Source organism: Janthinobacterium sp. FW305-128 (assembly GCF_020858135.1).
Lineage (GTDB): Bacteria > Pseudomonadota > Gammaproteobacteria > Burkholderiales > Burkholderiaceae_D > Janthinobacterium.
Genome location: NZ_JACYMK010000005.1, coordinates 226830 through 342172 on the forward strand (window position 1 = coordinate 226830; position 115343 = coordinate 342172).

Sequence of the window (115343 nt, forward strand, 5' to 3'; positions counted from 1 at the left end):
CAGCCAGGCCGCCCCTGAAGTCATGGCGGCAATGGCCGCCGGTCTGGGCGTGTCGAAAGAAGCGCTTGCCGGGTTTGCCGGCGCAGGATTGATCACCGCCGATGTGATGGCCATCGCGCTACCGAACGCGCTGGGCGAGTTGCGCAAGGAAGCCGTGCAGTTCGAAACTATTGGCGGCAGCTTTACCGTTCTGAGCAATAACGTGATGGAATTCACGGCGAGGCAGGCGGAGTCGAGCGGCGCCGTGCGCCTGATGACGAGCGGTCTCGAATTTTTGTCGAATAACCTGACCCTTGTCGTTGGCGTGCTGGAAACGCTGACCACCGCGAAGTTTGCCACCTGGGCTGCCGGCGTCGTAGTGGCTACTTACAGCAAGGTCGCAGCCAACCGGGCCTTGCTTGCATCCACCCTGGCGGCGGCGAATGCCGACGTGACGGCGACCGCTGCCACCTCGGCACTGGCGGCTGCACGGGTAGCTGAATTGCAAGCGACGATACGCGCCAGCCAGGCCGACGTGGCGCTGGCGCTGACCACCAATGGTCTGATACCGGCCCAAGCCCGTGCCACTGTTGCCTCCGAGGCTCACTCCGCCGCATTGGTGGCGCAAACGGCAGCAACGCGAGCCGCATCGGTCGCTGCAGGGGTACTGAAAGGGGCCTTGGCATTCATGGGTGGGTATATTGGCTTGCTGGTGACTGTCGTAGGGTTAGGTGTTACTGCCTGGAATATGTGGGGGAGTTCATCGAAGGACAATGCGGAGAAGGCCGTAGAGCCCATGCGCAAAAGCACCAAGGATATCATTGCTGAACTCGACAAGCAGATGGTCCAGCTGGCAAAGCGCAATGAGCTGGCAAAGCTGGGCGTGTCGGAAAAAGGATTGGATACCCCGGCTGGCGAGCGCATGGCAGAGATATCGACGGAGATGGATGCGGTGCGCAATCGCACGGGAAAATATCAGTCCCTGGACAAGGCGGCGCGGGACAGCAACATGGCAAGGCTGCAAGCCGAATTCGATGCGCTGCAGGGCAAGCTCAAGCAGCTTGAGCAGCAAGGCGCGTCGGGTAAACCGACGAGCGGAACTGGTACAGGCGCGCCATCACTTCCCGCTCCGCCAACGCCTTTCGAAGCCATGATGGATGACATGCGCGGCAAGGCCCGCGACCTGAAGCGCGAAGTTGCCGGCTATGCCGAGATGAACGAGGCGCAACAGTTCGATTATCGGTTGAAGGAACTCCTGGCGGATCGGACGAAAAAGGTGACCGCAGCACAACAGGCGGGATTCGAGGTTGCACGCAAAGTGATACAAACTCGCCTCGATGAGATCGAGGTGGACAAGCAAGCCAAGGCAGTGGCGGAGCAGGCGCAGGCGGAGGCGAAAGCGCTGTCCGATACGCGGACGCAGGCCGTTGCCGATGCCGTCAAGGAAGCGGAGGCTGGCGAAAAGCTGGTAGCGGTGTATGGCATGAGCAAGACCGCTATCGCGCAAAATGAAATGGCGTTGTTGAAGGAACAGCGCGCCGCGCTGGCGGTGGGCAAGGAAAATGCGGCGCAGATCGAGTATTTGAATGCCTTGATCGATGCCAAGCAGCGCAGCATGACGGCGACGGAAGAACTGGCCGCCAAGGAAGCGTCTGCCGCTGCGGCCAAGAAGGCCTCGGATGAATGGGCCGCCAGCGCCAAGGACATCGAAAAATCGCTGACTGACGCCTTCATGAACGGCTTCGAAGGCGGCAAGAACCTGGCGACGATGTTCAAGGACAAGTTGAAGAGCATGTTCAACAACCTCGTGCTGCAACCGATCATGTCTCCCATTGCGGCCGGCTTTGCATCGTTCCTGAATCCGGGTGCGGCGCAGGCGCAGGGCAGTTTGGCCAATGGCGGGGGTATCCAGGCGCTCATGAGCTCGGCGAAGGGCATTTACGAATCGTTATCGACCGGCCTGTCCGGCATCGGTAACTCGGTGGCCGATGGGGTGCAGCGTGGAATCAACATGCTGCAAGGTTCCCCCTATTCTCCGTTTGTCAGTGCCAATGGTTCGTTCGCCACCGGTGTAGGCGCGGCGGCAAGCGTTGCCGCCGGCGTCATGGGTGGCGTGTACGGCGGCAAGATGATTTCGGGTGAATATGGTCGCAACGGCGTTGTCAATGCCGGTACGGCCATTGGCGCAGGGCTAGGAACTGTGGTCTTTCCTTTGGTAGGCACGGCGATGGGAGCCCTGGTCGGCGGCTTGCTGGGAGGCGCCGCGAACCGCCTGTTCGGCATGGGCGAGAAAAAGGTCAGCAGCGCAGGTATTTCCGGCAGTCTCGGTGTCGATGGCTTTACGGGCGAGAGTTATTCGAACTGGACCCAGAAAGGCGGTCTTTTCCGCAAGAATAAAAAGGGTACCGACCATTCTGAAGTCGATGCCGAGCTGGCCGCATCGTTAGGCGATACGTACGCGCAGATGAAGGCGGTGACGGGCACGTTCGCCAACACACTGGGCGTGAATACGGATGGCCTGGCCAAGCGCACGCAGTCGCTCAATATTGTCATGACCAAGGACGATGCGGCCAATCAGAAAGCCATTGCCGACTTCTTTACCGGCGTCGGCGATGCCATGGCCATGGAATTGGTTCCTTCCTTGTCGCAGCTCAAATTGAAAGGCGAGTCGGCGAGCGCTGCGCTGCAGCGCCTGGCGGGTAGTTACGCCACTGTTGACGCCGTGCTGGCAACCTTGGGCAGCACTTCGCAGCAGGCATTTGGCGCCGTCGGCGTGGCATCCCTGGCGGCACGCGAGCAATTGGTCAAGGCCGCCGGCGGCGTTGAAGCACTGGGCAATCGGACTGCGTTCTTTGCCGAAAACTACCTGACCGAAGCCGAGCGCCTGGCGCCCGTGCAAAAACACGTGACGGAACAGATGGCAGCCCTGGGCTATGCCAGCGTGACCACGCGCGCGCAATTCAAGGACACGGTATTGCAACTGGCCAATTCCGGCGCCTTGGCCACCAAGACGGGCGCCGAGCAGTATGCGGGCCTGATGGCGCTGGCCGATGCGTTTGCGAAGACGCATGCGGCGACGGAAGACCTGACCAAATCGGAGCAGGGTATCGCCGACGAGCGTAAGAGCATCCAGGAAAAACTTGACCAGATGACGATGACGTCGGCGCAATTGCGTGCCCGCGAGCGTACTTCGGTCGATGCTTCCAACCGGGCGCTATATGACCAGCTGCAGGCGCGGCAAGACATCGCCAGCGCCTACGAGACGGAATCCTCCGCCCTCAAATCCACCATCGACCGCCTGAAAACCTTCGGCGATGGCATCCGCTCTTTCAAGGATTCCCTGCTCCTGGGCAGCTTGTCGACCCTGACGCCGATGCAGAAAATGGCTGAGGCGCAGCGCCAATATGAGGAAACGCTGGCCAAGGCGAAGACGGGCGATGCGGCGGCGCAATCGGCGCTGACGGCGGCGGCCACGGCGTACCTGACGGCGAATCAGGTAGTCAAATCGTCGAGCGACGCCTATGCGGCCGATGCGGCGCGGGTGCAGGCTGACCTGGCGGCGCTGGCGGCGATTGCCGGCACGCAGATGAGCGATGCGCAGAAGCAGTTGACGGCCCTCGACACGCAGGTGGGGCAGTTGATCAATCTAAACAAGACGGCGGTGGGCATCCAGGAAGCGGTCGATGCGCTGGGCGCTGCATTGCGGGCAGGTGGCAACGTCGATATTACAGGCGGGATGCAGTTCGCATCCGCTTTCGGCATGCCGCTTGCCGCCGTTGACGAGGTGATGGTCGATGCGCCGGCGGCGCAAGCGATGCAGCGCTATTTCAGTGCCGGCGATGGCGTCAACGAAGCGCTGGTGGCAGAGATCAAGGGCTTGCGCGAGGAAGTGCGCCAGCTGCGCGCCGATCAGGACCAGCAGACGGGCGCCATCATCAGCAGCAATTACGACGCCAATGAACGCGCCGCCGACAAGGTGTCGGCCGGCGCGTCGGAAGCGGCCCGCGCCTCGGTTTGGGCCAGTCAATCGAAAGCGAGCATAGTATGAACGAAACCTTGAATGGGTCCATGAGCGACGCGCAGTTCACCGCGTGGCTGCGCAACGCCTCGGCGCGGCGTCTGGTGCTGATAGAGGTGGCCGTGCGTAGCGCTGGCCAGGAAAGCACGCGCTTCCTCAGCACGGGCGCCTATGTCACGGCCCCCGATGACACGCCGCCTAACCTGGCCTACCAGTCCATCGTCTCGACGGGCATGCAGTTCACCGAACAGCTGTCGCTGGGCGGCGAGGCCAGTCTGTCGGCGGGCGACATCGAGATCCACAATCCGTCCGGCATCCGTGATGCCTGGCTCGATGACGTGTGGATGAACCGTCCGATTCGTGCCTGGATCGGCGATCCGCGCTGGCGCCGCAGCGACTTTCGCATGATCTTCAATGGCGTGGTGGCCGACATCGCGCCGAAAGGCCGCGACAAGCTGGCCCTGAAACTGCGCGACAAGCTGCAACGCCTGAATACGCCTGTCAGCGAGGCCAAGCTGGGGGGCGCGACGCCGAACAAGGATGCCGTGCTGCCACTGGTTTTTGGCGAGGTGCACAACATCACGCCGCTGCTGGCCGATCCGGCCTTGCTTCAGTACCAGGTGCATGACGGCGCCATCGAAGGGATCATCGAAGTGCGCGACAACGGGTTGCCGGTGCGAATCACGGCTGACAAGGCCAGGGGCACCGTCGTCCTGGCGGCGCCACCCGCCGGGACAGTTACCGTGACTGTGCAGGGCGACCGTCCTGGCGCCTATGCCAATACGGTGGCCGCGCTGGTGCGGCGCCTGGCGACAGCCTACGGCAAGGTGGGCGACCGCTTTGTCGATGGCGACCTCGATACGGCCAACCTGGCGGCGTTTGATGCCGCGCATCCGCAAGCGGTGGGCCTGTTCCTGGCCGGCCGCACGAATGTGCTCAATGCCTGCCAGATGCTGGCGTCCAGCTTGGGTGCGCAGCTGGTGATGTCCCGCCTGGGGCAGCTGCGGCTGCTGCAACTTAGCCTGCCTCCCGCCGGCTCGCCGACGCAGGTAGGGCCGAAGCACATGGTGGCGGGCAGCCTGACGCCAGTCAGCCGCAGCGCGCCGATGGCATCCGTCAAGCTGGGCTTCTGCAAGAACTGGACCGTGCAAACGGGTTTGCTGACAGGTATCCCAGTCCAGCACAAGGATTTGTTTGAAACGGAGTGGCTGACGGCCACCCTTGTGGACAGTGCGATACAGGCGGCCTACCGGCTCGACGCGGAACCGCTGCAGCAGGACACCATGCTGCTGCGCCGCGTCGATGCCGAGGCAGAGGCGCAGCGTCGCCTGGCGATTGGCCGCGTGCCGCGCATGGTTTACGAATTCGACGGCACGGCGGAGATGCTGGCGCTGGAATTGGGACAGGCCGTGACAGTCACGCATCCACGCTTTGGCATGGAAAACGGCGTGGCGGGGCAGGTTGTATCACTGGCCCCGGATTGGTTGACTGGACATGTGAAAGTGGGGTTTGTCGTATGAGTACCATCATGAATGACCGCGACGTGCTGTTGCAGGCAACGTCGCCACGGCTGACGGCGCCGGAAGCGGGGGCCGCGCTGCTGCTGACGGTGGACACGCCCGTGTTCCACGTCAGCACCAGCGGCGCCGGCTCGCCGGCCGCCATCAATTTCAAGGCCACGCAAATCAATTTGCCCGGCACCGTGCAATGGAGCTGCAGCGCTGGCGGCGTCCTGAGCGGTAGCGGTAACACGCGTAGCCTGGCCTATAGCGCCATGTCGGTGCAGCAGGTCACCGTGACCGCCACTTTGCTGCACGACAGCGGCGTGACGTTCACGGCGCAGCAGATCGTCAACAAGGTGCAGGACGGCGTGAATGGCGTGCCTGGATCGAATGGCAGCAGCGGCAAGTCAGCGCGCCAGTGCTTCACGCTGATCGACGGCTATGCGCTGGCCTTCAATCCGGCCAGCGTGACGGTGCAGGGCGACGCTTATCCCCCCGTGGGTACCTGGGGCGAGACGCGCCCCTGGGGCGCGGCCATCAATGGCGCCCCGGCGGAACGGCAGGTGTGGTTCCAGTCCAGCGGCAACTACGATCCGGTAACCAACCAGACTGTGTGGACGACTCCTTTCCAGAGCTATGCCAAGTTTGGCTCGCTGGAGGCGATTTCGACCAAGACGGGGGCGTTGACGTTCAGCGATACCTGTAAGTCCGCCAATGGCAATGTCGTCATTAATGCGGATGGCACGTTTTATTTGCGTTCGACGCCCAGCGAGGTGACTGGATATCAACGAATTGAACTCAATGCGAACGGATTTTACGTGTTCAATAAAGACGGCCGGGCGGTGATAGAACTGGGGATGGCTTTATGAGGGCCGCCGCGTTGATACTTCGTACCGATACAGGCCGGGTGATATTCGATTCACGGCAGGCGGCAGGCGGAGTCTGTCTTGGGATCTTCGCCATTCCGGCGACAGGAAAAACCATCATCTTTCCTGGCTTGCCGCGTGGCCGCATGCCAATGGTGGTGTATGGCGATGGGCAAAATCATGTGGAGTGGTCCTATGACGAAACACCTGGCTATCCGCGTTTTATTTTCCCCGTTAGCAGCGATTTGCCATCAACCAGTATGACGACTGCGGGAGTGTATTTGAAATGACAAATACATTGCGCATTTTGAATGCCGCTGGCGATCTCGTGGTCGATAGCGATACCCCTGGCACCGCCTGCATAGGTAAAGCGAATTTCTTGAAAACTGTACAGCCTTACTACAAGGATAGCGCATGGCAGACGGGCTACTCACAATATACGTTTGCGACGGATCGCCCGGTGCTGTGGGCGTTCGATTTGCCGCTTGGCCGGCGTGTCGGCATTTTTGGCACATCGTATCAGGATGGTGTCCATACGGTGGGGGTGTATTGCGGTACCGGAGGAGATTGGGAAAAATTTGACAGGCAGGAAGCTGTGGATGTTTGGGCCTTTTCCACCATATCCCAGGCACGCTCAAAGTTTGGTTTGATCTTACGGCATAGTAAGGAGCACTACGTGACCCATGATTTTGGCACACCGAATATCACTTTCCCGATTGCGTCCGGATCGCTGGGTGAAAGTGTCCGGATTCCTCCCGTTGATCGTCCAATCGCCATTGGAAATGCACCTTTCTACAATGTTTCGTATTTTGATCTTGAGCCTGGCTACATCCTGACGAATAGCCGCTATTTTCTTTTGCGCACCGCGAACAATACAGTGGGATATTCGGCAGGGCTCACATTCAAGAGGATTGAATCGCAAGGTCAGCGGGGTAAAGACTCAACGGTAAGTCATCCTTCGCCATTCCTGGTAATAGATGGAAGCTTCCTGCCGTAGAGATATTTTGCAAATTTCAGGAAAGAATATGTCATGACGAATTTACGCATCATCCACCACAATGCGGCTGACCTGGCCGTCATCACGGCATCGAGCCAGTCGGGGGGGCTCACCGCAGCAAACCTGTTGACGGACACTAAATCCGAAGTATGGCGGTCAACAGGCACAAACGCCACCCTGCGCGCTGTTTTTCCCTCGACCGCTTTGATCGGCGCCTTAGCGCTGCCATTTTGCAACTTGAGTTCGGCCGCCACCTTGCGTGTGCGCGGCTACGTATTGGCGAGCGATTCGATACCCGCATTCGACACGGGCACGGTGCAGGCTTGTGCACACCAGCCGCTGGGCGCCTGGGACTGGGGCCTGGAACCCTTGGGCGTGAATGCCTTCTCGTATGGCGGCGGCGCCTACGGGCGCATCTGGTTTGCACCGGCTTGGGTGGAAAAGCTGGAAATTGACATCGATGACGCGCTCAATCCTGCCGGCTACATCGAGGCGTCGCGCCTTGTCGCCGGCATGTACTGGTCGCCTGAAAGCAATGCCGACTATGGTGCTTCGGTGACGGCCGACGATGCCAGCCAGCATTACCGCAATGAAGGCGGTGATTTGCTGACGAATGTGGGACCGCGCAGCCGCAAGCTGGCTCTGAGCCTGACTACCATGTCGCCACGCGACCGCAGCAAGTTGATGGCCATCTTGCGCGGCAATGGCAAGTCGCGTCCGGTCTTCATCAGCCTCTTTCCGGAATCCGACGATCCCTTGCTGGAGCAGGATCACCAAGTGTACGGCAAGCTGCCGGAGGCGATTGCCGTCACCACGCCGCAATTCGAACGTTATTCCACATCCATTACTGTAGAGGAAATCTGATGCCAGCCAATTTTTATCCAGGGCAGACCGACTATCTGCGCAAGCTCAACGACTTGGCGCTTGCTAAGGATGTCGCGGATATTCCGCGCAATGCGGCTGCTGCTGCGGCCAGTGCGGCAGCGGCGGGACAGGCCGCTACCAGCGCCAGCGCAGATGCAGTTAAAGCATCCGCGCAGGCCGCATCCGCAAGCGCCGCGTTTGCTTCGCTCGACGCGCGCTATCTCGGTGCTAAAGCGCTGGCGCCGACATCGGACAACGCTGGCGCAGCGCTGCTGGCCGGCGCGACTTACTGGGACACGGTGCTGAACGGCGGCTGCCTGCGCGTATTCCAGGCTGGCACCTGGATGACGATACCCACCAACGTGGCCTCGCAAGTTGCAAGCACGCCGGCGGGTGGCATCGTTGCGACGAATGTGCAGGCCGCGCTGGCCGAATTGGATACCAAAAAAGCGGTGCGCGCGACGACGCTGGCTGGCTATGGCATTACTGATGCGCAGCCTAGCTCGTATGTGCCGGCCTGGGGCAGCATTACTGGTAAGCCACAGTTTGCGGCGGTGGCTACGTCAGGCAGCAAGGTTGATGTTGGCCTGGGTAGCGTCGACAATACGGCCGATATGGACAAGCCAGTCAGCATTACGCAAAGAGCGGCGCTGGATTTAAAAGCATCGCAGAACGGTGATGTCACACAGGACTTTAAATTAGCCAGTATTAACGGTTCGTTCATCAGCGGTATGCAGAATCGTGTCATCAACGGCGATATGCGTATCAATCAACGTGGTGTACCTAATTCGGGCACATATCTCATTGGTTATGGTTTGGATCGCTGGAACTACGATGCATCGGTGGCAGGTAAGGTTGCCTATGGCCCAAATTTTTACAATGTGGCAACTCGTGCCCCCGGCTTCCCTAATTACCTTGGTTTGGGCGCTCAAGGCGCTTATTCTGCCTCGGCTATAGAGGCATACCTCTTACAGCAGGTAATTGAGGGCAATCATTTAGCCGACCTGCAATATGGCACAGCCAGTGCAAAAACTTGCACGTTGTCCGCTTGGGTTTACTCGAACATCGCTGGTTCACATTCGGGTGCTTTATACAACATTTTGGCAAACAAAAGCTATGTGTTTTCTTTCTCGGTTCCCGTAGCGAACACATGGACGAAAATCGCTGTCTCTATCCCCGGTGACCTTGCCAGTGCGATGAACACGAATAATATGCAAGGCCTGCACCTGCGCTTTAACTTGGGGTCGGGGGCTAACTTTGTACGTCCAGTAACAGGTACTTGGATTACTGGCAACATGACAGGTGTAGCCGGTGCTGTAAACATGTTAGCTAATAATGGCAACTTCCTGATCACAGGTGTGCAGTTTGAAGTAGGCACAGCAACACCATTCTCGCGTCGCTCTATGGCAGAGGAAATGAGTCTGTGCATTCGTTACTACTGCAATTCGTTCCCTGAAGGTGCGGATGTAACTGTACTTGCTGCTGACGCGCTTGGGTTAATTTTATCGGGAGGCGAAGCTGTAGATTCTCTGGAAAATAACGGCCGTCATACGGTTAAGTTTCCTATCCCTATGCGTGCTACTCCGACGATCAATATGCGGGGCTATGTGGGCAATCCGTACAGCTGGGCATGCCAAGGTACGGCAGCTCAAGGGGGTGTCCAGGGCTTTTTGGGACAAGCCGGAGAAATTACCAATAAGTACATGAAAGTAAAGTCCAATACCTCGGCTCGTCAGTACAATATCCAAGGTAACTGGGAAGCCATCGCCGAAATTTAAGATTAGGAGAACGCATGTACACCATCGCAGAAGAGGCAAACATAATCATACGTGAATCGGACGGGGCATTCATACCGATGGATTGCCAGAACCTCGATTATATTAAATATATGGAGTGGCTTGCGGACGGGGGCGTGCCGAAGCAGTTTGAAGCCCCATTGTCTGACGCAGTGCCCGCAGACGAACGGATGACCTAAGTTCCTGTATTTCTTATACCTCATCAACAAACCCGCTTCGGCGGGTTTTTTCATTTCCACCACCTGAAAGGCAACCATGGCCCTCGAAACCACCGCCGCCGGCGGCGCATTGATCAAACTGTTTGGCGTGCCCGTGCTGGCCGGCGCCGCCGCCACGTCGCTGGGCTTCATGTTCATGTGGCCCCAAACCACCAAGGAGGCATTTATTCGTTTTTGTTCCAGCATCATCATTTCCACCTTTCTCGGCCCCGTGCTGGTGGCCGCCGTGCTGTCGTGGTGGCCCAGCCTGTTCGACAGTGCGAAAACCGTGGCGGGCCTGTATGGCGGCGACCCGGCCACGGGATTTTTATTTATCGCCGCGCCGCTGATGGTGGCGGCCGGCTTGCCTGCCTGGTGGGTACTGGGCGCCTGCGTGCGCTGGTTCGACAAGCGGCGCGGCAAGGATATCGGCGAACTGGCGGCCGATGCGGCCGCTGCCGTCAAGGATGTGCGGGGCATGCTGTGACAGGCGCGCAATTGATGCAGATCATGCCGTTGGCCGGCCGCCGCGCTACGCTGTTCCTGGCTCCGCTGAATGCGGCGATGAGCGAGTTCAGCATCGATACGCCGCTGCGCCAGGCGGCGTTTCTGGCGCAGGTGGGGCACGAATCGGGACAGTTGCGTTATGTGCGCGAGCTGGCCAGCGGCACGGCCTATGAAGGACGCGCGGACCTGGGTAATGTGGTCGCTGGCGATGGCGTGCGCTTCAAGGGGCGCGGCTTGCTGCAGGTGACGGGGCGCGCCAACTACGCGGCGTGCGGCGTGGCGCTGGATATCGACTTGCTGGCGGCGCCGCAGTTGCTGGAGCAGACGACTTTCGCATGTCGCTCGGCGGGCTGGTTCTGGCAATCGCGCGGATTGAACGGCCTGGCAGACGCGGGTGACCAGGAACGGGTGACGCGCCGCATCAACGGCGGCGTGAACGGCCTGGCAGAGCGTCTGTCCTTGTACCAGGCTGCACGCAAGGTGCTGGCATGAAGCCGTCCTGGAGCATTGTGGCCATGCTGCTGTTGCTGGGGGCAGCCGTGTTTTGCGCCCAGCGCTGGGGCCGCGAAACGGGCCGTGCCGCGTGCGCGGCGCAAGTACTCGAAGTGCAAGCCGTGTTGCGGCGTCAGAGCCAGGCGCTCGATACGATGCGGGAAGAGGGCGCACGCCGGTCGGCGCGGGTACGCCAGGCGCTGGCCACGGCGCAGACCGGGCAGGCAGACGCGCAAGCGGCGGCAGCGCGCATCCTCGCGCTGCCGCCCGAAGGCGACGCCTGCCGTGCCGCCGAGGCCTTGATCGCCAGAGAAATGCCATGAGACCGCCAGGCGAACGTGCCGGAAGGCATGCCGGCAGCCTCGCCAACCGTTTAGCCAGTTTGTTGCTGGTAAGCTTGTTGAGCGGCTGTGCGGCATGGGGGCCAGCATCGCAGGTGCAAGCTTGGCCGGTGAGCGCGCCATGCATTGCCACGCGCCCCGCCTCGCCCGCCTTGCCGGCGGTGCCAGCCCACGGCATCTTCGAGCAAGTGCAAGCCTTGCTGGCGTGCGAGCAATTGCGTGCTGCCCATGTGCGTCAGCTGGAAGCGCTGCTCGATGCCTGTGCGGGCGGCTAACAACGCCTGACTGCGCCTGATAGCGCCCACCAAAACCGTGACGGGCGCAGGGAAGGCCCGGCGTCCCGCTGGCCCGAGAAACGCCACTGCACGAAGCAGCGTGCCGCCGAGGCAGTGAGCATCGCCGGCCGCAAATGACGACGCGCATTGGTTTTTGACAGGCGTTCCACGCAGCAGTCCCCATTCACCCGTGGCCTGCCAGCACCGCCGCCTTCTGGTGCAGATGCGGGGCCGCATGCGAGAAAACGGTGCATTCACCGCCTGATTAGCTGATTTCTGGTGACTTTCGGCACAATCTCTGTATACAATCACCTGGCACGAAGCGTGCATGGCTACCTCGGTCATTCCATCCAAGGAGCTTCGCATGCATCATCGGCCGCTGGTGTGTTTCTGTCGTCCCGTTTCTGTCTTGCTTTTCCTTTTCACCTGCACCCATCCGTGCCGCGGTAACCCAGGAAATGGAGCGTAAATGGCCTCTCCCCGTCTGAAATCCATCCACCGCGGCGTGTCCGGTACCACGCCTGCCGCTCCGTCCCCCGTCGATGAAGTGCTGCCGGCCGGGAAACTGTTCACCCTGGGCTTGCAGCACGTACTCGTCATGTATGCGGGCGCCATCGCCGTGCCGCTGATCGTCGGCCGCGCGCTCAAGCTGCCGCCCGAGCAGGTGGCGGCGCTGATCAGTGCCGACCTGTTCTGCTGCGGCCTCGTGACCCTGATTCAGTCCTTGGGAATCGGCAAGCATTTCGGCATCCGTCTGCCCGTCATGATGGGCGTGACCTTTGCCGCCGTCAGTCCCATGCTGGCCATGGCGAACAATCCGGCCCTGGGCATCACCGGCATCTTTGGCGCCGTGATCGGCGCCGGCGTCGTTTCCATGCTGATCGCGCCCTTCATCAGCCGCCTGCTGGCCCTGTTTCCGCCCGTGGTCACGGGCAGCATCATCGCCGTGATCGGCGTGTCGCTGATGCGCGTGGGCGTAAACTGGGCCATGGGCGGGCCGCCCGCCATGGCGCAGATCGCCGATCCCGCTTTTCTCAAGATGGCCGCGGCCGCCACGGCGGCCGGCTTGCCCGCGCCGCCTGGCCCCGTGCCCCTGATCGCCAACCCCGGCTACGGCGCGCTGGACAACATGGGCATCGCCTTCTTCGTGCTGGCCGTCATCTTGCTAGTGGCCAAGTATGGCCGTGGTTTCCTGTCGAATATCGCCGTGTTGATCGGCATCATCTCCGGCACGGCCCTGTCGTTTGCGCTGGGCAAGGCCGACTTCGCCAAGGTGGCCAGCGCCAAGGCTTTCGCCATCGTCACGCCGTTCCAGTTCGGCATGCCGACTTTCGACCTGGTTGCCATCGTGACCATGAGCCTGGTGATGATCGTCGTCATGATCGAGTCGCTCGGTATGTTCCTGGCCTTGGGCGAGATGACGGGCAAGCGTATCGAACAGGCCGACATCAGCCGCGGCTTGCGCGTCGATGGTCTGGGGACCTTGATCGGCGGTATCTTCAATACCTTCCCGTACACGTCGTTTTCGCAAAACGTGGGACTGGTGGGCGTGACGGGCGTGCGCAGCCGCTGGGTCTGCGTGGCGGCCGGTATCCTCCTGCTCATCATGGGTGTGATCCCGAAGATCGCGCAGACGGCCGAAGCCGTGCCGGCGTTCGTGCTGGGCGGGGCGGGGCTGGTGATGTTCGGCATGGTCGCCGCCACGGGCATCCGCATTCTGGCCGGCGTCGACTACAAGAGCAACCGCAACAACCTGTTCATCGTGGCCCTGGCTATCGGCTTCGGCATGCTGCCGCTGGTGGCCGAGCAATATGCGCAGCACATGCCGAAAGTCCTGTCGCCGTTGCTGCACAGCGGCATCCTGCTGGCCGCCATCGTTGCCGTGCTGCTCAATCTGTTCTTCAACGGGCTGGCGTCAAGCGAAAAAGCGCGGCAGCAGGCGCGCGAGAACAGCCATGGCAGCGATTGAGGCATCGCCGGCGCCGTGAATGCGGTGCGCGGCGCTGCCGGTCAGCCAGGCGGCAGCACCCTGAGCACCACGCAATTGCGTCCCTCATCCTTGGCGTGGTACAGCGCGGCATCGGCCAGGCGCAGCAGGGCGTCCGGATCGGCGGCTCCCGGTGCCGGCTGGACCGCGATGCCGACGCTGATCGTCACCTGCCGCGCCTCCGCGTTCGCGTGGGAGATACCCAGATCTTCGATCGCCCGCCGCAGTGCTTCGCCGATCTGGCGCGCTTCGTCCGCGCCGGTGTTGGGCAGCACGATCGAAAACTCTTCGCCGCCATAGCGCGCCGTCAGGTCGCCCGCGCGCCGCATGCCGGCCGCCAGCGCATGCGCGACCCGCACCAGGCATGCGTCGCCGGCCTGGTGGCCGTGACTGTCGTTGAAGCGCTTGAAGTAGTCGACATCGAGCATGATGACGGCAAGCGGCCGGCCGACGCGCGTGGCACGCGCACATTCGGCACGCAATACGTCGTCGAAATGACGCCGGTTCGCCAGGCCGGTCAGACCGTCGGTGATGGACAAGGTCGCCAGTTTGCGGTTGGCGTCTTCCAGCTGTTCCGTGCGTTCGGCAACGCGCCGTTCGAGGCTGTCATGCAGCCTGGCGCTGGAGATCGAGATCATCGCCTGGGCGCCGAGCATGCGCAGGAACGCCACGCGTTCCTCCGTGAACGAGGCTTCTGCAAGCCGGTTCTCGAAATACAGGATGCCGCCGATCTGGCCGCCGTGCCGTATCGGCAGGCACATGACGGCGCGCGGCAGGTGCAACTGCACGTACGGATCGGCGGCAAAGCGCGAGGCGCCCGTGATGCAGTCTTCGATCACCTCGGCGCCGGTGCGAATGACGTAGCGCAGCAGCGACAGCGGGAACTGCGGGTCGCTGGCGGCGTTCAGGTCGAACTGGCGCGATTGCAGGACAGTGACGACATCGCCATCGATATTGGCCTCCAGCTGGTAGCTGCCTTCGGACAGCAACAGCAGGCGCGCCACCTGCGCGCCGGCGTTTTCGCACACGATGGTAATGAGGCGCATCAGCACGCTGCGCAGGCCCACTTCGTTCGACAGGATCTGCGACGCTTTCAGCAGCGACGCCAGGTCGAGCGCTGAACTGCCGTGCGTGTGGGAGACGGAATGATGTTGTGCGCCGCGGCCATCCATCCTTGACAGCAGTGCGCCATGGCGCGCCTGCAGCTGCGCTACCTTGCCCTGCGCACCCCACTGGCCGTAGTGCGCGATGGCGTCCTGGATGAAGATGCCGGCCACGCGCGCATGTCCTTGGTCGAACCAGCATTCGCCGCACAGTTCATTGCCCAGCGCTTGCATGTTGACGTAGCCCGCCAGGCCGGCCGCGTCGATCGCCTGCTGGTAGCAGCGCGTGGCCAGCTGCAGGTCTTCCCGGTAGCGTGCCATCTCGGCCATCACCAGCAGATGCTTGGCGTCGCTATTGTCCGAGCCTTGCCTGGCCCACTCGGCGAGGCTCGTTTGCAGCGTGCCGACCACGGCCAGCACATCGTTCGCATCGGCACGCGCAGGATCGCGCCGCAAGGCGCGGATCAGGATCAGCGCGGCGTAGAAGCTGCACTCGGCAACCTTGGCCTGGCCGCGCATGATCTGGGTGACGCTGCCAAGCTGGCCGGCCAGCGGCTCGGCGTCGGCGCTGTCGAACAGGTAGGCGTTGCGTATTTTCCCCTGCAAGAAGTAGGCGCGGTACAGCTGCGAGCCGCCATACTGATCGAGGAAGCGCGCCTCGCTGAAGGCCCCATCATCGTGGCTGTCGTGACGGGGCAGGAGACCCATCAGGCATTTGATCGGCTGGACCGCGGCGGCGACGCAGCAATCGGCCATCGCCTGCTGGCCGTTGGCGCGCATCAGCGCCAGGTCGTGCTCGATGTCGTGCATCAGGTGCGGCAGGTAGTCGCCGAGGATGATACGGTCGGTGGCGCGCACGGCCGCCACCACGCCGACCTGCACGAAGTCGGCGATTTCCAGCGCCCAGCCAAACGCTTCTTCGTACAGGGCGTCGGAGCTGCGCAGCGGCTGCGTCCAGTGGTTGCTGAGCGCGCCGAACATCAGGCCCGTGAGCGTGCGCGTCTGCAGGTTGGCACGGCGCCTGGCCAGCGCCATCGCCATCGCGCCGAAGGCGTAGCCGCGCGCGATGTCGCCGCTGTACAGCGCAAGCATCATCGCGTAGCCGACATAGGCGACAGCGCTGAAATCGCTGTTCCCCCGCTGCATCGACAGCCGCGTCATCGACACCACCATCAGCGCACTCAGATCCTGCTGGCCGGCGTAGTAGCTGGCCATCCACAGGCCCTGCATCATCTGCATCGCGGCCACGGCGTCCGGCTCGCACATGTCATCGGCCGCCAGCAGGGTGTCGGGCGCGTGCGCGCCAGGCTGCTGTCCGATGTCGGCGAGAATGTCGCTGAAGCGCGCCTTCATCTGCGCCACATCGTGCGGGATGTCGATGTGCAGCAGCGCCAGGCCGTCGCGCTGCACGGCAATGGCGTCGAGCAGGCGGCCCTGCAATTGATACTGGTGCGCCTGGATGGCAATGCAGCGCACCTGCTGCAAGGGGCTCAGGGAGCGGGCGCGCACCAGTGGATAGATCGCCTCGGCCGTATCGAACTGGCCGCACAGGTAAGCCGCTTCGGCCGCGCCCAGCTGCAGGTCGAGCCAAAGGCTGGCGTGGACGCTCCATGCGTGCGCCGGCAGCAGCTCGAGACCTATGCGCATGTGTTCCAGCGTGGACTGGAACGCGGCGGAACGCCGTGCCTTCACGCCGGCCTGGAGATTGAGCGTCGCCAGCTGCACGCGCTCGTCCGCATCCTTGATCAGCGCGCGACCGGCGTTGAGCTGCTCGACGATTTCAAACAGTGTTGCGTCCTGGTGCTGCGGCGCCGTATGCCGCAGGAGCAAGCGGCCGATGAGCAGATGGTTGGCCACGCGCGTAGCGTCGTCGGCGACCAGGTAGGCGGCCTGCTGCACCCGGTCGTGCAGGAAGCGGTAAGCGACGCCGCTGTTGGCCGCATCGCTGTCGCCACTGACGTACTTATAGCGTTCGTCGAGCGGCTGGATCAAGCCCGCCCTGAGCGCCGGCCACAGGTCTTGCTGCGTTTTGCGGTGAGCGCGGTCCATTGCCAGCGCGAGCGTATCGAGCGTGAAGCGGTTGCCGCAGGAGGCGGCCAGTTGCAGCAGATGCTGCGTCACCGTGGGCAGGCGGCGGATTTTTTCCAGCAGCACCTCGACCACGTTGTCGGTATATTTGGCCTGTTCTATCGCGGGCAGGTCCCAGTCCCAGCAATCGTCGGCGGCCCGGTAGCGCAGATGGCCCGTCTCATTGAGCGAAGCGAGGAACTGGTTAAGGAAAAAGGGATTGCCGGCCGTCTTGCGGTAGCAAATACTGGTCAACGGCGCACAATCGTGGGTTGCCACGCGCACGGTGGCCGAGACCATTTGCGCCACCTGCGGCTCGGTCAATGCGCTCAGTAACAGCGTCGACAGGCGTACCTCGCGGGCGAGCAGCTTGTCGCGCAGCGCGATCAGCGGATGGTCGGCGCTCACCTCGTTGTCGCGATACGCGCCGATGAACAGCATGCAGCTCTTGTCGCATGACACCATCAGCAGTTCGATCATTCGCAACGTGGCCGCATCGGCCCATTGCAGGTCGTCGAGGAACAGCGCCAGCGGATGCCCGGCGCAGGCGAAGACTTCGACGAAGCGGGGAAAGAGGCGGTCCAGGCGCAGCTGGGCCTGTGCCGGGTCCGACGCGGGCACTGCGTCCGTGGGGCCGACGATCAGCGCCAGTTGGGGAATCAGTTCGATCAGCATGCCGATGCCGCTGCCCAGCACCTCGTGCAGTTTGGCGGACCACTGCCGCAGCGTTTCCTCGGGTTGGCCGAGCAGCTGGCGCACCAGCTCCTGGAAGGCCTGGATCAGCGGGGCATACGGCACGTCGCGCTGGAGCTGGTCAAATTTACCGGACAGGAAGCAGCCGCGCCGCGCGATGATGGGCTTTTGTACTTCGTTGACGACCGCCGACTTGCCGATGCCCGAATGGCCGGCCACCAGCAGCATCTCGCACCTGCCCGCGGCGCTGCGTTCAAATGCCGCCAGCAGCACGGCGATGGCATCCTCGCGCCCGTGCAGCGTTTGCGGCACGAGGAAACGGCCGTTGTGGTCGGACAGCTTGAGCGTCTGCGCCGGCTTTTGCGCGCGGCATGCTTCGAGATCGCTGCGCAAGCCCTGCAGGCTCTGGTAGCGCTGATCGGCATTTTTTTCCAGCAGCCGCTGGATGATCGGCAGCAGCTGGCCAGGCAAGCTTGCCAGCGCCGGGTGCGACCAGTCGGGACTGCGCGCAATGTGGCAATGCACGAGTTCCATCTCGTCGCCCGTCTCGAACGGCGCCTGGCCGGCCAGCAGCTCGTAGAAGGTGGCGCCCAGCGCATAGAAATCGGCGCGCCAATCGACGCGCCGGTTCATGCGTCCGGTCTGTTCCGGCGCCATGTAGCGCAGCGTGCCTTCCAGCGTCTGGAGATTGGCGATGCCATGGCTTTCGTACGGCAGTTCGCAGGCGATGCCGAAGTCGATCAGCTGCAGCAGGCGCCGGCCGCCATTCCACACCAGATTGGCGGGATTGATGTCTTTGTGGATCACGCCCTGACGATGAACCTCGTCCAGCGCCGCGCACAGTTGCACCGCGATGTCGAAAAAGTCGTCCAGCGCCAAGGCGGGTTGCGACGGCATCCTGCGCGCCGCCACCTGCGCACGCAACACCTGGTCGAGCGCCTGGCCGCCGCAATCTTCCACGATCATCGTCCAGCACCCGCCGTGCAGCTGCAGCGCCAGCGGATGCGCCACGCCCGGATGCCGGCAGCGGCGCGCGATCGCATACTCGCGCTTGAATTGCGCCAGTTGCTGAAAGGAGAGGAACTGCTGATTGGGTTTCTTGACGATCAGCGCGGTGCCATCGGCGGCCCTGGCACGGTAAACCCGTGAGCGGACACCGCTGTGCAGCTGTTTGATGATCTCGTGGTCGAAAAGAGAGCGCATGGGCTAGCAGTACACAGACGGTTGCGGGAGCCTGGAGGCGCACATTTCGGAATATTACTTGATTGTAAGTATTATATCAGTAGGGGGCTTTGGAGGAGGGAGAGGGGGGCGGGGTGTTGTAAAAACGTCAGTGGGAGCAGGTTAGCCCGGGTGTGGGAATTGATCGTGATGACAGTCGCGGCAAGGTGAAGAAGTAGAGGTGATGGAGGTGTCGGAATTTACAGACAAGGAAGAGTTACGCGTAGATGCCGCACCTCGGCCAGCACATGCTATTGGGCAAGATACAAAAGGATTTTCTGGAATTGAGGAAGCCTCCATACCTTTCTTGAACTAGTTATCACTTAGGTGCAAGTCCATCGCCTTGCAATATGGGTAGCCACACATTGTGCGCAATTTTTTCGAAACCCGTCGACGTTGGATGAAGCTCGTTAGCCCAGTCGTCGTCACCTAAGGTGCCGCGACTATCGACAAGACGAACGCGGCCGGGATAACGAGCGACCAACCCCTTCAACCGCAAAGTGAACTCGTCGATCAAAAAACGGATGCAGGAATCCTGCAGGTGGGTAGGCACGTTTGCGACTACTAGCGATGCTCGCAGCCATTTGCTTTCGGCACCAAAGATGCCGATACCTGTTGGCCGAGCATAGTCGTAGTTATGTAAATAGATCTTCGTTGGACCGGTTGCATTTTGCGTCGTATTCCAAGTTGCACCAATTATCTTGTCGATAAGAGCGATGAAGCTTCCCGTAACTTTATTTAAAAATCGGTTCAGGCTTTTCTCGTCATCACCGGATCGGTAGCAAGCTTCAGCCGAAGTGCAGGCGGAGCAGTCTTTTAGCAGTAGCGGGCGCATATCGGATAGGCCGGCGAAGTCGTTCCCTCCACCGCTTATGAAAACAGCCGACAAAGAATCCCCATGTAGTTGTAATGCGGTCTGAATTCTTCTTTTATAGGTTCCGTAAATATAATCGTAGGCTTCGGCACCGTTATTTCCGTGAGCTAGAATGTAATGCTCCTTTTTTTCAACCAAATTTCCTAATTTGCTTAATAATGAGCCACCAAGAAGAGGATACCAGAACCAGCTGTCGCCGATTGCCAATATTGACGGCTGATGAAAATCGTTCTGCATCATGGTCTCGTCCCAATAAACATTTTTGTTGTGCATGATAATTTCTCCAGTATGAACCATCTTTGAATTCATGCTTAGGATTCTTGCTGGAAAGCGGACAGATCCCTAAGCATTACGAATATTTTTTCCTCTGGCGATGAGGTCAAGCAGGTGAGAATGTGCGAAACGCGCTTATGGAATTTTTTGATAATTTGTATTTTTGTGTTTCATCGGTATAAGAAATGGTGCCTGATTCTATTGGTTGCTTCGGTGCGTCTTCCTTAATTGGCTGAGTAAATTTCTCAATCTGACAATTTGATGCTAAATTAAATTTCATTCCGTCATCAGTTTTTTGAAACTGTGACTGTATATAATTTTCTTTTTGATGGATTGTTAAGATTGGCTCTCTATTAGTCAGCAGAGAGCTAATTAGGTTCATTTTTTGGATTCGAATGGCACCGCCGGCCTTGACGCCGCCGTGAGGCTGCTTGAACAAGCTGATGGTGCTCGCCAGCTCGTCCTCGCTGGCTTTTATCGCCGCCGCACGGCCATGGTCAGCCGCTTTTCTAGAGAGCGTTTGACGTCACTCTGTGGGCGGTGATGGCGGCGATCACGCCGGGGCAGGGGGCAGGGCGTCGTCCTCATGGTCGTACTCCACCACGTCGCCGTCGGGGTAATGCTTCGTGTGGATAGTGTCGTCGGACTCGCGTGCCTCAGACGCTTGCGGATACATCGCCGCGTAATCACGCCGCGCGTTAGGTGGTCTCTCGGGAAAAGACGATCAACTGTTCGCCCATGGTCCGCACCGACTAGGTGGGCGTGCTGTCAGCGTGCCGCGCGGCCCATTTCAGCAGGGGGTGAGCGTCGTACTGCTGTCAGAACTTGTCCCGGTAGGGCGGCATGTGCTTTATCTCGGCCGGATGCTGGATGTCCAGGCAACCGGCCTCGCCGGTTTGACCGCGATGCGCTCGGTCAGGTTCAGCTTGATCGAGATATCGACTGTTCACGGTTGTTGAATTCGAACTTGAAGGCGATGCCGTGCTTGCGCGTTTTCTCATTGGTCATCAGGTCGAGCTGGTGAACTTTCAGCCAGGCGAGCAGGGCCACCATGATGGCATCGCCCGCGCTATCACGGCGTAAATCTGGCGTAACCGCTAGAGGTTTTTGTCGGGTTTACTATGCATTAGCAGGAATCTCGGGACGTAAAAAAAGCCACTAACCCGTTGATTATATTGGGATGAATGGCTTTTTTTATGTTTCTGAATTCTGTGCGCTGGTGCCCGGAGCCGGAATCGAACCGGCACGCCCTTACAGGCGGGAGATTTTAAGTCTCCAGTGTCTACCAGTTTCACCATCCGGGCAGCGCGGCGAGATTCTAGCACAAGTGATATCGATAGCGCCATGTTGCGCCGCATTTGCGTCAGTCTTGTTGCTCGAGTTACTTCGTCAGATCGGTGCGTGGCTAGGCGGCCTGCCATGCGTGTCGTCGCGCCAAAAAACGAAGCTCGGCAAACGCTCTCGGCGCGCCACCGTGCGCGCGATTTTTGTCGCACGCTTATCTGTCAGCGGCTGCGGATATTGGATGACGTGAACGGCACACCGGTCTGACGGATAAGCTGGCAACAACTCGGCTGCAAAAAGCCCGGCGGCTTTTAAGAGCCGACAGGTGTCACTCTCATCGTGGAGTGGAGAGTCATCTCCCGCCAGGCGCCGGACAGATGTGGAACACTTATCAACACCTAATGCGCGTCGTAATTTGCGGTCTGCGATGCTTATTGGCTCAGCGCCCCAGTACCTTGGTACAGTTGCGCTTCTCAAGTCGACGGTGGCACCTAGCCTTCTTTCCGCTCGCCAGGGTTTGTCAGGCGTTGTTAAGCTTGCCTACTTACATCATACAAAATCAGCTTGCAAAAGGAGGGCAACTATAGGATAGATAGCCATAGATTTTCACGGCCGCAAGGTCAATGCAAAGAGGACGCCCAAAAATTAGCACCTCCGTCTCATGCGAGGCAGATGGATTATTGCGGGCCTTGGGCAAGGTGCTCAAGCATTTCTCGCAGTCATGCGGCCAGATCCTTGTCGTCACTGCCCGCAAGACTTGAATCACGCGTCCCGCACGCCGGAACGCTTCCCTAATTTCTTGTTTGAAAGTTGTCATGCAAAAAAAAGTCGCTAGTACCGAACCGCACACCATTACTGCTTCTGAGGCCGGACGTGCATTGAATGCGGTCCCGCTGAGTCTTGATCTCAGTGTGCCGAAAGGATTGACATGGCTCGACGATACCCTGAGCGGCATTGATCTGTACGACAAGGGGTTTGTTCGCCGGCCTTCCTTGTTTTTCGATCCCAGCGCCACATCCAGCCTTGGATTGGGCACCTTGAAACATCCGTATTTCACGCAGGCCCAGTTAATGCTGGTAATCAATGGAAATATGTCCGGGCAGGTGCTGGGCTTGAAGCGGGGAACGACCTTGCGCGTGACGGGAACAATGGGGCTGCAACTGGATGTGTACGGTTCGCCTGGCAAGCCATTCACCATTTGTCCCTATGGCGATGCCGAAGTATTACCCATCATTACGAGTGGTGTGGTCGTCCTGAACTGGACGCTGGAGGACGGCGCAGCGAATATCTGGTCTTATCCCATGGGCGCCATCGAGCATGACTGCTGGCAAAATGAGGTGCGTCTGTGGAAGAAGACCTTTGCGGGCAGCGCCGCGGCAAGCCTGACCACGGAAGGCAGCAGTGCGTACGTGAACGGCATCTTGTACGTGCGCCCCTATGCCGGTGAGGATCCGCGTCTGGGGCAAATGGAGGTCTCGAGTAGCCAGCATGCCCTCATGATCAACTACTCGAACGTGCCACACACCGGGTACATCCATGTCTGCGGCGTCGAGGCGCGCAAGGCACGCAATGTCTCCATTTCGGTGGCGCCCCCGACGACTGGAGTGGTCGATGCCATCGTCAGCATCAACGATATCAGCCTGGTCGGTTGCCGCGCCACTCAGGCTGGCGCCGATGGTCCTGTGCTTGCCTCGGACGGCATCACTATGATTGGACTGTCAGATGCGATACGCCTGAAGGGGGGCTACGTGGCAGGGAACCGCATCGACGACGTGCTTAACAACGCGATCGAGTACAGCTGCACCTCCGGACTTATCGTTGAAAAGAATATCAGCAGCAATTGCGGCGGCAATTCAATCGTGGAGCTCTGGTCATCCAACGATAACAGCATTATCCGCTACAACTATGGCTATTACAGCACTACGCGCGACCGGCGCCAGCTTACCTATGCTTCCGGCGGTATTTGGTTCGCCAACAACTATCAAAGTGCCGGTAGCCTGGCCAATAACGATGCCACGAACACCAGGAATTTCGATAACGTTGCGCATCACAATATGATTGTCTTGCCAGGACTTCGCGGCGTGCGCATATCGGGAGGGACGGGCTTGAATGTCTATCAAAACACCATCTATTACGATGAGGCGCTAACCGATCCCGCAGGCAAGCAGCAGTGTACGGCACTGTATATCGATGGGGCCGCAGCCGATGGCTTCGTCAATTTCAGCAACAACCTTGTATATTTTAAGCGCGATCCGCTGGTGGCGCGTTTCCCCCGCATGGTCAATCTGAACCCCGGAGCTGGCCGTCCGACGGGCGACCGGAATATTTATTTCACGGAAGGAAGCGGCATGAGCGGCGACGGTTTTTACACGGGAGCGGATGGAACGACGAACAATATCGTGACCTATAAGGCGCGTATGGCCACCAGCAATTTTGATCAAAATAGTATCTTTGGCCCGTATTTCATCGGTAGTAACGCGACCGTGGCCAGTATGGGGATGCATGACGAAAGCATGCGCATCGTGGCAGCCGGACACATCGGGAAGGCAGTGTCGACTATCGGCAGGCGATACTTTGACGGACAGCCTTACGCGCCCGACAATGCCACGATAGGCGCATTGGCAGGACGCTAAAGCGGAGTGGCCAACGGAGGGCCTGAAAGAATGCCGCTCAGCTGGCGCTGACGGCATTCCTCCGCGCGCGGTGCTCGCGCATGCATTCCCCGCAGCTATCAGAATGTCGCCTTGAACTGCACCCCATACGTGCGCGGTTCGTTGACGATGCCTGTCAGGTTGTCGAAATCGATCGCGCCCAGCGACTGGATCTGGTTGGTGATGTTGCGGCCGTACGCGGAGAGTTCGTATTTGTCCCATTTGTAGCCGACGCGCAAACCGCCTTCGAGCAGTTCCTTGGCCTTGTATTCCTTCGCTTCATACAGGAAGAAGTTGTAGCTGGTGCGGTAGGCCCAGTCCGTGTAGGCGTAGAACTCGCCATTGGCGAGGGGAATGCTGTACTTTAATGTGAAGTTGGTTTGCCATTCCGGCGCGCGCGGCAGCGGGTTGCCGTCGATGTAGGCCGTGCCCTTGAACGGGCCCAGCGGGTCGGTCACGGTGCAGCCGCTGGCCGGGTTGTTTTGCGCGTTGCCGCAGCTTTGCACGAACAGCTTCTTGTCCTGGATTTCCGTGTGGTTGTAGCTGCCGCCCAGGGTCATGCTGAGCGAATCGCTGAGGTTCGCCTGGAAATCGAGTTCCACGCCGCGGCCCGTGGCCTTGTCTGCGTTGATCAGCTGGTTCATGTTGACGGCGCCGCTGCCGGCCGTCAGTTGCTTGTCCTTCACGCGGTACTGGAATATGGCCAGGCTCAGGCGCGCTCGCTTGTCGAACAGGTCCTGCTTGATGCCCGCCTCGACGGACAGCGCTTTCTCGGCGCCCGCAAACGAAGGGCGGTCGGCCAGGCCATTCAGGCGGCCCTGCATCGACGGCGCGCGGTAGCCGGTGGCGATGCGCGCGTAGGCATTCGTTGCCGGCGTCAATACATAGGTGCCGCTCAGGTCCCAGCTGACGTTGTGCGAGGTGTCGTGCAAGTCGAAGGGGCCGGCCGTGGTCGCCTCCACCCGCTTGGCGGAGAAATCCTTCTTGTCGGTCGTGTAGCGCAGGCCGGCGCGCAGTTTCAGGGCGTCCGAGACCGTGTAGTTGAGCGAGCCGAAGGCCGCGTACGACTTCGAGCTCTGGTTTTGCGTGGCGTAGTTCGGGCTTTGCGGGTTGCCGGGCGCCAGGCTGTTGAAGCCGATGCTGTCGATCTGGATATCTTCCTTGAAGTAGAACAGGCCGGCTATCCATTGCAGCGGGCCGCGGGCAGACGACTCGGCGCGGAATTCCTGCGAAATCTGCTTGTGGTTGGGGATCACGTCGGCCGTTTCCACGACGAACGGGATGAAGCCGGGGCCCATCGGCGGCGCGGACACGGCGCCATAGCCGCCGTCGACGTCGGCGCGGCTGAAGAAATCGAGTTTTTCGTAGCCGGTGATCGAATGCAGGGTGACGCCGGGCAAGTCCCATTTCAGGCGCATGCTGGCGCCCTTGGTTTTCAGGTGCTGGCGGTTGATGCCGTCGGTCGGGTAGTTGTCGTAATCAAAGCCGTCGACGAGGTCGTTCGTGCCCTGTTTCAGGATATTCGCGCGGAACAGGGTGGCCGTGCCGTCGAGATTGCGCGCGTGCACGTTGAACAGGGCCGTGAAGTCGCGCATGGGCTTGACCAATACCTGCAGGCGGGCGGCGCTGTCTTCATAGCCTTCGAAGTCGCGCGTGCCGGTGGGGCGCGGGTTGTGCACGCGGTCGTCGCGGCGCTGCGTCTGGCCGGAAAAGCGCAGGGCGACCGTGTCGCTGACGGGCACGTTGAACGCGCCTTCCAGGTTCTTCATGCCATCCTTGCCGAAGCCGCCGCTCAGGTAGCCTTCCGTCTTGAAGACGGGCTTGGCGGAATCGAACTTGATCACGCCGGCTGGCGAGTTACGGCCGAACAAGGTGCCTTGCGGGCCGCGCAGCACTTCGACCTGATCCACGTCAAACACGGGAAAGCCCTTGAGCATGGCGTTTTCCTGCACTACGTCATCCATCACCAGGCCCACGGGCTGCGAGGCGTTCAGGTCGAAGTCGGTATTGCCCAGGCCGCGAATGTAGAAGCGGGGGAAGGTGCGGCCGTAATCCGATTCGACGGAGACGCTGGGCGAGCGGCTGTTGAGGAAGCGGATGTCGGCGCCGCCGGCCGTCAGCGTGTCGAGCTTGTCGCCTTTCAAGGTGGCGATGGACATGGGCACGTCCTTGATGTTTTCCGCGCGCCGCTGCGCCGTCACGATCACCGTTTCCAGCTGGCCAGGACCGGTCTGTGCCGCCGGGACGGCAGGCGCGTCGGCAGCTGGCGCCGGGACGCTATCCTGTGCCATCGCCTGCAGCGGAAAGGCGGCGCTGATTGCCAGGGCAATCAGGGTGTGGCGTACTGTGCGGGCATGCGGTGTCATCATGAAACGGCTCCTGTCGGTCAAGGTTGTTGGGGGCATGCAAGCTGGCGCTGGCCAGCTGAACGAAAAATCATGCTAGCACGGGAAATTTTGGTATTCATGCCATTTTCCAACGATGGCTATTCATATCCGTTTCGACTCAATACGCGAATAAAATCGTATTTGTCGTCACTATCTGGCGGGTGCATAGTGGAGTGCCGGCAGGCTTGTGCGGGAACAAAATAGGCTGGACAAGACGACGAGGTTTCCTGCGGCGGCGCAAAAAAGCATGCGCCATTTCGGCGTAGTAGCGGGATCCGGGGCGGCACAAATACAACAGTTGCCGCGGATTTTTTATGTGAGGGGCGTGTTGTTGCAACGCGACAGGGGAGGCCGGCTGCGGCTCTCCCCTGTGCGTGTGAAGCGGGGCATGCGTGGCTGCATGCCTGTACGTGCTTAAAACTCTTCCCAGTCGCCGGCCGTCACGGCTTCCGCTTGCGCCGCACGGGGTTTTGCCGGTGCGGCCTGGCGCTTGGCGGGGCTGCTGGCCGCTGCTGCCGGTACCAGGCGCAGCGGCTTGTGGCTGGCGCGTGCCGGTGCTGGCGCCGGTGCGGGTGCCGCCAGATGGCTGTCATGCGTCTTGAAGATGCTCACGGTTTCCACCAGGTGGCTGGCCTGCTCGCGCAGCGATTCGGCCGCCGCCGCCGCTTCTTCCACCAGCGAGGCATTTTGCTGCGTGACGCTATCCATCTGGGTCACCGCCTGATTGATCTGCTCGATTCCTGCGGACTGTTCCTGGCTGGCCACCGTGATTTCAGCGATGATGTTGCTGACGCGGGCGACGCTGGCGACCACCTCGGACATCGTCGTGCCCGCTTGCGCCGCCAGCCTGGAGCCCGCATCGACGCGGCTGACGGAATCGTCGATCAGCGCCTTGATTTCCTTGGCTGCGCTGGCGCTGCGCTGGGCCAGGCCGCGCACTTCGGTCGCCACGACGGCGAAGCCGCGGCCCTGTTCGCCGGCACGCGCCGCTTCCACGGCGGCATTCAGGGCCAGGATATTGGTCTGGAAGGCGATGCCGTCGATGACGCTGATGATGTCGACAATCTTGCGCGACGATTCGCTGATCAGGTCCATGGTGCCCATCACTTGCCCCACCACGGCGCCGCCCTTGCTGGCGACGTCCGATGCCGTCGTGGCCAGCATATTGGCTTCGCGGGCATTTTCCGCATTCTTGCGCACGGTGCTGGTGAGCTCTTCCATTGACGAAGCGGTTTCTTCCAGCGAACTGGCTTGCTGTTCCGTGCGCAGCGACAGATCGCTATTGCCGCTGGAAATTTCCGCGGCGGCAAGGGAAACGGTGTCGGAATCCTGGCGCACCGACGACACTACCGTGGTCAGCGACTCCTGCATGCGCTGCAGCGCCGACAGCACGCTGGCGGTATCGTGCGGTGCAACGTTGAGTTTGCCTGTCAGGTCGCCGCCGGCCAGCAGGCTGACGGCGTCGCACAGCTGCTTCGGTTCTGCGCCCAGCGCCTTGAGCAGGCTGCGTGTGATGAGCCAGCCCGCCAGGGCTGCCAGCACGATGGACAGCAGGCTGGCGCCGATGAGAATATTCCTGTTGAGCGTGTAACGCTCGTTGTCTTCCTGCAAGATGGCGGTAGAGCGCTGGTCCGTCAGGGCGAAATATTCATCGCTGGCGGCGACGAGGGCGGCCAGCAGCGGGCGGCATTCCTCATTCATCTTGACGATGGCCTGGTCGGTTTTCTTTTGCAGCGCCAGGTCCACGATAGCCATCGCTACGGGAGAATAGCGTTTTTCGATGCCGTCTATCTTGTTGACTATGGCGCGCACTTCATCCGATACCTCAGGCTGCTGTGTCAGCTGCAGCAGATGCTGCATGTTCTTGACGACCTCGGCCTGCGCCTGCAAGACCTGTTTGCGTTCGATCTCCAGGTCTTCCGGCTTGGTGACGAGCACCAGATTCCTGGCCGCCACGGCACGCATGTCGATTGCGTCACGTACGCGGTGCGCCGTATTGGCGCGGGCGGTGATGCCGTTGACATACTGGTCAAAACTGGCGTTGAAGTTGGAAAAGCTCCGCACGGACAGGATCGATATGCCGATGAGGAAAAAGACCAGCAGGCCGAAAGCCAGAGTGAGCTGGGTGCGTACGGTGAATTTGTCCATGATGTCTCTCCAAAATACGTGGTGATGATTAGAAAGGGGGCTTGCGTGAGACCGGTGGCAGGCGCTTGCCTGGCGACGGGTCGAGTCCTACGCAGTGCTTTTCTATCCAGAACACGGATTCGTGGTGCAAGGATGGAATTAATTTAAAAAACCGATTTCAATAATTTATTTGTTTTATTTATTAAATTCATTGTTGCACAAAAAATTCATTAAATCAATGAGATTTTGCGTGTCAAAAAACAACTTTTCGGCATGGATGCTGGTTCCTGCGCCGTTTGATCGGGCGCAAGACAGTATCTTCGGGGAGGTGGATCAGCCGGGAATGGGCGTGCCCTGGTGAAAAATCATTTGCCAGCGGCCATCGCGCCATTTCCACAAGGAACTGCGCAAGCTGGCGCTGGCGGGCAGGGCGCCGTTGGCGTGGCGTTGCGAGCGGTAGGTAACCAAGGCAACATCGTCGGCCAGCAAGCGGGCCTGAAAATCGTGGATGCTGCGCTGGCAAAAGTCTTCCACCGGCAAGTCCGCCAGGGTTGCCGCGCGCGTCCAGAGATTGCCCGAGCTGCCGAACTCGACGAAGTCGTCAGCCAGCAGGGCCGCCAGCCTGGCCCTGTCGGCGCGCACCGCCTGGCTTTGCAGCGCCGCTTCCAGCGCCTGCAGCTGCGCCGCCAGGCTGTCCTGCTGAGTATCCCGCGCGTCGTCCATTGGCAAGATATTCAGATAGGAAATGCGCCCGCGCCCGATACATTCAGGCAGGCGACCTTGTCGCTGGAAAAGTACTTGATTTGTCCCAGGCCGATGGCGTAGCAGCCGTCGCTGAGCGGGGAAATGGGGCCGGTGAGTTTTTCACCGCCGACCAAGGTCACCACCCAGGGCGTGGTGGCCGGTTTGCCCGCGTGGGCCAGTGCGTGTTGTACCAGGTCTGACATGCTACCTCCGTTGGAAATCAAAATCCGATGATAGCAGTGTCCGGTGTCGGATAGCCGCTGGATTGACGACAAGAGGGGGGCGCTTTACGCGTCGGCCAGCAAGTTCTTTGGCAGGGCCACCGATACCAGCTTCCAGTGCCACAGGCCGTCGCGCGTCAGGGTCAGTTCGCCGATATGGCTTTTGCTGTGGGCGCGCTGCACCACCACGCTGTTCCACGAGGTGTAGCGCAGCCTGTAGTCGGGCTTGGTGTTGCGCTTGCGGCCGCTGATGTCGCTGACCTTCGCGATCGGGTTTTCGTAGCGGTCATTGAGCTTCATCAATGCGACGATGCCTTCGGGCATCAGCATGGTGTCGAGCAAGGGATCGATGACCTCGGGATTGATATCGTCGGCCACTTCCGGCGCCGAGAACAGGGTGTGCAGTTGCTGCCCCAGGCTGCCGCGCAACTGGGCCAGGTCGATCTGCGCGGCCAGCGCCTGCGTATCCTCGTCCATGGTGGCCGCGCGGATCTTGTTCATGGTGAAGTACGGGCTGCCATAGAAGACGCCGGCCAGCGCGACCAGTACCGCTACAGCGAGAAGCATCATTCTTTTCATCGTGCAATCTCTCGGATGCCTGGCGACCCGGTGCGCCTGAGGTGTTGGCATTCTACATAATATTTCCCAAAATCAATATGACGGTTTAGGTAAGTGTTGTTTTAGATCAAGTTTCTTTAGAGTAATTCCGGCGGCAGGGTAATGTCCATCAGTTTCCAGTCCCAGATGCCATGGCGGCGCAGCAGAAACTGGCTTGCGGCGGGTCCGGCGCCGCTGCGCCGCAGCACCACTTCATTCCACGAGCGGTACGCCATGCCGAAGTCGTGGCGCTTGCCGTCAGCCCCCTGCTTGCCGTGCAAGATCAATACCGTGATGCCGGGCGGCGAGACGATGGTGTCGAGCATTTCCTTGAAATCATCGTCATTGGCCGTTTCGCCGCCCGCGCGCAGCTGGCGCGCCACGCTGGCGCGGATCGCAGGCAGGTCGGCCTGCTGCGCCAAGTTTTCCAGGCGCACGGATTTCGCCGCGATGCTGATGCGGTACATGGCGATGTAGGGGCTGACCCAGGTGAAGCCGATGGCGGCGACGGCAAAAATGATCGCGGTGGCGTACTTTCTTTTCATGCTATATCTGCCTGGATCGCAGCTTGCCCGCGAGTGTCAGTAGCCGCCAATGATTTGGTATTCCAGGCCCTGATTTCCTGCGCTACGTACTTGGATCTTGATTTTCCTGAAGGTGATTTCCGCAGGAAAACTTGTGATCTCGAATGATAAATCTTGCGAAAACGACGGCCTTGCCAGGCTGCCCGCATACTCCCGGTAGGCAATGCGCAATGTCTTATTGCTGTAGCCCTGATATAGCAATTGTGAATTGATGGACCTGTCGATAGGTGCAGTTTCCACTCCCGGGCCGAATTTGATGCCGGGGCTGACGTCTTCGTGCCACCACGCCAGATCGCCTGCGATCATCACCTGGTCCAGCAGGCCATCATTGTTTCGGTCGGCAAAACAGGCATTCTTGGTCATTCCGGGCAGCAGCATATTGAATACCTGCCGTTCAGTGCAGTAAGCAGGTTTTCCCTCGACATCGGCGCGGTACAGGAAGTCGCCCTCGATGACGGCTACACGTCCGCCGCCAATCGACACGGCGCGTCCATCGTAAATCTGATAGCCCGTTTTGCTTGTGTATTGAAATGTGGACAACAGTGCTTCACCGGCAGTGACCTTTGAAACGACATTCAGTTGCGGATCATGGCCGATGCGTTCCATCGTGCGGGTGGTCTCGCGCACTTCCATGGTGGCGCACCCGCTGAGTACCAGGGCAGCGATGGCGACGCGGCATAACTTTTTCATTGATTTCCTTGTTTGTCTTCGAAGCGCTCATACGCAAGCAGGCGCGAGTAAGGGGAAGGTCGTTAAATATTGCCAAATGATAAGTTCAGTTGCTTCTGAAGGAAAGGAAAAATGTGCTTTTTTCTGCCGTGACGAGCGATGGGGGACCTCGGTCAGCCTTATGGAGGGCGGATGGTGTAGCATTCGTGCCGGCGCGGACCATCGCGCCGCAATATTGAGGACAACCATGAATATCACTATCAATCAGGTGCTGCAGTCGTATATCGACCCGCTCACCGCCAGCGAGTACGCGGCGCTCGAGCGCAGCCTGCTGGCCGAAGGCTGCCGCGATGCGCTGGTGCTGTGGAACGACGTGCTGATCGACGGGCATAACCGCTACGCCATCTGCCGCCAGCACGGCATCGAATTCAAGACCATCCAGAACACCAGCTTTACCTCGCTCGACGACGTCATGCTGTGGATGATCGACAATCACCTGGCGCGCCGCAGCGTGTCGGACTTCCAGCGCGGCGTGCTGGCCTTGCGCAAGAAGGAGATCGTCGCCGCGCGAAGCCCGGCGCCCGTCAGCGCCCAGGACGCGCCCGATGGCGAAAACGCGCCCAAGCCTCCCATGAGCACGCGCGAAGAGGTGGCCAAGGCGGCCAGATTGAGCAGCAACCAGATCAGCCAGATCGAGAAGATCCAGAAAGCCGCTTCGCCCGAGCTGGTGGAAGCCGTCCGTTCGGGCACGATCTCGATCAATGCCGCGGCCACCGTGGCATCGCTGCCGCCGGAAGAGCAGGTGGCGGCCGTCGCCGGCGGCAAGAAATTATTACGCCAGGCGGCCAAGGAAATCCGCGAACAGCGCGCCGCCACGCGCACGCCGCGCGAGCCGAAAGCGCCTCACGTTTCGCAGGACACGCCGGAAACGGGCAACGAGCCGTGGGCGGAAAACGCGGCCCAGGCGCCGTCCGAAACGGAGCGCCTGCGCGGCGAGATCGCCAGCTTGAAGCAGAAAGTGGCGCAGCTGCAGGCGGAAAATGTGGAGTTGAACCAGCGTATCGCCACCCTGATCGACGCATCCTGATATTGGAGTAGTGCATGCCAGTTCGCCGTGCCTTGTTCGCCGCCATCGCCTGCGGCATCGTTGCCGCTCCTCCCGCGCTGGCGGCGCCCGCCGTTTCCGTCACGGACATGGCCCGCTGGCAGACGCAGGCTGCCAACGTCAGCATCGCGCGCGACACGTGGGGCATTCCCCACGTGACGGGCAAGACGGATGCCGATGCCGTCTTCGGCCTGATGTATGCGCAGGCCGAAGACGATTTCCCCCGCGTGGAATTGAACTATATCAATGCCATGGGGCGGCTGGCGGAAGTGGAGGGCGAGCGGGAGCTGTACCGCGACCTGCGCATGAAGCTCTTCATCGATCCGCAGGAGCTGCAGGCGCAGTACCGCGCCAGCCCGGCGTGGCTGCAGAAACTCATGGATGCCTTTGCCGACGGCCTCAATTTTTACCTGGCCACGCATCCGCACGTCAAACCTCGCTTGATTACGCATTTCGAGCCGTGGATGGCCCTCAGTTTCAGCGAGGGCAGCATCGGCGGCGATATCGAATCGGTCAACCTGACGCAGCTCGAAGCGTTCTACGGCCAGCAGGCCAGGCCCGTCGCCATGGCGCTGGCCAGCGTGGAGACCAGGTTGGCGTCAGGTCTGGACCCCGAACCGAGCGGCTCGAACGGCTTCGCTATCGCGCCCGCCATCACGAAAAACGGCCATGCGCTGCTGATGATCAACCCGCACACCTCGTTCTACTTCCGTCCCGAAGTGCAGGTCACCAGCGGCGAAGGCTTGAACGCGTATGGCGCCGTCACCTGGGGCCAGTTCTTCGTTTACCAGGGTTTTAACGACCGCCTGGGCTGGATGCATACCTCGGGCGGCGGCGACGTCATCGACGAATACCTGGAAAGCATCGTCGACCACGATGGCGCCTGGTTCTACCGCTATGACGGCGGGCTGCGCCCTTTGAAAGCCGTGCCGATCACCTTGCCCTATAAACTGGCCGATGGCCGCATGGGATCGACAACCATCACCGTCTACTACAGCCACCACGGCCCCATCGTGCGCGCGCTGGACGGTAAATGGGTGGCCGTGCGCCTGATGAATGAACCGTTGAAGGCTTTGACGCAGTCGTACACGCGCACCAAGGCGCGCGATTACGCGGCCTTTTACAAGACGATGGAGCTGCGCACGAATTCGTCGAACAACACGGTGTATGCGGATGCGGATGGCAATATCGCCTACTTTCACGGCAATTTCATCCCCGTGCGCGACCCGCGCTTCAACTGGAAGCAGCCCGTCGACGGCAGCGACCCGGCCACGGAATGGAAAGGGCTGCACACGGTGGCGCAAACCATCACCTTGTTCAATCCGAAGAATGGCTGGATTCAGAACACGAACAACTGGCCGTATTCGGCGGCCGGCGCCAACAGCCCGCGCCAGCAGGACTATCCCGCCTACATGTCGGTCTACGGCGAAAACGCGCGCGGCCTGCATGCCGTCAAGGTTTTTCAGAACAAGACGGGTTTTACGCTCGACAGCCTGATCGCCGCCTCCTACGACAGCGAACTGACGGCCTTTGAAACGCTGCTGCCGCCGCTGTTCGCGGCCTACGATGCGCTGCCGGCCGGCGGCGCGCAACAGCTGGCGCTGGCGGAAAAAATCGCGCTGCTACGGACCTGGGACTGGCGCTATGCGCTGACGTCGACCGCCACCTCGCTGGCCGTGTTCTGGGGCCAGGAGCTGGCGGAGCTGACGGGCAAGCAGGCGAGGGAACAAGGCGTGCCCGTGGTCGATTTTCTGGCGACGGACAAGGTCACGGCGGCGCAGCGGCTGGCTGCCCTGGCGACGGCGGCGGACAAACTGCAGCGCGATTTCGGTAGCTGGCAAACGCCGTGGGGCGAGATCAACCGCTTCCAGCGCCTGACGGGCGACATGGTGCAGCCGTTCGACGATGCGCAGCCGAGCTTGCCCGTGCCTTACGCGTCGGGCAACTGGGGCGCGCTGGCCGCGTATGGACAGAGCAGCAAGAGCACGACCCGCAGGATATACGGCGAACGCGGCAACAGCTTTGTCGCGGCCGTGGAATTCGGCCCCCGCATCAAGGCGAAAAGCATTCTTGCCGGTGGCCAGAGCGGCGACCCGAAGTCGCCCCACTTCCAGGACCAGGCGGCCATGTATGCGCGCGGCGAATTCAAGGAGGTGTTGTTTTATCCGGAGGACGTGGCGAAGCACCTGGAGCGCAGGTATCGGCCGGGGGAGTGACGTTTGTGGTGTGTCGGATTACGCCCGGCGTTGCCGAGCTAATCCGACCTACCGGCCTCGGCATAGCGTAGGTCGGATTAGCGCAGCGTAATCCGGCACCTCTCCCCCTCAAATCGCGTCCAGCGCCGTGCGCAGATCATGGCGCAAATCCTCGATATCCTCGATCCCCACCGACAGGCGGATCAAGCCGTCGCCGATGCCCAGCTTGGCCCGCTGTTCGGCGGGAATGCTGGCATGCGTCATCAGGGCCGGGTGCTCGATCAGGCTTTCCACGCCGCCCAGGCTTTCGGCCAGGGCAAATACTTCGCAGCGCTCGAGGAAGCGCCGTGCGCCAGCCAGGTCGGTGTCGAGGTCGATCGAGATGATGCCGCCGAAACCATCCATCTGGCGCTGCGCCAGCGCATGCTGCGGGTGCGATGCCAGCCCCGGATAAAACACGGTTTTCACTTCCTTTTGCTGCTCCAGCCACTGCGCCAGGGCCAGGGCGCTTGCGCAATGGCGCTGCATGCGGATGGCCAGGGTTTTCACGCCGCGCAAGGCCAGAAAGCTGTCGAACGGCCCGGCAATCGCCCCCACTGAATTCTGCAAAAAGCCCAGCTGCTCGCGCCATTCCGCCTGGCGTTCTTCCGCGCCGACGATGGCGATGCCGCCGATGATGTCCGAGTGGCCGTTCAAATACTTGGTGGTCGAATGCACGACGATGTCGAAGCCGTGTTCCAGGGGGCGCTGCACCAGCGGACTGGCAAACGTGTTGTCGGCCACGGCGATGATGCCCCGCTCACGGCAGATGTCGGCGATCGCCCGCAAGTCGGCCAGTTTCAGCATGGGGTTCGTGGGCGTTTCCACCCACACCATCTTCGTTTCCGGGCGCAGCGCGGCCAGCAGGTTCTCGGGATTCGTCAGGTCGACGTACGTGAATGCGTGGCCGGCCGAACGCCGGCGCACGCGCTCGAACAGTCGATACGTGCCGCCGTACATGTCGTCGCCGGCGACGATGTGGCTGCCCGCGTCCAGCAGTTCCAGCACGGACGAAATGGCGGCCAGGCCCGAAGCGAACGCGAACGCCGCGCTGCCGCCTTCCAGGTCGGCCACGCAGCGCTCGAGCGCCCAGCGCGTGGGATTGTGCGAGCGGCCGTAATCGAGGCCCTTGTGCACGCCGGGGCTGTCCTGCACGAAGGTGGAGGTGGCGTAAATGGGCGGCATGATGGCGCCCGTCGACGGGTCGGGCGACTGGCCGGCGTGGATGACGCGGGTGGCCAGATGGCGCTTGCGGGTGGTTTCTTGGCTCAAGATAAAGTCCTGCGTAAGTGGTTGAGAAGGTCGAAGCGGGTGATCAAGCCATAGAAGCCGGTATCGTCGGCGACGACGGCCGTCAAGCCCCGGTCCAGGGTGGCGCGCAGGGCGGGCAAGCCGCTCGATGGCGCCAGGGTTTCGATCTGCGTCGTCATGGTGGCGCCCACCAGACCTGCGAAATGGGCGGCGTCGCTCGACACATGCAGCAGCAAGTCCGATTCGTCGATAATGCCGACCAGTTGGCCGCCGTCGATGACGGGCAGTTGCGCCAGGTCGCTGGCGCGCATGCGGTTGAAGGCCGTGAGCAGGGTGTCGCCGGGCGCCACGCTGACGACGTCGCCCTCGTCGTAACGGCGTCCGATCAGGTCGCGCAAGTCGCCCGAGAGCGCGCGCTGCAACAGGCCCTGGTCGCGCATCCAGCCGTCGTTGTAGACCTTCGACAGATAGCGCGTCCCCGTGTCGCAGACAAATGTGACAACGCGCTTCGGCGTCGTCTGTTCGCGGCAGTATTTGAGGGCGGCGGCCAGCAGCGTGCCCGTGGACGAGCCGCCTAAAATACCTTCGGCGCGCAGCAGGGCGCGCGCGGAATCAAAACTTTCCTGGTCGCTGATGGTATAGGCCTTTTTGACGCTGTCCATGTCGGCGATGGCCGGGATAAAATCCTCGCCGATGCCTTCGACGGCCCACGAGCCGCTCGTGTCGCTGACTTTGCCCGACTCGATGTATTCGGTGAGGATGGAGCCTTGCGGGTCGGCCAGCACGAATTCCAGCTTGGGCTGCGCCTTGCGGAAGTAGCGCGTCAGGCCCGTCAGGGTGCCGGACGAACCGACGCCGACGACGATGGCGTCCACGTCATGGCCAGTTTGCTCCCAGATTTCGGGAGCCGTCGTCGTTTCGTGGGCGAGCGGGTTGGCGGGATTGTTGAACTGGTCGGCGAAGAAGGCGCCCGGCAGTTCGCGCGCCAGCCGCGCCGCATAATCCTGGTAGTACTCGGGGTGGCCCTTGCCCACGTCCGAGCGCGTGGTGTGCACTTCGGCGCCCAGCGCCTTCAGGTGCAGCACTTTTTCCGTCGACATCTTGTCGGGCACGACGAGAATCACGCGGTAGCCCTTGATGCGCCCGACGAGGGCCAGGCCGATACCGGTGTTGCCGGCCGTGGCCTCGACGATGGTGCCGCCCGGCTGCAGGCGGCCGTCGGCTTCGGCCGCTTCGATGATGGACAGGCCGATGCGGTCCTTGATGGAACCGCCGGGATTTTGCGATTCCAGTTTCAGGAACAGCTGGCACAGGCCCGTATCAAGCCTGGTGACTTCGACCAGCGGGGTGTTGCCGATCAGCTTGTATAGCGCTGGCGGCTGGGAGGGGGATGGCATTCGATCATTCATGGTGGCTCCTGTCAGAGAAACAGCCGCTCAGGATCGTGTCCCGAGCCGCCTTCCGTGCCGCGCAGTGTAGGCGGGTGGACGAGTGCGGCGAACGAATGTTTCCATGCTTGCATATGCGCCCTGCGCATATCGGCGGCAAGGTACGCGATGCGAGTATGCACCGTTTTTGGCCCGCTTGCCGCGCCACAGGCAGGACTATTAAGCTGCCGCAAGCCTGCCATTGCGATTTATAATCACGCCTCGAAAAGATACTAAATAGTATTGAAAATCAACCAGACAGGGCAGGCGGCGGTGGCAAAACTTTATTTCCGGTATTCCGCGATGAACGCGGGCAAGTCGACGGCCTTGTTGCAGGTCGCGCACAACTATGAAGAGCAGGGCCAGCAGGTGCGCCTGTACACGGCCGCCATCGACAGCCGCTACGGCGTGGGCCGGGTCACCTCGCGTCTGGGGCCGCAGCGCCAGGTCGATATCTTTCATGCCGACACGAATTTCCTGGACGATATTCCCCAGGTCGCCTGTTTGCTGGTGGATGAGGCGCAATTTCTCAGCACGGCACAAGTGCAGCAGCTGCACCAGCTGGCGCAAGTGAAGGGCGTGCCCGTCATCTGCTACGGCTTGCGCACGGATTTCAAGGGCGAACCGTTCCCCGGCTCGGCCTATCTGCTGGCGCTGGCCGACGATATCGAAGAGTTGAAGAATATTTGTACTTGCGGCAAGAAGGCCACGATGAACATCCGCGTGGACGAGCAGGGCCGCCGCATCAAGGAAGGTGAGCAGATCAGCATAGGCGGCAACGAGAGTTACCGCCAGGCTTGCGGGCGCTGTTTCTACTCCTAAGTTAATTCCTTATTCGGCGACGGGCACACCCACGTCCGCATCATCCGCCAGCGCCAGATCGCCCCGTTCGAACGCGGCCAGGATGTCATTGGCGCGTGCCACGTCGTGTGCGCGCACCATGACGCGGGCGCCGCCGATGGCGGCCGCCAGCAGCATGTCGGCCTGCATGTGCTGGTCATCCGTCAGCAGCACGTCGATGCCGGCCGCTGCCAGGCAGCCGCGGATGACGTGCGCATCCGTGGGGATCATCAGCCGGGCAATTAAAACATAGTCGTCGTGCATCGTGTCTCCCGGTAAGGTGGATTCGACCCCATCTTAGCACCAGGCATGACCTTACAGCTTGAACACGCCCACCACCTGGTTCAGCTCATGCGCCTGCTCCTGCAGGGCGTCGGCGGCCGCGGCCGCTTCTTCCACCAGGGCCGCATTCTGCTGGGTCACCTGGTCCATCTGGGCGATGGCCTGGTTGACCTGCTCGATGCCGCTGCGCTGCTCTTCGCTCGCCTGCGCGATCTCGGCCATGATGGTGCTCACTTGCTGGACGCTGGCCACCACGGTGTCCATGGTGGCGCTGGCCTGGCTCACTTGGGCGTGGCCCAGGTCCACCGTGCCGGCCGATGCCTGGATCAGGTCCTTGATGTCTTTCGCGGCGGCCGTCGAGCGCTGCGCCAGGGTGCGCACCTCGGTGGCGACGACGGCAAAGCCCCGTCCCTGTTCGCCGGCGCGGGCCGCTTCCACGGCCGCGTTCAAGGCCAGGATATTCGTCTGGAAGGCGATGCCGTCGATGACGCCGATGATGTCGGCGATCTTGCCAGATGAGCTGCGGATGGCGTCCATGGTGCTGGCCACCTGCGCCACGGCCGCGCCGCCTTCGGCTGCCAGGCTGGACGATTCATGCGCCAGTTTGCTCGCTTGCTGCGCGTGATCGACGTTCTGGCGCACGGTGGAGCTCAGTTCCTCCATCGAGGCGGCCGTTTCTTCCAGCGAACTGGCTTGCTGTTCCGTGCGGCTCGACAAATCCAGGTTGCCGCTGGCGATTTCACCGGACGCCGTGGCGATTTGCCCGGCGCTGCCGCGCACGTTGCCGACCACTTGCGACAGGTTGTCGCTGATGCGGTTCATGGCGCGCAGCAGGCGGCCGATTTCGTCCAGGCTGGTCGTATCGAGGTGCACCGTCAAGTCGCCGGCGGCGATTTGCGCAGCGGCCGTTTCGGCGGTGGCCAGCGGGCGCGAGACGAGGGTGCGCACCAGCCAGTACAGCAGCAGGGCGAAGACGAGCAGGGCGACGAAGCCGGAAATGGCCAGCTGGTTGCGCATCTGGCGCGCTTCCAAGGTGATTTCGTCCGTGAACGTGCCGCCCGCGATGATCCATTGCCAATCCTTGAATTGACGGTAATACAGCTGCTTTTCGCGCGCGCTGGCAGCCGTTTCGCCAGGCGCCGTCCACGTATAGCGCATGGCACCGTCTTTCTGCGCCAGCATTTCCTGGATGAACATCCGGCCGTCGCTAGCCTTGAAGTCGAGCGCGCTCTTGCCTTCGCTGTTCGGGTGCAGCACCAGGTGGCCGTAATTGGCGCCGGGAGCCGTGTCGACGATATAGATGTAGCCCGTCTGGCCGATCTTGACCTGGCGAATCTTCTCTTTCAACATGGCCAGATTCTTGCTGATATCGAGGCCGATGAACAGCACGCCCACCACTTTGCCTGCCGCGTCGCGCACGGGATCATATTGCGTAATGTATTGCTTGCCAAACAAGGTTGCCATGCCGACGAAACGCTGGCCCGCACGCAGCGGCGCGTAGCTGGGGTGGTTGTGGTCGAGCTGGGTGCCGATGGCGCGTTCGCCATCCTGCTTTTTCAGCGACGTGCTGATGCGCACGAATTCATCGCCGTTGGCGGCAAAGATGGTGGCGATCACGCCCGTCTGCGCCGTGTAGCGGTCGACCAGGGCCGTGTCGAGGTTGAGCACCTTGCCGCCATTGGCCAAGGCCGGCGTGGCCTTGCCGGCGACCGCCACCATGGCGCCCGCGTCGACCGTGAACGGGCCGGGAAATTCCGCCGCGAACAGGCGCGCAAAGCTGGCCGCTTCGTTGACCATGGCCGTATGGAAGACTTGCGTGGTCGTCATGACGCTATTGAGTTCGCTGGTGACGGCCGCTTCGGCACGCTGTTCCAGCACGCGCGAGGTATTGATACTCATCAAGGCAGTCAGGCTGGCGAGGATCAGGCTGACGAGGGCAAACGTGAAGACGGTAATCTTGCCGCCGACACTCCAATGGCGGGGGGAGAAGGAAATTGTAGGCATAGTGTGAGTCTGGCAAAGGGTAATCAGCTCGGCCATTCCAGGTCATGACATGACACGCGGGGAGGGGATCTGGTGGGAACACTGTTGAAACGGAGGCGCGCCGGCTGTGGGAGCGGCGTGCAGGCAAGCTGTATTTCAGGGCGCGATGATAGCATGTTGCTTGCCATTTGTTACTAAGTGTTTCCAGCAGGAATTACTTTTTCACATAAAAACATCATTGAGATCAAGGATTGCCGCTTCAACCTATTGACTTTTTTCATTCCAGTAGCGCATGTTGATATTCATCGCTGCTGAATGATGCGATTTTTCTCACGAATGTTTCACTTTGTAATGAATGAGACGCCGCCTTTAATCCGCGTTTAAGCTTCCAGGAAGAAACTGATCTTCCTTGGGAGACTGCCAGGCCGTATCCTGTAGAATAATATGCAGACCAGTCGTGTATCCCCTTACTGTCTTGCTGGCTGGCGCATGCATCTCTGCGCCGCCTGGAATTGATTTAACTAATTTTCGGAGAAGCCGATGAAGAAGCAAATGATGCTGGTCACCCTGGTGCTCGCCCTGTCAGCCCACGCTGGCGCAGCCCAGACGGACAAGAGCGCCGCTCCTCCGCTCACCATGAAGCCGCTGGCCCAGCAAACGCAGGCCGCCTTGTGGGCATCGCGCGTATTGACGCGCGTCCATTACAAGGCCATGCCGCTCGACGACGCCATGTCGGAGAAAATCTTCGACCGCTATTTCAAATCCCTGGACGCAGAAAAACTGTTCTTCGTGCAGGCCGACATCGACCGCTTTGCTCCCTTGCGCACCAAGCTCGACGACGCCATCATCAATGAAGACCTGACGGCGCCGTTTGCCATCTACAACCTGTACCAGCAGCGTTTCGACGAGCGCATGGCGTATGCGCGTGAATTGCTCAAAACCAAGTTCGACTTTACCGCCGACGAGAGCTACCAGATCGACCGCGAAAAGGCCGCCTGGCCGAAGAATGACGAGGAAGTGCGCGACCTGTGGCGCAAGCGCGTCAAGAACGACTGGCTGCGCCTGAAACTGGCGGGCAAGGAAGACAAGGCCATCCGCGAGACGCTGGACAAGCGCTATGAAAGCTACACGACCCGTTCGCGCAAGCTCAACAGCGAAGACGTGTTCCAGATCTTCATGAACTCGTACGCCATGTCGATCGAGCCGCACACCAATTACCTGGGCCCGCGCGCCTCGGACAACTTCGACATCGCCATGCGCCTGTCGCTCGAAGGCATCGGCGCCGTGCTGCAGACGCGCGACGAATACACGGTGGTGCGCGAAGTGGTGCCGGGCAGCCCGGCCGGCCTGTCGGGCAAGCTGAAAGTGGGCGACCGCATCGTCGGCGTGGGGCAGGGCGAAAGCGGCCCCATCACCGAAGTGCTGGGCATGCGCATCGACGACGTGGTGCAGCTGATCCGTGGCGCCAAGGATTCCGTCGTGCGCCTCGACATCCTGCCGGCCGACGCCGGCCCCGATGCCAAGCACGTCGTCTTGCCGCTGGTGCGCAAGAAAATCAGCATGGAAGAGCAGGCGGCGAAGAAATCGATCATCGAAGTGCGGGAAAATGGCGTCAAGCGCCGCATCGGCGTCATTGCCCTGCCGACGTTCTACCAGGACTTCGAAGCGCGCCGCCGTGGCGACAAAGACTTTAAAAGCGCGACGCGCGACGTCAGCCGTTTGCTGGCCGAGCTGAAGAAAGACAAGGTCGACAACGTCCTGATCGACTTGCGCAACAATGGCGGCGGTTCGCTGAACGAAGCCGTCGAACTGACGGGCCTGTTTATCGACAAGGGCCCTGTCGTGATGCAGCGCAATGCCGAAGGCAAGGTCGACGTGGAAAGCGACACCAATTCCGGCCTGGCCTGGGATGGCCCGATGGGCGTGCTGATCAACCGCGGTTCCGCTTCCGCTTCCGAAATTTTCGCCGCCGCCGTGCAAGATTACGGCCGAGGCGTCATCATCGGCGAAGGCAGCTTCGGCAAGGGCACCGTACAAACCCTGTTCAACCTCGACCGTTTCGGCGGCAGCGAGAAAGCCCGCTTCGGCGAGCTGAAGATGACCATCGCCCAGTTCTTCCGCATCAACGGCGGCACCACGCAGTTGCGCGGCGTCACGCCCGACATCAAGCTGCCGGCCATGTCGGACACGGAAAACTTCGGCGAATCGAGCTATGACAATGCCTTGCCATGGGTGGCCATCAAGCCGGCGCCGTACATGCCGACGGGCGACCTGAAGGATATCGTGCCGCTGCTGGACAAGAAGCATGAAGCGCGCGTGGCCAAGGACAAGGATTTCCAGTACTTGCTCGATGACATCGCTCTCGTCGTCAAGCAGCGCAAGGAAAACCAGATTTCGCTCAATGAAACCGTGCGCCGCAAGGAGCGCGATGCCCAGGAAGCGCGCGCGAAGGCCCGTGAAAAACGCCTGATCGCGCAGATTTCGAATCCGGCCGACGACCTGGTGGTGATTCCCGATCCGAAAGACGTGCTGAAGGGCGCGAAAGCGGCCAGCAAGACGGCCAAGCAGATCGCCGCCGTGAAGGGCGCCTTGCGCACCGACGACGGCTTGCAGGGCGACGAGCGCGCGCTGAGTGCGGAACTGGACGCCGAAACGGCCGCCAAGAGCGCCAAGGACGTGCTGCTGAACGAAGCGGCGCGCATCCTGGCCGACGAAGTGGCGCTGATCAAGGCCGATACCCGCATGGCGGCCAAGGTCTTGCCATATGGCGCGGATGGCAAGGCGACGCCGGTGACGGCAGCGAAGTAAGGCTTTCATGCACTAGAAAACCGGTTCCTTGCGGAGCCGGTTTTTTTTCGCCCCGATCAGTTATCCGTTTGGCGTATTTCTATCATTCCAACAATCAATTGGATCGATATGCCGCGATGCAGCATAATGCACTTGTCTCCTCTATTCTCCTCCAAGAAAATAGATTCAGCCCGCTCTCGCAGCGGGCTTTTTTTTGCCTCAGATTCTGTGCGTGGGCGCTTGCACGTCGGGCTGGGCCGCCAGCAGGGCCGTGATCCAGCCAGCAAACGCCTGCAGCTTGGGCGTGGCCAGGCGGCCTTGCGGCGTCAGCAGCGACATCGGCATGGGCGTGGGCGGATGATCGGCCAGCACGGCCACCAGCGCGCCGCTGTCGAGGTGCGCGCGCACCTGGTACACGGCCGCCTGCGCCAGTCCCAGCCCCTGCAGCGCGCAATCGACGCTGGCGTCCGCGTCGTTGACGGCGATGGGGCCGGCCATCTGCACGCGCAGCACTTCCTTGCCTTGCTGGAAATCCCAATCGAAGGCGCGTCCCGTGCGGCCCGAGTAATGCATGATGCCCTGGTGCGCGGCCAGGTCGGCCAGGGTCTGCGGCGTGCCGTGCCGCGCCAGGTAGGCGGGCGCGGCGCACGTGACGAAGCGCATCAGGCCGACCTGCTTGCCGATGAAGGCGGAATCCTGCAAGGTGCCCACGCGCAAGGCGCAATCGATGCCTTCCTGCGTCAGGTCGACCAGGCGGTCCGTCAGGCTCAGCTGCAATTGCACGTCCGGCCAGGCGGCGTGGAAGTGCGCGATATGCGGCACGACCAACCTGCGGCCCACCGTATTGGGCAGGTTGATGCGCAGCAAGCCGCGCGGTTTTTTCGCGTCGGGACCGCGAAATGCCAGTTCCGCCGTGTCGACGGCTTTCAAAATATCAATGCAATGGCGAAAGTACTCAGCCCCTTCCGGCGTCAGCGACAAGCGGCGCGTGGTTCGCTGCAGCAATTGCGTGCCCAGGTAGGCTTCCAGCTTTTGCAGGGTGGCCGTCAGCGCGGCACGGGGCAAATTCAGGGTCTCGGCCGCCTTGGAAAAGCTGTTGGCTTCGACGATGCGCACGAAGGTCTGCATGGCCTTGATCTTGTCCATAGGATAACTTCCATTCTCATTGTTCATTTTATGTGAAAAGTATAAGTGGATTATGCCCTGATTATCTTTGCCATAGTTTTCCCTAGAATGGCGACATCCCTATCGAACCGAGGAAACAACATGAACAAGGCCTCATCTTCCACTCCCCACGACATTGCACCGGCCATGGTGCTGTTGCTGGCCATCGCTTCCGGCCTCATCGTCGCCAATCTGTATTACGCGCAAACCCTCGTCGGCCCCATCAGCGCCTCGACGGGCCTGTCGGCCAAGGCGGCCGGGCTGATCGTCACCCTGACGCAAGTGGGCTATACCCTGGGCCTGCTGTTTGTCGTGCCCCTGGGCGACTTGCTGGAAAACCGCCGCCTGATCGTCACGGCCTTGCTGGTGACGGCCACGGCCCTTGTGGTGGCGGCCCTCTCCACGGGCGCCATCGTCTTCCTGGCCGCCGCCCTGGCCATCGGCCTCGGTTCCGTGGCGGCGCAAGTGATCGTGCCGTTTGCCGCCCACCTGTCGCAGGAAGCGACGCGGGGGCAAACCGTGGGCAAGGTGGTCAGCGGCTTGTTGCTGGGCATCATGCTGGCCCGTCCCGTGGCGTCGCTGGTGGCCGCGCACGCCAGCTGGCACGTGGTGTTTGGCGGCGCCGCCGTGCTGATGGTATTGCTGGCGCTGGTGCTGCGCCGTGCCTTGCCCGTGCGTCGGCCCGTGTCGAGCATGAAATATCCAGCCCTGATGGCCTCGCTGTGGCACTTGCTGCTGGGCACGCCCGTGCTGCGCCGCCGCGCCGCCTATCACGCGGGTTTGTTTGGCGCCTTCAGCCTGTTCTGGACCGTCACGCCGCTGGTGCTGGCCAGCCCCGCGTTCGGCCTGTCGCAAACGGGCATCGCCATCTTTGCCCTGGTGGGCATGGCGGGCGCCGTCGCTTCGCCCATCGCCGGCCGCCTGGCGGACGCGGGCCACACCTTGCCGGCCACGGCTGCCGCGCTGGGGCTGGGCATCGTCGCGTTTGCCTTGCCCATGTTTGCGCCGGAATCGAAACATGTGGCGCTGGGCTTGCTGGTGGTGGCGTCCATCGTGCTCGACATGGGCGTGGCGGCCAACCTGGTATTGGGCCAGCGCGCCATCTTCAGCCTGGGCGCGGAAGTGCGGGGCCGCCTGAACGGCCTGTATTTTGCGCTGTTCTTCGCCGGCGGCGCGGCCGGTTCGGCCATCGGCGCCTGGGTGTATGCCAGCTATGGTTGGCAGGCAACCTTGCTGACCGGCATGGCGTTTCCGGGCCTGGCCCTGCTGGTGTGGCTGGCAGAATTTTTACTCTTGGCCACGCGCCGCACGGCTTGAAACCCTGATGGCATCTCATTATCACTGATGGATATTTCTATCATCATGAATATAAAGTGGCGTGATATGCCGCGATGCCGCAAGATGCACTTGTCTCCTCTATCTCCTCCAAGGAAATAGATTCAGCCCGCTTCCATAGCGGGCTTTTTTTTTGCCTCTTTATTTGCGCTGTTTGCCATCGGCATCACAATAGCCATAACGTTGGGGACTGCCGCACGAGCCAGCTTCCTTTTGTGCTTCGGCTAGCTGGTTGCAATGCACGGTGCGGAAATGTGTCGGCAGATAGCTTTTTAATGTGGCATCAGAGATATTTCGAGGGGAAATTTTTTCGCCTTGCGGGGGCGGCGGGAAAGTCGCTGCAATCGCGCGATCCGCTACATTGTCAATGAAGAGGACAGTTTCGCCCTCCTGCACCTGGCACATATGATTGGTAGTGAAGTCATAACGTTCAGCGGCCTTGATCATGAACAGTGGCCCCTTGTTTGATATGCCCTGGATCATGGCCTGGGCCGCCGAATAACTTCCGATAAAGCCAGCAATGGAGATTGCAAAGAGGAAGTAAGTGGTTTTTTTATTGGTCTTGAAATCGAAAATAAACAAGAACAACAGGAAAATGACCTCAAAAATGATTGCCAGCACAGCATAGGCAAAGGCGCTGAACGAGAAGGCAAATATCAGGGTGGCGAGGCCAAACGAAAAGGGCAGGTAGGACGGCGGAAAAGGAAAATTGGCCGCAAAAAAATCGACAGCGCTCAGGCGCGAAAAAATCACGCAGGCAGACACCGCCAGGGAAACCCCCACTTTTGCCAGCAGGCTTGCAAAAACGGAATTCAGCGAAAAAAGTACCCATGCAATGCCTGACACCCCAACGACGAGAATGCCTGTCAGCGCCACCTGTTCGAGGATGTAATTTACATAATCATCTGTTTCCTGGATATGCAGGTGCGAAACCAGGAGGATCAGGCCGCCTATCGTGGCAATGGAAAAAATAACAAGTGAAATAATGGTCTTGGGATCGTTATATCTTTCGATCAGCGCAGGGATGATTTTTTCGGTGTCGGGAGATATCTTGACGATAAATCTTCTGATGCTCTCCTTGTTTTCACGCAGCGCCATGAAACTAAAGATTATTCCGGCTGGCGGAATGGTGATGGACGTCAGGATGCACAGCAGTATGAATAAGATTATTTTTATTATCTTCATCATTGTTATTGGGCAGTATCGTCGGCGGATGTTTAAATGGAAACCTGCGTGCGGAATATAGCACGCATTATTTGGCATGGACTGCGGTGAATCGCGTGGCGTGAGAAATTGTGTGGGCCTGAAAAACCACTGGCGAGCGACGCAGCGTGGGCGATGGACATGGAAAATGCCACCAGCCCTTAACCCTTGGTTGCGGCAACCTGCTTTTACCGCAAGCTTGCTGTCAATAACGGCTGTGGGGCAAGGCTTACATCACCACCAGGTCCAGCGCCCGCATGAAGTTGGCCGCCTGCGCATGCGTGATGACAGCGCCTTTCAGCAGCGCAGCTTCGCTCAGTTTGAAACCGTCGATATCGGCGCCGCGCAAGTCCGCGCCCTGGAACTTCGCCAGCTTGATGGTGGCGTTGCGCAAGCTGCCCCCTTCGAAAACGGCGTCGCGGAAGTCGCAGCCGGCCAGGTAAGCGTCGGAAAAATCGAGCTGTTTGAGTATCGCCTTGCGGAACGAAAAGCCGCGCAGGTCGGCGCCCACCAGCAGGCTGTCTTCGAAGGTCAAGCCCAGGTGAGCCGCTTCCTCGAACGAGGCGCCCGTCAGCTTGCAGCCCCGGTAGGTGACCGATGCCAGCTTGGCGCGCCGCCATTTCGTGTTGTTCAGGTCGCAGCCTTCGAAATTCGCGTCAACGGCGTCGACGGATTCGAAATCGGCGCTGCCGGCGCGGCAGCGGCGCCAGGTGCTGCGCGCGAGCTTGCTGGCAAACAAGCTGGTGTCGGCAAAGGTGCAGCGTTCAAACGTACAGCCCTGCAAGTCGAGGCGCGACAGGTCTTCGCCATCGAAGGCGCAATCGATGAAGTGGCGCACCGGCAGGGCCAGTTGCTGCTCGATGCCGGCGCGGTCCAGGGTCATGCCAGTTACTGCGGTGTCGTGTGTTGCCATCCGTTTTATATTCCTAATCAAAGCAGGGGAGGGATGGCGCGGCGGGAAAATGCACGAACCAGAACACCTCCCCGGCTGGTGTAACAGCCAAGGGTCAGCGCCGTGGGTCCGCGTGGGCGGGAGCATGCCGGACTGTGCCGGGCACTTACCGGGTTACCAACCGGTGCGCTCATTTTCGATCAGCGCGTATTGTAGCTTGTCCGAATCGGCCTTGCCAGTTCTTGCGAAGCCGGGTTAGTATCGTTGCAGGCGCAGCCACTGCGCCAACGTCGCTCGGACGGATCCGGGCGCTTACGTATAGAGATAACCATGACCGACAGCCAAGCTCCGCGCAGCTTTTCGCGCATCAATCGTCTTCCCCCCTACGTTTTCAACATCACCGCCGAACTCAAGATGGCCGCGCGCCGCTGTGGCGAGGACATCATCGACATGTCGATGGGCAATCCCGATGGCGCCACGCCGGCCCACATCGTGGACAAGCTGGTCGAGACGGTCAAGCGTCCCGACACGCATGGCTATTCCGCGTCCAAGGGCATTCCGCGGCTGCGCCGCGCGATTGCACACTGGTACAAGAAGCGCTACGAGGTCGACATCGACCCGGACAGCGAAGCCATCGTCACCATCGGCTCGAAAGAGGGCCTGGCCCATTTGATGCTGGCGACCCTGGACCGGGGCGACACGGTGCTGGTGCCGAACCCCAGCTACCCGATCCACATATGGGGCGCCGTCATCGCGGGCGCCGATATACGCTCCGTGCGCATGGGGCCGGGCGTGGATTTCTTTGCCGAACTGGAACGCGCGATCCGCGAAAGCTATCCGAAGCCTAAGATGATGGTGCTGGGTTTCCCGTCGAACCCCACGGCGCAATGCGTGGAACTGGAATTCTTTGAAAGAGTCGTCGCGCTGGCGAAGCAGCACAATATCCTGGTGGTGCATGACCTGGCGTACGCCGACATTACCTTCGATGGCTGGAAGGCGCCGTCCATCATGCAGGTGCCCGGTGCGCGCGACGTGGCCGTCGAGTTCTTCACCATGTCGAAAAGCTACAACATGGCGGGCTGGCGCATCGGCTTCATGGTGGGCAATGCGGAACTGGTGGCGGCCCTGGCGCGCATCAAGAGCTACCACGATTACGGCAGTTTCACGCCCGTGCAAGTGGCGGCCATTGCCGCGCTGGAAGGCGACCAAAGCTGCGTGACGGAAATCTGCGCGCAGTACCAGCGCCGCCGCGACGTGCTGGTGAAAGGTTTGCATGAAGCGGGCTGGATGGTGGAAAAGCCGAAGGCGTCGATGTATATCTGGGCGCATATCCCGGAAGCCTACCGTCACCTGGGCTCGCTGGAATTTGCCAAGCTGCTGTTGCAAAAGGCCAAGGTGAGCGTGTCGCCCGGCATCGGTTTCGGCGAGTACGGCGATGAATACGTGCGCTTTGCCCTGATCGAAAACGAGGCCCGCGTGCGGCAAGCCTTGCGCGGCATCAAGAATATGTTGCGTTCCAGCGACGGAAAGACGGAAGTGGCAGCATAAAAGTTGCCCTGTGGAATTGTCTGTTGCCCCTAATATCACTGCTGCGTATTTCTGACATCACGAATATAAAGTGGTTTTATATGCTGCAACGCGGCATCATTCATCTGTCTCCTCTATCTTCCTCCAAGGAAATAGATTCAGCCCGCTCCCGCAGCGGGCTTTTTTTTGCCTGTCGTTTTGGTTCTGGGCACCGGCCGGCACGCGCGGCGAACGAGGCGCCCGCCCCCGCGCGGCACGGCCTCGTGAATACGTTCAGCCTGCTCATACATGAATATTAATAATGGATGTATGAAGTTTTACCATTATTTTTCATGGATGAAAGCCTCTATGATGACCCCACACTTCACTGGGAGGCAACCACCATGACCGTCACGACACACAATTTGGGCTACCCGCGCATCGGCGCCAAACGCGAACTGAAATTCGCCCTGGAAGACTACTGGAAGGGCCAAAGCAGCCTGGACGCGCTGGAAGGCCAGGGCGCCGAGTTGCGTCAGCGTCACTGGCAACACCAGCGCGCGCTGGACTTCGCGCCCGTGGGCGACTTTTCCTTTTATGACCAGGTGCTGGACCTGAGTTTTACGCTGGGCAACCTGCCGCAGCGCGTGCGCGGCCTGGAAGGCGCCGCGCTCGACAACTATTTCCGCGTGGCCCGAGGCCGCTCGGTTAGCGACAGCGATTGCAGCTGCGTCCACGCCGGTGAAATGACGAAATGGTTCGACACCAACTATCACTACATCGTGCCGGAATTTTCGGCCGAGACGCAATTCAAGCTCGACAGCAGCCGCCTGTTGCGGCAACTGGCGCAAGCGCGCCAGCTCGGCGTGAAAGCCAAACCCGTGCTGATCGGCCCCGTCACCTATTTGTGGCTGGGTAAGGCCAAGGATGATTCCGACAAGCTGGCGCTGCTGCAAGGCTTGCTGCCCGTCTACGTGCAATTGCTACAGGAACTGGCCGCGCAAGGCGTGGAATGGGTGCAGATCGACGAACCGATACTCGTCACGGAACTCGACGGCGCGTGGCAGCAGGCCCTCGTCACGGCCTATGATGCCTTGAGCAAGGTCAAGCACGTCAAACTGTTGCTGGCCACGTATTTCGGCAAGCTGCAAGACAATTTGCCGCTGGCGTGCAAGCTGCCCGTGCAAGGCTTGCACCTCGATGCCGTCAACGCCCGCGATGAAGTGGAGCAAGTGATCGCCCAATTGCCCGCCACCAGCGTGCTGTCGCTGGGCGTGGTGAATGGCCGCAATATCTGGAAGACGGATTTGACGCAAGTGCTGGCGTGGCTGGAACCCGTGCACGCCAGCCTGCAATCGCGCCTGTGGATCGCCCCGTCGTGCTCGCTGCTGCACGTGCCTGTCGACCTGGACAGCGAGCATAAGCTCGATGACGATATCCGGTCCTGGCTGGCCTTTGCCCGCCAGAAGCTTGATGAAGTGCACACCATCGCCGGCGCCCTGAACCAGGGCCGCGCCTCCGTGCAGGCGGCACTCGATGCTAATCTTGTGGCCGTGCAAGCGCGCCGCCAGTCGACCCGCGTGCACAATCCGCACGTGAAAGCGGCCCTGGCGCGCATCGATGCGACGTTGGGCCAGCGCCTGAGCGGCTATGCCGAGCGTGCCGTCAAGCAAGCTGCGCTGCTGCAACTGCCGCTGTATCCGACGACGACCATCGGCTCCTTCCCGCAGACGGCGGAAATCCGCCAGGCGCGCAGCCAGTTCCGCAGCGGCCAGCTCGATGCAGTCGGCTACAAGCAGCTGATGCAGGCGGAAATCGCCCATTGCGTGCAGGAACAGGAAACCCTGGGCCTGGACGTCTTCGTGCACGGCGAAGCGGAACGCAACGACATGGTGGAATACTTCGGCGAACAGCTGGACGGCTACGCCTTCAGCCAGTTCGGCTGGGTGCAGTCGTACGGTTCGCGCTGCGTCAAACCGCCCATCCTGTTCGGCGACATCAGCCGCCCGCGCGCCATGACGGTCGAGTGGAGCACCTATGCCCAGTCGCTGACGGACAAGCCGATGAAAGGCATGCTGACGGGCCCCGTCACCATCCTGAACTGGTCCTTCGTGCGCGACGACCAGCCCCGTTCCGTCTCGTGCCACCAGCTGGCGCTGGCCATGCGTGCCGAAGTGCAGGACCTGGAGCGGGCCGGCATCCGCGTGATCCAGATCGACGAGGCGGCCTTGCGCGAAGGTTTGCCACTGCGCAAGTCGCAATGGGCCGAGTATCTACGCTGGGCCGTGGAATCGTTCCGCATCACGGCCAATGGCGTGACCGATGAAACGCAGATCCACACGCATATGTGCTATTCGGAATTCAACGACATCATCGCGCAGATCGCCGGCATGGATGCGGACGTCATCACGATCGAAACTTCGCGCTCCGACATGGAATTGCTCGACGCCTTTGACGAGTTCAATTATCCGAATGACATCGGCCCCGGCGTCTACGACATTCACTCGCCCAATATTCCGAGCCAGGAACAGATGGTGAATCTGATGCGCAAGGCGGCCGAACGCATTCCCGCGCAGCGCCTGTGGGTCAACCCCGATTGCGGCCTCAAAACGCGCGGCTGGAAAGAAGTGATTCCCGCGCTGGCCAACATGGTGGCGGCAGCGAAAACCTTGCGTGCCGATAACGTCGCCTGAGGACGGCAGGGGAGAGGGCAGATATAGGGAATAGCTATTTCTGTCATCACAACATGCAATTGGATTTATATGTTGCGACGCGGCATCATGCACCTGTCTCCTCTACTTCCTCACAGGAATTAGATTCAGCCCGCTCCCGCAGCGGGCTTTTTTTTTGCCGTTGCACCTTATCGCGCGGGTCGCCACGGCTGCATCGCTTAAGATACCCTTGCTAAACCATGCACAAGGAGACAAGTTGATGACACCTTTGTTTTACGCAGCCGGCATGCTGGCGCTGATGGCGCTCGGCGCATGCTCGGAGGAGCGGCATCCGCTTGATCGCCACTTGGGCCAGTTGCGTCCGGAGACGGTCGCCGCGCTGCCCGATATGGGGTGGCCGCCCGGCACGCTGCTGTGCCCGCTGACCATGTATCAGAGCGAGCTGCCCGGTTCGGCGCCTCCTGCGGACAGGGTCAACGCCTTCCTGAAACAAAAGCAATTCCTGGGGGATGAAGGCCTTTGGTCGCTCATCGTTGTCAAACCGATGCCCGAAGGGGACGCCGGCATCGAACAGTTGCTTTTCAAGCGCGCGGACTATGACGTGTTCAATGAGCCGGAAATGCTCAAGCGCGATGGAGGGACATTGCCGACGGGGTTTGTGCCGCAGACTTGCGTATCGGTGGAACGCGCCCGCGTGCTGGTCACTCGCCCGCAAAGATCGGATCGAACGCTGATCGTTTTTGGCACGGCCTGAACGAGATATTGATAAAGCATATTTCTATCATCACAACATGCAATTGGATTTATATGTTGCGACGCGGCATCATTGCACCTGTCTCCTCTACTTCCTCACAGGAATTAGATTCAGCCCGCTTCCGCAGCGGGCTTTTTTTTGCCCGTTTTTAAGGCGTAAACCTGCGCACGCTTGCTTGTCATCATCGCCATCGTGTTGCTTTTGTGCATGCTAAACTGGGCCTTCCCCAGACCAAGGTTCCTGATGCTTCAATTATTTCGCCACACGCTGGAGTCCACGCCCATCCTCGCCCTGTTTCTCGTCATCGGCGCCGGTTATGCGCTGGGGCGCATCAGCGTGTTCGGCTTTTCGCTGGGCGTGGGCGGCGTGCTGTTCGCGGGGCTGGCGCTGGGCGCATTTGCTCCCGGTTCCGTGCCGCCGCCCATGGTCGGCTCGATCGGCCTGCTGCTGTTTCTGTATGGCATAGGCGTGCAGTACGGCGTGCAGTTTTTCGCCGGCTTGCGCGGGGCGGGGCAAAAACACAATCTGATCGCTTTTTCCGCCGTCATGGGCGGCCTGGCCGTGTCCGTCTGGGGCGGGCAGTGGATCGATATCTCGCTGCGCATGGCCAGCGGCGTATTTGCCGGCGCCATGACCAGCACGGCCGCCTTGCAGGCGGCGCTCGAAGCGTCGCACGGCAATGGCGACGCGGCCGTCGGCTATGCGGTCGCGTATCCGTTCGGCGTCGTCGGCCCCATGCTGGGCCTGTACCAGGCCGGGCGCATATTAAAACCCGTGCTGACGCCGCCGCCGGCGCCCATCGTCGTGTCCGAAATTACCATCGACGAAGCGAAACTGGCGGGCGCAGCCCTGTCCGAACTGGCCGACGGTCCGCTGGCTGGCGTGCAAGTGATCGGCGTGCGCCAGGGTCACCAGAACCGCTTGCCCGATCCCTCGCTGGTGCTCGGCGTGGGCGACGCGCTGATGGTGTCGGGCACGGTGGCGGGCGTGGAAGCGGCGCGCACGGCGCTGGGCCACCTGGACCCGGGCCGTCTGATGAAGGACCGCAGCGCGTTCGACGGCACGGAAGTGTTCGTGTCGGACGCGGAAATCGTCGGCGTGCCCTTGGGCGAGCTGAACCTGGCAAAAGACTTCCCGCTGCAGATCGCCTTCATCCGGCGTGGCGACGCCATGATTTTGCCCCATCCCTTCCTGACCCTGGAATTTGGCGACAGGGTGATGGCCATTGCGCCGGCCAAACATGCGGCCGACGTGCGCAAGCTGTTCGGCAATTCCATCACGGCCACGGCCGAGTTCAGCTATGTCTCGTTGGGCATGGGCATGGTGCTGGGTGTGCTGCTGGGTCTGGTGCCCATCCCGTTGCCGTGGATAGGCTCGTTCAGCCTGGGCCTGGCGGGCGGTCCGCTGGTGATGGCGCTGATCCTGGGACGTCTGGGCAGGGTGGGCAAGATCAGCTGGCGCTTGCCGCTGTCGGCCAACTTGGTCATGCGCAACTATGGCTTGACGATTTTCCTCGCCTCCGTCGGCATGGCCTCCGGCTTGCCGTTCGTGCAGCAGGTGGGCGCCGACGGCTTGCCCATGCTGGCGCTCGGTGCCGTGACGGTGCTGGTGGTGGTGGCCCTCGTGGTGATTTTGGGCAAGGTCTTCCTGCGCCTGCCGTTTCCCGAGTTGCTCGGTATCGCGGCCGGCGCCACGGGCAACCCGGCCGTGCTGGTGTTCGCCAACCGCCTCGCCAAGTCGGACCGCCCGAACCTCGGCTACGCGATGATTTTCCCCAGCATGACCATCGTCAAGATCGTTGCCGTGCAGGTGCTGCTGCATTTGTACGGCTGATGGCGGCCATCGGTTGACATTTGCGTCAATGTGACAATGTGAGGGTCTTTCTTCCTGGTAATTCGTTAAGCTTTGGGGCCGCATTCTGCGGGAACCGCTCAAGCAGCTGGACGGGCTGCTGGTGTCACTGATAGAGGAAAGAAATTGATGAGGAATAATGTATGCCTGGCAACCGCAGTTTTAGTATCGTTTATTTCAGGCTGCACTGAATCCTCGCCTGGGAAGACCCCGGAAGAAATTGAAAAAATTGCGTTTGATTGCGGCGCGACCAAGGCTCAAACTGAGACATGGTTTGCAACGCATAAAACCGGTTGGGCGGAGCACGTCGCCGAGGGCGTCAAGTGCATTCAGGAGCACCCGTAGGCAGCGCGATCAACTTCCCAGCGCACTCATGCTGGCCATGATTTTTTCGCTCATCGTTGAACAATCAAGCCAGGTAACGGCAAAGAAATACTGAGACAGCAGGAGTTATGTGCCAATCAAGGCGAGTCCCTTTGGCTTCCAGGAGCAATTCGACTGGGGTGCAGACATACATTCCGTAGCCTACGATGGCAGCTTGTTAATACGCGCCCTTCGAAACCGCAACAAAAACAGCGGGATCGAGGTTACATTTTCTCAAGTTGACGGTTTCAGGCTTTCTGGACGAAGTCTTGCTGGCGCACTACTGGGCCGCCGAAGACTTTCCTTCGGGTTATCCGGTCCTTGAGGTCTTCGATGGCGGCTGGGCGAAGGAAGAAGACGAGCGTCTAGGCTATACCCGGCAGCAGCGGGAGTGGATCATTGTGACGGCTGCTACCTGCGTCAGTGTTTTCTCGACGCACGAACCAGAGATTCGTGATGCCGTCTGGCCTGCCAAGGCTTAGCCATTGAGTGAAACTGAACGAATTGAGCCGCCAAGGATTCGGTCATCGCGTCCTACATCCGCTGTGCAGGCGAATCCTGTCTGCGACTATCTTGGGTATTGAGGAAAAATATGCAAGTCAAGCGTATCGTTGCCAATGTCCCCGTGTCGGATCCGGGCCTGGCGCGGAGGTTTTACGAGGAGGTGCTGGGCCTGAGCCTGCTGATGGACCACGGCTGGATCATGACGTATGGTGCGCAAACCGAGATGAGTGTTCAAGTGAGCTTCGCCACGCAAGGCGGCTCGAATACGGCCGTGCCAGACCTGTCGATTGAAGTCGATGACGTCGATACCGCATTTGCACGCATGGTTGCCGCAGGGTTTGCCATCGAGTATGGGCTGAGCGATGAGCCCTGGGGCGTCAGGCGCTTTTTCGTGCGCGACCCTTTTGGCAAGCTCATCAATATTCTGTCGCACACATAGACGCGATGCCAACGGCGGCTGCGGGCCGCCAGCCGGCCAATGCCACCCGGCGCCGGCCTGTGTAAAAGCCCTGGCGCCGCTCCCAATCTGTTGTACAATCCTTGAGAACGGTCGTGCTTTTTTGTGCGCTGAGCTTCCTTGCGTGCAGGCATCACGGCAACTCATAAGAACAAGGAGACAGACATGGACCTGCATTACACGGCCGGGGAGACGGCGTTCCGCGACACGGTGCGCGCCTTCCTCGACACCCATCTGCCGGCGGACTTGCAGCGCAAGGTGCGCCAGCATCTGCGTCTGGCCAAGGACGACTATGTGCGCTGGCACAAGATTGTCGCGCAACAAGGCTGGGCCGCGCCGGCCTGGCCCGTCGAATACGGCGGCACGGGCTGGACGTCCGTGCAGCGCCATATATGGGAAGACGAGTGCGCGCGCGCCGCCACGCCGCCGATTTTGCCGTTCGGCGTCAATATGGTGGCGCCCGTCATCATGGCCTTCGCCAACGCCGAACAAAAGGCATATTACTTACCGCGTATCCTCAACTGCGACGACTGGTGGTGCCAGGGCTATTCGGAGCCGGGCGCAGGTTCCGACCTGGCCTCGCTGAAAACCACGGCCGAGCGCGACGGCGACCATTACATCGTCAATGGCCAGAAAACCTGGACCACCCTTGGCCAGCACGCGGACATGATCTTTTGCCTGGTGCGCACGGACAGCACGGTGCGCAAGCAGGAAGGCATCAGTTTCTTGCTGATCGACATGAAAACGCCGGGCATCACCGTGCGCCCCATCATCATGCTCGACGAAGAACACGAAGTGAACGAAGTCTTTTTTGACAATGTGCGCGTGCCCGTCAGCAATCTGGTCGGCCAGGAAAACAAGGGCTGGACCTACGCCAAGTACCTGCTGGGCCACGAGCGCACGGGCATCGCCGCCGTGGGCCGCTCGAAGCGCGAATTGACTTTCCTCAAGCAGCTGGCCATGCAGCAGACCAAGCGCGGCGCGCCGCTGCTGCACGACCCCGCGTTTGCCGCCAAGGTGGCCCACCTGGAAATCGAATTGATGGCGCTGGAAATGACGGTCTTGCGCGTCATCAGCGACGAGGGCAAGGGGCCGGGGCCGCAGGCGTCCATGCTGAAGGTGCGCGGCTCGGAACTGCAGCAGCAACTGACGGAATTGATGGTGGAAGCCATCGGCCCGCAAGCCTTGCCATTCGACCCGGCATTTCTTGACGGCAGCGCGCCGCACAGCAGCGCTGGCGACGACCTGGCCGCGCCGCTGGCCGCGTACTACTTCAATTACCGCAAGACATCGATCTATGGCGGCTCGAATGAAATCCAGAAAAACATCATCACGCAGATGATCCTGGGCCTGTAAGCCAGAAGGAGACGACATGGACTTCCAATTCAATCAGGAACAGCAGCAATTCGCCGACGCGCTCCGGCGCTGGGTCGACAAGGATTACCCGTTTGAGACGCGGCAAACCATCATCCATTCCGCCACGGGTACGTCCGATGCCGCCTGGGCCACCCTGGCCGAGCTGGGCATGACGGCCTTGCCGCTGCCGGCCGCCGCGGGCGGTTTCGACGGCACGGCCGTCGACATGCTGCTGGTGATGCAGGAACTGGGGCGTGGCCTCGTGGTCGAACCGTATTTCGCCACCGTGCTGGGCGCGCGCTTCTTGACCCTGGCGGGCGGCCATGATGCGGTGCTGGAACAGGTGGCCAGCGGCAGCCTGAAACTGGCTTGCGCGCTCGGCGAGCGGCAGTCGCGCCACGACCTGCACGACATCGCCACGACGGCCACGGCCAGCGGCGACGGTTTCGTGCTCGACGGCGAGAAAACCGTCGTCATTCATGGCGCCCAGGCGGATTCTCTGATTGTGTCGGCGCGCAGCGGCGGCGGCCAGGATGAGACGGAGGGCATTTCGCTATTCCTCGTGCCCGTCGACGCGCCCGGTGTTTCCGTGCACGACTACCGCACCATCGACGGCCAGCGCGCCGCCACCGTGACCCTCGTGCAAGTGGTGCTGGGGCATGACGCGCTGGTCGGACAAAAGGGGCAGGGCTGGCCTGTGCTGGACGCGGCGCTCGACTATGGCGCCGCCCTGCTGTGCGCGGAAGCCGTGGGCGCCATGGACGCCATCTTTGCCGCCACGCTCGACTACTTGAAGACGCGCCAGCAGTTCGGCGCGCCGATCGGCAAGTTCCAGGCCCTGCAGCACCGCATGGCCGACATGTTCATCCACCTGGAGCAAGCCCGTTCGATGGCCATGCTGGCCGCCGCCAAGGCCGATAGCGACGACGCGTCTGAGCGCCGCCGTACCGTGTCCGCCGCCAAGGCGCGGGTGGGCCTGGCCGCCACCTTTGTCGGCCAGCAAGCCGTGCAATTGCATGGCGGTATGGGCGTGACGGACGAATTGCCCGCCGCCCATCATTTCAAGCGCCTCTCCATGATCGCCCTGACCCTGGGCGACGTGGACCATCACATCGAGCGCTTTATCGCCCAGCCGGGCTTCTTGCCGACGGAGACCGCATGACCGCATCGACCGCTATCGCCCCGAAACACTGGTATTTCGAAGACTTTACGCAAGGCCTGGAAATCGACCTGGGCCAGCGCCACGTGACAGAAAAGGAAATCATCGCCTTCGCCACGGATTTCGACCCGCAGCCGTTTCACGTTGACCATGCTGCGGCGGAAAAGACCATTTTCAAGGGCGTCATCGCCAGCGGCTGGCATACCTGCGGCATGATGATGCGGCTGGTGGTCGATAACCTGCTCAAGCATTCGTCCAGCATGGGCTCGCCCGGCCTGGACAGCATCCGCTGGCTCAAACCCGTGCGCGCAGGTGACACCCTGCAACTGACCTACCAGGTCAAGGAAGTGCGCCCGTCCACCTCGAAGCCGGACCGCGGCATCGTCATTTCCGTGTGGAGCGTGCGCAACCAGCATGGCGAAGTGGTGACCACCGTCGAAGGCATGGGCATGTTCGGGCGCCGTCCGGCAGGAGAGCACCATGCGTGATATCGCCGGCATCGCCGGTTTCCAGGCCTTGTCGGGACAGCACGTGGCCGTCTCCGACTGGCTCACCATCACGCAGCAGCGCATCGATACCTTTGCCGACGCCACGGACGACCATCAGTGGATCCATGTGGACGCCGAGCGCTGCGCGCGCGAGTCGCCGTACGGCTGCACCGTGGCGCACGGTTTCCTGACCTTGTCCCTGTTGCCCGCCATGCTACAGGGTGCGCTGCACATGGCCGGCATCCGCATGGCCATCAACTATGGCCTGAACAAAGTGCGCTTCCCCGCGCCCGTGCCCGTCGGCAGCCGCCTGCGCGCGCGGCTCGACATCCTCTCCGTCGAGGACGTGCCGGAAGGGGCGCAAGTGAACTGGGCCGTGACAATGGAGAGGGAAGGCGACACGAAACCCGTGTGCGTGGCGGAATTTTTGATGCGCTGCTATCCCTGAGCGGCAAGCTGAGCCCACATCGCAGGTCGGCGTAGGTCGGCTTAGCCCGCAGGGCGTAAGCCGACATGTGGCGGCATCGTGCGGCAGTCCGACAGGCAGCCGTGCGCTCCTGCGCGTGCGCCGGATGTACGCTGGTGGCGCGCCGGCGCTTTCCGGCGAAGGAGTGAATGATGTCTAACAATGCAAGCAGCGGAAACAGCGGCGCTGGCAAGGGCGCCGCCAAAGGTAGCAGCGCTACGGGCAGAGGTCGCGGTCCCGGCAATGCGGGTGGCTGGCCCAGCACGACGGGACGGCCATCCGGCGGCAAGCGGTCCAACGGCCCGCCCGCAAAGGGCCGATAGTCTGCCTGATTACTCCCCCTCCGACGCGCAATACCTGTCCCGCCCCGTCTGCTTGGCGCGGTACAGCAGGGCGTCGGCGGCGCGGATCAGGGCGCTGGGGTCCATGCCTTCCGTGGGCATGACGCTGGCCATGCCCAGGCTGACGGTGACGTGCGGGCCGGCGCTCGATCTGGCGTGGGCAATTTGCAGCGCGCGCACTTCGTCGAGGATGCGCTGGGCCACCACTTCGGCGCCGTCGCGCGTTTCCTGCGGCAGCAGGATGATGAATTCCTCGCCGCCGTAGCGCGCCAGCAGGTCGGGCGGGCGCACGGCGCAGCGGCGCAGGGCGTCGCTCACCTGCTGCAGGCACAGGTCGCCCGCCTGGTGGCCATACGTGTCGTTGTAATCCTTGAAGTGGTCGATATCAGCCATGATGAGGGCCATCGGCACGCCGTCGCGCGCGCAGCGCCGCCATTCGCTGTCCATCGTGTCATTGAAGCTGCGCCGGTTGGCCACGCCCGTCAGCGTATCCGTCAGCGACAGCTCGCGCATGGCGTCGGCCTGCCGCTTGATGGTCAGCTGGCTGCGCACGCGGGCCCGCACGACGGCTGCGTTGAACGGTTTCGTGATGAAATCGACGGCGCCCGCTTCCAGCGCCCGCGTCTCGTCCTCGGGCTGGTTCAGGGCCGTGACGAAAATGACGGGAATGGCGCTCAGGATGGCCGATTCGCGCAGCGCATTGCAGACGGCGTAGCCATCCATGCCGGGCATGACGGCGTCGAGCAGGATCAGGTCCGGCAGTTGATTATGCGCAATCTCCAGCGCCTTCTCTCCGCTCAGGGCGAACAGCACCTCGTGTTCCTCGCGCAGCAACTGGTGCAGGATCTGGATGTTTTCCATGGCGTCATCGACGATGAGGATGCGCCCGTTCATGGCAAGGTTGGTCCAGCTCACTTGTTTTCCTCTCGTTTCAGCTGATCGAGCACGAGTTTTTCCGCTTCGGAAAAATTCAGGGTTTCGATCGCGTTGGCCAGCGCCAGGGCCGCTTCCCGGTCTGATTGTTGCAGGGCGGGGTGCAGCGCGTGGAATTGGGCCAGCGCCTTCAGGTTATTGTTGCGGATCAGGACAAGCAAGTCGGCCAGGCCGGCGCGCAGGTCGGGCGGCGCGCTGCCGGGTGCGGCGGGTGCACCCTGCCCGCGCCGCAGGGGCGAGGGCAGGGTGCGCGCCGCCTCGATGACTTCGGCCATCGCCAGTTCCAGCTGCCCCAGCAAGGCGGGTGTCGCGTGCGATTGCGCCGTTTTCAGCGTTTTTTCCGCCTCGCCTGCCAGGCTGGCGACGTGGGCGGCGCCCAGGTTGGCCGCCACGCCGCACACGCGGTGCAGCAGCTGCGCCGCCTGCCGCGTCTGGCCGGCGGCCAGCAGGCGCCGCGTGTCCTCGACGGCGTCGCCTTGCGAATTTTCAAAGCGCTTGAGCAGGGCCAGGAAGGCGCCGTAGTCGCCGCCGAAGCGGTGCAGGGCCGCCGCCAGGTCGATGCCGGGCACCGTGGCCGGCACATCGGCCATCCACGCGACGGCGTTCGCGGCCGGCATGGCGCTGCCGCCAGTGCCCGCACCCGGCGGCGCCGGCACCAGCCGGGTCAGGGTCTCGATCATGTCGTCGACATCGATGGGCTTGGCCACATGCGCATTCATGCCGCTGGCGATGGCGCGCAGACGGTCCTCGTCCATGGCATTGGCCGTCATGGCGACGATGGGCAGGTCCGGCAAGCCCAGCGCGCGGATGGCCAGGGTGGCGTCGTAGCCGTTCATGACGGGCATCTGCAAATCCATCAGCACCACGTCCCAGGCGTCCGGTGTGCTCGTGAGCAAGTCGACGGCCAGCCGGCCGTTGGCGGCCACGGCCACGCGCGCGCCCGAGTGCAGCAGGATGTACTGCGCCACTTCCTGGTTGATTTCATTGTCTTCCACCAGCAGGACGCGCATGCCTTCCAGCAAGCCCGACAAGGGCGTGGACACGGGCAGCGCGGAAGGAGCGCTACGGCCTTCGCGCACGGCCGTCACGGCCGCCAGCAGGCGTGCCGGGGTGGCCGGTTTCGAGACGATGCCGGCCAGCATCAGGCTGTCGGCCAGGCGTTCGAGGTTTTCGCTGTCCTGGTCGGCCACCAGCATGATCACGGGCGGCAGCGCCAAGAGCGCATCGGCGCGCGCCTCGGTGAGCATGGAAATGCCATCCATGCCTGGCATGGCCGCGTCGAGCAGCACCAGGTCTGCCGGCGGCAAGCCGTCCGGGCCACCGGCCTGGCGCAGCAAGGCCAGGCCGGCCGCGCCGCTGTCGGCGCTGCGGCTGTGCCAGCCCTGCGCCGCGCACCAGTCTTCCAGCATGGCGCGCACGCTGGCGTTGTCGTCGATGATCAGCAGCGACAGGGCCCTGGGCGCGCCCTTGCGGCGCGGCTCGTGCGGCGCCGCCGCCTTGCCGAAGCGGCAGCGGAAGCGGAAGTCGGAACCCTGGCCCAGCGCGCTTTTCACGCTGAGCTGGCCGCCCATCAATTCCACCATGCGCCGGCAAATGGCCAGCCCCAATCCCGTGCCGCCGTATTTGCGGCTGGTGCCGCTGTCGCCCTGGGAAAACGCGTCGAAGATGCGTTCCTGCTCGGCCGCGCCGATGCCGATGCCCGTGTCGCGCACGGAAAACTCCAGGGTCACGCTGGCCGCATCCTCGGCCGCCATGCCGATGGACAGGACCACTTCGCCATGCGAAGTGAATTTGACGGCGTTGCCCACCAGGTTGATCAGGATCTGTTCCACGCGCAGGGCGTCGCCGATCAGCTCGTCCGGCACGCCGGGGGCCAGCACGAACACGGGCTCCACGCCGCGCGCCCAGGCGCTGCTGGCCAGCAGCACGCCGACGCTGCCGAGCATGCGTTCGAGCTGGAAGCGCCGCTGTTCCAGCACCATCTGTCCCGCCTCGATCTTGGAAAAATCGAGCACGTCGTTGACGATATGGAGCAGCGACTGCGTGGCCATCTGGATCTTGCCGACGTAGCTGCGTTCGCGCCGTTCCAGCGGCGACTCTTCCAGCAGGCGCGCCAGGCCGATGATGGCGTTCATCGGCGTGCGGATTTCATGGCTCATGTTCGCGACGAATTCGCTCTTCGCCGTGCTGGCCGCCTCGGCCTTGTCGCGCGCGCGCACCATTTGCTCGTTGAGTTCGTGCAGGCGCAATTCCGTGCGCTTGAGTTCGGAGACGTCCGAGGCCAGCACGAAGAAGCCGCGCACGCCGCCGCTGTCGTCGACGTCGGGGATGTAATTGGTCCACGTATGGCATACCTGTCCCGTGGGGTCGAGCAGGTCGCGCTCGAAGCTTTGCGGCCGGCCCGCCAGCACGCCCTCGACGTGGGGCGCATACACGTCGAACAATTCCTGCCCCAGCAATTCGCTCATGTGGATGCCGGCCAGCTCGGCGCTGCTGCGGCCAAACCATTCGTTATAGAAATTATTTGCGAAGCGGCAACGCAGATCGGCGCCCCAGTACGACACCATGCCGGGCAGGTTGTCGGTGACGGTGCGGATGAAGCGCTCGCTCTGTTCCAGGCGCAAGGTGGTGGCGTGCAGCACCTCGGTGGCGCGCTTGCGCTCCGTGATATCGATCGATACCCCCAGCACGTGGCTGGCGCGCCCCGCGTCGTCGCGCAGCACCACCTTGCGCGTGGTGAAGTGGCGCGTGGTGCCGTCGGCCGTGTTGATCGGCTCCTGGTCGATTTCCACCATCTGCCCCGTGGCCAGCAGCTTGCGGTCGGCGCTGACGAAGGCGGCCGCCTGCTGCGGCGGGAAGAAGTCGTGATCCGTCTTGCCCAGCAATTGCTCGCGCGAGCGTCCCAGGGTCAGTTCCGCATGGCGGTTGACCATTTCAAAGCTCAGCTTGTCGGCGCGCTTGACGAAGACCATGGCCGGGATGTTTTCAATGATGGTGCCGAACAGGTGCTTCGAGCGGCGAAATTCCGCTTCGCTGCGCTTGCGCTCGCTAATGTCCAGCCACAGGCCTGACACGCCCAGCAACTGCTGCTCGGGGCCGAAAATCGGGTGATACGAGACGATCCAGTGACTGAGCTGCTCGCGCTGCCGCCCGCCATGACCCTGCAACTCGAGGTCGACGATGGGCGATCCCGTCTCGAGCACCTGGCGCACGCAGCGTTCCACCTCCATGCGCACGGCGTCGTCGAACAGCATGGCGCCCACGGGACGGCCCAGATGCTGCGCCACGCTGGCCCCGTGGATGGCGGCCAGGTACTGGTTGATCATGACGACGCGCAAGTCCAGTCCCACGAACAGCATGCCGATGGGCGCCGTCGCGTAGACGGTTTCCAGCAGGCGCGTGGATTTTTCCAGGGCCAGGGTGCGCTCGCTCACCAGGCTTTCGAGCTGTGTGCGGTGGCGCCGCAAGTCGCGTTCCAGCGCGCCCAGCGCGGCTGCCATGTCGGCCGATTCGCGGTCCGTGTGCTTGTTCGAAAGCAGGGGTTTGCCTTGCGCCAGCGCATGGATCTGCACGGTCAGTTCCTGCAGGGTGCGGGCCAGGCGGCCGCCCACACGCCAGGCCAGGGCAAAGCCGGCGCCCAGCAGCAGGGCCAGGATGAGGGAGCCGGTGACGACGGAGCGCAGCAGGGCTTCGGCCACCGTGCTGGTGCGGATGGTGACGGCCACCGTCCAGGCGTCGTCCGGCGCGCGGCGAAAGCCCGTATACACGTCGATGCCTTCCAGGGTGGCGTGGCGCAGCACGCCTTCGCGCTGCTGGCGTATCTGCTCCAGCAGGGGGGCCGGGCTGCGCTGGCCCACATAGCGCTGGGGCGCCAGGGTGCGCGCCACGTTGATGCCGTCGGCGTTGACGATGGCCGCGCCCAGGTAGGCCGGCAGGTGCAGCTCGCGCAGCAGCAAGGGCAGGTAGTCGGGCGGGTACAGCGCCGTCAGCACATAGGCGGGTCCCTTGTTACGCGGCAAGCGTTGGTTCAGGGCCAGCCGCGGCACCTCGTCCGGCGACGTCAGCAAACTGGTCAGCCGTGGCTTGCCGTAGTCGCGCGCGCGGTCCATGCTGGCGGCCCATTTTTGCGGCAAGGGGGGCGGTGTCTGGCCGGCGGGCAGCGATGTATTGATGAGCTGGCGTCCCTTGGCGTCGGAGACGATGAAGGCGCTGACGGCCAGGCCCGGCTGCAGCAGGTTGCCGGCCAGGGCGCGCAGGGCGCCGATATCGTCGTCTTGCAGGGCGGGCGAGGCGGCCAGCAGGCGCGCGGCCATCTGGGCGCCGCTCAAGTCGCGTTCGATGGCGGCGGAGACGGCGCGCGCCGCCTGCGCCGTTTCGCTGACGACATGGTCGCGTTCGCGCGTGTAGCTTTGCGCCACGAGCAGGAGAAACACGAGGGCCGTCGGAATGACCCAGGCGAACACCAGCCATGAAATTCTTGAGCGTATCGAAGGCAAATCTTGCACCCGGAAAGCTCCCAGAATGGATGAGTCGACAGGCAGGCTCACGCTGGCGCTGGCTGACCTTGAATGAAAAGATGCTAGACGAAATTGATTGTTCTGACAAGCCTAGTTTCTTGGATGGAAAAAAGGTTGCGCAAGGCATACAGAAGGGAGGTGACGCCCCTCCCGCCGTGGCGGCGGGAGGGCAGGAAAACTTAGGGGACCACGGTCAGCACGTCGACATCGATTTCCGGGCTTTCCATGAAATCCTTTTCCACTTCGCCGCGAATTTCCACGCGGGTCCTGGCGTCGATCTGGCGGTTCATGAAGACCTTGTCGTCGATGTCCACGCGGATTTCCGCCGTGCCGTCGGAAAACGTGTATTTCTCGTTCCCCACTTTGCGCAGCAGGTGGCCGCGCAGCACGACGGCCTGGTCGTCGACGGGATTTTTCAGGATGGCGGCCACATTGCCGGGCGCGGCAGGGCCGGCCGTCGGGCCCACGTACTGGGCGTGCGCGCTGCCGGCCAGCAAGGCGCAGGCGGCGGCCAGGGAGACGATGAGTTGGCGGTGCAGTGGCATGGTATTCCTTCGATAGTGACTGGCGGCTCAGAAAAAGACGGCGGTGCGGGGGATGATAGCACCGGTATTGCCATAGGGCATGTTCGCCCGGACGCTGCCCGTGCTGGCCACGCCATCGTCGAGTTTGCTGTCGATCTGCTCGGCGTAGCCTTCGGGCAGGTTGTCGAAACGGATGCCGTTGCCGGCCCGTCCGCCCACTTCATCGTTGTACAGGTAGACGGCGCCGCCCTGGGCGCTGGTCATGAATTGCGAGGTGCCGTTGAACGAGCCGGTAATGAAGCCGCCCAGCGCAAGGTGCTGCGGCGCCAGCGTGAATTCGCGCGGCTGGCCGTCGCCGATCTGGCCGTCGCCATTGCCGTTGCCGGCCGAATTGGGCACGTGCACGGTGCCCTGGATATCGTCGCCGGGCAGGGCGCGGAATTTGTCCTGGTAGGCGTTGACGGCGGCCGTCAGCGCATTCGATTGCTGGATGATGTTTTTCACCTTGGCGCTGTCGATCAAGCCTTGTCCCTTGAGCACGCCGCCGAGCAGCAAGCCGATGATGACCAGGACGATGGCGATTTCTACGAGCGTAAAGCCGTGCTGGCGGCGTGGGAGCATGGGGATTTCCTTGGAAAAAAGTGCTGGGGACTGGTATGGCAGTTTACTGCAATTGGCGCCGCGCGCGCACGGCATGTCGGACGGTGGCTCACGGCGCCGCCTTTTTCTTGTCGGCCAGTGCATCGAGCTTGCGCGCGAGGAAAGCGAGTTCGTGCGGGTCGCTGATCTGGCCGCTGGCGATCAGGCCGCCGATCACCAGGCGTGCGCTGTCGAGCTGGTCCATGTCTTCCAGGATGAACGCTTCCATCTCGCGCACCCAGGCTGGCACTTGCGGCCCCGTCGCCAGCCGGCGCAACTGGCGTGCATAGGCGAGCGCCAGCGGCAGGTCGTGCAACTGGTGTTTGGCCACCAGCGCCGCCTGCGCCATGGCGGGCCAGCGGTGCTGCGGGTCGGCGGCGAAGCTGGCGGCGACGAAGGCCAGCATGCGCCGCGCGCGCTGCGGATCGGCCACGCCCGCGTACACTTCGCTGGCGGCCACCAGCGCGTAGCGGCTGCGCGGGTCGAGCGTTTGCGCCGTCTCCAGCCAGCCGGCCAGGCGGTCATAGTCGAGCTTGCGCCACGGCAGGCTGACGCCGGGCTGGTCTTCGAACGATTGCAGGTACAGCAGCATGGCCTTGGCCATGGCCAGCGGCTCGCCCAGGCTGGCCAGGCGCGCCACGGCTGCCGGCGGCGCGGCGGGCAGGGGCCGCGCCTGTGGCGGTGCCTGCTGCTGCGCCAGGCGCCAGCCCAGCTGCAGCAGCAGGCAGGCCGCCAGCAGCCAGCACAGGGGGCGCGGCACGCTCGACCAAGGACGCTGGGCGGCGGCCATCAGATGTTCCTGCGGTAAAAGTCGCATAGCGCGCAGCTGGCCAGCAAGCCGACATAGATGGCCGTTTGCGCTGCCACGCCGGCCAGGGTTTGCCAGTCGCCGGTCGCGTACAGCAGCCACTCCGTGCGCGCAAAGGCGTCGAGGCGGGGCAAGAGCAGGGCCAGCACGTCGATGGCGCCAGCCGTGGCCTGTTGCACCAGGGAGTCGCCCGCCTGCGGGCCGTGCGCGAGTAACTGCAGGCTGCCCAGCATGCGCGCCAGCACATAAAAGCCGCTAGTGGCGGCCAGCGCGGGCAGGGCCTGCTGCAGGCTGGCCGCGCACAGCAGGCTGAAGGCGGCGACGATCCACAATTCTCCCAGCAAGGACAGCGCCCACAGCGCGCTTTGCGCGGGCGCGGCGAACAGCGCCATGAGCAGGCCGAACAGCACGGCGGGCACGGCCGCCAGCGCCCCGTAGCCCAGCAATTTGCCCAGCAGGTAGGCTGCGCGCGGCATGGGCAAGGCCAGCAGCAATTCCAGGCCCCGGTCAGCCGCTTCGCGCGCCATGCTGGTGATGATGAACGTGGCCAGCAGGAAGACGCCGGCCAGGCGCAAGGCGGCCGCCAGCAGCGCCGCCTGCACGGCGCCGCTTTCCGTCAGCGCCAGTTGCTGCAGGAAGCCGGCCAGGCCGGCGGCGGCGCAGGCGGCCAGCACGAACAGCCACGGCAGGCGGCTGCGCAGCGCTTCGAGCAGCGTGTAGCGGGCGATGGTGAGGGCGGGCCAGAGCATCGGCATCAGCGGGGCAGCCTTTGCGCCGCCACCATGCGGTTGAACAGGATGTTCGGCGACAGCCAGACGACGATATCGTCGAACTCGCCGCCCGGCTGCTGCGGGCCGCTGGCGGCGCGGCTGATGACAGTGGTGGCGTTCGATGCATTGTTGCGCTCGTCGACATTGTTGCTGAAAGGAATAGCCTGGCGCTGGCCCTGCACGCCCGTGGCGCCAAAGCCGTTCTTGCCGTGCGACATGATCATGGCGGGGATGTCCCTTAACGCCGTCGCCTGCAGCAGCGCGCCGCCATTGCGCGTGACGATGCTGATGTCGCGCGGCGTGCCCAGGTTGAATTGCTGCTCGCTGTCGCTGAAGGCGGGCGTCACGCTGTAGCGGAACAGATTGTTCCAGCTGTCGCCCTGGCGCAGTCCCAGGGTGGCCCAGGGCAGGAAGCCCGCACGTTTTTCGCCCGTGCAGCGGGCGCCGCGCCGGTCTTCCAGGCCATTGCCGGCGGAGATGGCGGGACACGGCAGGTAGCCGTAGCGCAGCGCAAAGCCCGTCAGCGCTTCCTTCGCTTCATTGAGCGCCTGTTGCGTCTCGGCCACCTTGCGTTGTTCCAGCTGCACCGTCAACGGCGTGACCAGGCCGCCGATCATCAGGCCCACGATGACGAGCACGATGGCGATCTCGATCAGGGAAAAGCCGCCCTGGCGGCGCACATGGCGGGCGCTCATGGCAGGTTGCGCGCGGCGCGCATGCGTTGATACAGGGTGGGCAAGGTAATCCAGGTGAGCATGTCGTCAAAGGCGCCACCGGGCGGCGTGGCAAGGTCGGTGGCGGGGCGGTTAATGAAGCGGCGGCTGGCGCTGTCGTTGGCGGCTTCGTCGATATTGCCGCGCGCCGTGTTGATCTGCGCCACGCCGCTGGCGGCCGTGCCGTAGTGATCCTTACCTTGCGAGAACAGCACGACGGGCAGGCATTGGGCGCTGACGTCGCACTGGTCCTGTCCCGCCACGTAGGCGAGTTCACCGCGGCCGTCGCGCGTGAGCACGACTCTGTTGGCGACAGCGGAAAACGAGACGATGGGGGCGCGCGCCATTTCCGGCGTGACGCTGTAGCGCAGCAGCTTGCCCCAGGCATCGACGCCGTCCACGCCCAGTGCCACCCACGGCAAAAAGCCGCTGCACTCGGCGTCGCCGGCGCAGTCGGCGGGGCGCTCGCGCCCGTCGAGGGCGGACGCGGCCGGACGGGGCAGGCGGCCATTGGTCGCCGCAAAGCCCAGCAAGGCGTCGCGCGCCTGCGCCAGGGTGGCAAGGGTGCGCTGCTGGCGTTCGGCTTCGCCCGTGTTGCGCCCGAAGGCGCCGATCAGCAGGCTGGCCGTGCCCAGGCCCAGCACGGCCACCAGCAGCAACAGGGCGGCGCCGCGCTGGCGACGAAGTTGGCGATGCGGTTGGTGAGGCGTCATGGCGGCGCCTCGGTGACCGTGCCGCTGGCCGGGTCGTAGCGCTGGCCGGGCTTCAGCAGCACCACTTGGCCGTTCGACAGGCGCAAGGTCAGGGCGCCGGGCGTGCCGGACTTGTCGCGCGCAAGGCGGTTGTGCGGTTCGTTTTGCGTTTCCTGGTTCAGCCAGACGGTAGAGCGGCCGCTGCTGCGCTGCACCACGCCATTCAATTCCACGGGCGGGGCAGGCGGCGGTGGCGGCGGCGGGGCCGGGGGCGCCGCCAGGGCAGGATCGGGCGCCGGCGGGCCGTAGCGCTGCGCGTCGAGCTGGGCGCGCTGGTCGGGCGACAGGAACAAACGGCCCAGTTGCGGCGACTGTGCCTGGGCCGTGAGCGCGGCGCCGGCCAGCAGCGCACACAGGACGAGGGTGGTCCTCATGGCCGCCCCGGCACGGGCGCGCTGCCCAGGGTCAGCCACAGCAGCTCGCATTCGGCGCCCACGGTGGGCGCAACTCCGCTGCCTGGACCGGCCCCGGCCGCAGCGTGGCGCTTGAGCGTGCAATCCTGCACGGCGAAATAGCCGGCCTGGCGCAAATCGTCCAGCAGGTTCAGCAAATCCATCTCGTGCAGCAAATCCATCTGCAGGCGCATGCGGCTGCCGCGCAGCTGATATTGTCCCATCACCATGGGCAACGGTACTTGCAGCGCTTGCTGCGGGCTGATGTCATAGCTGATCGGCAGCAGTTTGCGCTGTTCCTGGCTGCGGCGGATGGCGTCGATCCAGGCCAGGCGGTTTTCCTCGCCGATCAGGCCGCGCTGGCGCAGGGCCAGGAATTGCGGTTCGTAGGCGCGGATTTCCTGCTTTTCCGCCTCCGCATGGTTGAACAGGAGGGCGGCCGCCGAACGCGTGCGCTGGGCCAGGTCCAGCTGCTGCGCTTCACGCGCCCGGTAGGCGGCACTCAGGCTCAGCAGCACCACGCTGGCCAGCAAGGTCAGCGCAAAGCACAGCAGGGCGCGGCGTATCAGATGCAGTTCGCCCAGCCAGGCCGGCAGCGCGCGCGCGGGCGTGCCGCTCCGTTGCATGCCGGGCAGGGGCGGCTGTTTGACGGGGCCGCTCATGGCTGCCACGCGAGCAAAAGGGTGAAGCGGGCCTGGCTGGCCGGCGCCGGCACGGCGCTCTTGCCGGACAGGGCCGCGCTGGGGCGCAGGTCGAGCGGCGTTTCCTCGATCGTCACCTGCATGCCCGGCTGGCGCGCCAGGGTTTGCGCGAAGGCCGTGATGGCCGCCAGGGCCGCGCGGTAATCGTTGTTCGGCATGGCCACGTCCGCTTCCAGGCGCAAGGCCTGCGGCGGCGCGACGGGAATGCCGGCCAGGGCGCTGCCGGCCGGTGCGCCCGTACTTTGCTGCTGCTGTGGCGGCGTCTGATTGCTCGCCACGCGCGCGGGCGCCTGGCCCGCATGCCAGTGCAGCTGGCCCAGCGCGACTTGCGGCGCCTGATCCAGTGCGGCGCTCAGCATGCCCAGCAGCCGGCCCGGCTCCGGCGCCTGGCTGGCGATCATGTGGCCCAGGGTCACGGCCACTTTCATGTTCTGCGTCTTGGCCGGCGCCGGCGGCTGGGTCGACATGACGCTGCGGTAGCGCTCCTGATAGGACGCCGTTTCCTGCGCCAGGCGTTCGATGGCGGCCCCGTCGGCTATGCCGCCGAGCAAGTTAATCGCGCACCACAGGGCCGCCGATGCGCCGATCAGCGTGCTGGCGCCATACAGCGTCTTGCGCGCGCGCTGGAAATGGTAGTAGCGGGCCAGCGCGCCGGGCGGATAGTGGCTGGACGGCGGATGCTTGCCCAGCAAAGTCAGCAGCAATTCGTCGGCCAGCGCCGGCGTGCGGCGCAAGCCCACCCGTTCGCCCGCCAGCTGCAGGTCGATGAAGTGGTAAGCCACTTCGACGCCGTTGTCGCACAGCAGTTCGAGCTTGGCGATTTGCGCGGCCGGCGCCAGGATGACGGTATTCAAGACGTCGCCGCGCGCCAGCATGCGCGTGCTGGTGAGAAATTGCCGCGTTTTTTCCGTTTCCAGCGCAATATTCACGGCCACGCCGTCGAGCGCGATGGTGGCCGTCTGGCGCGAAAAGCGCAGCTGGCCCTTTTCATAGTAGCTTTGCCGCAAGCCGCCCGACTGCTGCGTCACCAGCAGCAAGTGTTCGTGCGCGATCGACAGCTTTTTGACCAGCGCGATACTGAGCAGGCTGGTCGAATAAATGCCGGCCACGGGCACGCGCAAGTGCTCGAGCGCCTCCGTCCATGGCTGCAGCAAGGACGGGTTGGTCAGCGCAAAGAACAGCACTTGGTCGTCGTGGCGGCCCGTGCTTTCACGGCCCAGCAGGGTGCTGCCCCGATAGGGCGTGTCGCGGTGTAATTGCTGCTTGCGCCGCTCCAGCAGGGCCCGGCCCGCCTTGCCGCGCACGTGGGGCAGCAGCTGGCGCTGGAAATCTTCCTCGATCAAGTCCGTCAGCAGGTAGGCGGGCACGTCCAGCCTTTGCCCCTGCGGATCTTCCAGCCACGCGGCGAAACCGTCCAGCCCGGCCGCGCTGGCGGGGAAGGCCTGGCCCTGGCCCAGCACGCCGTGGTCCCAGTCGTAGGCGCACAGGGCATCGCTGGTGATGTAGAGTAATTGTTTGCGGAACACGGCGGTCTCAGGTCTCGGGTCTCAAGTTTTCATCGTGCTGATGGTGTCGTAGATCGGCCCCAGCACTGACAGCATGATCCAGCCCAGCAGCAGGCCCAGGATGACCGTCATGGCCGGCTCGATCATGGCCTGCACTTTTTCAATCAATTCCTTCACTTCGCGGTTGTAAAAGTAACTGACATTGCGCAAGGCCGTGTCCAGCGAGCCCGTGGCCTCGCCCACCTTGAGCATGCGGATCACCAGCGGCGGGAAGATGCCCGTATGCTGGAAGGCGGCGGTCACGCCATGGCCTTCGCTGATCAGCTGGGCGGCGCGGCGCAGGCCGGCCGCCACCACCTGGTTGCCGGCGATGCCTTCGGACAGGCGGATGCATTCGAGTATCGTGATGCCGGAAGCATACATCAGGGCAAAAAACGTGGCGAAGCGGGCCAGGATGATCTTGTGCAGCACGGGGCCGACCAGCCACAGCCGCAGCTTCAAGCCATCCCACGCGTAGCGGGCCGCCTCGCTGCGGCGGATCAGGGTGCGCAGGCCGAAAAACAGCAGCACGGGCAAGGCCAGCAGCACATACCAGTAATCGATGAACACATTCGATACAAAGATCAACACGCGCGTGTGCAGCGGCAGCTCGCCGCCCATGTTGCGGATGAAGGCCGTCAGCTGGGGTACCAGATAAATCATCAGGAAAAACGTCACGCCCGCCACCACCAGCGCGACGATGACCGGGTACATGACGATCTTGCGCGTTTGCGAGGCCAGCTCGTCCTGCCACTTCAGGCTTTCCGACAGGTTCTTGAACACTTCGGCGATCTTGCCGCTCTGTTCGCCCGCCAGGATCAGGCTGGTAAACGTGGCGTCGAAGATGTCGCCATGCTGGGCCAGCGCGCCCGACAGCGGCAAGCCGCCTTCGATGCTTTCGATCAGATCCGTGACGACTTCGCGCAGGCGCGGGTGGTCCGTGCTTTCGCGCAAGTCGTTCAAGCCTTCCAGGATGGGCACGCCCGCACCCGTCAATTGTTCCATGTGGAAGCAGAAGTTGATCAGGTCGCGGCGGTGGATGACCCGCTTGCCCAGCAGCACCAGATACTGGCCCGTGATCTTGCAGTCGATCAAGTCCAGCTGCATGCGGTGCAGGCGCGCTTCCAGGTCCGGCACGTTGGCCGCCTCCATGCTGCCGGGAATCAATGCGCCGGCGGCATCCATGGCGCGGTAGACATATTGCGCCATCAGGCCAGCCTTTCCGTCAAGTCGACCACGCGGCCCACTTCTTCCAGGGTGGTCACGCCTTCGAGCACGCGGCGCACGCCGTCGTCGACGATGCCCTTGAAGCCGGCCGCGCGCGCCGCGTTCTTCAATTCGCGCGAACTGGCGCGGCGCGCCGTCAATTCATCGAGTTCAGCCGTCATCTTGAGGATTTCCATGATCGCCAGGCGGCCCTTGTAGCCCTGGTGCGCGCAGCGCTCGCAGCCGACGGCGCGGCAGATGGAGGCGGGCGCATCGCTTGTTGCCAGGCCCAGCAGGCGGCGTTCGACGTCGTCGGCGATCACCGTTTCCTTGCAATGCGGACACAAGCGGCGTACCAGGCGCTGCGCCACGATGCCGATGATGTTGCCAGCCATGATGTCGGGCAGGATGCCGATGTCGAGCAGGCGCGCCACGGAACCGATGGCCGAGCTCGTATGCAAAGTGGAATACACCTGGTGGCCCGTCATGGCGGCGGCAAAGGCCATTTCCGCCGTTTCGCGGTCGCGGATCTCGCCCACGAGGATGATGTCCGGGTCTTGCCGCATCATCGAGCGGATGCCGTCGGCAAAGCCCAGCTTGACCGATTCGTTGACGGAGGTCTGGCGTATCATGTTCATCGGATACTCGACCGGGTCCTCCAGGGTCATGATGTTGACGCTTTCCGTATTGATATGGTTGAGTATCGAATACAGGGTGGTGGTCTTGCCGCTGCCCGTCGGGCCCGTCACGAGGATCACGCCGTCGGGACGGGCGATCATCAGTTTGAGCAAGTTCAGTTCCGCTTCGGCCAGGCCCAGCCCGTCCAGCGGGACGATGCCCTTTTGCCGGTCCAGCACGCGCAGCACGACGTTTTCGCCATGCGTGGTGGGTTGCGCGGACGCGCGGAAGTCGATTTGCCGACCAGAAAACTTGATGCTGATGCGCCCATCCTGCGGCGCGCGCGCTTCGGCGATATTCATGTTCGACATCACCTTCAGGCGCACGGCCATGGCCGGCCAGTACGATTTGTGCAGGCTGCGGATTTGCCGCAGGATGCCGTCGATGCGGTAGCGGATGCGCAGGAACGACTGTTCCGGCTCGAAATGGATGTCCGAGGCGCCGTTCTGCACGGCGTCGGCCAGCAGCGCGTCGATCAGGCGCACCATGGGCTGGCTGTATTCGTCCGACGGCGAGGCCATGCTCTGGTAGCTGACTTCGCCCGTTTCGATTTCGTGCAGGATGCCGTCGATCGACAATTCAAAACCATAGTACTGGTCGATGGCGCGCGAAATGTCCGATTCGTTGACGAGCACGGTGGAAATCGTGATGCCCTTGACCAGCATGGCGCTGATCTGGTCGAGCGCGACGATGTTGCTCGTGTCGGCCATGGCCAGGATCAGGTTGTCCGCCTGCCGCTCGTAGACGATGGGAAAGACACGGTAGCGCTTGGCCACGTCCTTCGGAATCAGCTTCAGGGCGATGGCGTCGACAACCAGGCTCGACAGGTCCGCGCTGACCTGTTTCAGGTTTTCGCTGAGGGCCTCGCGCACGGTGGCTTCCGTGACGAAGCCCAGGGTGATCAGCAGCTTGCCCAGCGGTTCGCTGCTGCGCCGCTGCTCGATCAGGGCGATGCGCAACTGGTCTTCGCTGATCACCCCTTTCTGGATCAGCAATTTGCCCAGCGGAAGTTTTGCCTGTTCTGCCATGTAGTGCTTATTCCTGACGGGGTGGGATGGTGACGGGCTCGGCCGGGGGCGGTGCTGCCGGCGCGGGGGCCGCCAGTTCGCGCAAACGCGTTTGCACGACGGCCTGGTCGAAGGCGGCGGGCGTGGTTTGCGCCAGGGTCAAGGCGCGCTGGTAATACGTGGCGGCCAGCTTGGGCTGGTTCAACCGGTCCAGGCCGACGGCCAGGTTGAAGGCATAGTCGGGATTGCCGGGCGCGGCGCCGTAGGCGCGGAAAAACTGCTGCTGCGCTTCGTTCCAGCGGCGCTGCTTGGCATACACATTGCCCAGGGCAAACAGCACGGGGCCGCTGTCGGGGGTGCGGGCCAGGATGGCTTTCAGCCTGGCTTCGCTCTGCACGACGTCGCCCTGGCGCAGGCCGATCAGCCCGGCCAGCGCGACGCCATCGTCCGGGTTTATCTCGAGCAAGCGCACGTACAGCGATGCCGCCTGCGCGCCCTGGTTCTCGCGCAGGGCCACGGCCGCCAGGCCCAGCAGCGCGTCGCGGTTGTTGGCATCCTGCCGCAGCACGCTTTCATATTGCTGGCGAGCAAGGCCCAGCTGGCCCCCGTTGAAGGCCTGGTAGGCTTGCTGCACGCCTGGGTTGATTTGCGGCGCCGTATCGTTGCGCAGCACCTGGATCTGGCTATTGTCGGGCGCGGCCACCGGTGGCAGGCTGGGCTGCGCAGGCGGCGGCAGTTGCGCCAGCTGGGCGGCCACGGCCGCTTGCGCGGCGGCCTGGATCATCGCCTGCTGTTCCGCCGCGCCGGCCGGCGGGCGCTGTTCGCGCGGCGCGTCCTGCGGCAGCGGGGCGGGCGCCGGGGCGTCCGGCAGGACGCCGCCGGCCCCAGGCAGCACCACGATGGGGCCGGCAACGCCGGCCGTGCCCGGGGCGTCCGTCAGCGGCATGGGTACGCCGGGCAGGTTGGCGCCCGCGCCGGGGCTGCTGCTGGCGCGCCAGTACCAGTACGCCATCGATCCCGCCACCAGCAGCAGGATCGCCAGCAGCACGGCCAGGCGCACGGTGGCCGGGTCGACGCTGATGGGGCCGGTGGGGCCTTTCGGCGGCGGATTGCTGCGGCTGGCGCGTGGCTTGGCGGGCGGCGGTTCCGGACGGGCGCGCGGCGGCTCGGGGGGCGGGCCAGGTTGCGTGCCTTGCTGTGAACCGGGCTGCGCGCCGCTGGACTCGGGCTGCGGCGCGGGAGCGTCCTGCAGCGGTTCCAGGCGCAAGCTGCTTGCCGGCTGCGCGGGCGGTGGCGCGGCAGGCGCGGGGCGGGGCGGCAGGGCGTCGGCCGGCGCCAGTTCCAGCACCTGGTCGTAGGCTTCGGACGGCTTTTCCAGTTCTTCGTCGGAAAGGCTGTTCTGCTTGGCGCGCTCGGCTTTCTTGAGCGCCTGCATCAACAAGCTCATGGGACGTCTCCCTGCAGGCGTGCCTGCGGCTGGACGGCTGGCGCCGGCGGGCCATCCGTGTACGGCTGGCTGTTGAGCGGCGCCTGGCCGGGCAGCAGGTAACGGTAGTCGCGGTAATCGCCTTCGATGCTGGCATCCTTGACCACGACGGGGCGCATGAAGATCACCAGCTCCGTCTTGCTGCTTGCCTCATTACGATAGGTAAACAAATTGCCCACGACGGGCAGGCTGGACAGGCCGGGCACGCCATCCTTGGCATTGTCGATGGAATCCTGCATCAGGCCACCCATCACGGCGATCTGGCCATTGCCCACTTTCATGATCGATTCCAGCTCGCGCGCCTGGATCACGGGCACGCGGCTGATCACGCTGGCCGTGGCCAGGGCCGGATTCGGGTCTTGCACATAACCCACGATGCGCGTAATGGTGGGGCGCACATTGAGCGTCACTTCGTCGCTGTCGGAAATCTGCGGCGTGACGCTCATGACGAAGCCGACGGGCACCGTTTCCAGTTTCGACTCATAGGTGGCGGGCGTGGTGATGGTGCCCGTCGAACTGATCACGGCGGGCGTCACCTTGATGGTAAAGAAGACATTGTTGTCGACCACCTTCAGCATGGCCGTTTGATTGTTGAGCACGCTGATCTTCGGGCTGGACAGCACTTTCACCTTGCCGAACGATTCGAGCAGCTGGATGGTGGTCCTGAAACTATCCTTCATGTAGTTGAGCACGAAGATGCCGGGCGACGTACCCGGCAGCACGCCGCTGGGCAGGGGCAGGGTGCCGACACGGCCCTGGTTCAGGCTCAGGCTGCCCGTCAGGCGCGACCAGTTGATGCCTTGCTGATATTCATTGCTCAGGCGCACCTCGATGATGGTCGCCTCGATCAGCACTTGCCGCTTGGCGCTATGCAACACGGCGTCGAGGAATTCGGCGATCTTTTCGTGCTGGCGACCCGTGGCGCGCACGGCGATCAAGCCGCCTTCCACGTTGACGACGACGGACGAGGGGCTGCCCTTGTTGGCCAGTTTTAATAGCGGCAGGCCGTTCGCGTCGAGCTGCTGGCCAGGATTCGCATTCTGGTTGGGTGCCTGCTGGCCTGGCGCATACTGGCCGCCAGTCTGCATCGGCGCCTGGCTGCCGTATTGGTTGCCGCCCTGATTCTGCTGCTGGCCCGGTTGGCCTGGCTGACCCGCTTGTCCCTGCTGGCCTGGCGTATTGCCCTGTGCGGCCGTCAATTGCTGGTTCAGCTGCGCCAGCGGGTCGACCTGCACGTCGTTGAGCGTGGTGTCGCGCAGCAGGTCGCGGATATTTTTTTCCAGGCTGTACCAGAAGTTATTTTCCGAACGATTCACGACCAGGGTGGTCGAATTGTTATTGCCGTTGCCGCCGCTGCCTTGCGTGCTGCCAACGGGATTGCTGGCGTTGTTCGACCCGCCGCCCGCCGTGGAAATTTGCGTAGCGATATTCACGCTGCTGTTGGTGCTGCGCGCGATGTTGACGTAATCGATCTTGTAATTGCGCCATACGGGGGCGTCGGGCAGCACCGTCAGGTTCTTGCCATCGATTTCGTAGCGCATATCGACTTGCTTGCCGATACGTGCCAGCAATTGCGGCAGGGTCTGGTTCAGCGCATTCAGGGTGACGCTGCCTTCGATCTGCGGGTGGATGTCGATATTCATGCCCGCGTCGCGCGCCAGCGCAAACAGCAGCGATTGCACGGGCACCTTGTGCACGGTGACGCTGTAGGTTTCCACTTTGGGCGCGGGCAAGGGCGCGGCCAGCGCGCTGCTTTGCTGCACCGGTTCGGGAATGGCGCCGCCGGCGACGGGCGCGGTATTGAGGTGGGCAGGCGACAGCGGCATTTGATGCGTGGCGCAGCCGGACAGCACGGTGCCGCAGGCGAGGGCGACCCAGGAGGCCAGCACAGGAATAGGGTGTTGATTCATGAAAAGTTCGCCCTTGGAGTCGTGTTGTGCCTTTGCAATTTTACCCAGCATGATCGCCTAAAATCAATCGGCTGTGCGGGCTCCGGAGGCAATATACCGAAATAAAGTCAGGGGCTACCACGCGTCGTTTGTAGCGGTGCCGTGGCTTTCATTTCCGTACGGATACTATCTATGTCGTTCAGCAATATTTTCTGTGGCGACGAGGGGGCCAGCCTCGCCCAAACGGCTTCGGCGCTGGCCCGGTCGGCGAAGCTGCCGTAGACGATGTCCAGGCGCGCGATGGCGTTTGCGGGCGCTGCGCCAGGCAGGCGAAACACGTGAAGATCGCGCAGGCCGATCGCTTGCTGCGCCTGCTGCAGGAAAGTTTCCGCCGCGGCCGTTTCGGTGGCGGGCAGGCTGGCGATTTGCAGCACCAGTTGCTGCGGCCTTTGCCGTGTCAGCCAGTCGCGCGATTCGGCCAGCTTGCTGTCGAGCAGCGTCGACGGCGCCGGCAGCGGTGCGCGTGGGACGGCAGCCGGGGCCGAGATAGCCGCCGTTTGGCCCGGTACCAGCCATTGCCACAGCAGTGCCGCAGCCAGCAGCAGCATCAGCGCGCTCAAGACGCCTGCCAGCAGCTTGCCCGCATGCCAGGGCGGGCGGTGAAAGGGGCTGTCGGCAATGGCCAGGCGCACGTGGCGCGCGCTGATTTCCTGCGCATCGTCCGCAAACGCGGCCAACAAGGCCTTGTCGGCCAGGATATTGACCCTGCGTACGATGCCCTGCGCCGCGCGCGCCAGCCGGCGCAGGGCGGCAGGCGTAAAAACGAGCGGCGCCATGCGGCCGGCGGCGGCCAGGCGGCACGCCAGATAATCGTTCAGCAAGGCTTGCGGCAGGCGCGGCACGGTGAAACTGTGGGTGATGCGTTCCTTCAATTGGCGGAACTGGGGCAAGTCCAGGGTGTGCTGCAATTCCGGCTGGCCAAACAGCACGATTTGCAGCAGCTTGTGGCTGGCCGTTTCCAGGTTCGTCAGCAGGCGCAGCGCTTCCAGGGTGGCGCCCGGCATGGCTTGCGCCTCTTCGGCCAGCAGCACCACCTGGCGCCCGGCCGCATGCCTGGCGATCAGCTCGCCGTGCAGGGCGCGCAGCGCGGCATCGGCGCGGCATCCGTCCAGTTCCAGGCCCAGTTCGGCAGCGATGGCGTGCAGGACTTCGTCCGGCTCCAGGCAGGGATTGAGCAGGTACAGCACGTCGACCTGGGGCGGCAGGCGTTCGGCCAGCATGCGGCACAGCATGGTCTTGCCGCTGCCTACCTCTCCCGTCAGCTTGATGATGCCTTCGCCTTGCGTGACGGCATACAGCAGCGCATCGAGCAGTTCGCCCCGCGTATTGCCGGGATAGAAAAAGGCGGGGTCCGGCGTGATGCCGAACGGCGCCGTGCGCAAGCCGAAATGGCGCAGATACATGCCGTGCGGCGAGGGCGCGTAGTGGCTGGAAACCTGCGTGTCGGTGTTCATGCCGCGATGCAATTGAGAAAAGCCTGCTCCAGGCTGGCGTCTTCCGTACCGCCATGGCGGGCGCGGCATTCGGCGGGCGTGCCCGCAAATACGATGCGGCCCGCATGCAGGATGGCCATGCGGTCGCACAATTCTTCCACATCGGCCAGCGCATGCGAGGTGAGCAGGGCGCCGCGGCCCTGCGCATGCGCTTGCCGCAGCACCTGCTTGAATTGCGCGCGCGCCTTCGGGTCGAGTCCGCTCATCGGTTCATCCAGCACCAGTTGCGGCTTGCCCGACAGCAGGCAGGCGGCCAGCCCCAGTTTCTGCATCATGCCTTTCGAATAGGCGCGCGCGGGACGCAGCAAGGCGTCCGGCGCCAGGTCCAGCGCGTCCAGGGCTTGCTGCACGGCGTGCGCATCGGGCCGCACATCGTGCAGGCGCGACAGGTAGCGCAGGAAGTCGCCGCCCGTCAGGTAATAAGGCGCCTGGAAACGTTCCGGCAGAAACGATAGCGGCTGGCGCGCCGCGCCGTGCCGGTGCGGCCGGCCGAAAATGGCGATCTCGCCCCGCTCGGGCGTGCAAAAGTCGAGCAGGCATTTGAGCAGGCTCGTCTTGCCCGCGCCATTTACGCCGACCAGGCCGAACAGTTCACCCGCGCGCACCTGCAGGTCGACGCCGCGCAGCACGGCGCTGCCCGCCAGTTGCAGATGTACGTTGTGGAACTCGATGGCGCAGGCGTTCATAGGGGCAATGGTCGGCAGCGAAGACGGTGAACGACCGCCATTATTGCCATGGGCGCAGGCGGGCGGCAAGTGTTTCCTTGCATCGTGTTGAAATGCGCAAAAATCAAATGATGGAATGTATTTTCTTTAAGAAACAACAGGTTCTGGAATAAAATGCCTGTGCGCGCCGCAGGCGTGTATCTTCTGTGAAATTTGTTTGTCGAGGAGTAAGCAATGGCAAGGCCAGAGAAAGTCCGGCTCGGTGAAATTTTGGTGCAGCAGAAGTTGCTGACGGAAGAACAGTTGGGCCAGGCCTTGACGGAACAGAAGCGTTCGGGACGCAAGCTGGGCCGCGTTTTTGTCGAGCACGGCTTCGTCACGGAAGAGCAGATTTCGGGCGCGCTGGCGCGCCAGCTCGACATTCCCTACATCAATCTGAAGTTTTTCAACATCAATCCCGAACTGGTGCGGCTGCTGCCGGAAACCCAGGCGCGCCGCTTCCGCGCGCTGGTGCTGGAAGACCGTCGCGAGGGCTTGCTGGTCGGCATGTCCGATCCCACCGACCTGTTCGCGTACGATGAAATCTCACGCCTGGTCAAGCGCCAGATCGAGCTGGCCGTGGTCAATGAAACGGAAGTGCTGGCCGCCATCGACCGCATCTACCGCCGCACGGAAGACATCTCCACCCTGACGCGCGAGCTGGAGCAGGATCTGGGCGACGTGTCCGTCGACTTCGGCGCGCTGGCCGCCAACCCGGGCCTGGAAGAGGCGCCCATCGTCAAGCTGCTGCAATCGGTGTTCGAGGATGCCACGCAGGTGCGCGCCTCCGACATCCACATCGAGCCGCAGGAAGGCCGGCTGCAGATCCGCTTCCGCATCGACGGCGTGCTGCACCTGCAGACCGAAGCGGACAGCAAGATCGCCAGTTCGCTGGCGCTGCGCCTGAAACTGATGTCGGACCTCGATATTTCCGAGAAGCGCCTGCCGCAGGACGGCCGTTTCGCCATCCGCGTGAAAAACCAGCGCATCGACGTGCGTATTTCCACCATGCCGACGCAGTACGGCGAATCGGTGGTGATGCGTCTGCTGAACCAGGGCGGCACGACCTTGCGCCTGGACGCGATCGGCATGCCGCCCAAGCTGGTGCAGCAGTTCCGCGCCATCGTCAGCCGCCCGAACGGCCTCGTGCTGGTGACGGGGCCGACCGGCAGCGGCAAGACGACGACCCTGTACTGCGCCTTGTCCGAACTCAATTCCGTGGAAAAAAAGCTCATCACGGTGGAAGACCCCGTCGAGTACCGTTTGCCCGGCATCAACCAGGTGCAAGTGAACGACAAGATCGAACTGAACTTTGCCAGAGTGCTGCGTTCGGCCTTGCGGCAAGATCCCGACATCGTGCTCGTCGGCGAGATGCGCGACCAGGAAACGGCGCAAATCGGCTTGCGCGCCGCCATGACGGGCCATTTGGTGCTGTCGACCCTGCATACGAACGACGCCATCAGCACGCCGCTGCGCCTGATGGACATGGGCGTGCCCCGCTACATGGTGGGCAGCTCGCTGCAAGCCGTGCTGGCGCAGCGTCTGGTGCGCGTGATCTGCGAAAGCTGCAGCACGCCGTACCAGCCCACGCCGAACGAATACGAATGGCTGCGCCTGGAATTGGGCGAGCTGGTCGAGCGCAACCAGTATTTCCACGGCAAGGGCTGTTCGCATTGCAATGGCATGGGTTACCGGGGCCGCACGGGCGTGTACGAATTGCTGGAAATTACGCGCGCCGTGGCCGATGCCGCCAACCACGCCGATCCATCGCACTTCATGAAGGTGGCGACGGCGCAGATGGCCGGCGACACCTTGCGCCGCCACGCCGTGCAGCTGGTGGTGCAAGGCCGCACGACGGTGATGGAAGCGATGCGCATCAGCAACCAGAGCGAGGATTGACGTGGCGTTTTTTGCTTACAAGGCGCGCAATGCCAACGGCGAACTGCTGACGGGCGTGATGGAAGGGGCCGACAGCGGCGCCGTGGCCGATCAGTTGATGGCGGGCGGCAGTACGCCCGTCGACATCAGCGTCACCAAACAGACGGTGGCGGGCGCCGGCGCCAGCAAATTGGGCTGGTGGGACAAGCTGACCGAGAAAAAAGTCACGCCCATGGACGTGCAGCTGTTCAGCCGCCAGCTGTACACCCTGCTCAAGGCGGGCGTGCCCATCATGCGCGGACTGGCCGGCCTGCAGGAATCCGCCATCAGCCCCGCGTTCGGGCGCATCATCAAGGACGTGCGCGAGTCGCTCGATGCGGGGCGCGAGTTGTCGGCCGCCATGGCGCGCCATCCCGCCATCTTCACGCCGTTTTATCTGTCGATGGTGCGCGTGGGCGAAATGACGGGGCGCCTCGACGAAGTGTTCCTGCGCCTGTTCGATCACCTGGAATTCGACCGCGACATGCGCGCGCGCGTCAAGTCGGCCACGCGCTACCCGAGCTTCGTCGTCTTCGCCATGGTCGCCGCGATGATCGTGGTGAATATCTTCGTCATTCCCCAGTTCGAAAAAGTGTTCGCCAGCTTCCACGCGGAACTGCCCCTGATGACGCGCTTCCTGATCGGCACCTCGCGCTTCACGGTGACCTACTGGCCCATCCTGCTGATGCTGGGCGTGGGCGGCTTTTTCGGCTGGCGCGCCTGGCTGCGCACGAAAGAGGGCCTGTATAAATGGGACCGCGCCAAGCTGCGCCTGCCGATTGCCGGCAAGATCATCCTGAAGGGCACGATGGCCCGCTTCGCCCGCAGCTTCGCCCTGTCGAGCACCAGCGGCGTGCCCATCGTGCAGGCGCTGACGGTGGTGGCGCAAACGGTGGACAACACCTATCTGAGCGCGCGCGTGGAGCAGATGCGCGACGGCGTGGAGCGGGGCGAAAGCATCCTGCGCACCTCGGTGGCGGCCGGCGTGTTTACGCCCGTGGTGCTGCAGATGATCGCCGTGGGCGAGGAGTCCGGTTCGCTCGACGACCTGATGGACGAGATCGCGGACATGTACGAGCGCGAAGTCGATTACGAGCTGAAAACCCTGTCGGCGCAGATCGAGCCGATCCTGATCGTCTTCCTCGGCGCCATGGTGCTGGTGCTGGCGCTGGGCATCTTCCTGCCGATCTGGGACCTGGGCCGCGCGGCCCTGCACTGATGGCAACACCGCTCCGCCAGCGCGGTTTCACGCTGTTCGAACTGGCCGTGGTGGCGAGCGTGTTCGCCATCCTGGTGGGCGTGTTCCTGAACCGGGCCGGCTACTACCAGCAGCAGGCGCAGCAGCTGGCTATGGCGCAGACGCTGGGGGCCTTGCGCACCGGCTTGCGGGTGCAGGTGCTGCAGCTGTACCTGGCGGACGGGCGCGCGCGCATACCGGCGCTGGCGCGGCAAAACCCGTTCGACTGGCTGGCCGACAAGCCGGCCAACTACCTGGGCGAATTCGATGCCCCCGTGCTCGATGAATTACCCGGCGGGAATTGGTTGTACGACAGAAAAGAACAAAAAATCATCTATTTGTTTAGTAATGGCAATATTTTTCCCGGTTCAGAGCTTGATGCAGTGAAATTTAAGGTAATCTTGCCAGGTGCAGACGCCGATATTGACAAGCTCGTCCAGGAACCCGATATTGTGGTGTGGAAATAGCCTGACGCTGCAACGGCGTGCCGTGCAGCGCACGTTTCATGGCGTTGGTTTTGATGTTTTTATTTGATTTTGGAGAAGCTGGTATGAAGAAATCCTTACGTAGTATGAAAAGCGGCGCCCAGGCGGGTTTTACCCTGATTGAACTGGTCGTCGTCATCGTGATCCTGGGTATCCTGGCAGCGACGGCCATTCCTAAATTCGTCGACATGTCGACCGATGCGCGCATCGCCAAGATGCAGGCGGCAGCGGGCGCCTTGAAATCCGGCTCGGCCCTGTTCCACGCACAATGGCTGGTCAAGGGGTCGCCTGCGGACGCCGTTGCCGTCAACATGGAAGGCACGGACATCAAGGGCATCAGCGGCTACCCCGGCATCGCATCGCCTGGCATCGCCTCGGCGGCAGGCGGTCTGGTTGACTACGATACCACCACCGTTGCGGCGACGGGAACCGTGCTGACAGTGTTGCCTGATAGCAAGCATACAAGTTGCAAGGTGACCTATACGACTGCCGTGGCTGCGTCAGGCACCACGCCAGTCCTGCCGGCGGTGGTTGACACGACGGCCCTGACCTCGACCAACTGCAGCTAATCCGGGCGTGCAGCTGCCATGCCGGCAAGCCGGCATGGCCACGCCATGTTTTCCGCCCGCCCAACGCCAGGCCATGCCGGTTGGGCTTTTTTACGGGTATTGCCATTGTCCCTGCCATCGACCACCTTGCCGCAACGTATGACGCTCTCGCGGCCCAGGCTGCGGCGCCGCGCGCGCGGCTTCACGCTGATCGAACTGGTCGCGGTGCTGGTGATCGCCGGCCTGCTGGCCACGTTTGCCGTTTCGCGGTTTTTCCAGCGCGATGCCTTTGATGCGCGCAGTACCAGCGATCAGGTGGCGAGTATCGTGCGCTATGGACAAAAGCTTGCGGTGGCGCAAAACCGTCCCGTGTTTGTGCGCATCGACGGCAAAAGCGTGGCGCTGTGCTTCGATGCCGCTTGCAGCGATGCGCAGAAGGTGGTGCCGCCCGCCGGCACGAACAGCGGCAGCAAGGAAACACTGCTCGCTTGCAGCGACAGGAGCAACTGGCTGTGCGAAGGATGGCCTGCGGCCGTTACGCTGACGGGCGGCGCGGGGTTTTACTTTGACCCGCTGGGGCGCCCGTATTACGCGGCGTACGGCGATTTTTCCACTATCCTGATGCTGACCGTGGTTGCGGGCGGGCAGCAATACCAGGTCAACGTCGCACCGGAGACCGGCTATGTGTACCGCTAGGCGCCGTGCCGCCAGGCGCGGCCAGGCCGGCGTGACCCTGATCGAACTGGTGCTCTTCATCGTCATCGTGGGCGTGGCGGTGACGGCCATCCTTGGCGTGATGAGCTTGACGACGCGCAATAGCGTCGACCCGCAGCTGCGCAAGCAGGCGCTGGCCATTGCGCAAGGCATGCTCGACGAAATCGAGGGCGCGCGCTTCACTTATTGCGCAGTGGACGACCCGGCAGCCGAGACGGCGACCGGCGAGGCCGGTTGCGCCACGAAGGAAGCGTTTGGCATACAGGGCGCCACCACGCAGCGGCCTTACGACAACGTCAATGATTACGTGGCCAGCGACGGCGGAACCTCGACATACACCACGGATGTGGCCGGCAACCCGTTCTCAGCGCTTGCCGGCCAGTATGCGGCGACGGTGAGCATCAATACCGTTGCGCTGAACGGCATCGCGGCGCCCAAGGTGCTGCATATCCAGGTCAGCGTCGCCTATGGCGACAAGCAGCAGGTCGTGCTCGACGGCTATCGCACGCGCTACGCGCCGAACAGCATCCCATGAATACCTCTTCTTTCCGGCGCCGCGCGCGCGGCTTTACCCTGGTGGAGATGATCATCGTGATCGTCATCACGGGCATCATCGGCGGCATGGTGGCCATGTTCATCCGCCTGCCCGTGCAAGGTTATATCGATGCCAATGCCCGCGCCGACCTGGCCGACCTGGCCGATACCGCCACGCGGCGCATCGCGCGCGACGTGCGCCTTGCCCTGCCGAACAGCGTGCGCGTCAGCGCGGACGGGAAATACCTGGAGTTGCTGTTGACGAAATCGGGCGGCCGCTACCTGTCCGAGGACGATGCACCGGGTCTCGGAGCCGTGCTGGCCTTCAATCCCGTCGCCGCCGGCGCGAACGCCAATCAATTTACCGTCGTCGGGAGCGCGCCGGAGATCGCGCCCGGCGACTTTATCGCCGTCTACAATATGGGCGACAACCTGCCGGATGCCTACGGCTGTGCCGTCAACGCCGGCATCTGCAATCTGGCGCAGGTCGATGCCGTCAGCGGCACGCTGGTGACCCTGAAGAGCAATCCCTTCCTCGCGCAGGCGCCGCTGAAGTTCCCCTCGCCATCGCACCGTTTTCAGGTGGTGACGACGCCTGTCAGCTATGTTTGCGATCCGCAGGCCGGTACCCTGATGCGTTATTCCGGCTATGTCATCCAGGCGACGCAGCCGCTCGATGCGGCGGCGGTGCCTTTGTCAACGGCCCCCGTGCGCGCACTGCTGGCGCAAAAAATCCTGAAAAACACGGTGACGCGGTCTGGTCAAACAGAGGCTCCCCCCGAAGGCTGTTTTACCTATGAGGTGTTGAGGAACGGGCCGCGCGGCCTGCTCAGCATCGTCCTGAGCCTCGGCGCGGAAAACAGCAATACCGGCACGCTGCGCCTGGTGCAGCAGGTACAGGTCAGTAACACACCATGAGCGCCATGAGAATATTTCCCTCGCGCCGCATGCGCGGCTTCAGCCTGGTGACGGCCATCTTCCTGCTGGTGGTGCTGGCGGGGCTGGGCGCCGTGATGGTGAACGTGTTTACCCTGCAGCAAGTTGAATCGGCGATGGACGTGCAGGGCGTGCGCGCCGAGCAGGCCGCGCGCGCCGGCATCGAGTGGGGCGTGTACAGCCAGCTGATCGATGGAAACTGCGCTCCTTCCGTGTCGTTTGCCTTGCCGGCAGGCACATCGCTGTCCTCCTTTTCTGTCAGCGTACAGTGCGTCAAGGCCACGGGTCCGGGCACACTGAGCAGCTGGACCATCACGGCCACGTCCTGCAACCAGCCGGCCGCGGCCGAGCCGTTATGTCCGCACGCAGGCAACAACCCCGATTACGTCCAGCGCCGCCTGCAGGCCGTGCTGTCGCAGTAAGGTCAACTGCTTGAAAAAAAGATCGCTAATTTATTGTTTTTACACAACAAAATTGGTTTCATGAATTAGAATTGGCTTGATGCATTATCTGCGCGACAAGTCGGGCAGGCACTTACACTGGATAGTTCGCATGGGTTTATTCGCAAGAGCAAGAAAATACGATGGCTGGCTGGCGACGGCGTTTGGCCGCGAAGGTGTCAGCGCCGTCGTTGTCGAGCGTCCCGCCGACGGCCTGCCGCGTGTGCTGTGCGCCAGTTACCAGGCGGCGGAACGGCCCGCGTCGGCCGAGGTGCTGGAAAAGCTGGGCAAGGAACTGCAGGCCGCGGCGCGCCACTGCAGTACCGTGCTGGCCGGCGGCGAGTACCAGCTGCTGTCGCTGGAAGCGCCGGCTGTGCCGCGCGAGGAATTGAAGACGGCCGTGGGCTGGCGCCTGAAGGACATGCTGGACTTTCCCCTGGCCGAGGCCACCATCGACGTGTTCGACATCCCCGGCGACCCGAACGGCACCCAGCGCGGCAGCAGCGTGTTTGCCGTCGCCGCGCGCAACAGCGCCGTGTCGCGGCGCCAGGGACTATATGGCGTATGCAAGATCGGCCTGTCCGTGATCGATATCCCGGAAATGGCGCAGCGCAATATCGCCACCCTGCTGGAAACGCCGGGGCGCGGCATCGCCGTGCTGTCCTTCGATGGCGACGGCGGCTTGCTGACCATCAGTTTCAATGGCGAGCTGTACCAGGCGCGCCGCATCGATGTGACCTTGCCGCAATTGCACTCTCCCGACGCCAGCCAGTATTACGATCGCGTCACCCTGGAGCTGCAGCGCTCGTTCGACCACTTCGACCGCCAGTTCCACTTCATTTCGCTCTCGCGCCTGATGCTGATGACGGGCGCCAGCGATGGCTTGCACGGCTATCTGGCCGATAATCTGTACATGCCGGTCGAACGGCTGGACCTGAATCAGGTGTTCGACTTTTCACGGGTTGCCGCTTTGCGCGAGCCGGACATGCAGGCGCGCTACTTCCTGGCGCTGGGCGCGGCCTTGCGCGAGGGGGGCATGCTCCCGGGCAAGAGCGAAGGGAAGGGCGCATGAGCCAGCAGATCAATCTGTTCAACCCCCAGTTCGAACAGACGACCCACCAGATGTCGGCGCGCACCGCCGGCGCCTGCCTCGGTGCGCTGGCGCTGGGCTTGCTGCTGCTGTGCGTGCTGGGCCAGCGCTCGCTGACGGAACTGCAGCGCCAGGACGCGGATGTCCAGGCGGTGCTGGCAAAAGAAGAGGCCAGGCGCGACCAGGCCTTGCGTGATTTTCCGCCACGCAAGAAAGATCCGGCGCTGGCGCAGGAAGTCGCGGCCGCCGAGGCGCAGCGCCAGTTGCTGCTGGATGCGTCGGCCGTGCTGGCCAGTGGCGAACTGGGCAATACCCAGGGCTTTGCCGGCTATTTCCGCGCGCTGGCGCAGGCCAGGGTGGAAGGCGTATGGTTGACGAACATCAATATCGCCGGTGCCGGCAGTGAACTCGGCTTGCAGGGCCGCGCCTTGCGCGCGTCGCTGCTGCCCGCGTATATCACGCGTTTGGGCCAGCAGGATGTGCTGGCAGGCAAGAGCTTCGCCAGCCTCGACATCGGCCAGCCGCCGGTGCCGGCGGTCATCGAAGGCAAGGCACCGGCGGCGCCGTATGTGACTTTCAGCTTGCAATCATCAAGCCAGCTTGCGGCGTCCGCCGCGGCAGCGGGAGGAAAACACTGATGCAGCCCTTGCTGAAAAAATGGGCCGCTGCCTTCGACGCCCTCAGCCGGCGCGAGCGGCTGATGCTGTTCGGCGCGGGCGTGGCCGCGCTCCTGTTCGTCTTCTATTTTTTGTTCTTTAATCCGCTGTTCGCGAAACGGGCGGCGCTGCATGCGAGCATTGCGCAAAAGCAAAACCAGAAGGCAGCCATCGCCAAGGAAATCGAACTGACCATGCTGGCGCACGCAGTGGACCCGGACCAGAATGCGCGCGCGCGTCTGGCGGCCCTGCTGGCGGAAGGGGCGAGAATGAAAGAGCAGCTGCGCCAGAAGCAGCACGGCCTGGTGGCGCCCGAACGCATGGTCGCGCTGCTGGAACAGCTGCTGCGCCGGCATGCCGGCCTGCGTGTGGTCGCGCTGAAAACCTTGTCTGGAGGTGGCGTGGGCGCTTCCCCGGCAGCTGCAGCGTCCAGCGACGGCGCCGCCAAGGCAAGCGCCCCGGCGCCCCTGCTGCACCGGCATGGCGTGGAAGTGGTGCTGCAGGGCAGTTATGCCGACATGCTGCAGTACATGCAGGCGCTGCAGGCGATGCCGACGCGGGTCTTCTGGGGCCAGGCCCGCCTGGAGGCCGAAACCTACCCGCAAGCGACGCTGACCCTGACTTTATATACCCTCAGCATGGATGACACATGGATCGCACTGTGACCGCCGGCCGCGCGCCGCGCCGCTGGGCGCCGCTCCTGGCGCTGTGCCTGGCCTGCAGCGGCGTGCAGGCGCAGGCGCTGGACGACCCCACGCGCCCGCCCGCGGCCCTGTGGGCGCCCGCCAGCGCCGCTCCCGTCCCGCCCGCGCAGCCGCGCCTGCAATCGGTGCTCATCTCCACCCAGCCGGGCGGCCGCCGCCTCGCCGTCATCGATGGCCAGACAGTCAAGGTCGGCAGCAAGGTGGGCGACGCCGTGGTGACGGAGATCCGCGACACGGCCGTATTATTGCGGCGTGGCAAAACACTGGAAACCTTCAAGCTGTACCCGGGCAGCAAGATACCGCCTCAGACCGACAGCAAGACCGACCGCAAGCAGGAGTAGAAGAAGTGGCCAAGCAATTCAATCAACACAAGGCGAGCATGTTCAAGATCAGCACGATGGCGGCGCTTGTCAGCGTCAGCCTGGGCCTGGGCGGCTGCAATGTCGCGCCCGTCAAGCGCGATACCTATAATGCGATTACCGACGCCGTCAAGGGCGCGGCGGCCACCACCACGCCGGCCGCCCAGCCCGATGCCGTGGAAGCGGCGCTGCTGCCGCCCGTGGCGGCCCTGGCCCAGCAATTGCCGAAGGCCCGCGCCGCGCTCGACGAGCGCTTCAACGTGGCCTTCAACAATGTGCCGGCGCGCCAGTTCTTCACCTCCATCGTGGCCGGCACGCGCTACAACATGCTGGTCCATCCCGATATCGGCGGCACGATTTCGGCCAACCTGAAGGACGTGACCCTGTTCCAGGCGCTCGACGCCGTGCGCGAGCTGTACGGCTACGACTACAAGGTCGAAGGCACGCAGATCTACATCAAGCCGCTGACCATGCAGACGCGCTTGTTCCATGTCAATTACCTGACGGGCGCGCGCAGGGGCAGTTCCAACCTGCGCGTGTCGTCGACCTCGGTGGGCTCGGTCGGTTCGACCAATTCGGGCGGTTCGGGCGGCAATGGCAACCAGGGCAACAACCAGAATAGCGAGCAGAACCAGCAGACGAATGGCGGCCAGGGCGGCCGCACCCTGGACAGCAGCAACCTCACCACCTCGTCCACGGCAGACTTCTGGCCGGAATTGAAGGCGGCGCTGGAAGCCATCGTCGGCAGCACCGAGGGCGGCCGGCAAGTGGTGCTGAGCCCGCAGTCGGGCGTGATCGTCATCCGCGCCATGCCGGAAGAGCTGCGCAACGTCGACATGTACCTGAAGGCCACGCAGCTGTCCGTCGACCGCCAGGTGATCCTCGAAGCGAAAATCCTCGAAGTCGAGCTCAACGACAACACGCAGACGGGCATCAACTGGGCTTCGTTCGCCTCGATCAAGAGCGGCCACACGAACCGCATCTCGACGGGCTTCATCCAGCCGGGCGGCAGCCTGGCGCCGCTGCCGTTCAACGGCGGCCAGCCGCCCAACATGACGAATGGCAGCGGCCTGACGGCCAGCAGCGGCTTCGGCCTCAGTTCGGCGGCGACGGCGGCCGGCTCCATGTTCGGCCTGGCGTTCCAGACGGCCAACTTTGCCGCCATGATTTCCTTCCTGGAATCGCAGGGCTCCGTGCACGTGCTGTCGAGTCCGCGCATCGCCACCATGAACAACCAGAAGGCCGTGCTGAAGATAGGCACGGACGAGTTTTACGTGACGGGCGTGTCCACCACCACGAATACGACGGCCAGCGGCGCTACCACCAGCCCCAACGTGACCTTGCAGCCGTTCTTTTCCGGCGTGGTGCTGGACGTGACGCCGCAGATCGATGCGGATGGCAACATCATCCTGCACGTGCACCCGTCCGTCAGCCAGGTGTCGACCATCAGCAAGGAAATCGACCTGGGCAGCGCCGGCTCGCTGAAACTGCCGCTGGCCGCTTCCAGCACGTCCGAGATGGACAGCATGGTGCGCAGCCAGGATGGGCGCATCGTCGCCATCGGCGGCCTGATGCGCCAGGCCACGACCTCGGACCGCTCGCAGGTGCCGGGCGCGGGCGATATTCCCGTGCTGGGCGCGCTGTTCCGCAACACGGGACAGGTGATCCAGAAGCGCGAACTGGTGGTGCTGATCAAGCCGACCATCGTCGAAGGCGCCAACAGCTGGAACGAGGACTTGCTCGATTCGGGCAAACGCATCGAGGCGCTCGACCCGCGCCGGCCGTCGGAGCGGCGCTAAATGTACCAGGCCCATTTCGGCTTGCGCGAGGCGCCGTTCGGCCTCACGCCCGATACCAGTTTCTTTTTCAACGGCCCGCAGTCGCAAAAGGCGCTCAACACCTTGCTGGTGGCGGCGCGCAATGGCGAGGGCTTCATCAAGATCACTGGCGAAGTGGGCACTGGTAAAACCTTTTTGTGCCGCAAGTTCATGCAATCGCTGGGGCCGGATTTCGTCACGGCCTATATCCCGAATCCTAACCTGCCGCCCCGATCGCTGATCCTGGCGCTGGCGGACGACCTCGATGTATTGCTGGAGAAAGATGCGGATCAGCACCAGCTACTCAAATCCCTCAACTTGCGCCTGCTTAACCTGGCGGCGCAAGGCAAGCGCGTGCTGCTGTGTCTGGATGAAGCGCAGGCGATTCCCGTCGACAGCCTCGAAGCGCTGCGCCTGCTGACGAACCTGGAAACGGAAAAACGCAAGCTGCTGCAAATCGTGCTGTTCGGCCAGCCCGAACTCGACGTCAAGCTGGCCCTGCCGGAAATCCGCCAGCTGGCGCAGCGCATCACCTTTCACTACCACCTGGGACCGTTGTCGCGCGACGACGTGGATTTCTATGTGGCGCACCGTCTGCGCGTGGCCGGTTTCGATGGCGCGCGTCTGTTCAGCCGTGGCGGCGTGCGCAAGCTGTACCAGGCTTCCGGCGGCATCCCGCGCCTGATCAACATCATGGCGCACAAGGCGCTGATGGTGGCGTATGGCGAAGGCCGGCAGCAGGTCAGCGGGCGCCACGTGGCGCTGGCCGCCAGCGATACCCTGGCCAGCAAGCCGCGCTTGTGGCGGAAGCCTTGGCCATGGCTGGCTGGCGCCGGCGTGCTGGCCGCCGCCTGCGGCGTGAGCTGGACTTTATTGAACCGATGACGAAGATGAGCCTGTAGATGAGCCTGATTAACAAGATGTTGCAAGACCTCGATGCGCGCGGCACTCCCGATGGACGCGGCGACGCGGCCGGCATCCGCTCCGTGCCCGAACGCGAGCGGGGCTTGCCGCGCGCGCTGATCTTCGGCGGCGCTGCCGGCCTGACGGCGGCGGCGATCGCCCTTGGCTGGGTCTACCTGAAGCGCCCGCCCGTGCCGCCCGTGCTGGTCAGCGTGGCCAGTACGCCCGTTCCCGTTCCCGTTCCTGTCCCTGTTGTCCCCGTTGCACCTGTGCCAGTGCCGGTAGTGGCTGCCCCGGCGGCGCCCGTCGTGGTGGCGGAACCCAGGCCCGCGTTCCAGGCCGAGGAAGTTACCCCCGCGCCAGCCAAGGCCCGGCCAGCCGAAATAAGGCGCATCACGGAAAAAGCCCCCAAGCCTGCCGCTGCGCCCGTTGTAAGGACGGCAGCGCCCGCCGCCAGCGAGCGCATCATTGACGGAAAACAAGTCACGCCGCAGCAGCGCGTGGAGAATGCATACCGGCGCGCGCTGGCCCAGTTGCAGGATGGCCGCGTCTCCGAAGCGTTGCCCGGTTTGCAGCAGACCCTGCAGCTGGACCCGCGCCACCAGGGCGCGCGCGAAACCCTGGTGCGCCTGCTGCTCGAAGCGCAGCGTCCGGACGAGGCTGCCCGCCAGTTGCAGCTGAGTCTGGCACTGGACCCGAAACAGCCGGCGCAAGCGATGATGCTGGCCCGTCTGCAGCTGGACAAGGCCAACGGCGGCGCGGCCGCGCTCGACACCCTGATGCGCAGCTTGCCGTACGCCGCCGACAGCGGCGAATACCACGCCTTCCTGGCCGGCGTGCTGCAGCGCGAGCAGCGCTACCGCGAAGCGTCCGAGCACTACCAGCTGGCTCTGCAGGCGGCGCCCGACAACGGCGTCTGGTGGATGGGTCTTGGCATCGCCTTGCAAGGGGACAACCACCCGGCCCAGGCGCGCCAGGCGTTCGAACGCGCCAAGGGCTTGCAAACCCTGTCGCCGCAGCTGCTGGCGTTTGTCGAGCGCAAGCTGGTGCAGTTGGCGGCGGCCAAGTAAGTGCGGCCGATTGCGGCGCCGCCGTTGGCAAGCGGGACGAGCACGATACGTACGCTTCTCCTGTCGGCAGCGTTGCTGGCGCTATCGACTGCCGCCGCCGCAGCAATTGCCTGAAACGGATGAATCCATAGACAAGACAAGACAAGATGAGCGTTGCCTGGAAATTCCCCGATGCCCCGAATACCGCCTGCTTCACGACCACGGAGGTCTTGAACGGCGCTCCCATCGTGCTGGTGTCCCATGACTACGAAGGGGATTGGCAATTTCACGCGGCCTCAAATGAAACGATGTTGAGTTCAGTCAAGATTGTCTGTCTGGCAGACATGATACGAAGATATGACTTGCTGGCAGAGTTGCATGGCTTGCCCTGTGGCTGGGGCGCGCAGCGGGATGACTGGGCGGGACACTGGGAGCGTTTCAAGGACAAGCCGTTTCCCGCGTTTGCCGAACAGGGCTATTACCTGGAAGACGCCGTCTGGCTTTCCCGCTATTTGACGGATATCGAGCCGCCGCCGGCCGCGGTACGCGATGCTCTGCCCATCGGCGCCTGCGTGAAACGCGTGTTCCGCTTCGCCGCCGAGGATGGTGCGCGTGGCGACGGCCAGTGCGAACGGATGTGGGTGCAGGTGACCGGCATCGATGAATACGAGGCTGCTACAGCGGCACAATCGCGAACCATCCGCAGCATGCGGTGGCCAGCTATGGCGACCTGCTCGCGTTCCACCCCCTGCATGTGGCAGATATTGCTAGTGAACAAGATTGAAAGGACGCGCCATGCGCAATGAACGCGAGGGGGCGAAAGAGGCGCGCCGGGAAATCAGGCGCTACCAGGAACATATCAATTCGCCGCGCCTTTGTCCGGACCAGTGTTACCGCATGGCCAGCCCGACGTATGCGCTGGTGTGCCACGTCAACCATGTGACGGGCCTTTTCCTGAGCAAGAACTATTACGTGATCCCTATTTTCCTCCAGCGCGCCCATGCAACGCTGCTGGAGTTGAAGGCAGAACTTGTCAGCGAGCCGTATCGCAAACTGGTCGAGCAGTATCTGAGCCATATCGCGCATTTCATCGTCGATTTTCAATGTCTGGCGGAAGACGAGCGGCAAGCCGTGCAATATATCCCGCCAGCGCTGCTGGCCCTCATGCCAGAGACCTTGCCGGAAGACTTGCTCATGGAGGGCGAGTTTTGATATTGTAGTGCGGATGTATTTTTGGCATGATTGGAACAGTGTCATTTCTTTTTCAGATTGTTGATATCATCGCGCCATCACTGACTACGTCAAGGAACCCCGTTTGAAATCCCTCAGCCTGCTGCTCGCACTCTGCTGCCTGCTCAACAATGCCCATGCCGCCCCCGCCACCGCCCCTGCCAGTTACGTTTTGGAGAATACGGAAGTGCGCGACATCCATGCGCAAACCTTGAAGCGCGACTACCAGGTGTATGTGGCCTTGCCCGACTCCTATCGGCAGGGGAATAAACGCTACCCGGTGCTGTTCGTCGTCGATGCCAATTATGCGTTTCCCGTCGTGCGCAATATCGCGCAGCGCCTGAACAAGCATGCCGGGATGGAAGAAGTGGTGGTGGTCGGCCTGTCGTACGCCAACGGCGACGGTGGGGTGTACAGCCGCCGCCGCGACTACACGCCCACCACGCCGCGCAAGCACGATTACCGCTCGGACATGCCGGGGCGGCAGCCGGCGTTCGGCGAAGCGAAGGCGTATGGCCAGTTCATCGCGGGCGAGGTGTTTCCCTTTATCGCCAGTAACTATCGCGTGAATATGCAGCGCAAGGTGTTTATCGGCCATTCCTACGGCAGTCTGCTGGGCCTGCAATTTTTGCTGACGGAACCGCGCACCTTCGAGCACTACATCCTTGGCAGTCCGTCGCTGTGGTACGACGCTGGCGTGATGTTCGACCGCGAGCAGGCGTATGCCGCCAGCCACAAGGACTTGCCAGCTTCCGTGTTCTTCGGCATCGGCGGCCTGGAAAAGCTGGCGGCAGGCAAGAAACGTTCGCGCTCCGAGGAAGACGCCGACATGGTGGCCGACGTGCGCGAATTCGACGGCAAGCTGAAATCGCGCAAGTTTCCGAATCTGAAAACGCGTTTGCGCGTGTTCGAGGACGAAGACCATGCGAGCGTGTTTCCTTTTGTGCTCACGCATGGATTGCGGGCGTATCTGACGTCCGCAAAATGAACGGTGCCGGGTGCCGCCCGCCAGACAGTGCCTGCGTCGCCGTGCACATTCCGACCGCCGCAAGCGGTCATCGATAAGGTCAGATTACATGCGTACATTGAATGAATTACTCGATAGTGAAGACCCGGCGTTTCCGCTGATCAAACAATGGGCCAGCGAGGCCGACTTGCCGGTGGAATTGCTGCCGCCCGCGGCCGGCAGGGAGGATGTGCTGCTGAGCCTGCAGGTCACCACGCGTTCTCCCCTGGGGGCGATAGCCTATGAAACGGGGGGCATCCTGGTGGATGACGGCTGGCTGCGCATACTGGGGTCGGGACATGCCAGGCTGGGCCGGGATATCGCTGCCTGGAACAAAGGAAAGGCCGACGGTTTTCTGCTGGTCGCCGACGACGTGCTGGGCGGATTTTTTGCCATCAATGGCGGCGCACTCGGGGACGACCAGGGCAATATGTATTACCTGGCTCCCGAGACGCTGGAGTGGGAAGCGCTGGAGATCGGCTTCACGACGTTTGTCCAATGGGCTTTTACCAGCCAGTTGCGGCAGTTTTACGGCCGCCAGCCTGGCGACGCGGAGGACTTTGACGAATTGCCCGAATTGCCCTTGCCCGGCGAGCTATGCCTGAATTTTTATCCATTTCTGTGGACGCAAGAGGGCTCGCTCAAGACCAGTTCGCGGCGCGTCATTGCCGTGGAAGAGCAGTGGGCGCTCAACCTTGATCTGCAACAGAAGTTGCCCGACGCGCGCTGAGGCAGGGCTTGCGGGCATATCTGAAAGCATCGCCATGTGCATCCCGAGGCGGTGGAATGGCGTTTCAATCCCCGGATTCAGCAGTTTGTCGCAATGGCATGGGCGAGAAAATGGCAAGGCGATAGCATGTGGTGGGTTTCCTCATGATGGGCTGCCCGCAAGCGAGTGTTCGATGCTGACGGTAGCGCCGTCATCAACGGATGCTTCCCAATGACCTCGATCAGGATGACATACGCATGAAATTACCCCTTTCATATCTTCTTTCCACCTGCCTGCTGGGCGCCTTGGGCGCGATGGGTGGTGCGCAGGGGGCTCCCGCCGATGCGGAACTGCTGGCCCTGGTGCAGCGCCATGCGCAGGCCCAGAGCATCTTCGATCAAGCCGCGTTGAAAGCCGTCACGGCCGAGAATTATGTGGAAATATCGCCGGTCGGCGAGGTGGACGGGCGTGAAAAAATGCTGTCCTTCTATGCGCCCGAGCAGAAGCGGCCGAGTCCGGAAGTCCAGGTCGATGAACCGGCGGTGCGCCTCTTTGGCGATACCGCGCTCATCTCGGCCCGGTTGTCCTACCGGCTCAATCAGGAAGGGGTTGCCCGCAACTTCGCCATGCGCGCAGGGTACGTCGCCCGGCTAGTCGACAAGCAATGGCTGCTCGTCAGCGCACAGTACACAGGCATCCGTCCGCCGAAAACCGCGAAATAACATTTGGTGGCGCTGGCCGCCGGCGTTGCCCGGCCAGACTACAGCCGCGCTTCATCGCCCCACACATGGCGCATGCTGAAGTGCACGCCCGCATCGTCTTCATGCAGCGACGAGACGATGGCGAACTGGCTGTCGCCCGTGTCGCGCGGCGTCATCTGCGCCAGCTGGGCGGCGGCCAGCGGCGCGCCCAGCGGGTCGCTGAGCGGATGCACGAGGGCGGCGCCCCGCTGCGTGACGACGCCCAGTTCGCCGCTGCGCAGGCGCACCAGGGTACCGGGCGGATACTTGCCCAGCAGATTGACGAACCGTTCCCCCAGCAGCGGATCAATGGGCACGCCCTGGTCGAGGAAGATGTGCTGCAGCGCCTGGTCGGGCACGATGGAGCGCCGGTAGTTGCGCGCCGAGACGCGCGCGCAATAGCGGTCGGCCAGACCGATCAGCTTGGCGTTTTGCAGGATTTCGTCGGCCGTACGCCCCTGCGGGTAGCCGCTGCCGTCGTCGTTTTCATGGTGCAGCAGCACGCAACTTAGCCATTCCTCGTCGTCGACGCCGGCGCAGCGCAACAGTTCCGTGCTTTCCTGCGGATGCTGGCGCACGATACGCATTTCTTCGTCGTTCAGGGGGCCGCGCCGGTCCTGGAAACTGTCGTGGTGGCGCAGCATGCCCACGTTCATCGTCAGCGCGGCCGCGCCGATCAATAAGAGTTCATCGTGGGACTTGTGCATGCTGCGGCCCACCAGCATGGCCAGCAAGGCCGTTTCGATGCAGTGGCGCACGGCGTAGCTGCCGGCGATCTGGTTGAGCAGGATGCTGGCCAGGGCGATGTCGGCATCGTGTTCGAGTGCGCGCAGCAGTTCGCGGGCGATGTCGCGCACGTCGCGCTCGGCATTGCTTTCGCTGCGCAAGGCCAGCAGCAGGCGCTCCAGGCGCTGCGCCGCTTCATTGAGCAAGCGCAAGACGGACGGCTGCTCCGGCGTGCCCACGTACAGGCCCAGCTGCATCAGCCGTCCCAGCTGCGCGCCGTCCGTGATGATCTGCCCCTTGCGCAGTTGCGGGCCGGCGCTGTGGTCAGCCAGAAACAGATCCCAGGGCAGGGGTTCGCCGGGAACCAGGTCGGCCGGGCCGATGCGACGCTGTACCATGCTGTCATCCTTTGCTCCGCCGTGGCGGAGAAATACTGTCGTTAAATGCTGCGCAGGCGCTCCAGCGCCAGGCGCAAGGTCTCGTCCTGCTTGGCAAAGCAGAAGCGCACGATGCCCGACTCCTTGCCCTGCGCGTAAAACGCGGAGACGGGAATGGCGGCCACCTTGATTTCCGCCGTCAGCCATTCGGCGAACTGCGCTTCAGTCTCTTGCGAAATGGCATCGTAGCGCACGCACTGGAAATACGTGCCGTCGGCCGGCAGCAGGGTAAAGCGGCTGCCCGCCAGGCCGTCGCGGAACAAATCGCGCTTGCGCTGGTAAAACGCGGGCAAGTCCAGGTAGGGCTGCGGGTCGGCCATGTAGCCGGCAATGCCGTGCTGCATGGGCGTGTTGACGGTAAACACGTTGTACTGGTGCACCTTGCGAAATTCCGCCGTCAGCGCCGCGGGCGCCGCCACGTACCCGACTTTCCAGCCCGTCACGTGATACGTCTTGCCGAAGCTGGACACGATGAAGCTGCGCGCCGCCAGTTCAGGGTGGCGCGAGAGCGAGGCGTGCGGCACGCCGTCGTACACCATGTGCTCGTAGACTTCGTCCGATAAAATCAGGATTTGCGTGCCGCGCACGATGTCGGCCAGCGCGGCCACGTCGGCCGGGCGCAAAATCGTGCCCGTCGGGTTATGCGGCGTATTGATGATGATCAAGCGCGTCTTGGGGCTGACGGCGGCAGCGAGCTTGTCCCACGGCACGCTGTAGCCTTGTTCGCTCACCTGCATGGCCACCAGCACGGGCACGCCGCCGGCCAGCGCGATGGCGGGCAGGTAGCTGTCGTAGGCCGGTTCGATGACGATGACTTCGTCGCCCGGATGCACGCAGCATAAAATCGTCGTGGTCAGCGCCTGCGTGGCGCCGGCCGTGACGGTGATTTCCGTGCCCGCATCGTAGGCGTGGCCGTACAGGCTGGCGATCTTCGCGGCGATGGCTTCGCGCAGGGGCGCGGCGCCCGTCATCATCGGATACTGGTTGTGGCCGGCGCGCATGGCGTCGCTGACCCGTTCGACCAGTGCCGGGTCGCAATCGAAGTCGGGAAAGCCCTGGCCCAGGTTGACGGCGCCATGCTGGGCCGCCAGGCTGGACATGCGGGTAAACACGGTGGTGCCCACCAGAGGCAAGCGGGTGGTCAGGGTGGGAGTCAGGTGGGGCAGGGACGGGCTGTTCATGAACGGTAGGATCGCGGTGCGGAAAGTGGAATCGTTTCCCATTCTAGCGCAGCGCGCCCCGTCGCGTGCGGGGCTTTGGCGGCTCAGCCCGGCAATGCCCAGCCTTCCGGCACCATGATCTTGAACATGCCGGCCTTGGCCGTCTTGCGGGCCAGTTTCAGCAGCGCCTTGTCCTTGGTGATGAGGATGTCGGCGTTGGCGTCGCGCGCCAGTTCGAGGAATTTCTGGTCATCCTTGTCCGTGCAGACGGGCAGGCGCACGCCGGACACGGGCGGCGCCACGACGCTGATGTGGGCGTCGAAGCGGGCGGCGGCGACGGCGCGGCTGGCTTCATCGAGCGGCAAATGCTTGTAATGCAGCACGACCAGATATTCCGCGCGGCAATCTTCGCGCGTGATGGCGTGCACGGCGCCGCTTTCCATGGCCGCCAGCAGGCCCGCCCAGCGCGGGTCGTTGAAGACGAACAGGTCGAGGCAAACGTTGGTGTCGAGGACGAGTTTTTGTGGAGCAGGTATCATGTCGGCAATTCTATTCTGTAGTGATAATTTATGTTGATCGTGCTTTCGCCCGCCAAGAGTCTCGACCTGGAGACGCCGCCAACAACCTCGTTGCATAGCACCCCCGATTTTCTCGACCATTCTGCCCAGCTCATAGCCCGCATGCGCCAGTTTTCGCCCGCCGAAGTGGGCAGCCTGATGGGCATTTCCGACGCCTTGTCCGCCCTCAACGTGGCCCGCTACGCGTCCTGGACGCCGCAGCTGGAGGAGGCGCGCCAGGCCATCATGGCTTTCAATGGCGACGTGTATGCCGGTTTCGAGGCGCGCAGCCTGCAGCCGGCCCAGCTCGACTATGCCCAGTCGCGCGTGCGCATTTTATCTGGCCTGTACGGCTTGCTGCGCCCGCTGGACCTGATCCACCCGCACCGGCTGGAAATGGGCACGCGCCTGTCCACCACGCGCGGCAAGGATTTGTATGCGTTCTGGGGCGATACCATCACCAACGGCCTGAACCGCACAGCGAAGGAGCAGGGCGCGCAAGTGCTGGTCAATCTTGCTTCCGAAGAATATTTCAAATCCGTCAAGCCGCGCCAGCTGGACGTGCCCGTCATCGCGCCCGTGTTCGAGGACTGGAAGAACGGCAAATATAAAATCATCTCGTTCTACGCCAAGCGCGCGCGCGGCATGCTGGCCCGCTATGCGGCCGTCCACAATATCCGCGATCCGCAGCAGCTCAAGCAGTTCGACGTGGACGGCTACGGTTTCGTGCCGGAAGCGTCGAACGACACCAGCTGGGTGTTCCGGCGCAAGGTCGGCGAATAAGTAAAAAAACCGGGCTAGCCCGGTTTTTTCTTATTTTACTGCCAGAATTTCCACCACTTGCGTTCCTTGTTCACCCCTTCCGGGCTGAGGAATGCCGTGTTCGGGTAGTTCTTGGTCAGCACGCGCAAGGTATCGTCGCGCAGGTCGGTCAAGCCCAGCTTGTCGTACGAGCGGTACATGATGAACAGCGCTTCTTCGATGGCGGGCGAGGCGGCAAAGTCCTTGACCGTCGTTTGCGCGCGGTTGGCGGCGGCCAGGTAGGCGCCGCGGCGGTAGTAATAGCGCGCCACGTGCACTTCGTATTTCGCCATGGCATCGATCAAATAGTTCATGCGGGCCAGCGAATCGGGCGCGTATTTGCTATTTGGGAACTTGTCGACCAGTTGCTTGAAGGCCGCAAACGCTTCGCGCGTGGCTTTCGGATCGCGCTCGGTCGGATCTTGCTCGTACAGGAAGTTCAGGAAGCTGATCTGGTCGTTAAAGCTGATCAGGCCGCGCAAGTAGTACATATAGTCTACATTGGCGTGGTTCGGATGCAACTTGATGAAGCGTTCGACGGCAGCCAATGCCTGCGCCTGGTCTCCCGACTTATAATACGCGTAAGCGATCTCCATCTGCGCTTGCAGAGCATAGTTGCCGAAAGGATAGTTAGCCTCCAGCTTCTGGAACAGGCCGATTGCAGCTTCATAGTGCTGCCCGGCCATTTCTTCACGCGCCTCCGAGTATAATTTCGTAACGGACCAGTTTTTGGTCTCATCCACTTTTTCAGGCAACAAGCTGCAAGCGGACATGCCGAGCAGAACGACTGAAGCGACTACCAACGATAATTTTTTTTGCATGACGTTTTGCAAGAAGGTTTTAACCAAGATTTTACAATAGGCTGATTATAGCCGATGGGAATGCTGTGATATTAACTCCGAAGCCTAATTTGGCTGACCCCGCGTTTGACTCCCTTTCTGACCATGCCGCCGAAGAGGCGTTTGACGGCGATTTTGCCGCCGACGACGTCTTCGAGGAAATGGCCCCGATTACATTGGAACTGACGCCGGACGCCTGCGGCCACCGCCTCGATAAAGTCATCGCCCAGCTGGTGCCGCAATACTCGCGCAGCCGCTTGCAATTGTGGCTGGAAGCCGGTTTCGTGACCGTCGATGGAAAAGTTGCCAAACGCAACATGACCGCCTATGGCGACGAGAAGATCGTCATTCTGCCGCAAAGCGCGCCGGAAGACGAGGCTTTTAAGCCGGAAGCGATGGAATTGAACATCGTGCACGAAGATGAGCATATCATCGTCATCAACAAACCGGCCGGACTGGTCGTGCATCCGGGCCCCGGCAACTGGTCGGGCACCCTGCTCAACGGCTTGCTGCACCACTGCCCGCAACTGGCTGGCGTGCCGCGCGCCGGCATCGTGCACCGCCTGGACAAGGATACGAGCGGCCTGATGGTGGTCGGCAAGACCCTGGCTTCGCAAACGGACCTGGTGCGCCAGCTGCAGGCACGCACCGTCAAGCGCGAATATTTCGCGCTGGTGTGGGGCACGCCGAAAATGGCGGGCACCATCGATGCGTCCATCGCGCGCCACCCGCGCGACCGGGTCAAGATGGCCGTGTCGGAGAACTTCACCGCCAAGCCCGCCATCACGCACTATGAATTGATCGGCAGCGGCGAACTCGACCGCCGTCCCGTGAGCCTGATGCAATGTCGCCTGGAAACAGGCCGCACGCACCAGATCCGCGTGCACATGCAGCATCTGGGCTTCGCGCTGGTCGGCGACTACGTGTACGGCAAGCAGCACCTGGTGTCCGTCTTCTCGCGCCAGGCCTTGCAGGCACGCCGCCTGGGCCTCGTGCATCCGGGCACGCTGGAAGCGTGCGAATGGATCGTGCCGCTGGCCGATGATTTCGCGCAATTGATCGCCACGGCCGGCATTCCCGAGCCGGAACAGGTCTGATGACGTCGCCGTTGCCTTGCATTGTTCCCCATTGGCCCGGCCTGCCCGCCAACGTGGGCGCGCTCGCGACCGTGCGCGCGGGCGGCGTCAGCCAGGAGCCATATGGTGACGGGCAGGGCGGCGGCGGCTTGAACCTGGGCACGCACGTGGGCGATGACCCTGACCACGTGGCGGCCAACCGCGCGCGGCTGGCCGCTATCCTGCCTGCCGAGCCGGCCTGGCTGTCGCAGGTGCATGGCGTGGCCGTTGCCGATGCTGGCAAGCTGGACGGCCACGTGCCCGACGCCGACGCCAGCGTGGCAACGCAGCCGGGCGCCGTGTGCGTGGTAATGACGGCCGATTGCCTGCCCGTGCTGTTCAGTTCGACCGATGGCCTGGTCGTCGGCGCGGCCCACGCGGGCTGGCGCGGCCTGGCCAACGGCGTCTTGCAGCGCACGGTGGACAGCATGCGCGCGCAGGGCGCGACGGAGATCCTCGCCTGGCTGGGGCCAGCCATTGGCCCGCAGCAATTCGAAGTGGGGCAGGACGTGCTGCAGGCGTTCCGCGACGGCGCGCGCGATGACGTCGAGCGGCAAGTGTTGTCGGATGCGTTCGCCGCCATCGATGGCAAGCCGGGCAAGTATCTCGCGAATATTTATGCGCTGGCGCGTACCATGCTGCTGCGCGATGGCGTGGCGCAAGTGGCGGGCGGGGAATATTGCACCGTCAGCGATGCGGCGCAGTTTTACTCGTACCGGCGCGACGGCGTCACGGGAAGACAGGCCAGTTTGATCTGGCGCAAATAATCTGCACGGCAGACACTTATGTGTCTGCCGTTTTTGTTTTATCGTCTGCTGAGGCGAGCGCGCGGGCGTTCAGTTCAGCGATACGGGCCGCCTTGCGTTTGCGTCGCCGCGAGCCCGTCAGATAGAATAGGATGGACAGCGGGATGACGCAGTACAGCACGAAGGTCATCACCCCGGCGACGATGGACGGTTCCGTCAGCGCCATGAGGCCGACGACATAGATCCAGGCAACAGCGGTCATGAGCATCATTGGTATTGGCAATTAGTAAGAGTTTGCATGCAGTTGATATTAAAGTTTTCTATTTTTCGACTACGTTTCGACGCCGCGCAAAACCGTAGCGAGCGGAAGGGAGAGGTGGCTAAGAAGCGCAACCGTACGAAGGTACGGTGAGCATCGCAGGCCGCCTATACCGACGCGCAGTAGGTTTTGTTCGGCGTCCCCAATTCTTGAATGGACTTATATAGCTATGAATATGCCCGATCCTCAAATGATGACCAAGGAATGGATGGCGCAGATCAGCAATCCTGAGCAGTGGAAGACGTGGTTCAACATGGTACCGCAGCCCCAGGGCAATCCGATTGCCGGCATTTTGCAGGATGCGGGCGCCAGCATCAAGCCGGAAGCGATCGAGCAACTGAAAAATGCCTACGTGGCCAAGCTGACGGGCTTGTGGGCTGACTTTATGGCTGGCAAGGCGCCGGAGCTGAAAGACCGCCGCTTTGCCGCGCCCGCCTGGCACGCCAGCCCCCTGTCGGCCTTCAATGCGGCCGCCTATCTGCTCAATGCCGAATTTCTCAGCGCCATGGCCGATGCCGTGGAAGCGACGCCGCACCAGAAGCAAAAGATTGCCTTTGCCGTGCAGCAAATCGTCGACGCCATGTCGCCCGCCAACTTTCTGGCCACCAATCCCGATGCCCAGCAAACCCTGATCGAGACCAAGGGCGAAAGCCTGGCCAAGGGCTTGAGCAATATGCTGGCCGACATGCAGAAGGGCCGCATCTCGCAATCGGACGAATCGGCCTTCGAAGTGGGCCGCAACGTGGCCACCACGCCGGGCACGGTGGTGTTTGAAAACGCCTTGTTCCAGCTGATCCAGTACACGCCAAGTACGCCCACGGTACACCAGCGGCCCCTGCTGATGGTGCCGCCGTGCATCAATAAATTCTATATCCTTGACTTGCAGCCGGAAAACTCGCTCGTGCGCTATGCGGTGGAGCAGGGCAATACCGTGTTCCTGATGTCCTGGCGCAATCCGGACATGAGCATGCAGCACCTGACGTGGGACGATTATGTCGAGCAAGGCGTGATCGAAGCGATCCGGGTGACGCAGGACATTTCGGGCCAGGACAAGCTCAATATGTTCGGCTTTTGCGTGGGCGGCACCATCGTTTCGACGGCGCTGGCCGTGCTCAAGGCGCGCGGCGAGAATCCGGCCGCCAGCCTGACCCTGCTGACCACCTTCCTCGACTTTTGCGACGCGGGCGCGCTCGACGTCTTCATCGACGAGCCGCAAGTGGCGCTGCGCGAGCAAACCCTGGCCAAGGGAGGCCTGATGTCGGGCCGCGACCTGGGCAGCACTTTCTCGAGCCTGCGGCCGAACGACCTCGTGTGGAACTACGTGCAGTCGAATTACCTGAAGGGCAAGGAGCCGCCCGCGTTCGACTTGCTGTACTGGAATGGCGACGGCACGGGCTTGCCGGGCCCCATGTTCTGCTGGTATCTGCGCAATACTTACCTGGAAAACAGCCTGAAAGTGCCGGGCAAGCTGACGGTGGCCGGGGAAAAAGTCGACCTGAGCAGCATCGACGCGCCCGCTTTCATCTACGGTTCGCGCGAAGACCATATCGTGCCCTGGGGCGCGGCCTACGCCAGCACGGCCTTGCTGAACCCGAAAAAGCCGAAAGCCAACCGTTTCATCCTCGGCGCCTCGGGCCACATCGCCGGCGTGATCAATCCGGCGTCGAAGAAAAAACGCAGCTACTGGAGCAACGACGCAGGCAAAGGCGCCCGCACGGCGAAAGCCAAACCCTTGAGCGCCGAGCAATGGATGGAAGGCGCGACCGAGCACGTGGGCAGCTGGTGGCCCGAATGGGCGGCCTTCCTGGCCGAACACGGCGGCGCCCAGGTGAAGGCGCCAGCCAAGCCGGGCAACAAGCGCCACGCGGCAATCGAGCCGGCGCCGGGGCGGTATGTTAAAGTCAGGGCAGATTAATTCACAAAGCGATTTGCCAGGCAAGGCCGGCGTAATCTCCGGTCTTGTCAATAATCTACTTTTAGTTGCGTTGCAATAAATGCGGGAATCTACTACCCTGATGTGCAATGGAGCCGTTTTCCACTCTATAATGGAAAACGTAGGCAGGTGCGAAAGCGGACCCACGTTCGCTTTTTTTTCGGATTAACTCAGTATGCGCTGCGGCGCAATAAGTGGAACTTGTGATGAGTAGTGCAAAAAAAAGTATAGACCGCCTGATTAAAAAATATCCCAACCGCCGTCTGTACGACACGCAAACCAGTTCCTACATCACCTTGACGGACGTCAAGCAGCTGGTGTTGGACAATGAAGTGTTCACCGTCGTCGATGCCAAATCCAATGAAGATTTGACGCGCAGCATCTTGCTGCAAATCATTTTGGAAGAGGAAGCGAACGGCGCGCCCATGTTCTCGAGCAGCGTGTTGTCGCAGATCATCCGCTACTATGGCCACGCCATGCAGGGCATGATGGGATCCTACCTGGAAAAGAACGTGCAAGCGTTCACCGATATCCAGCACAAATTCACGGGCACGTCGGCCGGCAGTTTTGAAGGCAAGCCATTCAGCCCGGAAATGTGGACCCAGTTCATGAATGTCCAGGGTCCGATGATGCAAGGCATGATGAACAACTACATCGACCAGAGCAAGAGCCTGTTCGTGCAGATGCAGGAACAGATGCAGAGCCAGAGCAAGAATCTGTTCGGCACGTTCCCGTTTGTTCCGCCGGTGCCTCCAACGGACAAAAAGTAGGCCGCAACCGATGCGGATCACGCAACGGCACAGGAATTCCTGTGCCGTTGTGCTTTGCGGGTGTCTTGCCGCCGGCTGCCGATGCTGAATGCTATTGCTTCAGTTGTTGCAAGGTGGAAAGTAGATCCTGGTTTGAATGCTCGAGCTTCCATTTCCTGGCATTGTCCATGGAGCTGTAAATGCTGACGTTACCCTTGAAATCTTCCTGGATGCTGAGAGCGAGGCCGGAGGGGAAAATCAATGGTGCGTGGCGCAGTGTGTATGGCGCATACGGCCCCCAGGTTTTGCCTTCGTCGCTGCTGACCAGCAGTGCGCCCTCGTTATACATGCCGGCCTCCATCAGCAATCTGCCGTCATTGAGGGGCGCCACGGGCGACATCAGGACCTTGAATGGCGAAACGATAGTCGTCCAGTTCTGGCCCCGATCCCGTGAAACATAGGCGTCGGGAAATCTGCCTGCCAGGCCGGCCGCTACCAGGACGCTTTCTGTGCCATTGGCTTGATGGGTAAATTCCGTCAGGTTTTTCTTGTGCGGACTAAAGCGTTCGGTCAACTTGCCCGTGCGGTAATCGAACTCGCCGATCAAGCCGCTTTCCAGCGCATAGCCGATCCGACCCGCGTCTTGCCATGTCCAGAACAAGCCTGGGCCATGCAGCCACGATCCGGGCACGGTGGTATGGTACACAGATCGCCAGTCGCCAGCGTCCAGTTGATTCGCATGAAAAATGTTTAACTCATCTCCCTTGCGATGCATCACGTACCAGCCATCGTTGGAGTTGCCACCGATGCGCAGCAGATTGCCGGGCGGCAGGTTGCCTGCATCGATAGGAAGCAGCTTGTCACTGTCACGCGCCTTGCGTAGCAGGGAGCCGGATTCGCCTACCGCGATCAACTCGGCATTGGGCAGGTCCACAGGAAAGACGCAAGACAGCGACTCCACCGTTTGCGCATTGATGATCTTCCATTGACCTTGCGTCGAGCGCATCAGGACAGCGCCCATGCGGCTGGCGGCAGCCACCCGGCCATCGGGCATTTCGGTGACGCACTCGGCCCCGGCCGGGTGGGCGCGAGAAAATTGCTCGACATCGTCCCGCGCGTGGCGTGGGGTGCTCCAGCCAAGGCTGGCGGCGGCGCCAAACATGGCGCTGTAGTCGGGGGCAAAGCGCCGGATCAATTCCGCATTGGATGCTACCTGGGCACTGCGGCCGTACTGCACGCCGAAATTGCCGCGTGTCACAATCAGTCGGCCCAGATCCGCCGATTTGCCCGCTTCGATCTTGAAGCTTCCCACGATGGTCGAATACACACGCAAGAGCTTGTTGGCCCGGGTGTCGATCAACTCGATGAATTCATACTCGCCAGGCGGTAGTGCGCCAATGAACAGGGAAGTATCGCCTGCCATCGCGCTCTCGACTTTTTTCATCACCAGGTTTTCGGACACCAGCTTGAAATCACTGCGCTGCTCACCCGCCACCACGCGGCGCAGCTTGATCGTGTTGAAACCGTAAATGTCCTTGGTATTCGACGTGATGCTGAGCACCACCGGGCTATCTCCCGATTGCGCGCTCATTTTCAGTGGATCGACCACCGAGGTGTTGACGGCGCAGCCGCTCAGCAGCAATACGCTCAGACCGCAAGCCGCGACAGTCGAGCGTCGCGCTTTCAGATTGGAAAAGGAAAAAGACATGGGATTGATTTAGTTTTTTAAAAAACAATTATATGTCAGTCATTAGTTTCTTTGTGGCATTATTTTTTAATTTCTTGATACCGGTGATGCGGGGCGGGATCTGATTCGCGCACTGCCATGACGGCAGTGGCCGGAACAAAGTTGCGGTTGTAGCGTTGCAGATGCGCCAGCAAAAGGAACCCGCGCTGACAGCAAGGGGCGGCTCGGGGTACAATAGCCGATTCGCCTCACCATTTTCTAGCTGCCAACTATGTCTGAAATTCACCGTATTCCCGTTCCTTCCGCCCAGCCCGAGGCCATGCTGGCCATGCCAGGTGCGGCGCCGAAAGTGGGCTTTGTCTCGCTCGGCTGCCCGAAAGCGCTGGTCGACTCCGAACAAATCCTGACCCAGCTGCGCGCCGAAGGCTACGAAACGGCGAAATCCTATGCTGGCGCCGATCTGGTGATCGTCAATACCTGCGGTTTTATCGATGCTGCCGTGCAAGAGTCGCTCGACGCCATCGGCGAAGCGCTGGCTGAAAACGGCAAGGTCATCGTCACCGGTTGCCTGGGCGCCAAGAAAGACGCTGCCGGCGACGACATCATCATGAAGGTGCACCCGAAAGTGCTGTCCGTCACGGGGCCGCACGCGCTGGCCGAAGTGATGGATTCCGTCCATTTTCACTTGCCGAAACCGCATGCGCCGTTCCTCGACCTGGTGCCGCCGCAAGGCGTCAAGCTGACGCCGAAGCACTATGCGTATTTGAAAATTTCCGAAGGCTGCAACCACCGCTGCAGCTTCTGCATCATCCCGTCGATGCGCGGCGACCTCGTCTCGCGCCCGATCGGCGAACTGATGATCGAAGCGGAAAACCTGTTCAAGGCCGGCGTCAAGGAATTGCTGGTCATTTCGCAAGACACCTCGGCCTATGGCGTGGACGTGAAATTCCGCTCCGGCTTCTGGAATGGCCGTCCCGTCAAGACGCACATGACGCAGCTGACGGAAGCGCTGGGCGAACTGGCCAAGTCCTACGGCGCCTGGGTGCGCCTGCACTATGTGTATCCGTACCCGCACGTGGACCAGATCATCCCGATGATGAGCGGCGGCCATATCCTGCCATACCTCGACATTCCGATGCAGCATGCGCACCCTGACGTATTGAAACGCATGAAGCGCCCGGCCAGCGGCGAGAAAAACCTGGACCGCATCCAGGCCTGGCGCGCCATCAACCCGGACCTGACGATCCGTTCGACCTTCATCGCCGGTTTCCCTGGCGAAACGGAAGCGGAATTCGAGTATCTGCTCGACTTCCTCAAGGAAGCGCAGATCGACCGCCTCGGCTGCTTCGCCTATTCGCCCGTCGAAGGCGCGACGGCCAATGCCATCGCCAACCCCGTGCCGGAAGAGTTGCGCGAAGAGCGCCGCGGCCGCGTGATGCTGCTGCAGGAAGAAATTTCCAAGAAACGCCTGCAAGCCAAGGTCGGCAAGACCGTGCGCGTGCTCATCGATGAAGTCACCCGCTCCGGCGGCGTGGGCCGCTCGTCCGCCGACGCGCCCGAAATCGACGGCGTCGTGTATGTGAAGCCGCCGTTCGAGCCGCACCGCAAGCTGGCGGTCGGCCAGTTCGTTGACGTGACCATCACGTCGGCCGACGCGCATGACTTGTGGGGCGCCGCCGAGTAAAAAACGTCCATGCCGGCGTTGCGCTGCCTTGCCGTACAGTTAGGTACTGTCTGCGGCAGCGCGCCTTGGTCTGAAGGTTTTTTATGCAGGTGTAACACTCTGTCATACGTACGGCAGGCAAGGGCATAAGCCCTTACAATCAAGGCGGATCAGCACAGGCTGATCCGCCTTTTTTTATTCCTGACGCCATGACCACACCCAAATCTCCGCAAACCGCGCTGATCCACAGCGATTACCAGGCGCCGCAAGGCTTTGCCGCGTTTCCCAATGCTATCCATCACGCCTCGACCGTGCTGTTCAAGGACGTGGCGGCCATGCGCTCGGGCGACTGGAAAGAGAAGAACGCCTATACCTACGGCTTGCACGGCACGCCCACCACGTTCACCCTCGAAGCGCGGCTGGCCGAGATCGAAGGGGGCACGCACTGCCTGCTGGCGCCGTCGGGACTGGCGGCCATCGCCATGGCGGACTTTGCCTTGCTGAAGACGGGCGACGACGTGCTATTGCCGGAAAATATCTACAACCCGAACCGCGAACTGGGACGCTGGCTGGCGCAGGATTTCGGCATCACGGCCCGTTATTACGATCCGCTCATCGGCGCCGGGATCGCGGCCTTGATCCAGGAAAATACCAAGCTCATCTGGACGGAAGCACCGGGCTCCGTGACGATGGAAGTGCCGGACTTGCCCGCCATCTGCGCGGCCGCCCACGCGCGCGGAGTGCTGGTGGCTTTGGACAATACCTGGTCGGCGGGCCTGGCCCTGCGCGGCTTCGACCTGGGCGTGGACATCATCATGCAGGCGCTGACGAAATACCAGTCGGGCGGTTCCGACGTGCTGATGGGCGCCCTGATCACGCGCGAGCGGGCGCTGCACGACCGCCTGGCGCAGGCGCACATGCGTCTGGGCATGGGCGTGGGGGCGGACGACGCCTACCTGGTGCTGCGCGGCTTGCCGACGATGAAGCTGCGCTTCGACGCCCACGACAGGGGCGCGCGCACGGTGGCCGCCTGGCTCAAGGGCAGGAGCGAGATCGCCACGGTGCTGCATCCGGCTTTCGCCGATTGCCCGGGCCACGCCATCTGGCAGCGCGATTTCACGGGCGCGGGCGGCCTGTTTTCCGTGCTGTTCGACGCGCGCTACACGGAGGCGCAGACGGACCGTTTCGTCGATGCCTTGCAGTTGTTCAAGATAGGTTACAGCTGGGGCGGCGCGAACAGCCTGGTGATGCCGTACCGCATCGCCGCCATGCGCAAGGGCTGGCAGTTGCCGGGTCAGCTGGTGCGCCTGAATGTGGGGCTGGAAGATCCGCAGGATCTGATCGCCGATATCGAACGGGCGTTCGCGGCGATGTAGCGGTATGGGGCAAGCATGCGGGCTTGCCCGCAAGCGCCTACATGGGCACGGGTTTGTTGTTGTTCAGGTCGAGGAAGCCGCGCAGCAGGCGGTAGGCTTTCCACAGCCAGGCCACGCCCCACACGATGATGGCCAGCGGAATGCCGATCAGCGTGATCCACAGGATGGCGCCGACGACGATCCAGGCCGCATACCACCAGAAGGAACGGATCATCCAGCTGTGATGGCTGTACACGAAGGTCCCGGCCGCCTCGTCCCGCTTCACATAATTGATGATGAGCGGAATGAAGGAAAACGCGCCCAGCGAAAACACGAAGCTGGCGCCATGTATCAGGTACAACCACCAGGCCAGATTCTTGGTCTGCTGGAGTTGGGTATCCAAAATAATATCTTGTGACATGAAAGCTCCCGTCGTTGCGCAATTTTTAATTGTAACAAGCAAAGCGGCGAGGCAGCGCAGTCCATGGAAAAAGGCAGAATACATTGTTGAAGCGAAATCAATATTCCACCCTGGCCGCGCGCGCCGGGTCCTGGCTGCGGCGCGCCGTGCCGGCCTTGCTGCTGTGCGCCACTGTCGCCCATGCCGCCGGCCCCACCCTGGAGGCGGAATTTGCCGCCGGCTTGAAGGAAGAGGGACTGGCGGGCGCCGTCTGGAGCGAAGTCTTGCCCGACGGCACAGTCAAAGTCGGCGCGTCCGGCTTGCGCGACGCCGCCAGGCAAGTACCGATGCAAGCCGATACGCGCATGCAGGTGGGCTCAGTGGGCAAGGTGGCGCTGGCGCTGGGCGTCTTGCGCCTGATCAGCGAAGACAAGCTCACGCTCGACACGCCCCTGCAGCAAGTGCTGCCCGAACTGGCGCTGCGAAATCCGTGGCTGGCCAGCGATCCTGTGCGCATCCGCCACCTGCTGGCGCATACGTCCGGCCTCGATAATGTGCGCTTCTGGCAGGCCTTCAGCCTGCAACCGGCGCCGGACACGCCGTTGGCCGCCGCTTTTGACGGCGGCGGCAATCTGCTGCGCGTGCGCACGCGGCCCGGCAGCCGCTACGCCTACTCGAACATGGGCTATGGCTTGCTGGGCATGGTGATCGAGCGAGTCACGGGCCAGCCGTATGAACGCTACCTCGATGCGCAGCTGCTGCAGCCGCTGGGCCTGGCGGACAGCACGTTTGCTTTTGTCAGCCAGGCAGGTCCGCATGCAGACCCGCGCCTGGCCATGGGGTATTTCGAGCATGGCGTGGCGCAGCCGGCCGTGCCCCAGTACCTGCGTCCTGCCGCGCAATTTACCACCACGGCGGCCGACATGGGCAAGCTGGCGCAGTTCCTGATGGGCGACGGCAAGCTGCAGGGTACGCAGTTCATCGACCTGGCCCTGATGGGCGCCTTGTCGGAGCCGGCCGGCACGGATGCGGCGCAGGCGGGCCTGGCGACGGGTCACGGCCTGGCGCTGGCCGTGCGCGACCGTCACAATGTCGTGGGCGCCTGCCACCCTGGCACGGCCGTGGGTTTCCGCGCCATGCTGTGCATCTATCCGGAGCAGGACAGCGCCTTCTTCGTGGCCTTCAACACGGATGCGGAAGCAGCCGACTATGAACGCTTCAACCGCCTGCTGCTGCGCGACCTGGAACTGCCGCTGCGCGCACCGGCCCCGCAGGGAGCGCCCGCACCGACGGTGGAAAACTGGCAGGGCGTCTACGTGCCGTCGCCCAGCGCCATGGCCAGCATGGCCTGGGTCGATGCCGTCTTCGGCTTTACGCGCGTCAAATGGGATGGCGAATCGCTGTTCCTGATCCCGTTCCAGGGCGAGCCGAAGGAGCTGGAACCGGTGGGCGGCTTGCTGTTCCGCGCCAGCGACCGCAGCACGCCATCGCATGTGCTGATGCAGGAAGATGGCAAGCATGTGCTCAGCGACGGTTTGCGCAGCTATGAGCGCGCGTCGATGTTGCGCATGCTGGTGCTGTGGGGCAGCCTGGCCCTGGGTGCTGCCGGCTTGCTGTACGTGCTGGTGGTGGGCGTCTGGCGCGCCGCGCTGCGCAGCCTGGGACGGGGCGACCATCTGTTCGCGCCCCTGTTGTCGCTGCTGGCGCTGCTCTTGCCGCTGCCGTTTTTCTATTTCCAGTCCTATCTGCGCCTGGGCGACGTCACCGTGGCCAGCGTGCTGCTGACATTGGCGACGGGCGCGTTGCCGCTGGCCACGGCATTCGGCCTGGCCCGCTGCTGGCGCAGCCGCGGTACGGCGGCCGAGGCGGGCTCGTGGGCGAAATGGGATTGGGTGGCCTTGCTGGCGGCCTTGCAACTGCTGCTGGTGCTGGCCTGGTGGGGCTTGCTGCCGCTGCGGCTGTGGCAGATGTAGGCGGTCAGGTCCAGGCAGCCAGCAGCCGGCGCCACCAGGGTTGCGCCGGCGTGGCCCTGCTGCCGTGCGCGGCCCGCTTGGCGCGATAGCTGGCCGCCGCCATCTGCAGGCCGACGCGGTCCATCGCCGCCATCGCGTCCGCTTCCTGCGGCGACAAGCCGTGCAGCAAGGCTTGCGCGCGGGGCGCGAGCAGGAAGGCTTCGCGCACGGCGTCGTCCGTGTACAGCCTGGCCAGATAGGTTTCCAGTGCGGGAGAGCTCATGCGCCACGCCCCGCGCGCAAGGCCGCGCGCGCCAGCTCCAGCTGGCCCAGCACATGCCCGAACGACGGGTAATTGCCGTCGCGTTCGACGATCACCGTCAACGGTTGCGGTGCATGGCGCGCCAGCAGGGTCAATAAAGCGAAGACTTCAGGCGGCACGTCGTGCAGGTGGTCGTCCAGCAGACGCTGGCCGCCGCCCGGCGCAGCTATCCAGTGGCCGCCGCTCAGGTGCACGGCGCCGACCCTGTCCAGCGGCAGGCGCAGCAGCAGTTGTTCCGGCTGCTCGCCAATATTGACGGCGTTCGCAAACAGGTTGTGCAGGTCGAGCAGCAGCGGCACTTGCGCGCCGTGGATAATCTGCGCCACCCACTCGGCTTCGTCCAGCGTGCTGGCCGGCGGGGCGACGAGGGTGGCGATGTTTTCCATCAGCGGCGTGCTGCCGATGATGCGCGTGGCCAGCGCGATATTGGCGACGGCACCGGCGGCGCTGAGCGGCGTGCGCGGCGGCGCCGCCAGGTGGCCGATTTCCACGCCGCCGGCGCGCACAAAACTCAGGTGCTCGGACCACGATTCCGCCTGCACCGCCTTCATCAGGCGCGCCATCGCCTGCAGCCGGCGCGGGTCGGCGGGTATCGTCGAGGCCAGCCCCATGCCCACGCCGTGCAGGCTGACGGGCACCTGGCGCGCCAGGCGGTGCAGGGCGGCGATGCCGGCGCGCGAGGCATGGTAGTAATCGTCGGCGATCACTTCCAGCACGTCGATCCGCGCCAGGTGGGACAGGATGCCGGCGGCCAGTTCGCCGCGCCAGCCCAGGCCGACGCGGTCGCGTGCGCTTGCCTGGCTAACTGCCACAGCCGCCGCCACCGCCGCACCCGCCGCAGCCGCTGCCGCCGCCATCACCGCCGCCGTCGCCGCCCGATGAAGAGCCGCCCGAGTCGCCCGTGCCGCCGGACGACGAGTCGCCGCCCGAACTGTGCCGGGGCGCCGGGTACAGCT

The 115343-nt window shown here is 62.7% G+C and carries 102 protein-coding genes and 1 tRNA gene (2 of these 103 cut by a window edge); 57 read left to right on the top strand and 46 right to left on the bottom strand.

Annotated features, from left to right (window positions below; translation table 11 throughout):
- The 13 genes from IGS60_RS12935 to IGS60_RS12995 all read left to right on the top strand — a co-directional run.
- Window positions 1–4027, top strand: partial view of a tape measure protein gene (locus IGS60_RS12935; RefSeq protein ID WP_230504775.1) — the 3' portion only. Its footprint begins 524 nt before the window's first position; only the last 4027 of its 4551 coding nucleotides appear in the window; its start codon lies beyond the left edge, outside the window; it ends in the stop codon at window positions 4025–4027.
- The gene (locus tag IGS60_RS12940; protein ID WP_230504777.1) at window positions 4024–5517 is read left to right on the top strand and encodes a hypothetical protein; all 1494 of its coding nucleotides are present in this window, start codon (window positions 4024–4026) and stop codon (window positions 5515–5517) included. Before IGS60_RS12935 ends, IGS60_RS12940 begins: the two co-directional genes overlap by 4 nt.
- A complete protein-coding gene (locus IGS60_RS12945) occupies window positions 5514–6368 on the top strand; it encodes a hypothetical protein (RefSeq protein WP_230504779.1) in 855 nt (284 codons plus the stop codon). Before IGS60_RS12940 ends, IGS60_RS12945 begins: the two co-directional genes overlap by 4 nt.
- Window positions 6365–6655, top strand: a complete 291-nt coding sequence (locus tag IGS60_RS12950; protein ID WP_230504781.1) for a hypothetical protein — start codon at window positions 6365–6367, stop codon at window positions 6653–6655. Before IGS60_RS12945 ends, IGS60_RS12950 begins: the two co-directional genes overlap by 4 nt.
- The gene (locus IGS60_RS12955; RefSeq protein WP_143450066.1) at window positions 6652–7362 is read left to right on the top strand and encodes a hypothetical protein; all 711 of its coding nucleotides are present in this window, start codon (window positions 6652–6654) and stop codon (window positions 7360–7362) included. Before IGS60_RS12950 ends, IGS60_RS12955 begins: the two co-directional genes overlap by 4 nt.
- Window positions 7363–7395: 33 nt before the next feature.
- A complete protein-coding gene (locus IGS60_RS12960) occupies window positions 7396–8226 on the top strand; it encodes a hypothetical protein (RefSeq protein WP_230504783.1) in 831 nt (276 codons plus the stop codon).
- Window positions 8226–10004, top strand: coding sequence for a hypothetical protein (locus tag IGS60_RS12965; protein ID WP_230504784.1), 1779 nt, complete (start codon window positions 8226–8228; stop codon window positions 10002–10004). The genes IGS60_RS12960 and IGS60_RS12965 overlap by 1 nt, the downstream gene beginning before the upstream one ends.
- 14 nt (window positions 10005–10018) lie before the next feature.
- A complete protein-coding gene (locus IGS60_RS12970; protein WP_230504787.1) occupies window positions 10019–10201 on the top strand; it encodes a hypothetical protein in 183 nt (60 codons plus the stop codon).
- Window positions 10202–10277: 76 nt separating this feature from the next.
- Entirely contained in the window at window positions 10278–10706 is a 429-nt protein-coding gene (locus tag IGS60_RS12975) for a hypothetical protein (protein WP_070313495.1), read from the top strand.
- A 14-nt stretch (window positions 10707–10720) separates the two neighbouring features.
- The gene (locus IGS60_RS12980; protein ID WP_230504958.1) at window positions 10721–11218 is read left to right on the top strand and encodes a glycoside hydrolase family 19 protein; all 498 of its coding nucleotides are present in this window, start codon (window positions 10721–10723) and stop codon (window positions 11216–11218) included.
- A complete protein-coding gene (locus IGS60_RS12985; RefSeq protein WP_230504789.1) occupies window positions 11215–11541 on the top strand; it encodes a hypothetical protein in 327 nt (108 codons plus the stop codon). Before IGS60_RS12980 ends, IGS60_RS12985 begins: the two co-directional genes overlap by 4 nt.
- A gap of 128 nt (window positions 11542–11669) precedes the next feature.
- The gene (locus tag IGS60_RS12990; protein ID WP_230504790.1) at window positions 11670–11834 is read left to right on the top strand and encodes a hypothetical protein; all 165 of its coding nucleotides are present in this window, start codon (window positions 11670–11672) and stop codon (window positions 11832–11834) included.
- A 469-nt stretch (window positions 11835–12303) separates the two neighbouring features.
- Window positions 12304–13803 (top strand): nucleobase:cation symporter-2 family protein, encoded by a 1500-nt coding sequence (locus IGS60_RS12995; RefSeq protein ID WP_227741997.1) that lies wholly within the window; start codon window positions 12304–12306, stop codon window positions 13801–13803.
- A gap of 41 nt (window positions 13804–13844) precedes the next feature.
- Here the strand turns inward: IGS60_RS12995 and IGS60_RS13000 are convergent, their stop codons facing one another.
- From IGS60_RS13000 to IGS60_RS13020, 5 genes are all read right to left on the bottom strand, one after another.
- Complete coding sequence (locus IGS60_RS13000; protein ID WP_230504792.1) at window positions 13845–18887, bottom strand: diguanylate cyclase; 5043 nt, start codon at window positions 18885–18887, stop codon at window positions 13845–13847.
- A 337-nt stretch (window positions 18888–19224) separates the two neighbouring features.
- Window positions 19225–20088, bottom strand: coding sequence for an SGNH/GDSL hydrolase family protein (locus tag IGS60_RS13005; protein ID WP_230504794.1), 864 nt, complete (start codon window positions 20086–20088; stop codon window positions 19225–19227).
- A gap of 70 nt (window positions 20089–20158) precedes the next feature.
- Window positions 20159–20491 (bottom strand): hypothetical protein, encoded by a 333-nt coding sequence (locus IGS60_RS13010; RefSeq protein ID WP_230504796.1) that lies wholly within the window; start codon window positions 20489–20491, stop codon window positions 20159–20161.
- 482 nt (window positions 20492–20973) lie between these two features.
- Complete coding sequence (locus tag IGS60_RS13015) at window positions 20974–21105, bottom strand: phage tail protein (protein ID WP_230504798.1); 132 nt, start codon at window positions 21103–21105, stop codon at window positions 20974–20976.
- A gap of 164 nt (window positions 21106–21269) precedes the next feature.
- Window positions 21270–21356: transfer RNA gene (locus IGS60_RS13020), tRNA-Leu, on the bottom strand.
- 795 nt (window positions 21357–22151) lie between these two features.
- Between IGS60_RS13020 and IGS60_RS13025 the strand changes: the two genes are divergently transcribed.
- Window positions 22152–23969 (top strand): hypothetical protein, encoded by a 1818-nt coding sequence (locus IGS60_RS13025; RefSeq protein WP_230504800.1) that lies wholly within the window; start codon window positions 22152–22154, stop codon window positions 23967–23969.
- A gap of 98 nt (window positions 23970–24067) precedes the next feature.
- Here the strand turns inward: IGS60_RS13025 and IGS60_RS13030 are convergent, their stop codons facing one another.
- The 7 genes from IGS60_RS13030 to IGS60_RS13060 form a co-directional block, all read right to left on the bottom strand.
- Complete coding sequence (locus IGS60_RS13030; protein WP_230504960.1) at window positions 24068–26353, bottom strand: TonB-dependent receptor; 2286 nt, start codon at window positions 26351–26353, stop codon at window positions 24068–24070.
- A 435-nt stretch (window positions 26354–26788) separates the two neighbouring features.
- Window positions 26789–28522: a methyl-accepting chemotaxis protein gene (locus IGS60_RS13035; protein ID WP_230504802.1), complete on the bottom strand. Its 1734-nt coding sequence runs from the start codon at window positions 28520–28522 to the stop codon at window positions 26789–26791.
- Between the two features lie 312 nt (window positions 28523–28834).
- Window positions 28835–29224 carry a DUF4440 domain-containing protein gene (locus IGS60_RS13040; protein ID WP_230504804.1) on the bottom strand — a complete coding sequence of 130 codons (390 nt, stop codon included), beginning with the start codon at window positions 29222–29224 and terminating at the stop codon, window positions 28835–28837.
- An 11-nt stretch (window positions 29225–29235) separates the two neighbouring features.
- Window positions 29236–29448, bottom strand: coding sequence for a hypothetical protein (locus IGS60_RS13045; protein WP_070222955.1), 213 nt, complete (start codon window positions 29446–29448; stop codon window positions 29236–29238).
- An 84-nt stretch (window positions 29449–29532) separates the two neighbouring features.
- Complete coding sequence (locus IGS60_RS13050; RefSeq protein ID WP_070222954.1) at window positions 29533–30036, bottom strand: DUF2939 domain-containing protein; 504 nt, start codon at window positions 30034–30036, stop codon at window positions 29533–29535.
- Window positions 30037–30161: 125 nt separating this feature from the next.
- A complete protein-coding gene (locus IGS60_RS13055) occupies window positions 30162–30608 on the bottom strand; it encodes a DUF2939 domain-containing protein (protein ID WP_070313501.1) in 447 nt (148 codons plus the stop codon).
- Window positions 30609–30644: 36 nt separating this feature from the next.
- On the bottom strand, window positions 30645–31337 hold the full coding sequence (locus IGS60_RS13060; RefSeq protein WP_230504806.1) for a hypothetical protein: 693 nt from the start codon (window positions 31335–31337) through the stop codon (window positions 30645–30647).
- Window positions 31338–31563: 226 nt separating this feature from the next.
- Here IGS60_RS13060 and IGS60_RS13065 point away from each other — a divergent pair, with 226 nt between their 5' ends.
- Both IGS60_RS13065 and IGS60_RS13070 read left to right on the top strand, forming a co-directional pair.
- Window positions 31564–32403, top strand: coding sequence for a hypothetical protein (locus tag IGS60_RS13065; RefSeq protein ID WP_070291240.1), 840 nt, complete (start codon window positions 31564–31566; stop codon window positions 32401–32403).
- 14 nt (window positions 32404–32417) lie between these two features.
- A complete protein-coding gene (locus IGS60_RS13070) occupies window positions 32418–34637 on the top strand; it encodes a penicillin acylase family protein (protein ID WP_230504808.1) in 2220 nt (739 codons plus the stop codon).
- Window positions 34638–34745: 108 nt separating this feature from the next.
- On the opposite strand, the gene IGS60_RS13075 is transcribed toward IGS60_RS13070, so the two are convergent.
- On the bottom strand, window positions 34746–35927 hold the full coding sequence (locus IGS60_RS13075; RefSeq protein WP_230504810.1) for a PLP-dependent aspartate aminotransferase family protein: 1182 nt from the start codon (window positions 35925–35927) through the stop codon (window positions 34746–34748).
- Window positions 35924–37303 carry a cystathionine beta-synthase gene (locus IGS60_RS13080; RefSeq protein ID WP_230504961.1) on the bottom strand — a complete coding sequence of 460 codons (1380 nt, stop codon included), beginning with the start codon at window positions 37301–37303 and terminating at the stop codon, window positions 35924–35926. The genes IGS60_RS13075 and IGS60_RS13080 overlap by 4 nt, the downstream gene beginning before the upstream one ends.
- A 303-nt stretch (window positions 37304–37606) precedes the next feature.
- Between IGS60_RS13080 and IGS60_RS13085 the strand changes: the two genes are divergently transcribed.
- A complete protein-coding gene (locus tag IGS60_RS13085; RefSeq protein WP_034755172.1) occupies window positions 37607–38155 on the top strand; it encodes a thymidine kinase in 549 nt (182 codons plus the stop codon).
- Between the two features lie 9 nt (window positions 38156–38164).
- Here the strand turns inward: IGS60_RS13085 and IGS60_RS13090 are convergent, their stop codons facing one another.
- On the bottom strand, window positions 38165–38437 hold the full coding sequence (locus IGS60_RS13090) for a DUF2007 domain-containing protein (protein ID WP_230504819.1): 273 nt from the start codon (window positions 38435–38437) through the stop codon (window positions 38165–38167).
- A gap of 51 nt (window positions 38438–38488) precedes the next feature.
- Entirely contained in the window at window positions 38489–40459 is a 1971-nt protein-coding gene (locus tag IGS60_RS13095) for a Cache 3/Cache 2 fusion domain-containing protein (RefSeq protein WP_230504821.1), read from the bottom strand.
- A 519-nt stretch (window positions 40460–40978) separates the two neighbouring features.
- On the opposite strand from IGS60_RS13095, the gene IGS60_RS13100 reads away from it, so the two are divergent.
- A complete protein-coding gene (locus IGS60_RS13100; protein WP_099411418.1) occupies window positions 40979–43246 on the top strand; it encodes a carboxy terminal-processing peptidase in 2268 nt (755 codons plus the stop codon).
- A 198-nt stretch (window positions 43247–43444) separates the two neighbouring features.
- Here the strand turns inward: IGS60_RS13100 and IGS60_RS13105 are convergent, their stop codons facing one another.
- Window positions 43445–44371, bottom strand: coding sequence for a LysR family transcriptional regulator (locus IGS60_RS13105; RefSeq protein ID WP_230504823.1), 927 nt, complete (start codon window positions 44369–44371; stop codon window positions 43445–43447).
- Between the two features lie 120 nt (window positions 44372–44491).
- On the opposite strand from IGS60_RS13105, the gene IGS60_RS13110 reads away from it, so the two are divergent.
- Window positions 44492–45706, top strand: a complete 1215-nt coding sequence (locus IGS60_RS13110) for an MFS transporter (RefSeq protein ID WP_230504824.1) — start codon at window positions 44492–44494, stop codon at window positions 45704–45706.
- A 159-nt stretch (window positions 45707–45865) separates the two neighbouring features.
- Here the strand turns inward: IGS60_RS13110 and IGS60_RS13115 are convergent, their stop codons facing one another.
- Both IGS60_RS13115 and IGS60_RS13120 read right to left on the bottom strand, forming a co-directional pair.
- The gene (locus IGS60_RS13115; protein WP_230504825.1) at window positions 45866–46822 is read right to left on the bottom strand and encodes a hypothetical protein; all 957 of its coding nucleotides are present in this window, start codon (window positions 46820–46822) and stop codon (window positions 45866–45868) included.
- Between the two features lie 334 nt (window positions 46823–47156).
- Window positions 47157–47810 (bottom strand): pentapeptide repeat-containing protein, encoded by a 654-nt coding sequence (locus tag IGS60_RS13120; RefSeq protein WP_083293729.1) that lies wholly within the window; start codon window positions 47808–47810, stop codon window positions 47157–47159.
- Between the two features lie 339 nt (window positions 47811–48149).
- Here IGS60_RS13120 and alaC point away from each other — a divergent pair, with 339 nt between their 5' ends.
- From alaC to IGS60_RS13170, 10 genes are all read left to right on the top strand, one after another.
- Window positions 48150–49367 carry an alanine transaminase gene (alaC, locus tag IGS60_RS13125; RefSeq protein WP_230504827.1) on the top strand — a complete coding sequence of 406 codons (1218 nt, stop codon included), beginning with the start codon at window positions 48150–48152 and terminating at the stop codon, window positions 49365–49367.
- A 362-nt stretch (window positions 49368–49729) separates the two neighbouring features.
- Entirely contained in the window at window positions 49730–52018 is a 2289-nt protein-coding gene (gene metE / locus IGS60_RS13130) for a 5-methyltetrahydropteroyltriglutamate--homocysteine S-methyltransferase (RefSeq protein WP_230504829.1), read from the top strand.
- 238 nt (window positions 52019–52256) lie between these two features.
- Window positions 52257–52751 (top strand): hypothetical protein, encoded by a 495-nt coding sequence (locus IGS60_RS13135; RefSeq protein ID WP_230504964.1) that lies wholly within the window; start codon window positions 52257–52259, stop codon window positions 52749–52751.
- Window positions 52752–52994: 243 nt separating this feature from the next.
- On the top strand, window positions 52995–54584 hold the full coding sequence (locus IGS60_RS13140; RefSeq protein WP_230504831.1) for an aspartate:alanine exchanger family transporter: 1590 nt from the start codon (window positions 52995–52997) through the stop codon (window positions 54582–54584).
- A 650-nt stretch (window positions 54585–55234) separates the two neighbouring features.
- A complete protein-coding gene (locus IGS60_RS13145) occupies window positions 55235–55447 on the top strand; it encodes a hypothetical protein (protein WP_230504833.1) in 213 nt (70 codons plus the stop codon).
- A gap of 110 nt (window positions 55448–55557) precedes the next feature.
- Complete coding sequence (locus IGS60_RS13150; protein ID WP_070222911.1) at window positions 55558–55908, top strand: VOC family protein; 351 nt, start codon at window positions 55558–55560, stop codon at window positions 55906–55908.
- Between the two features lie 183 nt (window positions 55909–56091).
- Window positions 56092–57282 (top strand): acyl-CoA dehydrogenase family protein, encoded by a 1191-nt coding sequence (locus tag IGS60_RS13155; RefSeq protein ID WP_230504835.1) that lies wholly within the window; start codon window positions 56092–56094, stop codon window positions 57280–57282.
- A gap of 16 nt (window positions 57283–57298) precedes the next feature.
- A complete protein-coding gene (locus tag IGS60_RS13160; RefSeq protein ID WP_230504837.1) occupies window positions 57299–58444 on the top strand; it encodes an acyl-CoA dehydrogenase family protein in 1146 nt (381 codons plus the stop codon).
- Complete coding sequence (locus tag IGS60_RS13165) at window positions 58441–58929, top strand: MaoC family dehydratase (protein WP_230504839.1); 489 nt, start codon at window positions 58441–58443, stop codon at window positions 58927–58929. Before IGS60_RS13160 ends, IGS60_RS13165 begins: the two co-directional genes overlap by 4 nt.
- A complete protein-coding gene (locus IGS60_RS13170; RefSeq protein WP_070222902.1) occupies window positions 58922–59377 on the top strand; it encodes a MaoC family dehydratase in 456 nt (151 codons plus the stop codon). The genes IGS60_RS13165 and IGS60_RS13170 overlap by 8 nt, the downstream gene beginning before the upstream one ends.
- A gap of 350 nt (window positions 59378–59727) precedes the next feature.
- Here the strand turns inward: IGS60_RS13170 and IGS60_RS13175 are convergent, their stop codons facing one another.
- From IGS60_RS13175 to IGS60_RS13255, 17 genes are all read right to left on the bottom strand, one after another.
- The gene (locus IGS60_RS13175) at window positions 59728–60651 is read right to left on the bottom strand and encodes a diguanylate cyclase (protein ID WP_230504841.1); all 924 of its coding nucleotides are present in this window, start codon (window positions 60649–60651) and stop codon (window positions 59728–59730) included.
- Window positions 60648–65132, bottom strand: coding sequence for a PAS domain-containing protein (locus IGS60_RS13180; protein WP_230504843.1), 4485 nt, complete (start codon window positions 65130–65132; stop codon window positions 60648–60650). Before IGS60_RS13180 ends, IGS60_RS13175 begins: the two co-directional genes overlap by 4 nt.
- A gap of 233 nt (window positions 65133–65365) precedes the next feature.
- Window positions 65366–65731, bottom strand: coding sequence for a NirD/YgiW/YdeI family stress tolerance protein (locus IGS60_RS13185; RefSeq protein ID WP_230504846.1), 366 nt, complete (start codon window positions 65729–65731; stop codon window positions 65366–65368).
- Between the two features lie 27 nt (window positions 65732–65758).
- Entirely contained in the window at window positions 65759–66331 is a 573-nt protein-coding gene (locus tag IGS60_RS13190) for a prepilin-type N-terminal cleavage/methylation domain-containing protein (protein ID WP_070291219.1), read from the bottom strand.
- An 88-nt stretch (window positions 66332–66419) separates the two neighbouring features.
- Window positions 66420–67139: a hypothetical protein gene (locus tag IGS60_RS13195; protein WP_230504848.1), complete on the bottom strand. Its 720-nt coding sequence runs from the start codon at window positions 67137–67139 to the stop codon at window positions 66420–66422.
- Entirely contained in the window at window positions 67139–67912 is a 774-nt protein-coding gene (locus IGS60_RS13200) for an ABC transporter permease subunit (protein WP_368858615.1), read from the bottom strand. The genes IGS60_RS13195 and IGS60_RS13200 overlap by 1 nt, the downstream gene beginning before the upstream one ends.
- Complete coding sequence (locus IGS60_RS13205; RefSeq protein ID WP_230504850.1) at window positions 67912–68622, bottom strand: type II secretion system protein; 711 nt, start codon at window positions 68620–68622, stop codon at window positions 67912–67914. The genes IGS60_RS13200 and IGS60_RS13205 overlap by 1 nt, the downstream gene beginning before the upstream one ends.
- Window positions 68619–69353 (bottom strand): hypothetical protein, encoded by a 735-nt coding sequence (locus IGS60_RS13210; RefSeq protein ID WP_230504852.1) that lies wholly within the window; start codon window positions 69351–69353, stop codon window positions 68619–68621. The genes IGS60_RS13205 and IGS60_RS13210 overlap by 4 nt, the downstream gene beginning before the upstream one ends.
- Window positions 69350–69766, bottom strand: coding sequence for a hypothetical protein (locus IGS60_RS13215; RefSeq protein ID WP_230504854.1), 417 nt, complete (start codon window positions 69764–69766; stop codon window positions 69350–69352). The genes IGS60_RS13210 and IGS60_RS13215 overlap by 4 nt, the downstream gene beginning before the upstream one ends.
- On the bottom strand, window positions 69763–70446 hold the full coding sequence (locus IGS60_RS13220; RefSeq protein WP_230504856.1) for a hypothetical protein: 684 nt from the start codon (window positions 70444–70446) through the stop codon (window positions 69763–69765). Before IGS60_RS13220 ends, IGS60_RS13215 begins: the two co-directional genes overlap by 4 nt.
- On the bottom strand, window positions 70443–72011 hold the full coding sequence (locus tag IGS60_RS13225; protein ID WP_230504858.1) for a hypothetical protein: 1569 nt from the start codon (window positions 72009–72011) through the stop codon (window positions 70443–70445). The genes IGS60_RS13220 and IGS60_RS13225 overlap by 4 nt, the downstream gene beginning before the upstream one ends.
- A 21-nt stretch (window positions 72012–72032) precedes the next feature.
- Window positions 72033–73238, bottom strand: coding sequence for a type II secretion system F family protein (locus tag IGS60_RS13230; RefSeq protein WP_230504860.1), 1206 nt, complete (start codon window positions 73236–73238; stop codon window positions 72033–72035).
- Window positions 73238–74941, bottom strand: coding sequence for a GspE/PulE family protein (locus tag IGS60_RS13235; protein ID WP_070224563.1), 1704 nt, complete (start codon window positions 74939–74941; stop codon window positions 73238–73240). The genes IGS60_RS13230 and IGS60_RS13235 overlap by 1 nt, the downstream gene beginning before the upstream one ends.
- 7 nt (window positions 74942–74948) lie before the next feature.
- Window positions 74949–76367 carry a tetratricopeptide repeat protein gene (locus IGS60_RS13240; protein WP_230504862.1) on the bottom strand — a complete coding sequence of 473 codons (1419 nt, stop codon included), beginning with the start codon at window positions 76365–76367 and terminating at the stop codon, window positions 74949–74951.
- Window positions 76364–78316, bottom strand: a complete 1953-nt coding sequence (locus IGS60_RS13245) for a pilus (MSHA type) biogenesis protein MshL (protein WP_070220286.1) — start codon at window positions 78314–78316, stop codon at window positions 76364–76366. Before IGS60_RS13245 ends, IGS60_RS13240 begins: the two co-directional genes overlap by 4 nt.
- A 107-nt stretch (window positions 78317–78423) precedes the next feature.
- On the bottom strand, window positions 78424–79809 hold the full coding sequence (locus IGS60_RS13250; RefSeq protein WP_230504864.1) for an ExeA family protein: 1386 nt from the start codon (window positions 79807–79809) through the stop codon (window positions 78424–78426).
- Window positions 79806–80534 (bottom strand): ABC transporter ATP-binding protein, encoded by a 729-nt coding sequence (locus IGS60_RS13255; RefSeq protein WP_230504866.1) that lies wholly within the window; start codon window positions 80532–80534, stop codon window positions 79806–79808. The genes IGS60_RS13250 and IGS60_RS13255 overlap by 4 nt, the downstream gene beginning before the upstream one ends.
- 213 nt (window positions 80535–80747) lie before the next feature.
- On the opposite strand from IGS60_RS13255, the gene IGS60_RS13260 reads away from it, so the two are divergent.
- From IGS60_RS13260 to IGS60_RS13355, 20 genes are all read left to right on the top strand, one after another.
- Window positions 80748–82451, top strand: a complete 1704-nt coding sequence (locus IGS60_RS13260; protein ID WP_070291524.1) for a GspE/PulE family protein — start codon at window positions 80748–80750, stop codon at window positions 82449–82451.
- 1 nt (window position 82452) lies between these two features.
- Entirely contained in the window at window positions 82453–83688 is a 1236-nt protein-coding gene (locus IGS60_RS13265; protein ID WP_230504867.1) for a type II secretion system F family protein, read from the top strand.
- Window positions 83688–84173 (top strand): type II secretion system protein, encoded by a 486-nt coding sequence (locus IGS60_RS13270; protein WP_230504869.1) that lies wholly within the window; start codon window positions 83688–83690, stop codon window positions 84171–84173. The genes IGS60_RS13265 and IGS60_RS13270 overlap by 1 nt, the downstream gene beginning before the upstream one ends.
- 83 nt (window positions 84174–84256) lie before the next feature.
- Entirely contained in the window at window positions 84257–84760 is a 504-nt protein-coding gene (locus IGS60_RS28460) for a type II secretion system protein (protein WP_306798484.1), read from the top strand.
- A gap of 138 nt (window positions 84761–84898) precedes the next feature.
- Window positions 84899–85435 (top strand): Tfp pilus assembly protein FimT/FimU, encoded by a 537-nt coding sequence (locus tag IGS60_RS13280; RefSeq protein WP_230504871.1) that lies wholly within the window; start codon window positions 84899–84901, stop codon window positions 85433–85435.
- Window positions 85422–85988: a type II secretion system protein gene (locus tag IGS60_RS13285; RefSeq protein WP_121669838.1), complete on the top strand. Its 567-nt coding sequence runs from the start codon at window positions 85422–85424 to the stop codon at window positions 85986–85988. The genes IGS60_RS13280 and IGS60_RS13285 overlap by 14 nt, the downstream gene beginning before the upstream one ends.
- Window positions 85985–86905 carry a prepilin-type N-terminal cleavage/methylation domain-containing protein gene (locus IGS60_RS13290; protein ID WP_230504873.1) on the top strand — a complete coding sequence of 307 codons (921 nt, stop codon included), beginning with the start codon at window positions 85985–85987 and terminating at the stop codon, window positions 86903–86905. The genes IGS60_RS13285 and IGS60_RS13290 overlap by 4 nt, the downstream gene beginning before the upstream one ends.
- Window positions 86906–86910: 5 nt before the next feature.
- A complete protein-coding gene (locus tag IGS60_RS13295) occupies window positions 86911–87345 on the top strand; it encodes an agglutinin biogenesis protein MshP (RefSeq protein ID WP_227741989.1) in 435 nt (144 codons plus the stop codon).
- 130 nt (window positions 87346–87475) lie between these two features.
- Window positions 87476–88435: an agglutinin biogenesis protein MshI gene (locus IGS60_RS13300; RefSeq protein WP_070291530.1), complete on the top strand. Its 960-nt coding sequence runs from the start codon at window positions 87476–87478 to the stop codon at window positions 88433–88435.
- Entirely contained in the window at window positions 88432–89091 is a 660-nt protein-coding gene (locus IGS60_RS13305; protein WP_230504875.1) for a PilN domain-containing protein, read from the top strand. Before IGS60_RS13300 ends, IGS60_RS13305 begins: the two co-directional genes overlap by 4 nt.
- A complete protein-coding gene (gspM, locus tag IGS60_RS13310) occupies window positions 89091–89774 on the top strand; it encodes a type II secretion system protein GspM (RefSeq protein ID WP_070312056.1) in 684 nt (227 codons plus the stop codon). Before IGS60_RS13305 ends, gspM begins: the two co-directional genes overlap by 1 nt.
- Window positions 89759–90154, top strand: a complete 396-nt coding sequence (locus IGS60_RS13315; RefSeq protein ID WP_230504877.1) for an MSHA biogenesis protein MshK — start codon at window positions 89759–89761, stop codon at window positions 90152–90154. Before gspM ends, IGS60_RS13315 begins: the two co-directional genes overlap by 16 nt.
- 38 nt (window positions 90155–90192) lie before the next feature.
- Window positions 90193–91971 carry a pilus (MSHA type) biogenesis protein MshL gene (gene mshL / locus IGS60_RS13320; RefSeq protein ID WP_070220282.1) on the top strand — a complete coding sequence of 593 codons (1779 nt, stop codon included), beginning with the start codon at window positions 90193–90195 and terminating at the stop codon, window positions 91969–91971.
- Window positions 91972–92874, top strand: a complete 903-nt coding sequence (locus tag IGS60_RS13325; RefSeq protein WP_070220250.1) for an ExeA family protein — start codon at window positions 91972–91974, stop codon at window positions 92872–92874.
- 17 nt (window positions 92875–92891) lie between these two features.
- A complete protein-coding gene (locus tag IGS60_RS13330; RefSeq protein ID WP_230504879.1) occupies window positions 92892–93962 on the top strand; it encodes a tetratricopeptide repeat protein in 1071 nt (356 codons plus the stop codon).
- A 146-nt stretch (window positions 93963–94108) separates the two neighbouring features.
- Window positions 94109–94747 (top strand): hypothetical protein, encoded by a 639-nt coding sequence (locus tag IGS60_RS13335; protein ID WP_230504882.1) that lies wholly within the window; start codon window positions 94109–94111, stop codon window positions 94745–94747.
- A complete protein-coding gene (locus IGS60_RS13340) occupies window positions 94737–95153 on the top strand; it encodes a hypothetical protein (RefSeq protein WP_070220244.1) in 417 nt (138 codons plus the stop codon). Before IGS60_RS13335 ends, IGS60_RS13340 begins: the two co-directional genes overlap by 11 nt.
- Before the next feature lie 103 nt (window positions 95154–95256).
- Complete coding sequence (locus IGS60_RS13345; RefSeq protein ID WP_230504884.1) at window positions 95257–96159, top strand: alpha/beta hydrolase; 903 nt, start codon at window positions 95257–95259, stop codon at window positions 96157–96159.
- A gap of 88 nt (window positions 96160–96247) precedes the next feature.
- Window positions 96248–96907, top strand: coding sequence for a DUF2625 family protein (locus IGS60_RS13350; protein ID WP_230504886.1), 660 nt, complete (start codon window positions 96248–96250; stop codon window positions 96905–96907).
- 236 nt (window positions 96908–97143) lie between these two features.
- Window positions 97144–97608: a nuclear transport factor 2 family protein gene (locus tag IGS60_RS13355; RefSeq protein ID WP_230504888.1), complete on the top strand. Its 465-nt coding sequence runs from the start codon at window positions 97144–97146 to the stop codon at window positions 97606–97608.
- Window positions 97609–97646: 38 nt separating this feature from the next.
- Here the strand turns inward: IGS60_RS13355 and IGS60_RS13360 are convergent, their stop codons facing one another.
- The 3 genes from IGS60_RS13360 to IGS60_RS13370 all read right to left on the bottom strand — a co-directional run bounded on the left by IGS60_RS13360 (window position 97647) and on the right by IGS60_RS13370 (window position 100488).
- Entirely contained in the window at window positions 97647–98750 is a 1104-nt protein-coding gene (locus tag IGS60_RS13360) for an HD-GYP domain-containing protein (protein ID WP_070220233.1), read from the bottom strand.
- A 41-nt stretch (window positions 98751–98791) separates the two neighbouring features.
- Window positions 98792–99970: a pyridoxal phosphate-dependent aminotransferase gene (locus tag IGS60_RS13365; RefSeq protein ID WP_230504890.1), complete on the bottom strand. Its 1179-nt coding sequence runs from the start codon at window positions 99968–99970 to the stop codon at window positions 98792–98794.
- Between the two features lie 83 nt (window positions 99971–100053).
- On the bottom strand, window positions 100054–100488 hold the full coding sequence (locus tag IGS60_RS13370; RefSeq protein WP_035819658.1) for a putative toxin-antitoxin system toxin component, PIN family: 435 nt from the start codon (window positions 100486–100488) through the stop codon (window positions 100054–100056).
- A gap of 30 nt (window positions 100489–100518) precedes the next feature.
- On the opposite strand from IGS60_RS13370, the gene yaaA reads away from it, so the two are divergent.
- Window positions 100519–101289, top strand: a complete 771-nt coding sequence (yaaA, locus tag IGS60_RS13375) for a peroxide stress protein YaaA (RefSeq protein ID WP_099410140.1) — start codon at window positions 100519–100521, stop codon at window positions 101287–101289.
- Between the two features lie 35 nt (window positions 101290–101324).
- Here the strand turns inward: yaaA and IGS60_RS13380 are convergent, their stop codons facing one another.
- Window positions 101325–102128, bottom strand: coding sequence for an outer membrane protein assembly factor BamD (locus tag IGS60_RS13380; protein WP_070220227.1), 804 nt, complete (start codon window positions 102126–102128; stop codon window positions 101325–101327).
- 89 nt (window positions 102129–102217) lie between these two features.
- On the opposite strand from IGS60_RS13380, the gene IGS60_RS13385 reads away from it, so the two are divergent.
- A complete protein-coding gene (locus IGS60_RS13385; RefSeq protein WP_034781141.1) occupies window positions 102218–103243 on the top strand; it encodes an RluA family pseudouridine synthase in 1026 nt (341 codons plus the stop codon).
- Entirely contained in the window at window positions 103243–104028 is a 786-nt protein-coding gene (gene pgeF, locus IGS60_RS13390; protein WP_230504892.1) for a peptidoglycan editing factor PgeF, read from the top strand. The genes IGS60_RS13385 and pgeF overlap by 1 nt, the downstream gene beginning before the upstream one ends.
- 16 nt (window positions 104029–104044) lie before the next feature.
- Here pgeF and IGS60_RS13395 read toward each other — a convergent pair whose 3' ends face one another.
- Window positions 104045–104269: a hypothetical protein gene (locus IGS60_RS13395; RefSeq protein ID WP_230504894.1), complete on the bottom strand. Its 225-nt coding sequence runs from the start codon at window positions 104267–104269 to the stop codon at window positions 104045–104047.
- A gap of 226 nt (window positions 104270–104495) precedes the next feature.
- Here IGS60_RS13395 and phaC point away from each other — a divergent pair, with 226 nt between their 5' ends.
- Entirely contained in the window at window positions 104496–106241 is a 1746-nt protein-coding gene (gene phaC, locus IGS60_RS13400) for a class I poly(R)-hydroxyalkanoic acid synthase (RefSeq protein ID WP_070291543.1), read from the top strand.
- 224 nt (window positions 106242–106465) lie between these two features.
- Entirely contained in the window at window positions 106466–107029 is a 564-nt protein-coding gene (phaR, locus tag IGS60_RS13405; RefSeq protein WP_010399000.1) for a polyhydroxyalkanoate synthesis repressor PhaR, read from the top strand.
- 91 nt (window positions 107030–107120) lie between these two features.
- Here the strand turns inward: phaR and IGS60_RS13410 are convergent, their stop codons facing one another.
- A complete protein-coding gene (locus tag IGS60_RS13410) occupies window positions 107121–108716 on the bottom strand; it encodes a hypothetical protein (protein WP_230504896.1) in 1596 nt (531 codons plus the stop codon).
- 307 nt (window positions 108717–109023) lie between these two features.
- On the opposite strand from IGS60_RS13410, the gene rimO reads away from it, so the two are divergent.
- Window positions 109024–110379 (top strand): 30S ribosomal protein S12 methylthiotransferase RimO, encoded by a 1356-nt coding sequence (gene rimO, locus IGS60_RS13415; protein WP_170846336.1) that lies wholly within the window; start codon window positions 109024–109026, stop codon window positions 110377–110379.
- Window positions 110380–110567: 188 nt separating this feature from the next.
- A complete protein-coding gene (locus IGS60_RS13420) occupies window positions 110568–111734 on the top strand; it encodes a cystathionine beta-lyase (protein ID WP_230504898.1) in 1167 nt (388 codons plus the stop codon).
- A gap of 37 nt (window positions 111735–111771) precedes the next feature.
- Here IGS60_RS13420 and IGS60_RS13425 read toward each other — a convergent pair whose 3' ends face one another.
- Complete coding sequence (locus IGS60_RS13425) at window positions 111772–112134, bottom strand: hypothetical protein (RefSeq protein ID WP_070220215.1); 363 nt, start codon at window positions 112132–112134, stop codon at window positions 111772–111774.
- Window positions 112135–112220: 86 nt separating this feature from the next.
- Between IGS60_RS13425 and IGS60_RS13430 the strand changes: the two genes are divergently transcribed.
- Window positions 112221–114086, top strand: coding sequence for a serine hydrolase (locus IGS60_RS13430; RefSeq protein ID WP_230504900.1), 1866 nt, complete (start codon window positions 112221–112223; stop codon window positions 114084–114086).
- 4 nt (window positions 114087–114090) lie between these two features.
- On the opposite strand, the gene IGS60_RS13435 is transcribed toward IGS60_RS13430, so the two are convergent.
- The 3 genes in view from IGS60_RS13435 to IGS60_RS13445 are tightly spaced (each overlapping or abutting the next) and all read right to left on the bottom strand, a layout consistent with a single transcriptional unit that may run on beyond the window.
- Entirely contained in the window at window positions 114091–114348 is a 258-nt protein-coding gene (locus tag IGS60_RS13435) for a hypothetical protein (protein WP_230504902.1), read from the bottom strand.
- Window positions 114345–115199 (bottom strand): DUF692 family multinuclear iron-containing protein, encoded by an 855-nt coding sequence (locus IGS60_RS13440; RefSeq protein WP_230504904.1) that lies wholly within the window; start codon window positions 115197–115199, stop codon window positions 114345–114347. Before IGS60_RS13440 ends, IGS60_RS13435 begins: the two co-directional genes overlap by 4 nt.
- On the bottom strand, window positions 115189–115343 hold the end of the coding sequence (locus IGS60_RS13445; protein WP_230504906.1) for a TIGR04222 domain-containing membrane protein. 772 nt of this gene lie beyond the right edge of the window; only the last 155 of its 927 coding nucleotides appear in the window; the start codon falls outside the window, past its right edge; its stop codon occupies window positions 115189–115191. Before IGS60_RS13445 ends, IGS60_RS13440 begins: the two co-directional genes overlap by 11 nt.

What these genes read in the sequence shown, in the direction of transcription:
- IGS60_RS12940 (WP_230504777.1), top strand. Translation starts at nt 4,024, where the DNA reads ATGAACGAAACCTTGAATGGGTCCATGAGCGACGCGCAGTTCACCGCG.
- IGS60_RS12945 (WP_230504779.1), top strand. Translation starts at nt 5,514, where the DNA reads ATGAGTACCATCATGAATGACCGCGACGTGCTGTTGCAGGCAACGTCG.
- IGS60_RS12950 (WP_230504781.1), top strand. Translation starts at nt 6,365, where the DNA reads ATGAGGGCCGCCGCGTTGATACTTCGTACCGATACAGGCCGGGTGATA.
- IGS60_RS12955 (WP_143450066.1), top strand. Translation starts at nt 6,652, where the DNA reads ATGACAAATACATTGCGCATTTTGAATGCCGCTGGCGATCTCGTGGTC.
- IGS60_RS12960 (WP_230504783.1), top strand. Translation starts at nt 7,396, where the DNA reads ATGACGAATTTACGCATCATCCACCACAATGCGGCTGACCTGGCCGTC.
- IGS60_RS12965 (WP_230504784.1), top strand. Translation starts at nt 8,226, where the DNA reads ATGCCAGCCAATTTTTATCCAGGGCAGACCGACTATCTGCGCAAGCTC.
- IGS60_RS12970 (WP_230504787.1), top strand. Translation starts at nt 10,019, where the DNA reads ATGTACACCATCGCAGAAGAGGCAAACATAATCATACGTGAATCGGAC.
- IGS60_RS12975 (WP_070313495.1), top strand. Translation starts at nt 10,278, where the DNA reads ATGGCCCTCGAAACCACCGCCGCCGGCGGCGCATTGATCAAACTGTTT.
- IGS60_RS12980 (WP_230504958.1), top strand. Translation starts at nt 10,721, where the DNA reads ATGCAGATCATGCCGTTGGCCGGCCGCCGCGCTACGCTGTTCCTGGCT.
- IGS60_RS12985 (WP_230504789.1), top strand. Translation starts at nt 11,215, where the DNA reads ATGAAGCCGTCCTGGAGCATTGTGGCCATGCTGCTGTTGCTGGGGGCA.
- IGS60_RS12995 (WP_227741997.1), top strand. Translation starts at nt 12,304, where the DNA reads ATGGCCTCTCCCCGTCTGAAATCCATCCACCGCGGCGTGTCCGGTACC.
- IGS60_RS13000 (WP_230504792.1), bottom strand. Translation starts at nt 18,887, where the DNA reads ATGCGCTCTCTTTTCGACCACGAGATCATCAAACAGCTGCACAGCGGT.
- IGS60_RS13005 (WP_230504794.1), bottom strand. Translation starts at nt 20,088, where the DNA reads ATGAATTCAAAGATGGTTCATACTGGAGAAATTATCATGCACAACAAA.
- IGS60_RS13015 (WP_230504798.1), bottom strand. Translation starts at nt 21,105, where the DNA reads ATGGTGGCCCTGCTCGCCTGGCTGAAAGTTCACCAGCTCGACCTGATG.
- IGS60_RS13025 (WP_230504800.1), top strand. Translation starts at nt 22,152, where the DNA reads ATGCAAAAAAAAGTCGCTAGTACCGAACCGCACACCATTACTGCTTCT.
- IGS60_RS13030 (WP_230504960.1), bottom strand. Translation starts at nt 26,353, where the DNA reads ATGACACCGCATGCCCGCACAGTACGCCACACCCTGATTGCCCTGGCA.
- IGS60_RS13035 (WP_230504802.1), bottom strand. Translation starts at nt 28,522, where the DNA reads ATGGACAAATTCACCGTACGCACCCAGCTCACTCTGGCTTTCGGCCTG.
- IGS60_RS13040 (WP_230504804.1), bottom strand. Translation starts at nt 29,224, where the DNA reads ATGGACGACGCGCGGGATACTCAGCAGGACAGCCTGGCGGCGCAGCTG.
- IGS60_RS13045 (WP_070222955.1), bottom strand. Translation starts at nt 29,448, where the DNA reads ATGTCAGACCTGGTACAACACGCACTGGCCCACGCGGGCAAACCGGCC.
- IGS60_RS13050 (WP_070222954.1), bottom strand. Translation starts at nt 30,036, where the DNA reads ATGATGCTTCTCGCTGTAGCGGTACTGGTCGCGCTGGCCGGCGTCTTC.
- IGS60_RS13055 (WP_070313501.1), bottom strand. Translation starts at nt 30,608, where the DNA reads ATGAAAAGAAAGTACGCCACCGCGATCATTTTTGCCGTCGCCGCCATC.
- IGS60_RS13060 (WP_230504806.1), bottom strand. Translation starts at nt 31,337, where the DNA reads ATGAAAAAGTTATGCCGCGTCGCCATCGCTGCCCTGGTACTCAGCGGG.
- IGS60_RS13065 (WP_070291240.1), top strand. Translation starts at nt 31,564, where the DNA reads ATGAATATCACTATCAATCAGGTGCTGCAGTCGTATATCGACCCGCTC.
- IGS60_RS13070 (WP_230504808.1), top strand. Translation starts at nt 32,418, where the DNA reads ATGCCAGTTCGCCGTGCCTTGTTCGCCGCCATCGCCTGCGGCATCGTT.
- IGS60_RS13080 (WP_230504961.1), bottom strand. Translation starts at nt 37,303, where the DNA reads ATGCCATCCCCCTCCCAGCCGCCAGCGCTATACAAGCTGATCGGCAAC.
- IGS60_RS13090 (WP_230504819.1), bottom strand. Translation starts at nt 38,437, where the DNA reads ATGCACGACGACTATGTTTTAATTGCCCGGCTGATGATCCCCACGGAT.
- IGS60_RS13095 (WP_230504821.1), bottom strand. Translation starts at nt 40,459, where the DNA reads ATGCCTACAATTTCCTTCTCCCCCCGCCATTGGAGTGTCGGCGGCAAG.
- IGS60_RS13100 (WP_099411418.1), top strand. Translation starts at nt 40,979, where the DNA reads ATGAAGAAGCAAATGATGCTGGTCACCCTGGTGCTCGCCCTGTCAGCC.
- IGS60_RS13105 (WP_230504823.1), bottom strand. Translation starts at nt 44,371, where the DNA reads ATGGACAAGATCAAGGCCATGCAGACCTTCGTGCGCATCGTCGAAGCC.
- IGS60_RS13110 (WP_230504824.1), top strand. Translation starts at nt 44,492, where the DNA reads ATGAACAAGGCCTCATCTTCCACTCCCCACGACATTGCACCGGCCATG.
- IGS60_RS13115 (WP_230504825.1), bottom strand. Translation starts at nt 46,822, where the DNA reads ATGGCGCTGCGTGAAAACAAGGAGAGCATCAGAAGATTTATCGTCAAG.
- IGS60_RS13120 (WP_083293729.1), bottom strand. Translation starts at nt 47,810, where the DNA reads ATGACCCTGGACCGCGCCGGCATCGAGCAGCAACTGGCCCTGCCGGTG.
- alaC (WP_230504827.1), top strand. Translation starts at nt 48,150, where the DNA reads ATGACCGACAGCCAAGCTCCGCGCAGCTTTTCGCGCATCAATCGTCTT.
- metE (WP_230504829.1), top strand. Translation starts at nt 49,730, where the DNA reads ATGACCGTCACGACACACAATTTGGGCTACCCGCGCATCGGCGCCAAA.
- IGS60_RS13135 (WP_230504964.1), top strand. Translation starts at nt 52,257, where the DNA reads ATGACACCTTTGTTTTACGCAGCCGGCATGCTGGCGCTGATGGCGCTC.
- IGS60_RS13140 (WP_230504831.1), top strand. Translation starts at nt 52,995, where the DNA reads ATGCTTCAATTATTTCGCCACACGCTGGAGTCCACGCCCATCCTCGCC.
- IGS60_RS13150 (WP_070222911.1), top strand. Translation starts at nt 55,558, where the DNA reads ATGCAAGTCAAGCGTATCGTTGCCAATGTCCCCGTGTCGGATCCGGGC.
- IGS60_RS13155 (WP_230504835.1), top strand. Translation starts at nt 56,092, where the DNA reads ATGGACCTGCATTACACGGCCGGGGAGACGGCGTTCCGCGACACGGTG.
- IGS60_RS13160 (WP_230504837.1), top strand. Translation starts at nt 57,299, where the DNA reads ATGGACTTCCAATTCAATCAGGAACAGCAGCAATTCGCCGACGCGCTC.
- IGS60_RS13165 (WP_230504839.1), top strand. Translation starts at nt 58,441, where the DNA reads ATGACCGCATCGACCGCTATCGCCCCGAAACACTGGTATTTCGAAGAC.
- IGS60_RS13170 (WP_070222902.1), top strand. Translation starts at nt 58,922, where the DNA reads ATGCGTGATATCGCCGGCATCGCCGGTTTCCAGGCCTTGTCGGGACAG.
- IGS60_RS13185 (WP_230504846.1), bottom strand. Translation starts at nt 65,731, where the DNA reads ATGCCACTGCACCGCCAACTCATCGTCTCCCTGGCCGCCGCCTGCGCC.
- IGS60_RS13190 (WP_070291219.1), bottom strand. Translation starts at nt 66,331, where the DNA reads ATGCTCCCACGCCGCCAGCACGGCTTTACGCTCGTAGAAATCGCCATC.
- IGS60_RS13195 (WP_230504848.1), bottom strand. Translation starts at nt 67,139, where the DNA reads ATGGCCGCCGCCCAGCGTCCTTGGTCGAGCGTGCCGCGCCCCCTGTGC.
- IGS60_RS13200 (WP_368858615.1), bottom strand. Translation starts at nt 67,912, where the DNA reads ATGCCGATGCTCTGGCCCGCCCTCACCATCGCCCGCTACACGCTGCTC.
- IGS60_RS13205 (WP_230504850.1), bottom strand. Translation starts at nt 68,622, where the DNA reads ATGAGCGCCCGCCATGTGCGCCGCCAGGGCGGCTTTTCCCTGATCGAG.
- IGS60_RS13210 (WP_230504852.1), bottom strand. Translation starts at nt 69,353, where the DNA reads ATGACGCCTCACCAACCGCATCGCCAACTTCGTCGCCAGCGCGGCGCC.
- IGS60_RS13215 (WP_230504854.1), bottom strand. Translation starts at nt 69,766, where the DNA reads ATGAGGACCACCCTCGTCCTGTGTGCGCTGCTGGCCGGCGCCGCGCTC.
- IGS60_RS13220 (WP_230504856.1), bottom strand. Translation starts at nt 70,446, where the DNA reads ATGAGCGGCCCCGTCAAACAGCCGCCCCTGCCCGGCATGCAACGGAGC.
- IGS60_RS13230 (WP_230504860.1), bottom strand. Translation starts at nt 73,238, where the DNA reads ATGGCGCAATATGTCTACCGCGCCATGGATGCCGCCGGCGCATTGATT.
- IGS60_RS13235 (WP_070224563.1), bottom strand. Translation starts at nt 74,941, where the DNA reads ATGGCAGAACAGGCAAAACTTCCGCTGGGCAAATTGCTGATCCAGAAA.
- IGS60_RS13240 (WP_230504862.1), bottom strand. Translation starts at nt 76,367, where the DNA reads ATGAGCTTGTTGATGCAGGCGCTCAAGAAAGCCGAGCGCGCCAAGCAG.
- IGS60_RS13245 (WP_070220286.1), bottom strand. Translation starts at nt 78,316, where the DNA reads ATGAATCAACACCCTATTCCTGTGCTGGCCTCCTGGGTCGCCCTCGCC.
- IGS60_RS13250 (WP_230504864.1), bottom strand. Translation starts at nt 79,809, where the DNA reads ATGAACACCGACACGCAGGTTTCCAGCCACTACGCGCCCTCGCCGCAC.
- IGS60_RS13255 (WP_230504866.1), bottom strand. Translation starts at nt 80,534, where the DNA reads ATGAACGCCTGCGCCATCGAGTTCCACAACGTACATCTGCAACTGGCG.
- IGS60_RS13260 (WP_070291524.1), top strand. Translation starts at nt 80,748, where the DNA reads ATGGCAAGGCCAGAGAAAGTCCGGCTCGGTGAAATTTTGGTGCAGCAG.
- IGS60_RS13270 (WP_230504869.1), top strand. Translation starts at nt 83,688, where the DNA reads ATGGCAACACCGCTCCGCCAGCGCGGTTTCACGCTGTTCGAACTGGCC.
- IGS60_RS28460 (WP_306798484.1), top strand. Translation starts at nt 84,257, where the DNA reads ATGAAGAAATCCTTACGTAGTATGAAAAGCGGCGCCCAGGCGGGTTTT.
- IGS60_RS13280 (WP_230504871.1), top strand. Translation starts at nt 84,899, where the DNA reads ATGACGCTCTCGCGGCCCAGGCTGCGGCGCCGCGCGCGCGGCTTCACG.
- IGS60_RS13285 (WP_121669838.1), top strand. Translation starts at nt 85,422, where the DNA reads ATGTGTACCGCTAGGCGCCGTGCCGCCAGGCGCGGCCAGGCCGGCGTG.
- IGS60_RS13290 (WP_230504873.1), top strand. Translation starts at nt 85,985, where the DNA reads ATGAATACCTCTTCTTTCCGGCGCCGCGCGCGCGGCTTTACCCTGGTG.
- IGS60_RS13295 (WP_227741989.1), top strand. Translation starts at nt 86,911, where the DNA reads ATGAGAATATTTCCCTCGCGCCGCATGCGCGGCTTCAGCCTGGTGACG.
- IGS60_RS13300 (WP_070291530.1), top strand. Translation starts at nt 87,476, where the DNA reads ATGGGTTTATTCGCAAGAGCAAGAAAATACGATGGCTGGCTGGCGACG.
- IGS60_RS13305 (WP_230504875.1), top strand. Translation starts at nt 88,432, where the DNA reads ATGAGCCAGCAGATCAATCTGTTCAACCCCCAGTTCGAACAGACGACC.
- gspM (WP_070312056.1), top strand. Translation starts at nt 89,091, where the DNA reads ATGCAGCCCTTGCTGAAAAAATGGGCCGCTGCCTTCGACGCCCTCAGC.
- IGS60_RS13315 (WP_230504877.1), top strand. Translation starts at nt 89,759, where the DNA reads ATGGATCGCACTGTGACCGCCGGCCGCGCGCCGCGCCGCTGGGCGCCG.
- mshL (WP_070220282.1), top strand. Translation starts at nt 90,193, where the DNA reads ATGTTCAAGATCAGCACGATGGCGGCGCTTGTCAGCGTCAGCCTGGGC.
- IGS60_RS13325 (WP_070220250.1), top strand. Translation starts at nt 91,972, where the DNA reads ATGTACCAGGCCCATTTCGGCTTGCGCGAGGCGCCGTTCGGCCTCACG.
- IGS60_RS13330 (WP_230504879.1), top strand. Translation starts at nt 92,892, where the DNA reads ATGAGCCTGATTAACAAGATGTTGCAAGACCTCGATGCGCGCGGCACT.
- IGS60_RS13335 (WP_230504882.1), top strand. Translation starts at nt 94,109, where the DNA reads ATGAGCGTTGCCTGGAAATTCCCCGATGCCCCGAATACCGCCTGCTTC.
- IGS60_RS13340 (WP_070220244.1), top strand. Translation starts at nt 94,737, where the DNA reads ATGCGCAATGAACGCGAGGGGGCGAAAGAGGCGCGCCGGGAAATCAGG.
- IGS60_RS13350 (WP_230504886.1), top strand. Translation starts at nt 96,248, where the DNA reads ATGCGTACATTGAATGAATTACTCGATAGTGAAGACCCGGCGTTTCCG.
- IGS60_RS13355 (WP_230504888.1), top strand. Translation starts at nt 97,144, where the DNA reads ATGAAATTACCCCTTTCATATCTTCTTTCCACCTGCCTGCTGGGCGCC.
- IGS60_RS13360 (WP_070220233.1), bottom strand. Translation starts at nt 98,750, where the DNA reads ATGGTACAGCGTCGCATCGGCCCGGCCGACCTGGTTCCCGGCGAACCC.
- IGS60_RS13365 (WP_230504890.1), bottom strand. Translation starts at nt 99,970, where the DNA reads ATGAACAGCCCGTCCCTGCCCCACCTGACTCCCACCCTGACCACCCGC.
- IGS60_RS13370 (WP_035819658.1), bottom strand. Translation starts at nt 100,488, where the DNA reads ATGATACCTGCTCCACAAAAACTCGTCCTCGACACCAACGTTTGCCTC.
- yaaA (WP_099410140.1), top strand. Translation starts at nt 100,519, where the DNA reads ATGTTGATCGTGCTTTCGCCCGCCAAGAGTCTCGACCTGGAGACGCCG.
- IGS60_RS13380 (WP_070220227.1), bottom strand. Translation starts at nt 102,128, where the DNA reads ATGCAAAAAAAATTATCGTTGGTAGTCGCTTCAGTCGTTCTGCTCGGC.
- pgeF (WP_230504892.1), top strand. Translation starts at nt 103,243, where the DNA reads ATGACGTCGCCGTTGCCTTGCATTGTTCCCCATTGGCCCGGCCTGCCC.
- IGS60_RS13395 (WP_230504894.1), bottom strand. Translation starts at nt 104,269, where the DNA reads ATGACCGCTGTTGCCTGGATCTATGTCGTCGGCCTCATGGCGCTGACG.
- phaC (WP_070291543.1), top strand. Translation starts at nt 104,496, where the DNA reads ATGAATATGCCCGATCCTCAAATGATGACCAAGGAATGGATGGCGCAG.
- phaR (WP_010399000.1), top strand. Translation starts at nt 106,466, where the DNA reads ATGAGTAGTGCAAAAAAAAGTATAGACCGCCTGATTAAAAAATATCCC.
- IGS60_RS13410 (WP_230504896.1), bottom strand. Translation starts at nt 108,716, where the DNA reads ATGTCTTTTTCCTTTTCCAATCTGAAAGCGCGACGCTCGACTGTCGCG.
- rimO (WP_170846336.1), top strand. Translation starts at nt 109,024, where the DNA reads ATGCCAGGTGCGGCGCCGAAAGTGGGCTTTGTCTCGCTCGGCTGCCCG.
- IGS60_RS13420 (WP_230504898.1), top strand. Translation starts at nt 110,568, where the DNA reads ATGACCACACCCAAATCTCCGCAAACCGCGCTGATCCACAGCGATTAC.
- IGS60_RS13425 (WP_070220215.1), bottom strand. Translation starts at nt 112,134, where the DNA reads ATGTCACAAGATATTATTTTGGATACCCAACTCCAGCAGACCAAGAAT.
- IGS60_RS13435 (WP_230504902.1), bottom strand. Translation starts at nt 114,348, where the DNA reads ATGAGCTCTCCCGCACTGGAAACCTATCTGGCCAGGCTGTACACGGAC.